90 protein-coding genes and 3 pseudogenes (1 of these 93 running past the window's edge) are annotated in these 115,343 nt (G+C 72.8%); 49 read left to right on the top strand and 44 right to left on the bottom strand.

All coding sequences use genetic code 11. From position 1 onward, the window contains the following. Both ABZ899_RS06915 and ABZ899_RS06910 read left to right on the top strand, forming a co-directional pair. On the top strand, positions 1 to 1,268 hold the 3' portion of the coding sequence (locus ABZ899_RS06915) for an Hsp70 family protein (protein WP_361341810.1). It extends 493 nt beyond the left edge of the window; 1,268 of the gene's 1,761 nt are visible here — the last part of the coding sequence; its start codon lies beyond the left edge, outside the window; the stop codon is at positions 1,266 to 1,268. 197 nt (positions 1,269 to 1,465) lie between these two features. Next, complete coding sequence (locus ABZ899_RS06910; RefSeq protein WP_361341807.1) at positions 1,466 to 4,192, top strand: SpoIIE family protein phosphatase; 2,727 nt, start codon at positions 1,466 to 1,468, stop codon at positions 4,190 to 4,192. Positions 4,193 to 4,218: 26 nt separating this feature from the next. On the opposite strand, the gene ABZ899_RS06905 is transcribed toward ABZ899_RS06910, so the two are convergent. Together ABZ899_RS06905 and ABZ899_RS06900 are read right to left on the bottom strand one after the other, a co-directional pair. Then, a complete protein-coding gene (locus ABZ899_RS06905; protein ID WP_361341804.1) occupies positions 4,219 to 5,097 on the bottom strand; it encodes an ABC transporter substrate-binding protein in 879 nt (292 codons plus the stop codon). 173 nt (positions 5,098 to 5,270) lie between these two features. Continuing rightward, complete coding sequence (locus ABZ899_RS06900; RefSeq protein WP_361341801.1) at positions 5,271 to 6,686, bottom strand: MFS transporter; 1,416 nt, start codon at positions 6,684 to 6,686, stop codon at positions 5,271 to 5,273. 514 nt (positions 6,687 to 7,200) lie between these two features. On the opposite strand from ABZ899_RS06900, the gene fusA reads away from it, so the two are divergent. Beyond that, positions 7,201 to 9,243 (top strand): elongation factor G, encoded by a 2,043-nt coding sequence (gene fusA, locus ABZ899_RS06895; RefSeq protein ID WP_361341798.1) that lies wholly within the window; start codon positions 7,201 to 7,203, stop codon positions 9,241 to 9,243. Positions 9,244 to 9,303: 60 nt separating this feature from the next. Here fusA and ABZ899_RS06890 read toward each other — a convergent pair whose 3' ends face one another. Next, on the bottom strand, positions 9,304 to 11,103 hold the full coding sequence (locus ABZ899_RS06890) for a coagulation factor 5/8 type domain-containing protein (RefSeq protein ID WP_361341795.1): 1,800 nt from the start codon (positions 11,101 to 11,103) through the stop codon (positions 9,304 to 9,306). Positions 11,104 to 11,309: 206 nt separating this feature from the next. On the opposite strand from ABZ899_RS06890, the gene ABZ899_RS06885 reads away from it, so the two are divergent. From ABZ899_RS06885 to ABZ899_RS06870, 4 genes are read left to right on the top strand one after another with little or no spacing between them, the layout of a single operon-like run. Further along, the gene (locus ABZ899_RS06885) at positions 11,310 to 12,629 is read left to right on the top strand and encodes a sugar ABC transporter substrate-binding protein (RefSeq protein ID WP_361341793.1); all 1,320 of its coding nucleotides are present in this window, start codon (positions 11,310 to 11,312) and stop codon (positions 12,627 to 12,629) included. 5 nt (positions 12,630 to 12,634) lie between these two features. Continuing rightward, positions 12,635 to 13,624, top strand: a complete 990-nt coding sequence (locus tag ABZ899_RS06880) for a sugar ABC transporter permease (protein WP_361341790.1) — start codon at positions 12,635 to 12,637, stop codon at positions 13,622 to 13,624. A 46-nt stretch (positions 13,625 to 13,670) separates the two neighbouring features. Then, entirely contained in the window at positions 13,671 to 14,510 is an 840-nt protein-coding gene (locus tag ABZ899_RS06875; RefSeq protein WP_361342500.1) for a carbohydrate ABC transporter permease, read from the top strand. 29 nt (positions 14,511 to 14,539) lie between these two features. Further along, positions 14,540 to 15,904, top strand: coding sequence for a GH1 family beta-glucosidase (locus ABZ899_RS06870; protein WP_361341787.1), 1,365 nt, complete (start codon positions 14,540 to 14,542; stop codon positions 15,902 to 15,904). 58 nt (positions 15,905 to 15,962) lie between these two features. Here the strand turns inward: ABZ899_RS06870 and ABZ899_RS06865 are convergent, their stop codons facing one another. Beyond that, positions 15,963 to 16,109: a hypothetical protein gene (locus ABZ899_RS06865; protein ID WP_361341784.1), complete on the bottom strand. Its 147-nt coding sequence runs from the start codon at positions 16,107 to 16,109 to the stop codon at positions 15,963 to 15,965. A gap of 463 nt (positions 16,110 to 16,572) precedes the next feature. Beyond that, complete coding sequence (locus tag ABZ899_RS06860; RefSeq protein WP_361342497.1) at positions 16,573 to 17,346, bottom strand: CDP-alcohol phosphatidyltransferase family protein; 774 nt, start codon at positions 17,344 to 17,346, stop codon at positions 16,573 to 16,575. 108 nt (positions 17,347 to 17,454) lie between these two features. On the opposite strand from ABZ899_RS06860, the gene ABZ899_RS06855 reads away from it, so the two are divergent. From ABZ899_RS06855 to ABZ899_RS06835, 5 genes and pseudogenes are all read left to right on the top strand, one after another. Continuing rightward, positions 17,455 to 18,435 (top strand): zinc-binding alcohol dehydrogenase, encoded by a 981-nt coding sequence (locus tag ABZ899_RS06855; RefSeq protein WP_361341782.1) that lies wholly within the window; start codon positions 17,455 to 17,457, stop codon positions 18,433 to 18,435. A gap of 151 nt (positions 18,436 to 18,586) precedes the next feature. Then, the gene (locus tag ABZ899_RS06850; RefSeq protein ID WP_055619267.1) at positions 18,587 to 18,985 is read left to right on the top strand and encodes a 6-carboxytetrahydropterin synthase; all 399 of its coding nucleotides are present in this window, start codon (positions 18,587 to 18,589) and stop codon (positions 18,983 to 18,985) included. Then, positions 18,982 to 20,181: a glycosyltransferase family 4 protein gene (locus tag ABZ899_RS06845; RefSeq protein WP_361341779.1), complete on the top strand. Its 1,200-nt coding sequence runs from the start codon at positions 18,982 to 18,984 to the stop codon at positions 20,179 to 20,181. Before ABZ899_RS06850 ends, ABZ899_RS06845 begins: the two co-directional genes overlap by 4 nt. Next, the gene (locus ABZ899_RS06840) at positions 20,178 to 21,254 is read left to right on the top strand and encodes a class I SAM-dependent methyltransferase (RefSeq protein WP_361341776.1); all 1,077 of its coding nucleotides are present in this window, start codon (positions 20,178 to 20,180) and stop codon (positions 21,252 to 21,254) included. Before ABZ899_RS06845 ends, ABZ899_RS06840 begins: the two co-directional genes overlap by 4 nt. Beyond that, positions 21,251 to 22,276, top strand: a pseudogene (locus ABZ899_RS06835) (lysylphosphatidylglycerol synthase transmembrane domain-containing protein); the annotation flags it as partial. The gene ABZ899_RS06840 and the pseudogene ABZ899_RS06835, both read left to right, overlap by 4 nt. A gap of 104 nt (positions 22,277 to 22,380) precedes the next feature. Here ABZ899_RS06835 and ABZ899_RS06830 read toward each other — a convergent pair. Further along, on the bottom strand, positions 22,381 to 23,163 hold the full coding sequence (locus tag ABZ899_RS06830) for a creatininase family protein (RefSeq protein WP_361341773.1): 783 nt from the start codon (positions 23,161 to 23,163) through the stop codon (positions 22,381 to 22,383). 41 nt (positions 23,164 to 23,204) lie between these two features. Between ABZ899_RS06830 and ribA the strand changes: the two genes are divergently transcribed. From ribA to ABZ899_RS06815, 3 genes are all read left to right on the top strand, one after another. After that, positions 23,205 to 23,873 carry a GTP cyclohydrolase II gene (ribA, locus tag ABZ899_RS06825; protein ID WP_361341771.1) on the top strand — a complete coding sequence of 223 codons (669 nt, stop codon included), beginning with the start codon at positions 23,205 to 23,207 and terminating at the stop codon, positions 23,871 to 23,873. Between the two features lie 180 nt (positions 23,874 to 24,053). Further along, entirely contained in the window at positions 24,054 to 25,112 is a 1,059-nt protein-coding gene (locus ABZ899_RS06820) for a saccharopine dehydrogenase (RefSeq protein ID WP_361341768.1), read from the top strand. Then, on the top strand, positions 25,109 to 26,272 hold the full coding sequence (locus tag ABZ899_RS06815) for a saccharopine dehydrogenase family protein (RefSeq protein WP_361341766.1): 1,164 nt from the start codon (positions 25,109 to 25,111) through the stop codon (positions 26,270 to 26,272). The genes ABZ899_RS06820 and ABZ899_RS06815 overlap by 4 nt, the downstream gene beginning before the upstream one ends. 7 nt (positions 26,273 to 26,279) lie before the next feature. Here the strand turns inward: ABZ899_RS06815 and ABZ899_RS06810 are convergent, their stop codons facing one another. After that, a complete protein-coding gene (locus ABZ899_RS06810; protein WP_361341763.1) occupies positions 26,280 to 27,512 on the bottom strand; it encodes a serine hydrolase domain-containing protein in 1,233 nt (410 codons plus the stop codon). A 541-nt stretch (positions 27,513 to 28,053) separates the two neighbouring features. On the opposite strand from ABZ899_RS06810, the pseudogene ABZ899_RS06805 reads away from it, so the two are divergent. Further along, positions 28,054 to 28,465, top strand: a pseudogene (locus tag ABZ899_RS06805) (VOC family protein). A gap of 4 nt (positions 28,466 to 28,469) precedes the next feature. Here the strand turns inward: ABZ899_RS06805 and ABZ899_RS06800 are convergent. From ABZ899_RS06800 to tkt, 7 genes are all read right to left on the bottom strand, one after another. Beyond that, positions 28,470 to 29,936, bottom strand: coding sequence for a membrane-associated oxidoreductase (locus ABZ899_RS06800; protein WP_361341760.1), 1,467 nt, complete (start codon positions 29,934 to 29,936; stop codon positions 28,470 to 28,472). A gap of 126 nt (positions 29,937 to 30,062) precedes the next feature. After that, positions 30,063 to 30,938: a phosphogluconate dehydrogenase (NAD(+)-dependent, decarboxylating) gene (gnd, locus tag ABZ899_RS06795; RefSeq protein ID WP_361341758.1), complete on the bottom strand. Its 876-nt coding sequence runs from the start codon at positions 30,936 to 30,938 to the stop codon at positions 30,063 to 30,065. Position 30,939: 1 nt separating this feature from the next. Beyond that, positions 30,940 to 32,658: a glucose-6-phosphate isomerase gene (gene pgi / locus ABZ899_RS06790; protein WP_361341756.1), complete on the bottom strand. Its 1,719-nt coding sequence runs from the start codon at positions 32,656 to 32,658 to the stop codon at positions 30,940 to 30,942. Then, complete coding sequence (gene opcA, locus ABZ899_RS06785) at positions 32,651 to 33,586, bottom strand: glucose-6-phosphate dehydrogenase assembly protein OpcA (RefSeq protein WP_361341754.1); 936 nt, start codon at positions 33,584 to 33,586, stop codon at positions 32,651 to 32,653. Before opcA ends, pgi begins: the two co-directional genes overlap by 8 nt. Next, complete coding sequence (gene zwf, locus ABZ899_RS06780; protein ID WP_361341752.1) at positions 33,583 to 35,112, bottom strand: glucose-6-phosphate dehydrogenase; 1,530 nt, start codon at positions 35,110 to 35,112, stop codon at positions 33,583 to 33,585. The genes opcA and zwf overlap by 4 nt, the downstream gene beginning before the upstream one ends. Further along, complete coding sequence (tal, locus tag ABZ899_RS06775) at positions 35,109 to 36,254, bottom strand: transaldolase (RefSeq protein ID WP_361341750.1); 1,146 nt, start codon at positions 36,252 to 36,254, stop codon at positions 35,109 to 35,111. Before tal ends, zwf begins: the two co-directional genes overlap by 4 nt. Positions 36,255 to 36,272: 18 nt before the next feature. Continuing rightward, complete coding sequence (gene tkt / locus ABZ899_RS06770; RefSeq protein WP_361341748.1) at positions 36,273 to 38,348, bottom strand: transketolase; 2,076 nt, start codon at positions 38,346 to 38,348, stop codon at positions 36,273 to 36,275. A gap of 177 nt (positions 38,349 to 38,525) precedes the next feature. On the opposite strand from tkt, the gene ABZ899_RS06765 reads away from it, so the two are divergent. Continuing rightward, on the top strand, positions 38,526 to 39,512 hold the full coding sequence (locus tag ABZ899_RS06765) for an AraC family transcriptional regulator (protein WP_361341746.1): 987 nt from the start codon (positions 38,526 to 38,528) through the stop codon (positions 39,510 to 39,512). Positions 39,513 to 39,543: 31 nt separating this feature from the next. Beyond that, complete coding sequence (locus ABZ899_RS06760; protein ID WP_361341744.1) at positions 39,544 to 39,954, top strand: spore germination protein GerW family protein; 411 nt, start codon at positions 39,544 to 39,546, stop codon at positions 39,952 to 39,954. A 58-nt stretch (positions 39,955 to 40,012) separates the two neighbouring features. Here the strand turns inward: ABZ899_RS06760 and ABZ899_RS06755 are convergent, their stop codons facing one another. Beyond that, on the bottom strand, positions 40,013 to 41,410 hold the full coding sequence (locus ABZ899_RS06755) for a glycoside hydrolase family 16 protein (RefSeq protein WP_361341741.1): 1,398 nt from the start codon (positions 41,408 to 41,410) through the stop codon (positions 40,013 to 40,015). A 216-nt stretch (positions 41,411 to 41,626) separates the two neighbouring features. Here ABZ899_RS06755 and ABZ899_RS06750 point away from each other — a divergent pair, with 216 nt between their 5' ends. Then, complete coding sequence (locus tag ABZ899_RS06750; protein ID WP_361341738.1) at positions 41,627 to 41,914, top strand: DUF1905 domain-containing protein; 288 nt, start codon at positions 41,627 to 41,629, stop codon at positions 41,912 to 41,914. A gap of 10 nt (positions 41,915 to 41,924) precedes the next feature. Here the strand turns inward: ABZ899_RS06750 and ABZ899_RS06745 are convergent, their stop codons facing one another. Continuing rightward, positions 41,925 to 42,710 carry an IclR family transcriptional regulator gene (locus ABZ899_RS06745; protein ID WP_361342494.1) on the bottom strand — a complete coding sequence of 262 codons (786 nt, stop codon included), beginning with the start codon at positions 42,708 to 42,710 and terminating at the stop codon, positions 41,925 to 41,927. 592 nt (positions 42,711 to 43,302) lie between these two features. On the opposite strand from ABZ899_RS06745, the gene ABZ899_RS06740 reads away from it, so the two are divergent. The 4 genes from ABZ899_RS06740 to fxsT are packed head-to-tail and all read left to right on the top strand — an operon-like array spanning position 43,303 to position 51,673. Beyond that, positions 43,303 to 45,438, top strand: coding sequence for an FxsB family cyclophane-forming radical SAM/SPASM peptide maturase (locus tag ABZ899_RS06740; protein WP_361341736.1), 2,136 nt, complete (start codon positions 43,303 to 43,305; stop codon positions 45,436 to 45,438). Then, positions 45,435 to 46,268 carry an AAC(3) family N-acetyltransferase gene (locus ABZ899_RS06735; protein ID WP_361341734.1) on the top strand — a complete coding sequence of 278 codons (834 nt, stop codon included), beginning with the start codon at positions 45,435 to 45,437 and terminating at the stop codon, positions 46,266 to 46,268. The genes ABZ899_RS06740 and ABZ899_RS06735 overlap by 4 nt, the downstream gene beginning before the upstream one ends. A 58-nt stretch (positions 46,269 to 46,326) precedes the next feature. Then, positions 46,327 to 47,619 carry a TIR-like protein FxsC gene (locus ABZ899_RS06730; protein ID WP_361341732.1) on the top strand — a complete coding sequence of 431 codons (1,293 nt, stop codon included), beginning with the start codon at positions 46,327 to 46,329 and terminating at the stop codon, positions 47,617 to 47,619. Continuing rightward, the gene (fxsT, locus tag ABZ899_RS06725) at positions 47,606 to 51,673 is read left to right on the top strand and encodes an FxSxx-COOH system tetratricopeptide repeat protein (protein ID WP_361341729.1); all 4,068 of its coding nucleotides are present in this window, start codon (positions 47,606 to 47,608) and stop codon (positions 51,671 to 51,673) included. Before ABZ899_RS06730 ends, fxsT begins: the two co-directional genes overlap by 14 nt. Before the next feature lie 17 nt (positions 51,674 to 51,690). Here fxsT and ABZ899_RS06720 read toward each other — a convergent pair whose 3' ends face one another. The 6 genes from ABZ899_RS06720 to ABZ899_RS06695 form a co-directional block, all read right to left on the bottom strand. Further along, on the bottom strand, positions 51,691 to 52,584 hold the full coding sequence (locus tag ABZ899_RS06720) for an alpha/beta hydrolase (RefSeq protein WP_361341727.1): 894 nt from the start codon (positions 52,582 to 52,584) through the stop codon (positions 51,691 to 51,693). 124 nt (positions 52,585 to 52,708) lie between these two features. Continuing rightward, the gene (locus tag ABZ899_RS06715; protein WP_361341725.1) at positions 52,709 to 55,645 is read right to left on the bottom strand and encodes a glycoside hydrolase family 2 TIM barrel-domain containing protein; all 2,937 of its coding nucleotides are present in this window, start codon (positions 55,643 to 55,645) and stop codon (positions 52,709 to 52,711) included. Beyond that, positions 55,642 to 56,481 (bottom strand): carbohydrate ABC transporter permease, encoded by an 840-nt coding sequence (locus ABZ899_RS06710; RefSeq protein WP_361341723.1) that lies wholly within the window; start codon positions 56,479 to 56,481, stop codon positions 55,642 to 55,644. The genes ABZ899_RS06715 and ABZ899_RS06710 overlap by 4 nt, the downstream gene beginning before the upstream one ends. Positions 56,482 to 56,493: 12 nt before the next feature. Then, complete coding sequence (locus ABZ899_RS06705; RefSeq protein ID WP_361341720.1) at positions 56,494 to 57,453, bottom strand: sugar ABC transporter permease; 960 nt, start codon at positions 57,451 to 57,453, stop codon at positions 56,494 to 56,496. After that, positions 57,453 to 58,739, bottom strand: a complete 1,287-nt coding sequence (locus ABZ899_RS06700; protein ID WP_361341718.1) for an extracellular solute-binding protein — start codon at positions 58,737 to 58,739, stop codon at positions 57,453 to 57,455. Before ABZ899_RS06700 ends, ABZ899_RS06705 begins: the two co-directional genes overlap by 1 nt. Positions 58,740 to 58,800: 61 nt before the next feature. After that, positions 58,801 to 59,820, bottom strand: coding sequence for a carbohydrate kinase family protein (locus ABZ899_RS06695; protein WP_361342492.1), 1,020 nt, complete (start codon positions 59,818 to 59,820; stop codon positions 58,801 to 58,803). A 150-nt stretch (positions 59,821 to 59,970) separates the two neighbouring features. On the opposite strand from ABZ899_RS06695, the gene ABZ899_RS06690 reads away from it, so the two are divergent. From ABZ899_RS06690 to ABZ899_RS06680, 3 genes are read left to right on the top strand one after another with little or no spacing between them, the layout of a single operon-like run. Further along, positions 59,971 to 60,735, top strand: a complete 765-nt coding sequence (locus ABZ899_RS06690; protein WP_361342489.1) for a DeoR/GlpR family DNA-binding transcription regulator — start codon at positions 59,971 to 59,973, stop codon at positions 60,733 to 60,735. After that, complete coding sequence (locus tag ABZ899_RS06685; protein ID WP_361341715.1) at positions 60,732 to 62,072, top strand: 6-phospho-beta-glucosidase; 1,341 nt, start codon at positions 60,732 to 60,734, stop codon at positions 62,070 to 62,072. The genes ABZ899_RS06690 and ABZ899_RS06685 overlap by 4 nt, the downstream gene beginning before the upstream one ends. Before the next feature lie 43 nt (positions 62,073 to 62,115). Then, positions 62,116 to 65,163: a glycoside hydrolase family 38 C-terminal domain-containing protein gene (locus ABZ899_RS06680; protein ID WP_361341712.1), complete on the top strand. Its 3,048-nt coding sequence runs from the start codon at positions 62,116 to 62,118 to the stop codon at positions 65,161 to 65,163. Positions 65,164 to 65,359: 196 nt separating this feature from the next. Here the strand turns inward: ABZ899_RS06680 and ABZ899_RS06675 are convergent, their stop codons facing one another. Together ABZ899_RS06675 and ABZ899_RS06670 are read right to left on the bottom strand one after the other, a co-directional pair. Next, positions 65,360 to 67,042 carry a carbohydrate binding domain-containing protein gene (locus ABZ899_RS06675; protein ID WP_361341709.1) on the bottom strand — a complete coding sequence of 561 codons (1,683 nt, stop codon included), beginning with the start codon at positions 67,040 to 67,042 and terminating at the stop codon, positions 65,360 to 65,362. Between the two features lie 130 nt (positions 67,043 to 67,172). After that, complete coding sequence (locus ABZ899_RS06670) at positions 67,173 to 68,300, bottom strand: ATP-grasp domain-containing protein (protein ID WP_361341707.1); 1,128 nt, start codon at positions 68,298 to 68,300, stop codon at positions 67,173 to 67,175. 269 nt (positions 68,301 to 68,569) lie between these two features. On the opposite strand from ABZ899_RS06670, the gene ABZ899_RS06665 reads away from it, so the two are divergent. Next, positions 68,570 to 69,439, top strand: a complete 870-nt coding sequence (locus ABZ899_RS06665) for a metallophosphoesterase (protein ID WP_361341704.1) — start codon at positions 68,570 to 68,572, stop codon at positions 69,437 to 69,439. After that, positions 69,436 to 70,110 carry a 4'-phosphopantetheinyl transferase superfamily protein gene (locus ABZ899_RS06660; protein WP_361341701.1) on the top strand — a complete coding sequence of 225 codons (675 nt, stop codon included), beginning with the start codon at positions 69,436 to 69,438 and terminating at the stop codon, positions 70,108 to 70,110. Before ABZ899_RS06665 ends, ABZ899_RS06660 begins: the two co-directional genes overlap by 4 nt. Positions 70,111 to 70,127: 17 nt before the next feature. Here ABZ899_RS06660 and ABZ899_RS06655 read toward each other — a convergent pair whose 3' ends face one another. The 3 genes from ABZ899_RS06655 to ABZ899_RS06645 all read right to left on the bottom strand — a co-directional run bounded on the left by ABZ899_RS06655 (position 70,128) and on the right by ABZ899_RS06645 (position 71,700). Further along, positions 70,128 to 70,358, bottom strand: a complete 231-nt coding sequence (locus ABZ899_RS06655) for a hypothetical protein (RefSeq protein ID WP_062665447.1) — start codon at positions 70,356 to 70,358, stop codon at positions 70,128 to 70,130. Between the two features lie 129 nt (positions 70,359 to 70,487). Beyond that, positions 70,488 to 71,012 (bottom strand): toxin-antitoxin system, toxin component, encoded by a 525-nt coding sequence (locus ABZ899_RS06650; RefSeq protein WP_361342486.1) that lies wholly within the window; start codon positions 71,010 to 71,012, stop codon positions 70,488 to 70,490. Positions 71,013 to 71,049: 37 nt separating this feature from the next. Continuing rightward, positions 71,050 to 71,700 carry a helix-turn-helix transcriptional regulator gene (locus tag ABZ899_RS06645; protein WP_361341698.1) on the bottom strand — a complete coding sequence of 217 codons (651 nt, stop codon included), beginning with the start codon at positions 71,698 to 71,700 and terminating at the stop codon, positions 71,050 to 71,052. 223 nt (positions 71,701 to 71,923) lie between these two features. Between ABZ899_RS06645 and ABZ899_RS06640 the strand changes: the two genes are divergently transcribed. The 13 genes and pseudogenes from ABZ899_RS06640 to ABZ899_RS06580 form a co-directional block, all read left to right on the top strand. After that, entirely contained in the window at positions 71,924 to 72,586 is a 663-nt protein-coding gene (locus ABZ899_RS06640; RefSeq protein WP_361341695.1) for a hypothetical protein, read from the top strand. A gap of 154 nt (positions 72,587 to 72,740) precedes the next feature. After that, entirely contained in the window at positions 72,741 to 73,892 is a 1,152-nt protein-coding gene (locus ABZ899_RS06635; protein WP_361341692.1) for an FAD-binding oxidoreductase, read from the top strand. After that, positions 73,889 to 74,191 carry a (2Fe-2S)-binding protein gene (locus ABZ899_RS06630; protein WP_361341690.1) on the top strand — a complete coding sequence of 101 codons (303 nt, stop codon included), beginning with the start codon at positions 73,889 to 73,891 and terminating at the stop codon, positions 74,189 to 74,191. Before ABZ899_RS06635 ends, ABZ899_RS06630 begins: the two co-directional genes overlap by 4 nt. After that, the gene (locus tag ABZ899_RS06625) at positions 74,184 to 75,632 is read left to right on the top strand and encodes an NAD(P)/FAD-dependent oxidoreductase (RefSeq protein ID WP_361341688.1); all 1,449 of its coding nucleotides are present in this window, start codon (positions 74,184 to 74,186) and stop codon (positions 75,630 to 75,632) included. The genes ABZ899_RS06630 and ABZ899_RS06625 overlap by 8 nt, the downstream gene beginning before the upstream one ends. Then, on the top strand, positions 75,629 to 76,525 hold the full coding sequence (locus ABZ899_RS06620; protein ID WP_361341685.1) for a dihydrodipicolinate synthase family protein: 897 nt from the start codon (positions 75,629 to 75,631) through the stop codon (positions 76,523 to 76,525). Before ABZ899_RS06625 ends, ABZ899_RS06620 begins: the two co-directional genes overlap by 4 nt. Positions 76,526 to 76,531: 6 nt before the next feature. Continuing rightward, positions 76,532 to 77,533, top strand: a complete 1,002-nt coding sequence (locus ABZ899_RS06615; protein WP_361341683.1) for a proline racemase family protein — start codon at positions 76,532 to 76,534, stop codon at positions 77,531 to 77,533. Between the two features lie 75 nt (positions 77,534 to 77,608). Next, complete coding sequence (locus ABZ899_RS06610) at positions 77,609 to 78,310, top strand: GntR family transcriptional regulator (protein ID WP_361341681.1); 702 nt, start codon at positions 77,609 to 77,611, stop codon at positions 78,308 to 78,310. Between the two features lie 44 nt (positions 78,311 to 78,354). Continuing rightward, on the top strand, positions 78,355 to 79,353 hold the full coding sequence (locus tag ABZ899_RS06605; protein ID WP_361341678.1) for a LacI family DNA-binding transcriptional regulator: 999 nt from the start codon (positions 78,355 to 78,357) through the stop codon (positions 79,351 to 79,353). A 142-nt stretch (positions 79,354 to 79,495) separates the two neighbouring features. Further along, entirely contained in the window at positions 79,496 to 80,845 is a 1,350-nt protein-coding gene (locus ABZ899_RS06600) for a sugar ABC transporter substrate-binding protein (protein ID WP_361341676.1), read from the top strand. Between the two features lie 6 nt (positions 80,846 to 80,851). Continuing rightward, positions 80,852 to 81,808: a sugar ABC transporter permease gene (locus ABZ899_RS06595; protein WP_361341673.1), complete on the top strand. Its 957-nt coding sequence runs from the start codon at positions 80,852 to 80,854 to the stop codon at positions 81,806 to 81,808. After that, positions 81,805 to 82,665: a carbohydrate ABC transporter permease gene (locus ABZ899_RS06590; RefSeq protein ID WP_361341670.1), complete on the top strand. Its 861-nt coding sequence runs from the start codon at positions 81,805 to 81,807 to the stop codon at positions 82,663 to 82,665. Before ABZ899_RS06595 ends, ABZ899_RS06590 begins: the two co-directional genes overlap by 4 nt. A gap of 50 nt (positions 82,666 to 82,715) precedes the next feature. Then, a complete protein-coding gene (locus tag ABZ899_RS06585) occupies positions 82,716 to 84,317 on the top strand; it encodes a glycoside hydrolase family 13 protein (protein ID WP_361341667.1) in 1,602 nt (533 codons plus the stop codon). Positions 84,318 to 84,361: 44 nt separating this feature from the next. Then, positions 84,362 to 85,132 (top strand): annotated as a pseudogene (locus ABZ899_RS06580) (glycosyl hydrolase family 28-related protein); the annotation flags it as partial. 421 nt (positions 85,133 to 85,553) lie between these two features. On the opposite strand, the gene ABZ899_RS06575 reads toward ABZ899_RS06580, so the two are convergent. Genes ABZ899_RS06575 through ABZ899_RS06565 form a run of 3 tightly spaced genes read right to left on the bottom strand, consistent with a single transcriptional unit; the run spans position 85,554 to position 87,726 of the window. Next, entirely contained in the window at positions 85,554 to 86,492 is a 939-nt protein-coding gene (locus tag ABZ899_RS06575; protein ID WP_361341665.1) for a PDR/VanB family oxidoreductase, read from the bottom strand. Continuing rightward, positions 86,489 to 86,659 carry a hypothetical protein gene (locus ABZ899_RS06570; protein ID WP_361341663.1) on the bottom strand — a complete coding sequence of 57 codons (171 nt, stop codon included), beginning with the start codon at positions 86,657 to 86,659 and terminating at the stop codon, positions 86,489 to 86,491. Before ABZ899_RS06570 ends, ABZ899_RS06575 begins: the two co-directional genes overlap by 4 nt. Further along, positions 86,656 to 87,726, bottom strand: coding sequence for an aromatic ring-hydroxylating dioxygenase subunit alpha (locus ABZ899_RS06565; protein WP_361341660.1), 1,071 nt, complete (start codon positions 87,724 to 87,726; stop codon positions 86,656 to 86,658). Before ABZ899_RS06565 ends, ABZ899_RS06570 begins: the two co-directional genes overlap by 4 nt. A gap of 241 nt (positions 87,727 to 87,967) precedes the next feature. Between ABZ899_RS06565 and ABZ899_RS06560 the strand changes: the two genes are divergently transcribed. Further along, positions 87,968 to 90,019: a phosphocholine-specific phospholipase C gene (locus ABZ899_RS06560; protein WP_361341657.1), complete on the top strand. Its 2,052-nt coding sequence runs from the start codon at positions 87,968 to 87,970 to the stop codon at positions 90,017 to 90,019. An 11-nt stretch (positions 90,020 to 90,030) separates the two neighbouring features. Here the strand turns inward: ABZ899_RS06560 and ABZ899_RS06555 are convergent, their stop codons facing one another. Then, positions 90,031 to 91,038, bottom strand: a complete 1,008-nt coding sequence (locus tag ABZ899_RS06555; RefSeq protein WP_361341654.1) for a hypothetical protein — start codon at positions 91,036 to 91,038, stop codon at positions 90,031 to 90,033. Further along, on the bottom strand, positions 91,035 to 91,853 hold the full coding sequence (locus ABZ899_RS06550) for a phosphatase PAP2 family protein (RefSeq protein WP_361341651.1): 819 nt from the start codon (positions 91,851 to 91,853) through the stop codon (positions 91,035 to 91,037). The genes ABZ899_RS06555 and ABZ899_RS06550 overlap by 4 nt, the downstream gene beginning before the upstream one ends. Before the next feature lie 233 nt (positions 91,854 to 92,086). On the opposite strand from ABZ899_RS06550, the gene ABZ899_RS06545 reads away from it, so the two are divergent. Further along, positions 92,087 to 92,701 (top strand): TetR/AcrR family transcriptional regulator C-terminal ligand-binding domain-containing protein, encoded by a 615-nt coding sequence (locus ABZ899_RS06545; RefSeq protein ID WP_361341648.1) that lies wholly within the window; start codon positions 92,087 to 92,089, stop codon positions 92,699 to 92,701. Between the two features lie 147 nt (positions 92,702 to 92,848). Here ABZ899_RS06545 and ABZ899_RS06540 read toward each other — a convergent pair whose 3' ends face one another. After that, positions 92,849 to 93,799, bottom strand: coding sequence for a DUF2510 domain-containing protein (locus tag ABZ899_RS06540; RefSeq protein WP_361341645.1), 951 nt, complete (start codon positions 93,797 to 93,799; stop codon positions 92,849 to 92,851). Between the two features lie 354 nt (positions 93,800 to 94,153). Between ABZ899_RS06540 and ABZ899_RS06535 the strand changes: the two genes are divergently transcribed. After that, positions 94,154 to 96,823 carry an AAA family ATPase gene (locus ABZ899_RS06535; protein WP_361341642.1) on the top strand — a complete coding sequence of 890 codons (2,670 nt, stop codon included), beginning with the start codon at positions 94,154 to 94,156 and terminating at the stop codon, positions 96,821 to 96,823. A 6-nt stretch (positions 96,824 to 96,829) separates the two neighbouring features. On the opposite strand, the gene ABZ899_RS06530 is transcribed toward ABZ899_RS06535, so the two are convergent. The 7 genes from ABZ899_RS06530 to ABZ899_RS06500 are packed head-to-tail and all read right to left on the bottom strand — an operon-like array spanning position 96,830 to position 102,912. After that, on the bottom strand, positions 96,830 to 97,621 hold the full coding sequence (locus tag ABZ899_RS06530) for an SDR family NAD(P)-dependent oxidoreductase (protein WP_361341640.1): 792 nt from the start codon (positions 97,619 to 97,621) through the stop codon (positions 96,830 to 96,832). Positions 97,622 to 97,666: 45 nt separating this feature from the next. Then, entirely contained in the window at positions 97,667 to 98,800 is a 1,134-nt protein-coding gene (pcaD, locus tag ABZ899_RS06525; RefSeq protein ID WP_361341637.1) for a 3-oxoadipate enol-lactonase, read from the bottom strand. Further along, positions 98,797 to 100,095: a 3-carboxy-cis,cis-muconate cycloisomerase gene (gene pcaB, locus ABZ899_RS06520; RefSeq protein WP_361341634.1), complete on the bottom strand. Its 1,299-nt coding sequence runs from the start codon at positions 100,093 to 100,095 to the stop codon at positions 98,797 to 98,799. The genes pcaD and pcaB overlap by 4 nt, the downstream gene beginning before the upstream one ends. Further along, positions 100,092 to 100,697, bottom strand: a complete 606-nt coding sequence (gene pcaG, locus ABZ899_RS06515) for a protocatechuate 3,4-dioxygenase subunit alpha (protein ID WP_361341631.1) — start codon at positions 100,695 to 100,697, stop codon at positions 100,092 to 100,094. Before pcaG ends, pcaB begins: the two co-directional genes overlap by 4 nt. Before the next feature lie 3 nt (positions 100,698 to 100,700). Continuing rightward, positions 100,701 to 101,474 (bottom strand): protocatechuate 3,4-dioxygenase subunit beta, encoded by a 774-nt coding sequence (pcaH, locus tag ABZ899_RS06510; protein WP_361341628.1) that lies wholly within the window; start codon positions 101,472 to 101,474, stop codon positions 100,701 to 100,703. Further along, the gene (locus tag ABZ899_RS06505) at positions 101,471 to 102,130 is read right to left on the bottom strand and encodes a CoA transferase subunit B (protein ID WP_361341625.1); all 660 of its coding nucleotides are present in this window, start codon (positions 102,128 to 102,130) and stop codon (positions 101,471 to 101,473) included. Before ABZ899_RS06505 ends, pcaH begins: the two co-directional genes overlap by 4 nt. Next, positions 102,130 to 102,912: a CoA transferase subunit A gene (locus ABZ899_RS06500; RefSeq protein ID WP_361341622.1), complete on the bottom strand. Its 783-nt coding sequence runs from the start codon at positions 102,910 to 102,912 to the stop codon at positions 102,130 to 102,132. Before ABZ899_RS06500 ends, ABZ899_RS06505 begins: the two co-directional genes overlap by 1 nt. A 214-nt stretch (positions 102,913 to 103,126) precedes the next feature. On the opposite strand from ABZ899_RS06500, the gene ABZ899_RS06495 reads away from it, so the two are divergent. Then, on the top strand, positions 103,127 to 103,591 hold the full coding sequence (locus ABZ899_RS06495; protein WP_361341619.1) for a MarR family transcriptional regulator: 465 nt from the start codon (positions 103,127 to 103,129) through the stop codon (positions 103,589 to 103,591). Between the two features lie 35 nt (positions 103,592 to 103,626). Here ABZ899_RS06495 and ABZ899_RS06490 read toward each other — a convergent pair whose 3' ends face one another. Next, positions 103,627 to 104,589 (bottom strand): DUF3048 domain-containing protein, encoded by a 963-nt coding sequence (locus ABZ899_RS06490; protein ID WP_361341616.1) that lies wholly within the window; start codon positions 104,587 to 104,589, stop codon positions 103,627 to 103,629. A gap of 241 nt (positions 104,590 to 104,830) precedes the next feature. Between ABZ899_RS06490 and ABZ899_RS06485 the strand changes: the two genes are divergently transcribed. Next, the gene (locus ABZ899_RS06485) at positions 104,831 to 106,021 is read left to right on the top strand and encodes a zinc-dependent alcohol dehydrogenase (RefSeq protein ID WP_361341613.1); all 1,191 of its coding nucleotides are present in this window, start codon (positions 104,831 to 104,833) and stop codon (positions 106,019 to 106,021) included. A gap of 32 nt (positions 106,022 to 106,053) precedes the next feature. On the opposite strand, the gene ABZ899_RS06480 is transcribed toward ABZ899_RS06485, so the two are convergent. Further along, complete coding sequence (locus ABZ899_RS06480; RefSeq protein WP_361341611.1) at positions 106,054 to 107,124, bottom strand: ATP-dependent DNA ligase; 1,071 nt, start codon at positions 107,122 to 107,124, stop codon at positions 106,054 to 106,056. A gap of 74 nt (positions 107,125 to 107,198) precedes the next feature. Here ABZ899_RS06480 and ligD point away from each other — a divergent pair, with 74 nt between their 5' ends. Continuing rightward, positions 107,199 to 108,248, top strand: a complete 1,050-nt coding sequence (gene ligD, locus ABZ899_RS06475) for a non-homologous end-joining DNA ligase (RefSeq protein WP_361341608.1) — start codon at positions 107,199 to 107,201, stop codon at positions 108,246 to 108,248. Here ligD and ABZ899_RS06470 read toward each other — a convergent pair. Together ABZ899_RS06470 and ABZ899_RS06465 are read right to left on the bottom strand one after the other, a co-directional pair. Beyond that, complete coding sequence (locus ABZ899_RS06470; RefSeq protein WP_361341605.1) at positions 108,235 to 110,436, bottom strand: family 16 glycoside hydrolase; 2,202 nt, start codon at positions 110,434 to 110,436, stop codon at positions 108,235 to 108,237. The two genes, ligD and ABZ899_RS06470, sit on opposite strands and share 14 nt — an antisense overlap. Next, positions 110,433 to 112,910, bottom strand: a complete 2,478-nt coding sequence (locus ABZ899_RS06465) for a ThuA domain-containing protein (protein WP_361341602.1) — start codon at positions 112,908 to 112,910, stop codon at positions 110,433 to 110,435. The genes ABZ899_RS06470 and ABZ899_RS06465 overlap by 4 nt, the downstream gene beginning before the upstream one ends. A gap of 179 nt (positions 112,911 to 113,089) precedes the next feature. On the opposite strand from ABZ899_RS06465, the gene ABZ899_RS06460 reads away from it, so the two are divergent. Together ABZ899_RS06460 and ABZ899_RS06455 are read left to right on the top strand one after the other, a co-directional pair. After that, positions 113,090 to 114,118: a multicopper oxidase domain-containing protein gene (locus ABZ899_RS06460; protein WP_361341599.1), complete on the top strand. Its 1,029-nt coding sequence runs from the start codon at positions 113,090 to 113,092 to the stop codon at positions 114,116 to 114,118. Between the two features lie 95 nt (positions 114,119 to 114,213). Continuing rightward, the gene (locus ABZ899_RS06455) at positions 114,214 to 115,251 is read left to right on the top strand and encodes a LacI family DNA-binding transcriptional regulator (protein ID WP_361341596.1); all 1,038 of its coding nucleotides are present in this window, start codon (positions 114,214 to 114,216) and stop codon (positions 115,249 to 115,251) included. The last annotated feature ends 92 nt before the right edge of the window (positions 115,252 to 115,343 follow it).

The raw sequence follows: 115,343 nt of genomic DNA, 5'->3' as shown, positions 1-115,343 counted from the left end.
AGGTCCGGGCACTGCTCAACGAACCCACCGCGGCGGCGATCTCGTACGCCCACGACGTGCCGGTCCCCGGCCGTTTCCTCGTCTTCGACTGGGGCGGCGGCACCATCGACGTCACCGTCCTCGAGTACGACGACGGCCTCTTCGAGGAGCAGACCTCCCGCGGCATCACCGCCCTCGGTGGTCTGGAGTTCGACAACGCGCTGGCTCGGCTGATCCAGCGGAAGATCGGTTTGAGCGCGGAGCACCTCACCAAGGCGGAACGGCGCCGGTGGCGCCGGTCGGTGGAGCTGACGAAGATCGCCCTCTCGTCCGTGCCGGAGGACGGTGCGATCTTCTTCGACCTCCCGGTCGGCCTCGCACCGGCGATCTCGAGGCGCGAGGTCAGAATCACCGCGGCCGACTACACGGAGGCGATCAGCCCGCTGATCACCCGCGCGCTGGAGCCGGTCCGCCAGGCGCTGGAGGACCTGGCCATCACTCCAGACGCCATCGACTCGGTTCTGATGATCGGTGGGACGTCGCAGATCCCCCAGGTGCGTCACGCTCTGGGTGAGCTGCTGGGCCACGACCGCATCGTCGACAGCGGCCTGTGCCGGCCCATGACAGCCGTGGCACGGGGCGCGGCCATATATGCGGCCTCCTTGGACGGGGAGCTCGGGGACGAGAGCGACTTCTCCCTGGTGACCAGTTACGACCTGGGTACCGCCGTGAGCGCCGGGGCACAGAGAGGCTTTCGCGCGATCATTCAGCGCAACGCCACGCTCCCAGCCGAGGGCTCGGCCACCTTCTATCCGGACACGCCGGGCGCTTCCTTCGTGCGGGTTCCGGTCATCGAGGGCGAGGTCGGCTACCCGGCCGACAGCGAGCGGTCTTTCCCGCTGGCCAACATCGAGGTCCCGCTTCCGAGCCGGGAGCAGGACCCCTCGAGAAACAAGATCGAGATCAGGTTCCGCTACAACGAGAGCGGCATCCTGCGTTTCACCGCCACCCACGCGGCCACGGGCAAGCTGCTCGCCGAGCGCGAGATCGACTCCTTCGGCCCTGACGGCACCCCGCTGCAGCACGGGCTCGAGGACGAACTGACCCGCCTGCTGGCCCACACCGTTCGCCCGTTCGCCGACGGTTCCTCCCACGTGCGGCACCTGTCGAATGCCGAAGCGGCGAACGCCCGCCCCGCGCCGATCGACCTCTCCGTGCGCGTGGTGGAGGCGGACCCCGCGGTGACGGTCAACGGGGAACCGCAGCAAGTGGTGACGGGAGGGCTCTGACCCACCCGGAAGGGAGCAGCCCTGCACGGCAGGGTACGAGGGCCCTGACGTCAGCGTCGGGGCCCTCATCCCGACTCTCTACCCCCCCCGGCCGATCGGCGGCCCCCTTCTGAGCCGCGCCGCTCTCCCCCGTCGCTGATACTGAGGAAATGGGCAAACTAGGGCGATACGCCCCAGCGAGCCGACAGGGTGACCGCGTGCCCCCGCGGGGCGGGGCGCCGGAAGCCGCCCCGAAGGCCCGGCACCCTTCGGCCGGCCGGCGCGTGCTGTCGTGGCGGAAGCCGCGCAGCGTCGCCGGTCAGGTCTTCCTGCTCCAGTTGGTCGTGGTCCTGCTGCTGATCGCCACGGCCGTGGCGGCTCTCGTGATCCAGGACCGCAACCGTGCGCTCCAGGAGGCCAAGGACCGGTCACTGGTGACGGCCGAGGCCTTCGCGAACGCCCGGGGCACCGCGGAGGCGATGGAGAGCGACGACCCGACGGCCGAGCTCCAGCCGCACGCCGAGGCGGTGCGCAAGAAGACCGGTGTCGACTACGTCGTGGCGCTGAGCCCGTACGGCTTCCGATGGACCCACCCGGACAAGGACCAGATCGGGAAACACGTCTCCACCTCCTACGGCAACGCCCTCGAAGGCAAGCCCCACCAGAACACCTTCGACAGCAGCCTGGGAAAGGCGGTCGACTCGACGGTGGCCGTCTTCAACGACAGGGGCACCGCCGTCGGCCTCGTCACCGTGGGGGTCACGGTCGACAAGGTGACCGGTGTGGTGCAGGAGCAGCTGCCGGTGATCTTCGCCGCCGGCGGTGTCGCACTGCTGCTGGCCGCCGGCGGATCGGCGCTGGTCAGCGGGCGTCTGCGGCGGCAGACCCGAGGGCTCGGGCCGATCGAGATGACCCGTATGTACGAGCACCACGACGCCGTGCTGCACGCGGTCCGCGAGGGCGTGCTCATCGTCGACGGCGACGGAAGGCTGCTGCTGGCCAACGACGAGGCGCGCCGGCTGCTGGCCCTGCCCCCGGACGCCGAGGGCAGGCCGGTCGCCGAACTCGGTCTGAGCCCGGCCCTGGTCGACCTGCTGGGATCGGGCCGGGCCGTCACCGACGAGGTGATCCTGGCCGGTGACACCCTGCTCGCGGTCAACGTGCGACCGGTGGGCCCGCGCGCGGGCTGCGTGGCCACCCTGCGGGACACCACCGAGCTCCGCGCGCTCGCCGGCCGCGCGGACGTGGCGGGCGGGCGCCTGCAACTGCTCTACGAGGCGGGCACCCGGATCGGCACCACCCTGGACATCGAGCGCACCGCCGAGGAGCTGACCGAGGTGACCGTGCCACGCTTCGCCGACTTCGCCACCGTCGAGCTGGTGAAGTCCGTACTGCACGGCGACGAACCCACGGGGGTGAGCACGGAGATGCGCCGCGTCGCGGTCGCCGGCATCCGGGACGACCCGCCCTTCCATCCTGTCGGGACGCTGATCCGCTACCGACCCGGCAACCCCGTCACCACCGGCGTCACCACCGGCCGGCCGGTCCTGGTGGCCGATCTCGCCACGGACGACGGATGGCGGGCCCAGGACCCCGAGCACGCGGAGCGCTTCATCGCCTACGGGATGCACTCCATGATCGCCGTGCCGCTCCGCGCCCGGGGACAGCTGCTGGGCGTCGTGCAGTTCTGGCGTTCGGAGCAGGACCCCTTCGAGGCCGACGACGTGTCCCCCGCGGAGGAGCTCGCCACCCGGGCCGCCGTGTGCATCGACAACGCGCGCCGCTACACCCGCGAGCACACCACCGCCGTCACCCTGCAGCGCAGCCTGCTGCCCGGCACGTTTCCCGAGCTGTCCGCCCTGGAGGTCGGGCACCGGTATCTGCCCGCGCAGGCCGGGGTGGGCGGCGACTGGTACGACGTCATCCCCCTGCCCGGGGCCCGGGTGGCCCTCGTGGTGGGCGACGTCGTCGGACACGGCCTCCACGCCGCCGCCACCATGGGCCGCCTGAGGACCGCCGTGCACAACTTCGCCGCGCTGGACCTGCCGCCGGACGAACTCCTCGCGCACCTGGACGACCTCATCACCCGGATCGACCATGACGCGGCGGCCGAGGGCGACACCGAGGCCGTCGCCGGGGCCACCTGCCTGTACGCGGTCTACGACCCGGTCCCCGGGCGGTGCGTCGTCGCCCGGGCCGGTCACCCCGGACCGGCGCTCGTCTCGCCCGACGGCTTCGTGACCTTCCCCGACATCCCCCCCGCCCCGCCGCTCGGCGTAGGGGCGGGGCTGCCCGTCGAGACCGTCGAGCTCCGGCTGGCCGCCGGGAGCCGGCTGGTCCTGTACACCGACGGCCTGGTCGAGGCCCGGGACCGTGACATCGACGTCGGGCTCGGCATGCTGCGGGAGGCGCTGGCCGCCACGCACGGCGCCAGTCTGGACGACACGTGCCAGGCGGTGCTCGACGCGATGCTGCGCACCAGGCCGAGCGACGACGTCGCCCTGCTCGTCGCGCGAACCCGGCTCCTCGCCCCCGACCAGGTCGCCGAGTGGGACGTGCCCGGCGACCCCGCCGCCGTCCCCCGGATCCGTGCGGAGGCCGGCCGCAGGCTGGAGTCCTGGGGGCTGGGCGAGGCGGCCTTCACCACCGAGCTGATCCTCAGCGAGCTCGTGACGAACGCCATCCGGTACGGCCGGAGCCCCATCGGTCTGCGGCTGCTGCGCGACCACGACGGCCTGATCTGCGAGGTCGCCGACGGCACCAGCACCTCCCCGCACCTGCGCCGGGCCACCTTCACCGACGAGGGGGGCCGCGGTCTGTTCCTCGTCGCGCAGATGTCCCGCCGCTGGGGGACCCGGTACACCGACCGGGGCAAGATCATCTGGGCGGAGCTGGCGCTCGACGGCGAGGCCGCCGGGGACCTGAGCGGGCTCCTCGACCTGTGACGCGGCAGGGGACCGCCCTGCCCCGGTCAGGTGCTCTCGTGGACCGTGAGGTACGGGATCTTGGCCGGGTCCCGGCCGAAGGCGGCCCCGAGATAGACGGCCGACAGTTTGGCGAGCGTCCCGTCGTCGATCAGCTGTCGGATGACCCGGTCCAGTTCGGCCCGGTTGGGCGAGCCCATCGGATACAGGGCGCCGTAGCCCTGGTCGGTGCGGTACTGGCCCACCAGGCTCACCCTGCTGCCCTCGTTCTGGGCGTACGGCAGCAGGATGGTCGTGTCGTGGACGACCGCGTCGATCCGCCCGTCCTCCAGTGCCCTGATCATCTCCGGGTCGTTGGCATACGCCTTGACGGGCTCGGCCGGCTTGATGCGGTCCTCCACGAACTGCTCGCCCGTGGTGCCCTCGGCCACCCCGATGCGCACGTCGCTGATGTTGTCCTCGTCGATCCGCTCGCCCTTCCTGATCAGCAGCCCGAGGGTGGAGGAGAGGTACGGCGGGGAGAACTTGGCGACCTTGCTGCGCTCCGGAGTGATCGTGATCTGCGCCAGGGCCAGGTCGAAGTCCTTGGTCCGGCCGGACACGACCTCCGGGAAGGGGGCGTTCTCGACCGCGACCCGGTCGAGTCCGGACCGGTAGGCGATGTTGGCGGCCATGCAGTACTCGTAGCCGCTCCTGACGGACTGCGGCGTGTCACCGTTCCACCAGCCCGGAGCGGGCAGGGTCGTCTTGACCGTGAGCGCACCGGCCGTCTCGGGGGTCAGGTGGAACTCCCCGCGCCGCCCCGAGACATCGCAGTCGCCGTAGCGGACCTTCGACAACCGCGATCCGTCCTGGTCGCATGCCGAGGTCACGGCGATGAGCGCCCCGCTGACAACCAGAGAGACGATCGCGACCGCGGCGCGCATCATTGCACCTCCGGTAGGGGCAAACTGCTGGATTCACCATAAATCACACGGGGCCGTACGGTGGCCGGAGCCACCGGAGCGCCGACGCCCGTGCGTGCCCCGAACAAGCCGAGGCCCCCCGCGTCCGGTGGCGGACGCGGGGGGCCGGGCCTCGATGGTGCTGGGAGGAGCGCTCAGGGGGTCACGGGGGCGGCGACCTCGTCGCGGGTGGGGGCCGGAGCCGCGGCGGACTCGTCCTCCTCCAGCCGTACGTCCTTCGTCTCCTTGCCCACCAGCAGGGCGATCAGCGTCAGCACCGCCATCGAGGAGAGGTAGACGCCGACGAGCCACGGGGAACCGTCGCCCGCCTCCCACAGGGCCACCGCAATGAACGGGGCCACCGCGGCGCCGAGGATCGAACTGACGTTGTACGAGATGCCGGACCCGGTGTAGCGCACGCTCGTCGGGAACAGCTCCGGCAGCAGCGCGCCCATCGGGCCGAACGTCATGCCCATCAGGGTGAAGCCCAGCACCAGCCACAGCACCACGCCGAGCGTGCCCAGGCCGATCAGCGGCACCCACACCAGCCCGAAGACGGCGATCGCCGCGGTGACCCAGGCCAGGGTGGTGCGGCGGCCGTAGCGGTCGGCGAGCGGGCCGGAGACCAGGGTGAACACCGCGAAGAACAGCACACCGAAGATCATCATCAGGACGAAGGTGGTGTAGCTGTAGCCCAGTCCGGGCACGGCGGCGTCCGTCGCGGTCCGGCCGTAGCTCAGCGAGAACGTGGTCATCAGGTAGAAGAGCACGTACGTCGCCAGCATGAAGAAGGTGCCGAGGATCAGCTGCTTCCCATGGGTGCGGACCACGGCCGCCAGCGGCAGCCTGCGCACCAGGCCGGCCTCCCGGGTCTTCGCGAACACCGGCGACTCGACCAGGCGCATCCGCACCCACAGGCCGATCGCGACCATCACGGCCGAGAAGAGGAACGGCACCCGCCATCCCCAGCTCAGGAAGGCGTCCGAGGGCTGGGACGGGTCGGCGCCCGCCGCGGACGGCATCAGCGCGCCGATGATCAGGAACAGGCCGTTGCCGATGATGAAGCCGAGCGGCGCGCCCAGCTGCGGGAACGTGCCGAACAGGGCCCGTTTCCCGCTCGGGGCGTTCTCGGTGGCGACCAGGGCCGCACCGCTCCACTCGCCGCCGAGCGCGAAGCCCTGCGCCAGCCGCATCAGCACCAGCAGGGCGGTGGCGACCCAGCCGGCCTGCGCGTAGGTGGGCAGCACGCCGATCAGGAAGGTGGCGATGCCCATGGTGAGCAGCGAGGTCACCAGCGTGCCCTTGCGGCCGAGGCGGTCACCGAGGTGCCCGAAGACGACGGCGCCGATCGGGCGCGCGACCATGGCGGCGCCGAACACCGCGAACGACGACAGCAGGGCCGTCGTCGGGTCGCTGCTGGGGAAGAAGAGCTTCGGGAACACCAGGACGGCCGCGGTCGCGTAGATGTAGAAGTCGTAGAACTCGATCGTCGTCCCGATGAGGCTGGCGACGAGGACGCGGGACCGCGAGTTGACGGGGGTCCCGGGGGGACTGCTGGTGGGTGCGGACATCTCTCGGTCTTTCCAGGGGGGAACGGTCGCGGCTGCGCGAGCCGACGGACCCGCACGGCGGCACCCGTCCCCCGTCACGGAGATGGGTGCACAGTGCAGGTAGATCGAACACTCTCAGACATCTCATGAGTCAGGAAGCTCATCTCGCCAGGTGAGACGGCGGTGAGGCTCCCGTGCCCGCGGGGACGGCCGGGTGCCTCCGCGAAAACACGTGGCAGGGCCCGGTCCGCCGTCCCTACACTCACCGCAGGACGCCGCCCGCGACGGGCGGCGCCGTCACGACCGACGACGAGGGGAGACAGGCCGTGGGTGCTCACGCCGCCACCGCTCGCCGTCCCCGGTCCCGCCGGACCGAGGTGATCCTGGTGTCCCCGGCCGCCCGGTGCCCGCTGCGCGCCCGGCACCGGACCCCGTGACGCACGTCTGAACCAGCGCCCGCCCGCCAGGGGCACGCGCTGCCGTGCGCCGGGACATCGCGCCGCCCTCTTCCGGACCATCCGAAAGGCCACCGGCCGTGCGCACGCACACCCACACCCTCGCCGCCGTCCGCAACCTCGGCATCCTCGCCCACGTCGACGCCGGCAAGACCACCGTCACCGAGCGGATCCTCTACGCCACCGGCACCACCCACAAGCGGGGCGAGGTCCACGACGGCACCACCGTCACCGACTTCGACCCGCAGGAGCGCGACCGGGGCATCACCATCTTCGCCGCGGCCGTGAGCTGCGACTGGGACGGGCACCGCGTCAACCTCATCGACACCCCCGGGCACGTCGACTTCGCCGACGAGGTCGAGCGGGCGCTGCGCGTGCTCGACGGCGCGGTCGCCGTGTTCGACGCCGTCGCGGGCGTCGAGCCGCAGAGCGAGTCGGTGTGGCGGCAGGCGGACCGGCACGGCGTGCCGAGGATCGCCTTCGTCAACAAGCTGGACCGCGCGGGCGCGGACCTCGACCGGGCGGTGGCGTCGATCCGGGAGCGGCTGCACCCGGTGCCGCTCGCCGTGCAGCTGCCGATCGGCACCGAGGACGGCTTCCGCGGGGTCGTCGACCTCGTACGGATGCGGGCGCTGGTCTGGGCCGACGACGGCACCCGTGCGGTCGGGGACGTACCGCGGGACCTGTGCGAGGAGGCGCTGCGGCGCCGGCGTCTGCTGGAGGAGGCCGTGGCCGAGCTGCACGCCGGGGCACTGGAGGAGTTCTGCGCCCGGGGAACCGTGGCGCCCGGGACGCTGACGGCCGCCCTGCGGGAGATCACCCGCACCGGGGAGGGTGTCGTCGTGCTCTGCGGCTCGGCGTACCGCAACCGCGGTGTGGAGCCGTTGCTCGACGCGGTGGTGGCGTATCTGCCGTCGCCGCTCGACGTACCGCCGGTCCACGACACGCAGGACACGGACGAGGAGCGGCCCGCCGACCCGGCGGCGCCCTTCGCCGGGCTGGCGTTCAAGGTGAGCGTCACGCCGACCGGCCGGCTGACCTACGTACGGGTGTATTCGGGAACGATCGGGAAGGGGGACACCGTGCTGGACACGAGTGCCGGGCGCACCGAGCGGATCGGGCGGATCCTGCGGGTGCAGGCCGACCGGCACGCCCAGGTCGACCAGGCGGTCGCCGGGGACATCGTCGCGGTCATCGGCCTGAAGTCGGCTCGCGCGGGCTCCACGCTGTGCGCGCCGCACGCGCCCCTCGTCCTGGAACCGCCGGGTGTGGCCGAACCGGTGGTGTCGGTCGCCGTGGAGGCACGCAGGTCCACCGACACGGACCGGCTGGCCGCCACGCTGGCCCGGCTGGCCGAGGAGGACCCGTCGCTGGTGGTACGCACCGACGCGGAGACCGGGCAGACACTGCTGTCCGGGATGGGCGAACTGCATCTGGAGGTCGCGGTGGAGAGGATCCGGCGCGAGAGCGGCCTGGACGTCGCCGTCGGGCGGCCGAGGGTGTCGTACCGCGAGACCGTCGGCAGCGGCGTGCGCGGCTTCGTCCACCGCCACGTCAAACAGGACGGCGGCGCGGGCCAGTTCGCGCACGTCGTGCTCGACGTCGAGCCGCTGGAGGCCGGGTCCGGCTTCGAGTTCCGCTCGGCCGTGGTCGGCGGCCGGGTGCCGCAGGAGTACGTCCGTGCCGTGGAGGCCGGCTGCCGGGACGGCCTCGGCGAGGGCCCACTCGGCGGGCACCGGGTGACCGGGGTGCGCGTCACCCTCACCGACGGGGCGACGCATGTGAAGGACTCGTCCGACACCGCGTTCCGCACCGCGGGCCGCCTCGGCCTGCGCGACGCCCTGCGCTCCTGCGCGATGGTGTTGCTGGAGCCGGTCGCCGAGGTGACGGTCACCGTGCCGGAGGACGCCGTCGGCACCGTGCTCGGCGACCTGGCGGCACGCCGCGGCCGCGTCTCGGGTTCGGTCACCCGGGCGGGCGCGGCGGTCGTCACGGCGACGGTGCCGCTCGCCGAACTGTTCGGCTACGCGACCCGGTTGCGCAGCCGCACCCAGGGCCGCGGCACCTTCACCACCCGCCCCACGGGCTACGCCCCGGCCCCGGCGACGACGGCCACCCGCTGACCGAAGGGGCGGCCCCACCCGGCGTACGGGTGGGGCCGCCCTGCCTGGAGCCGTCGTCGGTCAGGGATACGACACCACCGTCGACGGCACCGTCGACGTCCCCGACGTCGGGCTGCCCGTGTCGTTGATGACGCGTTCGTACTGGCCGTTGCCGCCCAGCGAGACGACGAGCAGGTTGTGGAAGCGGACGTTCGGGCGGGTCGGGGCGGCGAAGCCGTGGTGCTGGACGATCGTCGGGTCGACGTTGTAGTAGCAGTAACTGCCCAGGCCCCAGCCCTCGTGCGAGGTCACGGCGTCGCCGACGCGGTAGGCGGCGTAGCCCTTGATCGAGCCGTTCTGGATGGCGGCCTGGTTCGGGGCGTCGTACGCCTTCTCGTTCTGGAAGAAGATCGTGCGGCCCCGCTGGCCGAACCACTGCACGTCGTACTTGTTGAAGTGCTCGACGAACAGGCCGGTCGCCAGGACGTCGTCGCCGTTGACGACGACGCCGTAGTCGGCGCGGTTGGTCTCCCAGCCGACGCCCTCGCCGTGGTCGGCCCGCCACACCCAGGTGTGGTCGACGATGGTGTGCCGGTTGTTGATCACCATGCTGGTGGTGGCCTTGCCGGCGCCCGCGCCGCCGATGCGGATGAACACGTCCTGGACGGTGGTCGGATTCGCGGAGTGGTCGCGGGAGGCGCCGGACGGCCCGATCTCCAGCAGGGTGGGGGAGTTGACCGGCCCGGCGTCCACCAGGAAGCCGGCCAGCCGCACCCCGTCGACGTCGGCGACCTTCACCGCGGTGACGCCGCCGTCCGGGATGAGGGTCGCGTAACCGAGGCCGAGGACGACCGTGTTCGCCCGGTTGATCCGCAGGGGCTCGTCGAGGTGGTAGATGCCGGGCGTGAGCAGCAGGTGCAGCCCCTGTGTCAGCGCCTGGTTGAGAGTGGCGGCCGAGACGCCGGGGCGGGCGACGTAGAACTGCGTGAGCGGCAGGGAGGTGCCGCGCGGGGTGCCGTTGCCCCAGGTCACGCCGCGCGCGTCGGTCCGCTTCTCGGGCAGGAACACCCGGTACTCGCTGCCCTGGAGGTACAGGAACGGCTTCTCGCGGGAGACCGGCGTGGTGGTCAGGGTGGTGTACGGCGGATTGGGGAAGCTCTGCGCGGGGGCGCCCTCGACACCCGAGAACACCATGTTCCAGACGCCGTTGAGCCAGCTGCCGATCGCGCTGTCGCGGGTGTACCACTGCTGTTGCGAGTACGGTCCGACCTGCCCGTCGATGCGGCTGTCGGCGATGTAGCCGCCGCTGGCCCAGCCGTAGCCGGTGGGGGAGAGGTTCAGACCGCCGCGGACGTGCATCCGGCGGAACGGGGCCGCCTGCGCGACCGCCCAGCGGTTGGTGCCGTTGACCGGGACCAGGGCCAGGTTCTCCGCCGAACGCCAGAAGTTCTGCGTGGCGTTGCCGCCGAACCAGCCGGCGTCGACGGTGACGTCCCCGTTGATGGTGGTGTCGTCGGGGGACAGGCCGAGGCCCGCGATGGAGGTGTAGAAGCCGAGCTGGGCGTTGAGCCCCTGGTAGGTGCCCGGCTTGAACAGCAGCGCGTAGCGGCCGGTGCCGAACTGCGCGGACTCCTGCTGGCGGAACACCTCGTCGAGACGGGCCTGGATGCCGGGGGTCGACGGGTCGAAGACCAGGACGTTGGGGCCGAGGTCGCCACCGCCGGGCAGCGCGCGCGGCCTCTTGCGAGGGGCCGGGGCGGCGGAGGCGTGGGCCGAGGCACCCAGCACCACGGGGGCCGCGGCGGCCGCCGCGGCGGCGCCCAGCAGGGTGCGGCGGCCGACCGGGGACGGGCGCGACGAGGACGGGGAGGAATCAGGCATGGGGCGGCTCTCCTTGTTCAGGAAGTGAACGTGGTGGGGTCCGGGAGCGCTCTCTCGCCGCTGAATGGTTCAACTGCGAAACGAGAGAGTCAAGAGGTTCGACCAGACTCCGGCAACTGCGCCCAAAGCCTTGACGCCGCCCGGTCCAGAGGCTTAACTCACGCTCTAAATTAAGCAGCAGTACCCCCGGAAGGGACACCGGAGCCATGCGCACAACGCGAGCCGCGGCCGTAGCTGCCGTCACCATGTCTCTCGCCCTGGCCGCCACGGCCTGCGGAGGCGGTTCGTCGACGGACGGCGGGGGGTCGAACGACTCCCCGAAGACCCTCACCTACTGGGCCTCCAACCAGGGCGCCAGCATCGAGGTCGACAAGAAGGTCCTCCAGCCCGAACTCGACAAGTTCGAGAAGCAGACCGGCATCGAGGTGAAGCTGGAGGTCGTGCCCTGGTCCGACCTGCTCAACCGCATCCTCACCGCCACCACCTCCGGCCAGGGCCCGGATGTGCTGAACATCGGCAACACCTGGAGCGCCTCCCTCCAGGCGACGGGCGCCCTGCTGCCCTGGACCGCCGGGAACTTCGACAAGATCGGCGGTAAGGACCGCTTCGTCGACTCCGCGCTCGGCTCCACCGGCGCAGAGGGCAAGGACCCGGCCGCCGTCCCGCTGTACTCGATGGCGTACGCGCTCTACTACAACAAGAAGGCGTTCGCCGACGCCGGCATCTCCGAGCCGCCGGCCACCTGGGACGAACTCGTCGCGGACGGCAAGAAGCTCACCGGCGGCGGCAAGTGGGCGCTCGGCGTCGAGGGCTCCAACCCCTCCGAGAACATCCATCACGCCGTCGTCTTCGCCAAGCAGCACGGCGCCGACTTCTTCACCGCCGACGGCAAGGCCGACTTCACCTCCGACAAGGCCGTCGCCGGCGTCAAGCAGTTCGTCGACCTGATGGGCAAGGACAAGATCATCGCGCCCGGCAACGCCGAGTACGCGCAGAACCAGTCCGTCAGCGACTTCGCCAAGGGCAAGACGGCCATGCTGCTGTGGCAGTCCGCGTCCGCCAACCTCAAGTCCCAGGGCATGAGCGAGGACGCCTACGGCATCGCCCCGGTGCCCGTGCAGTCCGGCACTCCCGGCACCGGCACGGGCGTCAACTCGATGGTCATGGGCATCAACATGGCCGTCTTCAAGAACACCGACAACATCGACGGCGCCACCGAGTTCGTGAAGTTCATGACGAGCGACGCCGAGCAGAAGATCCTCAACCAGGCCTACAGCTCCATACCGCCGGTCAAGGGCGCCCAGGCCGACGCCGCCTTCAACACCCCGGCGAACGCGGTCCTCAAGGACACCCTCGCCAAGAGCGCCGTCGCCGCCCCGCAGGTCGCCGACGAGTCCCAGTTCGAGACCGCCGTCGGCACGGCCATCAAGGGGCTGTTCGCCGACGCCGCCGCCGGACGCAAGGTCACGGAGGACTCGGTCAAGGCCGCCCTCGAGAAGGCCCAGCAGCAGATGCCGGCGAAGTGAGCACGATGACGACCACGGTCCCCACCGAGGCCGCGGTGCGTCCGAGCTCCCCCGGGACGGCGAGCGGACCCCGCCGCCGTCCCGGGCGGATCCGCCGCATCGGCCTGCCCTACCTGCTCCTCCTGCCCGCCCTGCTCCTCGAACTCCTCGTCCATCTCGTGCCGATGGTCATCGGCATGGTGATGAGCTTCAAGGAACTCACCCAGTTCTACATCCGCGACTGGACCACCGCGCCCTGGAGCGGCCTCGACAACTACACGGTCTCCGTGGACTTCGACGCCCCCGTGGGCGAGGCGCTGCTCCACTCGTTCCTGGTCACCGTCGCCTTCACCCTGCTCTCCGTCGGCCTGTGCTGGTGCATCGGCACCGCCGCCGCCCTCTACATGCAGGACACCTTCCGCGGCCGGGGCCTGCTGCGCGCCCTGTTCCTGGTGCCGTACGCGCTGCCCGTCTACACCGCCGTCATCACCTGGGTCTTCATGTTCCAGCACGACAACGGCCTGGTGAACCACGTCCTGCACGACCAGCTCGGCATCACCGACAAGCCCACGTTCTGGCTCATCGGCGACAATAGCTTCTTCGCCCTGCTGACGGTGTCCGTGTGGAAGGGCTGGCCGTTCGCCTTCCTCATCGTCATGGCCGGCCTGCAGAACATCCCGAGGGAGCTCTACGAGGCCGCATCCCTCGACGGCGCCGGCATGTGGCAGCAGATCCGCCGGATCACCCTGCCGTCCCTGCGGCCCGTCAACCAGGTCCTCGTCCTCGTCCTGTTCCTGTGGACGTTCAACGACTTCAACACGCCCTACGTCCTGTTCGGCAAGACCGCGCCCGAGGCCGCCGACCTCATCTCCGTGCACATCTACCAGGCGTCCTTCGTCACCTGGAACTTCGGCACCGGTTCGGCGATGTCCGTGCTCCTGCTGCTGTTCCTGCTCGTGGTGACCGGCGTCTACCTCGTGATCACCTCGCGCGGACGGAGGACCGCCGATGTCTGAGTCCGCCCGGCCCCTCAAGTCCCCTTCCGTGGCCGCCCGTTCGCCGATGGCACCGCCCCGGTCCTTCCTGTGGTCCCGGCGGATCTTCCTCACCCTGCTCACCGGCTTCGTCCTGGTCCCCGTCTACGTCATGGTCTCCAGCTCGCTCAAGCCGCTGGCCGACGTGTCGGGCACGTTCCGCTGGCTGCCCAGCGGTCTGACGATCCGCCCCTACATCGACATCTGGTCGACGGTGCCCCTCGCGACGTACTTCGTGAACTCGCTCGTCGTGGCGGGCGCGGCCACGGTCTGCTCGGTGGTGATCGCGGTCTTCTCCGCGTACGCCGTCAGCCGCTACGACTTCCGCGGCAAGCGGGTCTTCACGGTCACCGTCCTGTCCACGCAGATGTTCCCGGGCATCCTCTTCCTGCTCCCGCTGTTCCTCATCTACGTCAACATCGGCAACGCCACCGGCATCGCCCTGTTCGGCAGCCGCGGCGGCCTGATCCTGACGTACCTCACCTTCTCCCTGCCGTTCTCCATCTGGATGCTCATCGGCTACTTCGACTCGGTGCCGCGCGACCTGGACGAGGCGGCGCTGGTCGACGGCTGCGGACCGCTCGGCGCACTGTTCCGGGTCGTCGTCCCGGCCGCCGTCCCCGGCATCGTCGCCGTCGCCGTCTACGCCTTCATGACCGCCTGGGGCGAGGTGCTGTTCGCGTCCGTCATGACCAACGACACCACCCGCACCCTCGCCGTCGGCCTCCAGGGCTACTCCACGCTCAACGACGTGTACTGGAACCAGATCATGGCCGCCTCGCTGGTCGTGAGCGTCCCCGTGGTCGCCGGCTTCCTCCTCCTCCAGCGCTACCTGGTCGCCGGACTGACCGCAGGCGCCGTCAAGTGACCGAGCACCCCCGCCCCGAAAGGAACTCCGTGCCCGACCGTATCGACCTCGCCGCACTCCCGAACGACTTCCTGTGGGGCACCGCCACAGCGGCGTACCAGATCGAGGGAGCCGTGGCGGAGGACGGCCGCTCCCCGTCGATCTGGGACACGTTCTCGCACACCCCCGGAAAGATCGACAACGGCGACACCGGCGACGTCGCCTGCGACCACTACCACCGCTGGCGCGAGGACATCGCCCTCATGCGCACGCTCGGCACCAACGCCTACCGCCTGTCCGTCGCCTGGCCGCGCGTCCTGCCGGGCGGCGACGGCCCCGTGAACCCCAAGGGCCTCGCCTTCTACGACGAGTTGGTCGACGCCCTGCTGGAGGCGGGCATCACGCCGTCCGTCACCCTCTACCACTGGGACCTTCCGCAGGCCCTCCAGGACCGGGGCGGCTGGCCCGAGCGGGAGACGGCCGAGCACTTCGCCGAGTACGCCTCGGTGGTCGCGACCCGGCTCGGCGACCGCGTCCGCCACTTCGCCACCCTCAACGAGCCGTCCTGCTCGGCCTGGATCGGGCACCTCGAAGGCACCATGGCCCCCGGCCTGACCGACCTCACGGCCGCCGTCCGCGCCTCCTACCACCTCCTCCTCGGCCACGGCCTCGCCACCCAGGCGATCCGCGCCGCCGCACCCGGCGCCGAGGTCGGCATCGTCAACAACCTCTCCACCGTGTACGCGGCCGGCGACCGCCCCGAGGACGAGGCCGCCGCCCGCCGCCAGGACGGCCACGTCAACCGCTGGTGGCTCGACCCGATCCACGGCCGGGGCTTCCCGGCCGACATGGTCGAGACGTACGGCGTCGAACTCCCCGAGCGGACCGGTGACCTGGAGACGATCGCGGCCCCGCTGGACTGGCTCGGCCTGAACTACTACTTCCCGGCCCACGTCGTCGACGACCCCGACGGCCCCGCCCCGTACGCCCGCGCGGTCCGCCGCCCCGGCGTGCCGCGCACCGGCATGGACTGGGAGATCGACGCGAGCGGCATCGAGACCCTGCTGCTGCGCCTCACCGAGGAGTACGGGGCGCGCAAGATCTACATCACCGAGAACGGCTCCGCCTTCCCGGACGTCGTCCGCCCCGACGGCACGGTCGACGACCCCGAACGGCAGGACTACCTGGTCCGGCATCTCGCGGCCTGCGCGTCGGCCGCCCGCAAGGGCGCCCCGCTCGCCGGGTACTTCGCGTGGTCGCTCCTCGACAACTTCGAGTGGGCGTACGGCTACGCGAAGCGGTTCGGCCTGGTCCACGTGGACTACGAGACACAGGTACGGACGATCAAGGGCACGGGGCATCTGTACGCGGACATCGTGCGGGCGCACGGGGGGAGGGCGCGGCGGGCGGCGTGAGTCCGGGCTGCCCGTGGCCGGAGCACGAGGCGGGTCGGCCTTCCGTGTCCGCGGCCGCTCACTTCCCCGCGGAGCGGAAACGGTGCACGTGCCGCAGGCCGAGGAGTTCTGCGACGGCGTCCAGCCGGCGGGCGGTCTCCTCGTCGCCGTCGATCCCGCCGGCGGTGGTGGCCGCCACCCCCGGCCAGGAGCGCACCACGGTCACCGCCTCATCGCCCGGTACGGGTTCGGGCAGCTCGGCTGCGTACCGGGCACCCCCGCTGCGGACGCCACAGCCCGCGGTCGCACGCCGAGCCGGTCCAGCAGGACGGCGGCGCCCACCGCGCCGTCGCCCAAGAGGGCGGCGCGGTGCGGTCCGGCGAGGGAGAGGCCGTGGCGCGGCACCGACGGGATGTCCTGCCGCGCCGGTTCGGTGAGACCGCGATGGACGTCCGGGGGCAGTGCTCTACAGCCCGCTCGAACACTTCCCCGGCTTCACGTTCGGCGCCGGACTCGCCACGGTCGTCGGCCTGATGCTGTACGTCGCCTCCGCCGACCCCGGCGCGCTGGTGATGGGCAGCCTCAGCACAAACCTGCCCACCCCGACGACACCCGCTCGAACCCGCCCGACCGCCGTCCGGACGCGCCGGGTGCGCACCCGTCGGCGGAGTGAGGGACCGGGCTGGACCTCAGCTCGTCACCAGTTCCGGCCGCGTCCTGCGCTCGGCCGCCGCCGGCGCCACCCGCGTCGCCCGGTGCGTGCGCCCCAGCCACAGCACGTCCCGGCCGAACGACCACAGCAGGGCGCCCAGCGCCGTGGCCGTGACCGCGAACGTGGCGGCGTGGGGGAACAGGCCGGACGCGGCCACCAGGAGGAAGACGCCCTGCACCGCGGCGACCGTCTTGCGGGCCGTGCTCGGCGGCAGGGGGGCGTTCAGCCAGGGCCAGACCCGGGCGGCGGCGACGAAGCCGTAGCGCATGGCGCCGATCAGCAGCACCCACGGACCCAGCGACATCGAGACGTACACGCTGAGCACCAGGATCAGGAACGCGTCCACCTCCATGTCGAAGCGGGCGCCCAGCGCCGTCGACGTGCCGGTGCGGCGGGCCACCTTGCCGTCCACGCCGTCGAGGATCAGGGCGACCGCGGTCAGGCCCACGAACAACGTGACCGGCGGCGAGTCCTGGAAGGAGTCCGCGACCAGTGCCGTCACCCCGCCGACCAGGGTGGCCCGGCCGAGCGTGACCCGGTTCGCCGGGCCGAACGAGCGGAGCCCGGACCGGTGCAGGGCCAGGGAGAGCAGCGCCCAGGAGGCGACGGCGAACGCGAGGCCGGTCAGCCAGCCCGCGGGCCCCATGCCGATCGCCGATCCCAGCAGGGCCAGCAACAGGATCTGAACGCCCGCTCCCACCGCGGTCTCCTGCTGGACCAGCCTTGCTTCGTACGTGTTGTTCAGGGCCACCGCACATTCCTCCGGCCAGATGACAGAGTCGATCAAGGCCGCGTACTGTGCGCGGCCTGTGCACACCTCGGTACGTGGACAGGTCGCCGATCGTTCAGGAGGTTCCCGATGAACCGCACCGCACGTGCGTTCTGGCTCAGCGCTCCGGGGAAGGGCGAGATCCGGGAGGTCGCCCTGCCCGAGCCCGGCGAGGGGGACGTGCTGGTGCGGTCGCTGTACTCGGGGGTCAGCCGGGGCACGGAGACCCTCGTGTTCCGCGGCGGCGTCCCGGAGAGCCAGCACGCGGCCATGCGGGCGCCGTTCCAGGAGGGGAACTTCCCCGCCCCGGTGAAGTACGGCTACCTTAGCGTCGGGGTGGTCGAACAGGGGCCGGACGCGCTGGCCGGCCGTACGGTCTTCTGCCTGTACCCGCATCAGACGCGCTACGTCGTCCCGGCGAGCGCGGTGACCGTCGTACCGGACACCGTGCCCGCCGCGCGGGCCGTCCTCGCCGGCACCGTCGAGACCGCCGTCAACGCCCTGTGGGACGCGGCGCCCCTGGTCGGGGACCGGATCGCCGTGGTCGGCGGCGGCATGGTGGGCTGCTCCGTGGCCGCGCTGCTGGCCCGCTTCCCCGGCGTGCGGCTCCAGTTGGTCGACGCCGACCCGTCCCGCGCCGAGGTGGCCGGGTCCCTCGGCGTCGCCTTCGCGTCCCCCGAGGACGCCCTCGGCGACTGCGACCTCGTGGTGCACGCCAGCGCCAGCGAACAGGGACTCGCCCGCTCCCTCGAACTGCTCCGCCCCGAGGGCACCGTCCTCGAACTCAGCTGGTACGGCGACCGGCAGGTGGCCGTCCCGCTCGGCGAGGCGTTCCACTCGCGGCGCCTCGTCATCCGCAGCAGCCAGGTCGGGACCGTCTCACCGGCCCGCGCCGGCCGCAGTTACGCCGACCGCCTCGCGCTCGCCCTCGACCTGCTCGCCGATCCCGCGCTGGACGCCCTCGTCACCGGGGAGAGCCCTTTCGAGGAGCTGCCCGAGGTGCTGCCGAAGCTGGCATCCGGGCGGATCCCGGCGCTCTGTCACCGCGTCAGATACCCGGACGCGCCCTGACGCGCGGATTCGCCCCGCGGGACGCAAGAGCGCCTGACCTGAGAAAAGAGTGAGGACGCGCTGAACACGGGGAAGCGAAGAGCCGTACTACACGGCATCCCCGGCGGCGATCGGCCGGGGACTAGGCGCACCGCACCTGGAGGGTCGTCCGTTGTTCAGCATCACCGTCCGCGATCACATCATGATCGCCCACAGCTTCCACGGCGAGGTCTTCGGGCCCGCGCAGCGTCTGCACGGGGCGACGTTCCTCGTGGACGCCACGTTCCGGCGTGAGCAGCTGGACGACGACAACATCGTCGTCGACATCGGACTGGCCACCCAGGAGCTCGGCGCCGTCGTCGCCGAGCTGAACTACCGCAACCTCGACAACGAACCCGACTTCGCCGGGATCAACACCTCCACCGAGTTCCTGGCCAAGGTCATCGCCGACCGGCTCGCCGAGCGCGTCGAGAAGGGCGCCTTGGGCGAGGGCGCGCGGGGACTCGCCGGGATCACCGTCACGCTGCACGAGTCGCACGTCGCGTGGGCGAGTTACGAGCGTGCCCTGTGACCGACGTGACCCTGGAGAAGCAGCCGCCGCCGGAGAAGGTCAAGCTCGCCTACGTGCCGGCGCAGCACTCCGTCCTGAAGAACGCGGAGATCATCCCGATGTCCCTGCGCTCCGTGCACTTCGTCATGCCGGGCGGCGTCGACGACCCGGCGGCCCCCAGCGGCGGCAACGCCTACGACCGGCGGGTCAGCCTGGACCTGCCCGGCTTCGGCTGGCAGGTCCACAAGCACGCGGTGGCCGGCGCGTGGCCCCGCCCCGACGTGGCGGCCCGCGCCGAACTCGCCCGCACCCTGAGTGAGTTCCCGGACGGGACGGTCGTCCTGCTGGACGGCCTGGTCGCCTGCGGGGTGCCCGAGATCGTCGTCCCGGAGGCCGAGCGGCTGCGGCTCGCCGTCCTCGTCCATCTGCCGCTCGGTGACGAGACCGGGCTGGAGCCGTCCGCCGCGGCCGACCTGGACGCCCGGGAGCGCACGGTGCTGCGCGCCGTCGACGCGGTCGTCGCCACCAGCGACTGGGCGGTCCGCCGCCTCGTCTCCCACCACGGCCTCGCCCCCGAACGCGTCCATGTCGCCGCCCCCGGCGCCGATATCGCCCCCCTCGCGTCCGGCACGGACGGCGTGTCCCGGCTGCTGTGCGTGGCCGCCGTGACCCCGCGCAAGGGCCAGCACCGGCTGATCGAGGCACTGGCGACGGTGACCGACCTGCCGTGGAGCTGTGTCTGCGTCGGCGGCCTGAACCACGACCCCGACTACGTCGCCGGACTGCGCTCCCTGATCACCCGGCACGGCCTCACCGACCGTCTGGTCCTGGCGGGCCCGCAGTCCGGCGCGGAACTCGACGCCAGCTACAACTCCGCCGACCTGATGGTCCTCACCTCCTACGCCGAGACGTACGGGATGGCCGTCACCGAGGCGCTCGCACGCGGCATCCCGGTGCTGGCCACCGACGTCGGCGGGGTGCCGGAGGCCGTCGGCCGCGCACCCGACGGCGGTGTCCCCGGCATCCTCGTGCCGCCGGAGAACCCCGCCGCGATCGCCGCCGAACTGCGCGGCTGGTTCGGCGAGGCGGACGTACGACGCCGGCTGAAGGCGGCGGCCCGGGGACGCCGGGCCGCTCTGAACGGCTGGGCCGGCACGGCCCGCAGCCTGGCCGCGGTACTGGGCCGACTGCCTGACGAACCGCGGAGGGCGGCATGAGCAAGGCGGCGACGACACAGGGCGGGAGCGCGATCCCGGCCCAGCCGGGACCCCGGGACGCGGCCGGCCCGGCACGCCGGCGACCGGACGGCGGACCCGGCCAGGCGGAGGGTGACATGAGCGACGCGTCCGTACCCGAGGCGCACGGCGCCGACTCCGACGTCGTGATCCTCGGCGCGGGCCCCACCGGCCGGCCCGGCGAACGGGCCACCGTACGGCTGCGGGAGGCCGCCCCGGACGACCCGCCCCGCTACGCCCCCGAGTGGCTGGAGCTGCGCGAGGGCGCGGACGCCGCCGCCCGGGCGCACGACCTGCTCGACCCGCTGCGGATCCGGCTCGCCAACCTGCCGGGCCGACCCGGCGGACTGGTCATCCACGACCTGGGCTGCGGCACCGGCTCCATGGGCCGCTGGCTCGCCCCCCACCTGGACGGCGCCCAGCACTGGGTCCTGCACGACCGCGACCCCTATCTACTGCACTTCGCAGCCGTCGCGTCCCCGCGCTCCTCCGCCGACGGCAGCCGCGTCACGGTCGAGACGCGCCGCGGCGACATCGGCCGGCTCACCCCCGACGCGCTGCGCGGCGCCTCCCTGGTGACGGCGTCCGCGCTGCTCGACGTCCTCACCCCCGACGAGATCAACACCCTGGCCGCCGCCTGCGCGGGTGCGGGCTGCCCGGCGCTGCTGACCCTGTCGGTCGCCGGCCGGGTCGAACTCACCCCGTCCGACCCGCTGGACGAGGAGATCACCGAGGCGTTCAACGCGCACCAGCGGCGCACCGGGCTGCTCGGCCCGGACGCCGCCACGGTGGCCGCCGAGATCTTCTCCGAGCACGGCGCGACCGTCCAGCTGCACCCGAGCCCCTGGCGGCTCGGACCAGACGAGGCCGCGCTGGCCGCACAGTGGCTGCGCGGCTGGGTCGGGGCGGCGGTCGAGCAGCGCCCCGACCTGCGCGGACGCGCCGACCGCTATCTGCGCGAACGCCTCGACGCCTGCGCGGCGGGCGAGCTGCGGGTCGTCGTCCACCACACCGACCTGCTGGCCCTGAGCCGGCCGACGGGCGGAGCGTCATGACCGTGGAGACGGTGGCGAGGACGCACACCGGGCGCGGGGGCCTCACCTCGCGCGCCCGGCGGGCGGACCGCACGGGGGAGACCGCGGACGCCCGGGCCGGGGCGGCCACCGCGGGCGCACCCGTCTCCCGCACCAAGGCCCTCCTGGGCGACCCGAAGGTCCGCACCCACCTGGGCACGGTCGCCGGAGTCGTCATCCTCGGCGCGCTGTTCTGGCGGCTCGGCACCGGCGTGTTCCTCGACGGGCTGCGGCGGATCGACGGCCCCGCGCTGCTCGCCGCGCTCGGCATCGGGTTCGTCACCACGGTGTTCAGCGCCTGGCGCTGGCAGTTGGTGGCCCGCGGCCTGCGCATCCGGCTGCCGATCGGAGCGGCCGTCGCCGACTACTACCGGGCGCTGTTCCTCAACGCGGCGCTCCCCGGCGGCGTCCTCGGCGACGTCCACCGGGCCGTACGGCACGGGCAGAGCGCCGGTGACCTCGGGCGCGGCGTCCGCGCGGTCGTGCTGGAGCGCACGGCCGGACAGGTCGCCCTGACCGCCGTCGGCGCGGCCGTCCTGCTGACGATGCCGTCACCGGTGCTCGACCAGGCCCGTGACCTCACCCCCCTCCTGCTGTTCGCCGCTGCCGGCACGTTCGCCGTCGTGGCCGCCGTCCGGATGAACCGGGCGCCCTCCCGCCGGGCCGGGGCGCGGCCCACGGCCCTGCGCACGGTTCTCGCGCAGGCCCGCGAGAGCCTGCTGTCGCGCCGCAACGGGCCCGGCGTCGCCGTCTCCTCGCTGGTCGTCCTCGCCGGTCACGTCGCGATGTTCGTGCTCGCCGCGGGGATCGCCGGCTCCACGGCCTCCGTCGCCGCCCTGCTGCCGCTCGCCGTCCTGGCGCTGCTCGCCATGGGACTGCCCCTGAACGTCGGCGGGTTCGGCCCCCGGGAGGGCGTCACCGCCTGGGCGTTCGCCGCCGCGGGGCTGGGCGCCGACACCGGGCTCGCCGTCGCCGTCGTGTACGGCGTCCTCAGCTTCGTAGCCGCCCTGCCGGGCGCCCTCGTCCTCGTCGCCCGCTGGTACACGGGTCTACGGGCCCGCACCGGATCCGCCGGCACCGTGGCGGATCCGGAGACCAGCGGCTATTTTCATCCGTCCGTCGTGTCCGCGACGGAGTCGCCCGCGGAGGTCAGCAGTGACATATACGCGCCGAAGGAATCCGCGAGGCTCTCCAGCAGCCGCTTCCCCTTTTCCGCGGAACCCAGCGACGGACGGCCGATGACCCCCGAATCGGTATAGGCGGACATTCCGAGGGTGAGCAGATGACGCCGGTCGTCCGCGACGAAATCGGAAGTCTCGTAACCGGGTCGGATCACTTCGGGATGAGCGTGCAGAAGGATGGAGGTCTCGATTTCCCCCGCGTGCATGTCGGTGAGCAGCGAGGTCTCCACCCCCGCCCGCTCCAACGCGGTCTCCCAGTCCTCCGGAGCCGGGAACAGTGCCATCCGCTCGCCGCGCGCGGAGGACTCCTGAACGACGTTGCCCAGTACGTAGTTGCCGCCGTGCCCGTTGACCAGCACCAGGGCGTCGACGCCCGAACGGCGGAGCGAATCCGCTATGTCCCGTATCACCGCATGAAGGGTCACCGAAGAGATGCTGACGGTCCCCGGCCAGGCCGCGTGCTCGTGCGAGCACGAGATCGTCACCGGCGGCAGCAGGTGTACGGGATGCACGGCGGCCACCTCGCGCGCGATCGCGCAGGCCACAAGGGTGTCGGTGGCCAGCGGCAGGAACGCGCCGTGCTGCTCGAAGCTCCCGACGGGAAGGACCGCGACCTGTCGTGAGACGTCCGCTCCCCGCGCCCGTACGTCCTCGGTGGTGTCCGCCGGCACCAGCGAGTGTGCCGCCGGCCGCGTCTGCGCACCACTCATCTTTTACCGGCCTTTCGTCTCTGCATAGGAACTGAAGAATCATGACAGACAAGATTGGCGTGCTCGGCAAGAAGTCCGGCCAGCGGACGCAGCGTTCCGGAGTCGAACGCGTGGTGAACGCCCCCCTGCCGACCGTGTACGGGCAATTCCGGGCGATCGGCTACATGGACCACGACCGCGGCGACGAACAGGTGGCCCTCGTCCACGGCGAACCGGGCACCGACGGCGTCCTGACCCGGCTGCACTCCGAGTGCCTGACCGGCGACGCGTTCGGCTCCCAGCACTGCGAGTGCGGCGACCAGCTGGCCTCCGCCCTGCGCGCCGTCGTCGCCGAGGGCAGCGGGATCGTCGTCTACCTGCGGGGCCACGAGGGCCGAGGCATCGGTCTGCTGGCCAAGCTGCGCGCCATGGCCCTGCAGGCGGAGGGCCTGGACACCGTCGAGGCCAACCTGGCGCTCGGGCTGCCCGTCGACGCCCGTGACTACGGTGCCGCCGCCGGCATCCTGCGCGACCTGAACGTCCGCAGCGTCCGGCTGATGTCGAACAACCCGCGCAAGCGCGAGGCGCTGGTGGAGCACGGCATCGAGGTGACCGAGCAGGTCCCGCTGCTGATCCAGCCCTGCGAGAGCAACATCACCTACCTGCGCACCAAGCGAGAGCGCATGGACCACCACCTGCCCCACCTGGACGCCGTCGGACAGCTGACCTGACCGCGGGGCCGGCCCGCCCGGACAGGAAGAGGGCACGCCCCGCGACCTCTTCCTGACGGGCCCGGCCGGCGGCCAGGTCACAGGTGCCCCGCGGCCCGTCCGCGTACCCTTCGGGGACGTCAGCCCGTCCAGCGCCGGCCGGTCGCCGGCCGGCGCCCCGCGACCGGAGGCCCATCGCCTATGACCGAGCTGCATCTGTGGTTGCGCCACGAGGTCCGCACCACCGAGCGACGCACCCCGATCGTGCCGTCCGACGCGCGGCGCCTCGTCGACAGCGGGGTGACGGTGACCGTGGAGGAGTCCCCGCAGCGGATCCACCCCCTCCAGGAGTACGAGGCGGCCGGCTGCCGGGTCGCGCCGGCGGGCTCCTGGGTGAGCGCGCCTCCGGCGGCCGTGGTGACCGGGCTGAAGGAACTGCCGGACGAGCCCGCGGAGCTGACACACCGGCACGTGTACTTCGGGCACGCCTACAAGGGACAGCCCGGCGCCGGGGACCTGCTGCGCCGTTTCGCGGCCGGCGGCGGCGCGCTGTTCGACCTGGAGTACCTGGTGGACGACTCCGGCCGGCGCCTGGCCGCGTTCGGGTTCTGGGCCGGCTACCTCGGGGCGGCCCTCGCCGTGCTCCAGCACCGGGGCCGGCTCGCCGCGCCCCTGACGCCGACGTCGAAGGACGAACTGGACGCCGGACTCCGACCCGTCGCCGGGGACGAGGAGTTCACCGCGCTCGTGATCGGTGCCCTCGGCCGCAGCGGACGCGGCGCGCGGCTCGCCTTCCTCAGCGCCGGTGTCGAGGCGACCCCGTGGGACCTCGCCGAGACCCGTGACCTGGACCGCCGGGCCCTGCTGGCGCACGACGTCCTGGTGAACGCGGTCCTCGCCACCACCCCCGTCCCGCCCTTTCTGCGGGAGCAGGACCTCGACGCCCCGGACCGGCGGCTGCGCACCGTCTGCGACGTCACCGTCGACGTGGGCTCACCGCTGAACGTGCTGCCGGTCTACGACCGCGTCACCGAATGGACCGACCCGGTGCGCCGGCTGCGTGCGCGGCCCCCGCTCGACCTCATCGCCATCGACAACCTCCCCTCCCTGCTGCCCCGCGAGTCCAGCGCCGACTTCTCCTCCGCCCTGACACCCCTGCTGCCGGCCTTCGGCACGGACGGGGCGTGGGGCCGCTGCCTCGACCGGTTCCACCGGGCCCAGCGTGAACTGGGCATCAAAAGCGGGGGAGTCGAAGGATGACTGACGGACCGGCACGGGTCCCCGCGAGCGGCACCGTCCACTGGGTGGGTGCCGGACTGTCCACCGGCAGCGGACCGGCCCGGCTGTGCGGCACCGCCTCCCGGGTACGGCTGTGGCACCGGACGGAGGAGCGCGCCGCCGACGCCCTGGACCGCCTCGGGCTCACCGGACGCGCCGCGCCCCGCGGGTACACCCCCGACGCCCTGGCCGCCGAGCTCGCGCCCGGCGACGTCGTCGTCTCGATGCTGCCCGCCGCGGAACACGCCGTGCTGCTGGCGGCCTGCGTCCGCGAGCGCGCCCACTTCGCCTGCTCCAGCTATGTGTCCGACGCCGTCCTGGAGCAGGTCCCCGCGGCCGCCCGGGCCGGGCTGACCGTCCTCACCGAGGCCGGGCTCGACCCCGGCGTCGACCACCTCTTCGCGCACAGCCTCGTCGGCCGGGCCCGGGCGGCCCTCGGGGACGACCTGGCCGCGTCGTACACCCTCACCTCGTACTGCGGAGGCGTCCCCGCCGTCCCGAACGACTTCCGGTACCGCTTCAGCTGGGCACCCGCCGGGGTGCTCAACGCCCTGCGTACGCCCGCCCGGTACGTCGAGGACGGTGCCGAACGGGTCGCCGAACGGCCCTGGGAGGCGACCCGCCGGCTGGAGGTCGGCGGGGAGACGTTCGAGGCGTATCCCAACCGCGACAGCGTGCCCTTCATCGAGCAGTACGGGCTGCCCCCGGCGTGGCGGCCGGCGGCCTTCGTGCGCGGCACCCTGCGTCTGGACGGCTGGCGGGACGCCTGGGCCGGCGTGTTCGAGGAGCTGACGACGGGGGACGACGCCCGGATCGCCGCCCTGGCGGGGGAGCTGGCACGGGCCCATCCGACCACCGACGCCGACCGGGACCGGGTCGTCCTCGCCGTCGACCTCGACGTTCGCGGCGAGGACGGCCGGTCCTGGACCGGGAGCTGTCTGCTGGATCTGGTCGGGGACGCGGAGGAGAGCGCGATGGCCCGCTGCGTCTCCCGTCCGCTCGCCCTGGGCGTGCGCCACATCCTGGACGGCTCCCTTCCGGCGGGCCTGCACCGGTCCGCGGGAACGGCGGCCCGCTCTGAGGAGTGGCTGCGTGAACTCGCCGCCGAGGGAGTGCCGTTCACGCGGTCCGCGGACGCCTGAGACCCCGTCAGTCCCCGGTGACGGCCTCGTGCACGAACCGCTTCAGGTCCTGGAACACCGTGTGCGACGTCCGGTGCCGCACCTGCGTCATGAACTGCACGGTGAGGTCGTTGCGCGGGTCCACCCAGAACGTGGTGGTGGCGACCCCGCTCCAGCCGAAGGCGCCCCGCACCGACGGGTCGCGCGTGCGGTCGGGGTCGATCACCACGGACACCCCGAGGCCGAAGCCGACGCCGTCGTTGCCGGGCTCGTCGTGTGCGGGCCGGCTGCCGAAGGAGCGCAGATCGGCGCCGCCGGGGAGGTGGTTGGACGTCATCAGGGCGATGGTCTCGGGCGTCAGCAGCCGGGTGCCGTCCAGCTCACCGCGGCGGCGCAGCAGTTCCATGAAGCGGTGCACGTCGTGCGCGGACGCCACCACACCACCGCTGCCGGACAGGAACCGGGGACGCCCGTGCAGCGGCAGACCGGCGATCGGCTCGATGCCGCCGGACTCGGTCTGGCCGTACAACTCGGCCAGCCGGCGCTCCTGTTCGCCGCTCACGCAGAACCCGGCGTCGGTCATGCCGAGCGGGCCGAAGACGCGCTCCGCGAGGAACGTGTCGAGCGGCTGCCCGGAGACCACCTCGATGATCCGGCCGAGGACGTTGGTGGCCACCGAGTAGTTCCACTGCGTGCCGGGCTCGAACTGGAGCGGCAGACTCGCGTACACGTCGACCGTGGTGGCCAGGTCCGAGCCCGGGAGCACCGCGGAGTGCAGGTCGGCGTCCCGGTAGAGGGCGTCGACGGGATGCTGGTGGTAGAAGGCGAAGGTGAGACCGGCGGTGTGGGTCATCAGATGCCGGATCGTCATCGGCCCGTCGGCGGGGCGGGTCACCGTGCCGGAGCCCGATCCACTGACGTACACGCGAGGTTCGGCGAACGCCGGGAGGTGGCGGCCGACCGGGTCGTCGAGGGAGAGCTTCCCCTCCTCCACGAGCATCAGGGCCGCGACCGAGGTCATCGGCTTCGTCATGGAGTAGACGCGCCACAGGGTGTCGGCCTCGACGGGCAGACCGGCGGCCACGTCCCGCATCCCGTGCGCGGTGAGGTGCGCGACGCGTCCGCCCCGGGCGACGGACACCAGGAAGCCGGGCAGCCGCCCCTCGTCGACCTGGTGGGCCAGGTGCTGGTCGAGGCGGTCCAGCGCCTTGACGTCCAGCCCGGCCTCGCCCGGGTCGATCTGTTGTGCCAGCAGTGCCATGCCGTTCCTCCACATCCGTACGACGAGGTGCGCTCCGGTGTCCTCACCGCGGCGGCCTCCGGTCTCATCGTCGCTCAGGAACCGGCGGCCGGTCCCCCGAACGGGGATGATCATTCCGTTTGCCGGCCCTGACCGGGGAGGGGAGGGGCACGCACCGGCCAGGACCAGGACGGCCGGCGCGGTCGTCGGCAGCCCGGACGGGTCACCGTCGCTCCCCCCGAGCGCGGTCGCGACCGCGACCCCCGGCACCGGGCCGACGTTCCCCGCGGACCGCTCACCGCGGCGACCCGCCGGCCGGGCGGGCGATCTCCCGGGCGCCCTCGCGGCCGCGAGGCCCCCACCGGCGCCGACCGGCCGCTCCCGCAGTCCCCTGTGCCGTCCACAGGCACTGTCCACCAGGCGTGCGTGGACAGTGTCCGCGTGTTCCGGCCGGCCGGGACCAGGACCTCGGTCCCAGGTCCGATGTCCGATGGTCCGTGCCGCACCCGCCGCCTAGGCTGCCGAGCGGTCCGAGAACGTTCACCCCACCCCCGGAGGCCCCGTGCCGGTCAGCGGCCGCAGTCACATCCGTATCGCCCGCCCCTCCCGTGATCTCGCGGCGGCCGAACGCTTCTGGGCCGACGGGCTCGGGCTGACGGTCGTGTGGCGGGCGGCCGGTGGGCCGGAACCCGGCGAACACGACCTGCTGATGCTCGGCCGGCCCGACGCCGACTGGCACCTCGAACTGGTCCACGAGCCCGCCCGCCCGGTCGAACCCCGGCCCACCGAGGAGGACCTCCTCGTCCTCTACGTCGACGGCCCCGTGCCGGACGACCTGCTCGCCCGGCTGGAGGAGTGCGGGGGGCAGGCGGGTCGTCTCCCCGAACCCGTACTGGAACGAGTGGGGCGTCACGGTCGAGGACCCCGACGGCTACCGGCTGGTGCTGTGCACGCGGGCCTGGTCCAACGCCTGACGGCCTACTGACGGGAGACGGTCCGCGTCACGCCCGCGATGACCGTCGTGGCCAGGATCCAGCCGGCCAGGACCAGGACGTAGGCCAGGGCCTGCTGCGGGCCCCGCGGCGCGAAGGCCGCCTCCTGGCCGAAGGAGATCACCGGCAGCAGCAGGTCCAGCGTGTAGAAGAACGCGTCGAACGGCGGCGCCTCGTCCGCCTTGAGCGGGGGCGGCGCGTCCAGCGCGAAGGCGACCGAGCCGACCGCGAGCAGGGACAGCAGCCAGCCCAGCGCCCGCATCGGCCGGAACCCGTAGCCGACGGTCACGTCCTGCACGCGGCCCCACAGCCGGCCGTACCAGGGCAGGGTCGTGCGGTGGTGGCGCTGCTTGGCGAGCTGGACGAGCCGGGCGGCGTGGTCGTCGCCGGTGCGGCGGTACGCGGCCGTCAACTGCTCGTAGCCGTGCGGGTCGAAGGTGTCCTCGTCCCGTTCCAGCATGGGCAGCCGCCGCTCCGGCGGCTCGTGCGGGGTCAGGGAGGTGTAGGTGAGGTCGAGGAGCCGGACCTGCTCGGGCAGCATCTCCGGCGTCAGGTTCAGATGGTCGATCTGGGAGCGGCGCAGATTCAGCCGGCCCCGTATCCGCTCGCCGTCGCGCAGCCACACCTCGCCGATGACACAGCTGCTCGCGCGCAGAGCGGTGCCCTCGGGGTGGGACAGACGGCTGTACAGCAGGTCGAGCCGGCCGGGTATGCGGGCGCCGCGCAGGTCGATACGGCCGTGCGCGCTCAGCCGTCTGCCGAGCACGTTGGCGCCCACCTCCAGCGCCTCGGCGCTGAGCACGAAGTCACCGGTGCAGCGCAGCCGGGCCTCCTCCAGCCGGAGCGAACCGCTGATCGTGGCCCCGTTGAGCCGGATCTCACCCCGGGTGCGCAGCCGGCTCGCGCACAGGTCCTCGCCGACGGTGACCTGGTGGAGCTGGAGGACCGGGTCCGGCCCGCCCCCGTCCGCCGTGATCTCGGCGTCCTCCAGATGGAGCGCGCCCGCGATCTGCGCCCCGCCGAGCCGTACGGGTCCGCGGAACCGGCAGCCCGTCAGCCGCAGCCCGCCGTCGACCCGGACGCGTGCGCCGGTCAGCCCGGGCAGGTGCGAGCCGGACAGGTTCAGGTACTTCAGCTGGGTGCCGGAGACGTCGAGGACCTCGTCGAAGGAGCAGTCGCTCAGCCGGATCACCCGGTCGACGGTGGCGTACCGCAGATCCGTCACGCCGGTGATCCGGGCGCCCGCCACCTTCAGGGCCGCCACCTCGCCGCGCTCCTCGGGCCCGTCGAGCAGCAGGGCCCTGAGCACCTCGGCGCGTACGGTCCGCTGCGGCCCCCAGCCGGCGCCGTCGGCCGCGCTCTCGTCCGGCGCCTGCCGGAAGTCCACCGACCGCCCCTTGGGGAAGGCCTCCCACACGGTGCGCTCGGCCGGTGTCAGCTCGTCGATCTCCATCAGCGGGGACTCTGACGCGGGCCGCCACCGCTGTCAACCCGCCGTCCCACCGGGGGCGTTCCGCGCACAAGGCGCAGGCCGGGACGGCTGGTGCGCCGTCCCGGCCCGTGGGGTTAGTGCCGGACGCTACTTCGACTCGACGGCGTGCCCGCCGAACTGGTTGCGCAGGGCGGCGATCATCTTCATCTGCGGGGAGTCGTCCTGCCGGGACGCGAACCGCGCGAACAGGGAGGAGGTGATCGCGGGCAGCGGCACGGCGTTCTCGATGGCCGCCTCCACGGTCCAGCGGCCCTCACCGGAGTCCTGCGCGAAGCCCTTCAGCTTCTCCAGGTGCTCGTCCTCGTCCAGCGCGGCCACCGCGAGTTCCAGCAGCCAGGAGCGGATGACGGTGCCGTCCTGCCAGGAGCGGTAGACGTCGCGGACGTTGTCCACCGAACTCACCTTCTCCAGCAGCTCCCAGCCCTCGGCGTACGCCTGCATCATGGCGTACTCGATGCCGTTGTGGACCATCTTCGAGAAGTGCCCGGCGCCCACCTTGCCCGCGTGGACGAAGCCGTACGGACCCTCCGGCTTGAGCGCCTCGAAGATCGGCCGGAGCCGGTCGACGTGCTCCTTCTCACCGCCCACCATCAGGGCGTAGCCGTTCTGCAGGCCCCACACGCCGCCGGACACACCGGCGTCGACGAACCCGATGCCGTGCGCACCGAGCTCCTTGGCGTGCTTCTCGTCGTCCGTCCACCGGGAGTTCCCGCCGTCGACGACGATGTCGTAGGGCTTCAGCAGGCCCCCCAGCTGGTCGATCACCGTCTGCGTCGCGTGCCCGGCCGGCACCATCACCCACACCGTGCGCGGCGCGTCCAGCCGGTCGACCAGGTCGGCCAGGCTGGGCACGTCGGACAGGTCGGGGTCGGTGTCGTAGCCGACGACGGTGTGGCCGGCGTTGCGCAGGCGCTCGCGCATGTTGCCGCCCATCTTGCCGAGACCAACAAGGCCGATCTGCATGTCAGTTCACTTCCTCCTGGACGCCCAGCGCGTCCGACGCGGTCTTGAGTGAGCGGTACGCGGCCACGAGGGCGGCGGTGGACGGGTCGAGGCCGGGGACCTCGGCACCCTCCGTGAGGGCGGGCTCGACCCGCTTGGCGAGGACCTTGCCGAGCTCCACGCCCCACTGGTCGAAGGAGTCGATGTTCCACACCGCGCCCTGCACGAACACCTTGTGCTCGTAGAGGGCGACGAGCTGACCGAGGACCGACGGGGTCAGCTCGGGGGCGAGGATCGTGGTGGTGGGGTGGTTGCCCTGGAAGGTGCGGTGCGGGACCTGCTCCTCGGGCACCCCCTCCGCGCGGACCTCGTCCGCGGTCTTGCCGAACGCGAGCGCCTGCCCCTGAGCGAACAGATTGGCCATCAGCAGGTCGTGCTGCGCCTTCAGTTCGTCGCTGAGCTCGGCGACCGGACGGGCGAAGCCGATCAGGTCGGCCGGGATCAGCCGGGTGCCCTGGTGGATCAGCTGGTAGTAGGCGTGCTGCCCGTTCGTGCCGGGCGTGCCCCACACCACCGGGCCGGTCTCCCAGCCCACGGCGTGCCCGTCCCGGTCGACGGACTTGCCGTTGGACTCCATGTCCAGCTGCTGCAGGTACGCCGTGAACTTCGACAGGTAGTGCGAGTACGGCAGCACCGCGTGGGACTCGGCGTGGAAGAAGTTGCCGTACCAGACGCCCAGCAGGCCCAGCGTGAGCGGCGCGTTGGACTCGGCGGGGGCGGTGCGGAAGTGCTCGTCGACGGTGTGGAAGCCGTCGAGCATCTCCCGGAAGCGCTCCGGGCCGATCGCGATCATCAGGGACAGCCCGATCGCGGAGTCGTACGAGTAGCGCCCGCCGACCCAGTCCCAGAACTCGAACATGTTGTCCGGGTCGATCCCGAAGCCGGTGACCTTCTCGGCGTTCGTCGACAGCGCCACGAAGTGCTTCGCGACGGCTTTCTCCCCTCCGCTCCCGGCTTCGCCCAAGGGGGAGATGTCCCCCTCCCCGAGCCCGGCGAGGAGCCAGGAGCGGGCCGAGGTGGCGTTGGTGATCGTCTCGATCGTGGTGAACGTCTTCGACGCGACGATGAACAGCGTCTCGGCGGGGTCCAGGTCCCGGACCGCCTCGTGCAGGTCGGAGCCGTCCACGTTGGACACGAACCGGAACGTCATGTCCCGGTCGGTGAACGGGCGCAGGGCCTCGTACGCCATGGCGGGCCCCAGGTCGGAGCCGCCGATGCCGATGTTGACGACGTTCCTGATCCGCCTGCCGGTGTGGCCGGTCCACTCGCCGGAGCGGACGCGGTCCGCGAACGCGGCCATCTTGTCGAGCACGGCGTGCACCTTCGGCACGACGTTCTCGCCGTCGACCTCGATCACCGCGTCCCGCGGCGCCCGCAGCGCGGTGTGCAGCACCGCCCGGTCCTCGGTGACGTTGATCCGCTCGCCGCGGAACATGGCGTCCCGCAGCCCGGCCACGTCGGTGGCGGCGGCCAGCTCGCGCAGCAGGGCGAGCGTCTCGTCGTTCACCAGCTGCTTGGAGTAGTCGATGCGCAGATCGCCCACGCGCAGCACGTACCGCTCGGCGCGCGCGGGGTCCGCGGCGAACAGCTCCCGCAGGCTCGGCTGCCGGAAGGCGTCCGCGCGGTGGTCCTCCAGGGCCACCCACTCGGGGCGCCGGGTGAGCCGGGGGGTCTCAGACATGGGAGGGGGTCTCCTTGCCGGCCTCGCCCCGCAGGGCGATGGCGTACATCTCGTCGGCGTCGAGGCGCCGCAGCTCCTCGGCGATGAGTTCGGAGGTGGTGCGGACCTTCAGCGCCAGGGTCCGCGACGGCTGGTCCGGCAGGTGCAGGGTGGCCAGCGGGCCCTCGGGGCGGTCGATGGCGATGTCGCCGTTCTCGGTGCCCAGGCGGACGCCCGTGACGACCGGCCCGGCGGTGACGACCCGCTCGGCGGTCACGTCCAGACGGGCCTCCAGCCAGCGGGCCAGCAGCTCCGCGGCCGGGTTGTCGGCCTCGGCCTCCACGACCGCGGACACGATCGGCATCCGCGCCTGGTCCAGGGCGGCCGCGAGCATGGAGCGCCACGGCGTGAGCCGGGTCCAGGCCAGGTCGGTATCACCGGGCGCGTAGGAGCGGGCGCGGGCCTGCAGGTCGGACAGCGGGCTCTCGGAGGTGTACAGGTCGGTGATGCGGCGCTGGGCCAGCGCGCCCAGCGGGTCCTTCGCCGGGTTCCCCGGCGCCTCCACCGGCCACCACACCACGACCGGGGCGTCCGGCAGCAGCAGCGGCAGCACCACCGAGTCGGCGTGCTCGGACACCTCGCCGTACAGGCGCAGGACGACGGTCTCGCCGGTGCCGGCGTCGGCGCCCACCCGGACCTCGGCGTCGAGGTGGGAGCGGGTGCGGTCGCGCGGGGTGCGGGCGTGCCGCTTGATGACGACCAGGGTGCGCGAGGGGTGCTCGTGCGAGGCCTCCTCGGCCGCCTTGATGGAGTCGTAGGCGTTCTCCTCGTCCGTGACGATGACCATCGTCAGGACCATGCCCACGGCCGGGGTGCCGATCGCCCGGCGGCCCTGGACCAGCGCCTTGTTGATCTTGCTTGACGTGGTGTCGGTCAGGTCGATCTTCATGGCCTGCGCCAGCTCCGTCCGTCTCGTGCGAGCATCTCGTCCGCCTCCTCGGGTCCCCAGCTCCCGGCCGCGTACCGCGCCGGCCTGCCGTGCGTCTCCCAGTGCTCCTCGATCGGATCGAGGATCTTCCAGGACTCTTCCACTTCCTGGTGACGGGGGAACAGGTTGGCGTCACCGAGGAGGACGTCCAGGATCAGCCGCTCGTACGCCTCGGGCGAGGACTCGGTGAAGGACTCGCCGTACGCGAAGTCCATCGTCACGTCCCGGATCTCCATCGACGTGCCCGGCACCTTGGAGCCGAAGCGGACCGTCATGCCCTCGTCCGGCTGGACGCGGATGACGATGGCGTTCTGGCCCAGTTCCTCGGTGGCCGTGGAGTCGAAGGGGGAGTGCGGCGCCCGCTGGAAGACGACGGCGATCTCCGTGACGCGCCGCGCCAGCCGCTTGCCGGTGCGCAGGTAGAACGGCACCCCCGCCCAGCGCCGGTTGTCGACGTTCAGCCGGATGGCCGCGTAGGTGTCGGTCTTGGAGGCCGGGTCGATGCCGTCCTCCTCGAGGTAGCCGCGCACCTTCACACCGCCCTGCCAGCCCGCCGCGTACTGGCCGCGCACGGTGTGCAGGCCCAGGTCCTCGGGCAGCTTGACCGCCTTGAGGATCTTCAGCTTCTCGGCGAGCAGCGACGGGGCGTCGAACGCGGCCGGCTCCTCCATCGCGGTGAGCGCCATCAGCTGCAGCAGGTGGTTCTGGATGACGTCCCGGGCCGACCCGATGCCGTCGTAGTAGCCCGCGCGGCCGCCGATGCCGATGTCCTCGGCCATGGTGATCTGCACGTGGTCGACGTACGAGCGGTTCCAGATCGGTTCGAACATCTGGTTGGCGAAGCGGAGCGCCAGGATGTTCTGGACGGTCTCCTTGCCCAGGTAGTGGTCGATCCGGAAGACCTGCTCCGGGTCGAACACGTCGTGCACGAGCGCGTTCAGCTCCCGGGCGCTCGCCAGGTCGCGTCCGAACGGCTTCTCGATCACCGCGCGCCGCCACGACCCCTCCGGGGCGTCCGCCAGGCCGTGCCGCTTGAGCTGCTGCACGACCTTCGGGAAGAACTTCGGCGGCACGGACAGGTAGAAGGCGTAGTTCCCGCTGGTCCCGCGCGACGCGTCCAGTTCGTGGACGGTGTCCCGCAGCTGTTTGAAGGCCCCGTCGTCGTCGAAGTCACCCGGGATGAACCGCATGCCCTCGGCGAGCTGCTGCCAGACCTCCTCGCGGAACTCGGTCCGGGCGTGCTCGCGCACCGAGTCGTGCACGACCTGCGCGAAGTCCTGGTCCTCCCAGTCCCGCCGGGCGAACCCGACCAGGGAGAAGCCCGGCGGCAGCAGGCCGCGGTTGGCGAGGTCGTACACGGCCGGCATCAGCTTCTTGCGGGACAGGTCGCCGGTGACCCCGAAGATGACGAGCCCGGACGGGCCCGCGATCCGGGGGAGGCGGCGGTCGCGGGGGTCGCGAAGCGGGTTGTCCCAGTCGGAGGTCATTCTGCGTCAGCTCCCTTGCTGCCGAGCGACTTGTTCACGGCGTCCAACAGGTCCTGCCACGCCGCCTCGAACTTGGCGACGCCCTCGTCCTCCAAGCGGGTGACGACGTCGTCGTAGGAGACCCCGAGGGCCTCCACCGCGGCCAGATCGGCGCGGGCCCGCTCATAGCCGCCGGTCACCGTGTCCCCGGTGATCTCCCCGTGGTCGGCGGTGGCGTCGAGCGTGGCCTCGGGCATCGTGTTCACGGTGCCCGGCGCGACCAGCTGGTCCACGTACAGAGTGTCCTTGTAGGAGGGATCCTTAACGCCCGTGGACGCCCACAGTGGGCGCTGCCGGTTCGCCCCGGCGGCGTCGAGGGCCGTCCAGCGCTCCGAGGCGAACACCTGCTCGTACGCCTCGTAGGCGAGCCGGGCGTTGGCGAGCGCCGCCCGCCCCTTCAGCGCGAGGGCCTCGTCCGTACCGATCTCCGTGAGCCGCCGGTCGATGTCGGCGTCGACGCGGGAGACGAAGAACGACGCCACCGAGTGGACGGCGGACAGGTCCAGGCCCTTCGCGGCCGCCTTCTCCAGCCCGGCCAGGTAGGCGTCCACGACCTCGCGGTAGCGGGCCAGCGAGAAGATCAGCGTGACGTTGACGCTGATGCCCGCCGCGACGACCTCGGTGATGGCGGGGAGCCCCGCCGTCGTCGCCGGAATCTTGATCATCACGTTGGGGCGGTCGACCAGCCAGGCCAGCTGCCGGGCCTCGGCGACGGTGGCCGCCGTGTCGTGCGCGAACCGCGGGTCGACCTCGATGGAGACCCGGCCGTCCCGGCCGCCGGTGGCGTCGTACACGGGCCGCAGCACGTCCGCGGCGGCGCGCACGTCGGCGGTGGTCATCATCCGTACCGCCTCGTCGACCGTGACGCCGCGCACCGCGAGGTCGGCCAGCTGCTCCTCGTAGCCCTCGCCGGAGCCGATCGCGGCCTGGAAGATCGACGGGTTGGTGGTGACACCCACGACGTTCTTCTCCGCGACGAGCGCGGCGAGGTTGCCGGACTCGATCCGGCGGCGCGACAGGTCGTCCAGCCAGATCGAGACGCCCTCGTCGGACAGGCGCGCGAGGCTGCCGGCGGCGGTTGCTTCGGTGGTCACTGCGATCATCTTCTTTCTGCGTGCGGATCAACCGCGGGCGGCGGCGAGGGATTCCCGGGCGGCGGCGGCCACGCGCTCGGGGGTGAAGCCGTACTCGGCGAACAGGGTCCCGGCGTCGGCGGAGGCGCCGAAGTGCTCCAGGGAGACGATGCGGCCGGCGTCCCCGACGAACCGGTACCAGGTCAGGCCGATCCCGGCCTCGACGGCGACCCGGGCCTTCACGGCCGGCGGCAGCACGCTGTCGCGGTACTCGCGCGGCTGCTGCTCGAACCACTCGACCGACGGCATCGACACCACACGGGTGGCGACCCCCTCCGCCTCCAGCAGGTCCCGAGCGGCGACGGCGAGCTGCACCTCGGAGCCGGTGGCGACCAGGACCACCTCGGGTGTCCCGGTGGAGGCGTCCCGCAGGACGTAACCGCCCTTGGCGGCGTCCGGGTTCGGGGCGTGGACCGGCACGCCCTGGCGGGTCAGCGCGAGGCCGTGCGGTGCCGGGTCGGTGGAGTGGCGCCGCAGGATCTCCGCCCACACGAGGGCGGTCTCGTTGGCGTCGGCGGGCCGGACCACGTTCAGGCCCGGGATGGCGCGCAGCGCGGCCAGGTGCTCGACGGGCTGGTGGGTCGGGCCGTCCTCGCCGAGGCCGATCGAGTCGTGCGTCCAGACGTACGTCACCGGCAGCTGCATCAGCGCGGACATCCGCACGGCGTTGCGCATGTAGTCGGAGAAGACCAGGAACGTGCCGCCGTAGACACGGGTGTTGCCGTGCAGGGCGATGCCGTTCATCTCCGCGGCCATCGAGAACTCGCGGATGCCGAAGTGGACGGTGCGGCCGTAGGGGTCGGCCTCCGGCAGCGGGTTGCCCGCCGGCAGGAACGAACTGGTCTTGTCGATGGTGGTGTTGTTGGAGCCGGCGAGGTCCGCCGAGCCGCCCCACAGCTCGGGCAGGACCGGGCCGAGCGCCTGCAGCACCTTGCCGGACGCGGCCCGCGTGGCGACCGCCTTGCCCTCCTCGAACACCGGGAGCGCGTCCTCCCAGCCCTCGGGCAGCCGGCCCGCGACGACCCGGTCGAACAGGCGGGCGCGCTCCGGCGACGCGGTGCGCCACGCGCCGATCCGCTTGTCCCAGGCGGCGTGCGCCTCGGCGCCCCGGTCCAGGGCCCGGCGGGTGTGCGCGAGGACGTCGTCGGCGACCTCGAAGGTCTGCTCCGGGTCGAAGCCGAGGACGCGCTTGGTGGCGGCGACCTCCTCGGCGCCGAGCGCGGAGCCGTGGGCGGCCTCGGTGTTCCGGGCGTTCGGGGCGGGCCAGGCGATGATCGTGCGCATCGCGATGATCGAGGGGCGGCTCGTCTCGGCCCGCGCCGACGTCAGGGCCGCGTACAGGGCGGCCACGTCGATGTCGCCATTCGCGGCCGGTTCGATGCGCTGCACGTGCCAGCCGTACGCCTCGTAGCGCTTGAGCACGTCCTCGGAGAAGGCGGTCGCGGTGTCGCCTTCGATGGAGATGTGGTTGTCGTCGTACAGGAAGACCAGGTTGCCGAGCCGCTGGTGCCCGGCGAGCGACGACGCCTCGGCGGACACGCCCTCCTGGAGGTCGCCGTCGGAGACGATCGCCCAGATGGTGTGGTCGAACGGGGACTCGCCCTCGGGCGCCTCCGGGTCGAACAGGCCGCGCTCGTAGCGGGCGGCCATGGCCATCCCGACGGCGTTGGCGGCCCCCTGGCCGAGCGGCCCGGTCGTCGTCTCCACGCCCGCCGTGTGCCCGTACTCGGAGTGACCCGGCGTCTTCGACCCGTGCGTACGGAACGACTTGAGGTCGTCGAGGTCCAGCTCGTACCCGGCGAGGAACAGCTGGGTGTAGAGCGTCAGCGAGGTGTGCCCGGGGGAGAGGACGAAGCGGTCCCGGCCCGTCCACTCCGGGTCGGCCGGGTCATGGCGCATCACCTTCTGAAAGAGCGTGTAGGCGGCCGGGGCCAGGCTCATCGCCGTGCCCGGGTGCCCGTTGCCGACCTTCTGCACGGCGTCCGCGGCCAGCAGACGCGCAGTGTCGACGGCACGCCGGTCGAGTTCGGTCCATTCGAAGCTGTCCGGTGTCTGCGTGCTCATCTTCAAGAAGTCCTCGATCGCGGTGGAGTAGCTGGTCCAACGCGTTCAAAACTAAAAGTCTGACTTTTCGCTGGGAAGGTCGCCGTGTGTCACGCTGTGGTGAAAATGGGACACCGCGCGGGGCGCGGCGCACGGCTGAGCGGCCGCCCCGCACGACTGAGACGGCATGAGACGGACATGGTGGACACAACAGCCGAAGGCGGAACAGGCCCCGGAGGGACGGCCCCGAGCGGCAACGGCGACGAGATCCGCACGTTCCCCTTCCCGGTGGATCTGAGCGTCCTCGGCGTCGGCATGCGGGTCGGCACCATGGGCCCCGGCCGCAGCCGGCCCTCCGAAGCGCCCCCGGGCCGGGTGCACCGCATCGACTTCCACGTCGTGATGCTCTTCGACGAGGGCCCCGTCCGGCACATGGTCGACTTCACCGAGTACGAGGCCCTCGCGGGCGACCTGCTGTGGATCCGCCCCGGCCAGGTCCACCGGTTCGCGGCGGGCGCCGACTACCGCGGCACCGTCCTGACGATGCAGCCCGGCTTCCTGCCCCGCGCCACCGTCGAGGCCACCGGCCTGTACCGCTACGACCTGCCGCCCCTGCTGCGCCCCGACGGCGCCCAGCTCGCCGCCCTGCGCGCGGCCCTCGCCCAGCTGCGGCGCGAGTACGAGGACTCCACGACCCTGCCGCTCAGCCTGCACACCGCCGTCCTGCGCCACTCGCTGACCGCGCTCCTGCTGCGCCTGGCCCACCTCGCCGTGAGCTCGGCGGCCACGCCCCGGCAGGGCGACACCACGTTCACGCTCTTCCGGGACGCCGTGGAGCGCGGCTTCGCCACCAACCACAGCGTCAGCGCCTATGCCGACCAGCTCGGTTACTCCCGCCGCACCCTCGTGCGCGCGGTCCGCGCCGCGACCGGCCAGACCCCGAAGGGCTTCATCGACCGGCGCGTGGTCCTCGAGGCGAAACGGCTCCTGGCCCACACCGACATGCCGATCGGCCGGATCGGCGCGGCCGTCGGCTTCGCGGACGCGGCCAACTTCTCCAAGTACTTCCAGCAGCACACCGACACGACACCGGCGGCGTTCCGCGCCGAACTCCGGTGGACCGGCGGCTCCGTGGACCACCCTTCCCAGGGTCGTCCCGCCGGTCCGATCGGCGGGCCGGGTTGACGGGGGCGCCCCACGCGCCTACGAGTCCTGCATGAGCGACCCTCACGGAACCACACCGGAACCGGCCCCCGACCCCGCCGCCCACGCCACCGCCAGCCTCCTGGAACGCCTCGCCGAGAAGCTGGGCGGCCGGGCGTCGGTCACCGCCGTCTACGGCGAGCCCGTCACCGCCGACGGCGTCACCGTCGTCCCCGTCGCCCGGGTCGCCTTCGGCCTCGGCGGCGGGACGGGACGCACGGTGGAGGGCGCCAGGACGAACGACGGCGGAGGCGGCGGGGGAGGGGTGGAGGCCCGCCCCCTCGGCTACATCGAGATCCGGGACGGCGTCACCGCCTACAGACCCATCCGCGACACGTGGGGAAAGGCGGCCCCCCTGGCCGGCCTGCTGCTCGGTGCCGCCCTCCCCGGGGCGATCAGGGCACTGCGGCGGCGACGGCACTGAACGCACCGCAGCCCCGCGAGGCCGGACGGGACCTCGCGGGGCGGCGGCAACCCCTGGATCAGTGGCCGAACGTGAACCAGTTCACGTTCACGAAGTCGGCGGGCTGGCCGCTGGTGAAGGTGAGATAGACGTCGTGGGTGCCGGTCACCGCGCCGATGTTCGCGGGGACCGTCCGCCACGACTGCCAGCCGCCGGTGCCGCCCACCGCGAAACTGCCGACCGGCGCGTTGCCGCGGCTGTCCAGCCGCACCTCCACCAGACCGCTGACCCCGCTCGCCGCGCCGCTCGCCACCCGCGTGACGAACTGGCGGGCCGCCGTGGACCCGAAGTCGACGCCCTTGTACAGCGCCCAGTCCCCGTTGGCGAGGGCGCCGATGTTCTGTCCGCCGCCCGTGTCCGACGTCGACTCGGTGAAGACACCGCTCTGGCCGTCGAACGACTCGGCCTGGACGGCGCTGTAGGCGTCCCGGTTGCCCGTCGGCGGCGGTGTGGTGCCGCCCCCGCCGGACGACAGCACCTGGACGTAGTCGACGACCATGGAGTGCCCCGGCTGCGTCCCGCCGTCCGGGCCACCGCCGAAGGCGTCCGGGAAGCCGCCGCCCATGGCCACGTTGAGGATGATGAAGTACCCGTGGTTGGTCGCGTTGGCCCAGGTCGCCGCGTCGACCTGGTGGGCGCGCACGGTGTGGAAGGTGACGCCGTCCAGGGAGAAGCGGATCTCCTCCACGCTCGTGGAGCGGTCCCACTCCAGCCGGTAGGTGTGGAAGCCCGCCTGGCAGGTCGTACCGGAACAGGCGGTGTTGGAGCCGATCCCGTTGTTCTCGTTGCACGGGCCGCCGGGCGCGGTGCCGCAGTGCATGGTGGCGAACACCGTGTTCATGCCCTGGGTGTTCTCCATGATGTCCAGCTCGCCGACGCCGGGCCAGTTCCAGTAGTTGCCCCGGTAGGGCGCGCCCAGCATCCAGAACGCCGGCCAGTACCCCTTGGCGGCGGCCCCGGTCACGTTCGGCACCTGGATGCGGGCCTCCACGCGGAGCTTGCCGCCCGCAGGGGGCTGGAAGTCGGTGCGGTTGGTCTCGATCCGGCCCGACGTCCAGTTGCCGGCCCCGTCGCGGCGGGGCGTGATGCGCAGATTGCCGCTGCCGTCGAGGGAGACGTTGTCGGTGCTGCTCGTCATCGTCTCGATCTCGCCGGTGCCCCAGTTGGCGGGGCCGCCGGGGTAGCCCTTGCCGGTGTCGTAGCGCCAGTTGGAGGTGTTCACACCGGTGCCCGCGGGGCCGGTGAAGTCGTCGAGGAACACCTGGGTCCAGCCCGGCGGGGGCGTGGGCGCCGAGGCGCCGGCGGACGGGACGGCGACGCCGGCGGCGGCCGCCGCCAGACCGAGGGTGCCGAGCACGGCGACGAACGCGCGCCGGACGGAGCGGCGTCTTGGGGGCATGCCGGAGAGTTCGCTCATGGGGGCTGCCTCTCGGGGTACGGAGGGGGGAGGTGGGGGGTTGCACAGCGGGGACTGAGAGCGCTCTCAAACCGAGGTCAATGTGCTCCCCGCCGTGCCGGCCGTCAAGAGGTGAAGCGCATGAATCCCGTGCGCCACAAGGAAGTTCACCGGGTGAAGCGCCCGCCCCGCCGATACGCTGGGCGTGGACGAACAGGGCCGACGCAGGGGACACGCATGGAACTCGCCTTCACGGGCCCGGTCGTCGAGTGGCGCGGGCCGGCGCCGTACTACTTCGTCCGGGTGCCGGAGGAGGAGTCGGCCGACATCCGGGACGTGGCCGCGACGGCCACGTACGGCTGGGGCGTGGTCCCGGTCGAGGCCCGCATCGGCGAGATCGCCTTCGAGACCTCCCTCTTCCCCCGTGACAGCGGCTATCTGCTCCCGCTCAAGAAGGCCGTCCGCGCCCCGCGTGGCCTCGAGCCGGACGACCAGGTGACCGTGGCGATGACGATCCGCCTCTGAGTGCCGCGCCCTACGGGTGCCGCTCGGGCCGCCACCCCAGCCCCCGCGATATCCCCCGCGCCGCGAGCCGTACGGCGGGGGCCAGTACCGGGACCTGCGCGTCGGCGTAGGGTACGACGACCGACACGGCGGCGACGACCGTGCCCGCCGGATCACGGACCGGGGCGGCCACGGACAGCGCGTCCTCGGTGACCTGGCGGCTGCTCACCGCCACTCCCGTGCGGCGCACCTCGGCCAGCATGCGGCGCAACCGGGCCGCCTCCGTCACCGTGTACGGGGTGAACGACGCGAGCGCCCCGGCGCAGTACTCCTCCTGCTCCGCCACCCCGCAGTGCGCGAGCAGCGCGAGCCCGACTCCGGTGGCGTGCAGCGGCCAGCGCGCACCGACCCGGATGTGCACCCCGACCGCCGAACGCCCCGACAGCCACTCGATGTAGACGACCTCGGACATGTCCCGCACCGCCAACTGCACGTTCTCGTGCGTCGCTTCGTACAGGTCCTCCAGATACGGCAGCGCGATCTGCCGCAGCGCGGGCCCGCGCGGGGCGAGCGCCGCGAGCTCCCACAGACGCAGCCCGACGTGATAGAGCCCGCGCTCGTCGCGCTCCAGCGCTCCCCACTGCCGGAGCGCGCCCACCAGACGGTGCGCGGTACTCAGACTCAGCCCGGCCCGCCGCCCGATGTCCGTGAGGCTCAGCGCGGGATGCTCCTGATCGAAGGCGCCGAGCACGGCCAGGAGACGGCCGGGGGCCGAGCGGACGGTGTCGGGGCGCGGGCCTGCGGTCGGGCTGACGATGACGGGCTCCCTCCCGGGCCGGCCACGAGACCGCACCGCGCGCGGGCCGTGGATCGACTGCCGCCGGAACGATGCCCGTCGACGGACTGCCCCGAAACCCGATCCACGGACCCGCCCCGCCGGTAAGCTGACAGCGGGTGAAGACGGTTCCGGGCGGAGCGGCGATCGACGGGAAGGCGCGATCGAGACCGCGGGGCCGAACGGGTGACGAGGGTGACGAGTCCGCCGCTTCAACAGCTGGGGCGGTTCGTTACCCCGAAGCGGTACCGATATCCCTCCAACGGAGGCATGATTTTCGCATCGGCGGGTACGCATGCGCCCGCCGCTGTACCGTGCTGGCAGAGTGCCCCGACACTCACTTCACCCCACCCTTCTGATCAGGGAATACCGTGACCGTTCGCACCAGAGCCACTGTCGGCAGCGAGCCGCGGCCATCGGCCGCCGACGCTCGGACCACCGCGCCGCGTCTCGACGCTCCGCACGACCCGAGGAGCGTCCGCGGCGTACGTCGAGCACGCGCGGCCACGCCGGTACGCAAGGGAGCGGGCGTCACCTTCCAGTCGTCCATCTGAGGACAACCGCCCACGTCGTCATGACCGGTCCGACCGTCCCGCTGGGGCAGCTCGTACTGAAAGTGCACAGCAGATGTGACCTCAGCTGCCGGCACTGCTACATCTACGAGCACGCCGACCAGAGCTGGAGTTCCCGGCCCAAGGTGATCTCACCGGAAACGATCTCCTGGACCGCCCTCCGGCTGGCCGAGCATGCCAGGAAGCACCGACTCGCCTCCGTCCAGGTCATCCTGCACGGAGGCGAGCCGCTGCTGGCGGGCCCCGCCCGCTTACGGGCCGTCTGCGAGGCGCTGACCACCGCCCTCCACGGGATCTGCGCCCTCGACCTGCGCATCCACACCAACGCCGTCCAGCTGAACCGGCGCCACCTCGACCTGTTCCTGGAGTACGGCGTCCGGGTCGGCGTCTCCCTCGACGGCGACCGCGCCGCCAACGACCGCCACCGGCTCTACGCCGACGGGCGCAGCAGCCACGACAAGGTCCTGCGGGCGATCGCCCTGCTCGACCAGGACCCGTACCGCCACCTCTACGCCGGCATCCTGTGCACCGTCGACGTCCGCAACGACCCCGGCGCCGTGTACGACGCCCTCGCCGCCCTGCGGCCCCCGCGCATCGACTTCCTCCTGCCGCACGCGACCTGGGACGAGCCACCCCTGCGGCCCGGCGGCGAGGGCACCACCCCGTACGCCGACTGGCTGCTCGCCGTGCACGAGCGGTGGAGCCGGGCCGGGAGGCCGATGCCGGTGCGGCTGTTCGACTCGGTGGTCAGCACCCTCGGCGGCGGGCCCGGCCTCACCGAGGCGATGGGGCTGGACGCCGCCGACGTCGTCGTGGTCGAGACCGACGGCACCTACGAGCAGGCCGACTCGCTGAAGACCGCCTATGACGGAGCACCGGCCACCGGCAAGGACGTCTTCCGGCACACCCTCGACGAGGTGGCCCGGCATCCGGGGATCAGCGCCCGGCAGCACGGCCTGGACGACCTGTGCGCACAGTGCAGGCAGTGCCCCGTGGTGCGCTCGTGCGGCGGCGGCCTGTTCGCCCACCGCTACCGGTCCGACGGCACCGGGTTCCAGAACCCGTCCGTCTTCTGCGCGGATCTCGAGCGGCTGATCCGGACGATCGACGCGCGCACCGGCGCCGGCGCCACCCGCCCGGTCGACGGCTTCGACGCCCTCGCCGACGGCAGCGACGACAGCGTCGGCGTACGGGAGTTGGCCCGGGTGCGACAGGACGTCACCCGAAGCCTCCTCGCCGCCGTGCACGAGGAGATCGGTGCCCAGGCCGGGCCCACATGGGCGGAGCCCTGGCGGCTCGCCGTCGACCTGGGGCGGAGAGACGGCGCCGTGACCGAGGCATTGCTGTCCCATCCGTACACCCGCAGCTGGGCCGTGCGCTGCCTCGCCGGCGCCGCCCCGCCCGCGCACCTGGCCTCCCTCGTCGCGGCCGCGAGCCTGACCGCCCGGCCCGCCGAGCCCGTCCCGGTGCCGGTGCGCGACGGCGTGGCGCGCCTGCCCGGGCTCGGCAGCCTCACCACCCGACCGGGGACGCACAGTGCGGAGGTGACGGGGGCGGATCTGGCCGGACCCGGATGGGAGCCGCTGCGGCGCATCCGTGCCGACGGCCTGGACGTCGCCCTGGACGACACCGACCCCCATCGCGACTGCTACGGCACACCCGTCGAAGGGCCGCTCACCGAGGCGCGGACCGAGCTGTGGCGCCATGTGCTGCCGCAGGCCTGGGCGTTGGTCCGCAAGGCCCTGCCGGCGGTGGCCCGCGGCATCGAGCAGAGCGTGCGCGTGATCACTCCACTCGCCGTCCCGCACGACCCGGAACGCTTCGCACCCGGCGGCGGGATCGGCGCCCTCGGCGTCCATCTGCACCCCGGCCCGGAGGCGGTCGCCGTCGAGATGGTGCGCGGCTTCCGGCTCGGCGTGCTGGACGCGCTCCTCGACGTGTGCGACCTCTACGACGAGGCGGACACCCGCACCGGCGACCTGCTCGGCGACACCTTCGCCCGGGTCGCCACCGACGTGCTGCGGGACGACCCGGAGGAGGCCCGCCGTACCCGGGCCCAGTGGCAGCGGCTGACCGAGGCGGCTTCGCTGACCGCGCTCGGCCGCCGGTTCGTCGACGGCGTCGGGCGAAGCCTGTGACCCCCTCCTCGCTCGCCAGGGACCTGGTGGACCTGGGCCTGCGGCCCGGCGCCACCGTCCTGGCCCACGCCTCCCTGCGCCGGGTGGGTGCGGCGGACGGTGACCTGCTGACCGCTCTGCTGGACGTCCTCGGCCCCGAAGGCACCCTCGTGGTACCGGCGTTCACCGCCGGCAACTCCGACTCCTCCCCGGCGTACCGGGAGCGCGTGCGCGGACTGACCACCGATCAGATCCGGTCGGTGCGGGACCGGATGCCCCCGTTCGACCCCGCGAGCACACCGTCCGAGGGCGTGGGACGGCTCGCCGAGGCCGTACGGCGGGCCGGCGGGGCGGTGCGCAGCACCCACCCGCAGACCTCGTTCGCCGCCCTGGGCGCGCGGGCCCGGGAACTGCTGGCCGGGCACGCGGAGGACTGCCACCTGGGCGAGCGCTCCCCGCTGCGCGGCCTGCACGAGGCGGGCGCCCACGTCCTGCTCCTCGGAGTCGGCTTCGAGGTGTGCAGCGCCTTCCACCTCGCCGAGTACCGCGTCCCCGACCCGCCCCGGCGGACGTACCGCTGTGTGGTCCTGCGCGACGGCGTGCGCCGCTGGATCGCCTACCGGGACGTCGCCCTCGACGACAGCGACTTCGGTGTGCTCGGCGCCGACTTCGAGAAGGACGACGCGGCCCGCCCCGCTCCGGTGGTGCGCGGCGGCCGCGTCGGCGACTCCCACGCCCGGCTGTTCCCGCTGGCATCGGCCGTCGACTTCGCGACCGCCTGGCTGGCCGGAAATAGATCCCGTCGCGTTCCCACGGACCCGTCACAAAACGGCGCGAGGTTCCTACACTGAGTGTCCACCCCCGCGGGGCCGGGGGAGGGGGACGGGATCGGGGGATCGCGTGGTGCCGATGGAACGACCGGGGGATGCCACCGCCCCCTATTTCTTCCTCAGTTACGCCCGTATGCCGCAGGACGGCTCCGGTTCGGCCAACCCCGATCTGTGGGTCCACCGTCTCTACGACGAACTCTGCGAGCACATCCAGAACATGACGGACCACCGGGGCGCCCCCGGATTCATGGACGGCACGATGCGGGTCGGCCAGATCTGGCCTCAGGAGCTCTGCGACTCGCTCGCCCGCTGCCGGGTGTTCGTACCGCTGTACTCGCCGCGGTACTTCATCAGCACCTGGTGCGGAAGGGAGTGGGCCGCGTTCGGCAGCCGCCCCGCCCGGCACCGCACGGCCGGACAGCCGGGCGTCCCCAGCGCCGTGGTGCCCGCCCTGTGGTCGCCGGTGCCCGACCACCGGCTGCCCGACGCCGTCAAGGACGTGCAGTACGTGCACCCCGAACTCGGGCAGCGCTACCGCACGTTCGGGCTGTACGGGCTGGCCAAGCTGAGAGCCTTCCGCAACGACTACGAGAAGGCCGTCCTGCATCTGGCCCGGCGCATCGTCGACATCGGCGAGAGCATCGTCGTGGACCACGCCGAGCGCATCGAACTCAGCGGAGGACCCGACGCCTTCGCGGCCACCCCCGCCACCACGTCGACCACCGGCCGCACCCTGCGCATCAGCGTGGCGGCCCCCACCCGCGACCGGCTGCCCGAAGGCCGCACCCCCGACTACTACGGTGACTCGGCCGTCGACTGGACGCCCTACCTCCCGGCGTCCGAGCAGCCCCTCGCGCAGGTCGCCGCCGGCATCGCGGAAGGACTCGCGTTCCGGCCCGACATCCGCGCGTTCGACCACACCGCGGGGCCGGCCGAGGGACCCGAGGTCGTGCTCCTCGACCGCTGGGTGCTGCGCGACCCCGAACGCCGCGCCGCCCTCGCCGCGTTCGACGCCTCCGACCTGCCGCCGACCGGCCTGGTCGTGCCGTGGAACGAGCACGACCCCGACAGCGACGACGCCGAGCACGAACTCGGCATGGAGGCCGAGGCCACCCTGCCGCGCCGCATCCGGCTGGGCCGGCAGGTGTGCCGGCCCGCCGTCCGGGGCGTGCCGGACCAGCGCACCTTCGCCGGGGTGCTGCCCGACGTCGTGCACTGGGCGGAGGGCGAGTACCGCAAGCGGGCCCAGGCCCGGCCCCCGGCCGGACAGGGCACCGAGCGATTCCGGCTGTGCGGGAAGGACCACGCGGACAGCCGACCCCAGGGACACCGCCGGAACGCCGAGGAGGAAGACCGCGATGAGCAGCCTTGACGAACAGGACGGCCGGTCCGGCCGCATCGTCACGTTCTACTCGTACAAGGGCGGCACCGGACGGACGATGGCCCTCGCCAACGTGGCGTGGATCCTGGCCGCCAACGGCAAACGCGTCCTCGCCGTGGACTGGGACCTGGAGGCACCGGGCCTGCACCGCTTCTTCCACCCGTTCCTCGACCCGGCCACCGTCGGCGCCACCACCGGCGTCATCGACATGCTCAAGGACTACGCCTGGGCCGCCACCGACGCCACCGACCCCGACGGCGCCGACAGCCGGCCGCCGGACTGGCACCTCGACTACGCCCGCATCCAGCGCCACGCCGTCTCCCTCGACTGGTCGTTCCCCGAGCCCGGCACCCTCGACCTGGTCTCGGCCGGACGCCAGGACCGCGACTACTCGGGGCTCGTCAGCACCTTCGACTGGGACCACTTCTACGACGAGCTCGGCGGCGGCCTCTTCTTCGACGCGCTGCGCGAGGACATGCGCCACAACTACGACTACGTCCTCGTCGACAGCCGCACCGGGCTGTCCGACATCGCCGACATCTGCACCGCCCACCTGCCCGACGTGCTCGTCGACTGCTTCACCCTCAGCGACCAGAGCATCGACGGCGCGGCCGCCGTCGCCCACGACATCCGCGACCGGTTCCGCAGCCGCCGTATCCGCATCCTGCCCGTCCCCATGCGCATCGACGAGGGCGAGAAGGAGAAGGCCGACGCGGGACGGGCCCTGGCCCGCGCCAAGTTCGACGGGTTCCCCTCGGGTCTGACCGAGGACGAACTCACCGACTACTGGGGCTCGGTGGAGGTGCCCTACCGGCCGTACTACGCCTATGAGGAGACACTGGCCACCTTCGGCGACGAGACCGGCAACGCCACGTCCCTGCTGTCCGCGTTCGAGCGGCTCACCGGCGTGATCAGCGGCCAGGCCGTGGTCGCCCTGCCGCGGATGCCGAAGGAACTGCGCGAGACCGTCACCGCCAAGTTCACCCGGCCCCGGCTCACCCTCCCCGTCGACCTGCACCTCAGCTATGTGTCCGAGGACCGGATGTGGGCCGACTGGATCACCTCCCAGCTGTCCCGCGCGGGGTTCAAGGTGTCCCGCCGGTACGTCGGCTGCGAGGGGGACGGCGCCGAGAAGCCCGCCGACCGGACCGTCTTCGTGCTCTCCCCGGCCTTCCAGCGCTCGGCACGGGCCCGCCAGGTGTGGGACGCCGCCACCGGCGGCGACCTCGCCGGCCGCCGCCAGGTGGTCGCCGTCCGCGTCGGCGACCTGCGGCCCGCGCCCACGTTCGGCGAGCGGCCCGCCATCGACCTGGTGCGCACCAGTGAGAAGGCCGCCGCGTCCGCGCTGCTGAGGGCGCTCGGCAAGCCGCCGCTGCCCGCCGAACTGACCGACGAGGTGGCGCTCCGGGACGCCCGTTTCCCGGACACCGTGCCCAAGTTCTGGAACGTCTCCCCGCGCAACGCGTCCTTCACCGGCCGCAGCGCGCTGCTGGAGAAGCTCCGCGACGGGCTCGGCAGCAGCTCCTCGGCGGGCTCTGCGGCGCCGTACGCCCTCTACGGGCTGGGCGGTGTCGGCAAGACGCAGATCGCGCTGGAGTACGTGCACCGCTTCGCCGCCGACTACGACCTGGTGTGGTGGATCCCCTCCGAGCAGAACGAACTGGTCGTGTCCTCCCTCACCGACCTCGCCCGCCGGCTGGGCCTGCGGGTCGGCGAGGACGCCGCCCAGGCCGCCCTGGAGGTCTGCGACCACCTGCGCCAGTCCTCGGGGCTGCGCTGGCTGCTGGTCTTCGACAACGCCGACGAACCGCAGGAGGTCAGCCGGCACTTCCCCGGCGGCACCGGCCACGTCCTGGTCACCTCCCGCAACCAGACGTGGCTGCACTTCGGCGAGGCCCTGGAGATCGACCCCTTCCTGCGCGAGGAGAGCGTGGAGCACCTGCTGCGCCGGGCCGCCGACCTCACCACCGAGGAGGCCGACCGGGTGGCCGCCGCCGTGGGCGACCTGCCGCTGGCCCTCGACCAGGCCGGCGCCTGGCTGGCCGAGACCGGCACCCCCGTCGACACCTACCTCGCCGAACTCGAGCACCAGGCGGCGCGGGTGCTGTCGCTCAGCCAGCCCGCGAACTACCCGGAGCCGGTCGGCGCCACCTGGAACGTCTCCATCGAGCGGCTCAAGGAGCGCTCCCCGGCGGCCGTACGCCTGCTCCAGCTGTGCGCCTTCTTCGCGGCCGAACCCATCTCCATGGAGCTGCTGTACGGCGACGAGATGACCAGCGTCCTGTCCGAGCTGGACCCCTCGCTCCAGGAGAAGATGGTGCTCGGCCGGGTGATCCGCGAGATCGGGCGGTTCGCCCTCGCCAAGGTGGACCGGGCGACCGAGTCGATCCAGGTGCACCGGCTGGTGCAGTCGGTGATCCGCTCCCAGCTCACCGCCCGGGAGCAGGAGGACGCCCAGCACGTCGTGCACCGCATCCTGGCCGGTGCCCGGCCGTCCGGCGAGGAACCCATCGACGACCCGAAGAACCAGCCCACCTTCGCCGCGATCTGGCCGCACCTGGAGGCGTCCGAGGCCAGCACCTGCGACGAGCCGAAGACCCGCCAGCTCCTCATCGACCGGGTGCGCTACCTGTGGAAGCGCGGCGACCTGAACGCCGCGCTGTCCTTCGCGGGCTCCCTGCGCAGCCTGTGGGAGCAGCAACTGGCCGACAGCCGGGCCCGGATCGCCGCCCTGGAGGCGGCGCCCGGCCCGGGGGAGCCCGCGTCCGGGCCGGGCCGTTCCGCCGACCCCCGTGCCCCGCGCGGCCTCGCCGAGGAACGCCGGTACGCGACGGAACTCCGCACCCAGCTGCTCCACCTGCGCTTCCACATCGCCAACGTGCTGCGTTCCCTGGGCAAGTACGTCGAGGCCGAGGAACTGGGCTCCGACACCCTGGCGCAGCAGCGCGCCCTGCTGCTGCCCGGCCACCCGCACATCCTGATGACGGCCAGCGGCCTCGCCACCGACCTCGGCAGCATCGGCCGGTTTGAGGACGCGCTGGAGCTGGCGACCGAGGCGTACGACGGCTTCAAGGAGAACTTCGGCGAGGACCACCCGCGCACCCTCAGCGCCAACAACAACCGCGCGGTGTGCTTACGGCTGCTCGGCCGCTACACCGAGGCCCGGGACGTCGACCAGGAGATCTACGACCTGCGGCGCAACGACCTCGGTGCCTCGCACCCCCACACCCTGATCAGCATCACCAACCTGGGGCGCGACCTGCGCGAGACCGGCCAGTACGAGCCGTCCATCTCCTTGCTGAGCAGCAGCTACGAGGCGTACAGGCGGCTGTTCGGCGACCTGCACCCGGAGACGCTGCGCAGCGCCAAGAGCCTCGCGGTGTCGCTGCGCAAGGCGGGGCGGGTGGACGAGGCACGGGCGCTCACCCAGCAGACACGGGAGCAGTACCGGCTGCGGGACACCCCCGCGACCACCCCCGACGTGCTGGACTGCACCCTGAACTACGCGACCGACCTGTACGCCACCGGGGCGCGCGAGGAGGCCCTGTCGCTGGCGCTCGACATCGTGCGGCAGTACCGCACGGCGCCCGGCGAGCGGCATCCGGCGACGCTCGCCGCCGTCAACAACCTCGGCATCTTCCTGCGGGGCTCCGGTGAGGTGAGCCGGGCGCGGGCACTGCTGGAGAAGAACCTCGCCATCCTCAAGGAGGTCCTCGGCGAGCGGCACCCCTACACACTGGCCTGCGCGGTGAACCTGGCCAACGTGCTGGCGGAGCTGAACGAGCTGCGCGCCGCGGAGGAACTGGAGCGGACGGCGGTGACGGGTTTCCAGCCGACACTGGGGGACCAGCACCCGGACACCATCGTCTCGCGCGCCAACCTGGGGGTGACGCTGCGCGCCCTGAACCGGGTCCCGGAGGCCGACCAGCTCCGCAAGAGCAGCCACGACGAGTTCGTCCGGCTGCTCGGCGAGAACCATCCGCACACGGTCAGCGCCCGCGAGGGCAAGCGCATCCACCGGGATCTGGAACCGCCGGCCGTGTGACCGGCGGCGGGCGGACGTCAGACGGGGTCGGCGGCCAGCCGGGAGCGTCCGCCGACCAGCCAGGTGAACACGTCCGGCAGCACCCGCAGGGACGCGAAGTGCGCCTCCTCCGGGTGCACGACGGCCCGCCCCCCGGGGATGCGCTCGGCCAGCCACCTGGTGTGGCTGGCCGGGGAGAACCCGTCCCGCTCGCCGTGCCAGAGCAGCACGGGCACCGAGATGTCCGCGGGGGAGAAACCCCAGGGCGCGCAGAAGGACAGGGCGTCGTCCACCCAGCCGTCCGCGGACACGCTGAGCGCTTCCCGGTAGTTGCGCAGCAGCATCGCGCGGATGCCCGCGTCGGAGATGACCCGCAGATCCGACTCGGTCAGCTCCCAGCGGAGCTGGGCCAGGAGCCTGCGCGGATCGGACCGGATGTCGACCGACCGTTTGCGCAGACTGTCCGCCAGCTCGTCGGGCCCGTCCTCGGCCTTGGTGTACTCGTTGACGTTGGAGGCGGTCATGCCCGCGAACCAGTCGAGGCCGTCCGCGTCCCGGGGGGCGAGGCTGACCAGGACGGCGGCGCGGGTCACCCGGTCCGGCAGCAGGGCCGCGCAGGCCAGGGCGTGCGGGCCGCCGCCGGAGCGGCCGACCACGGCGAAGCGCTCCACGCCCAGGGCGTCAGCGATGGCGGCGACGTCCTGCGAGACATGCGCGACCCGGCGGCCCGGCAGCCGGTCCGAGGGTCCGTAACCGGGGCGGTCGTAGGTGATGAGCCGGACCCGCTGGTGGTAGAGCAGCATCGGCCGGGGCGCCGGCCCGAGCCGGCTGCCGGGGGTGCCGTGCAGCAGGAACACGGGCGAGCCGCCGGGATCTCCACTGATCTCGACGGCTAATCGTCTCCCGTCCCCCGTGTGCACCTCTCTGAGCATGCGCGGCCCCCTCTCGAAGCCCCCCGCCCGCTGCGGCATGCCGTGTGGTCGTGCATCGGCCATTCCCCATCGTGCCCCAGATCATCCCGGTGTGCGGGCGTTTCCGGCCCGCTGTGAACGGCCCTCAGACCACCTCCAGCGTCCAGCTCCACCGATGCACCCCCGGTGCGACGAGGTAGCCGGGTGAGGTGTCCGGGCCGCAGGACGCCGTGCCCAGGCCGCGGTGGGCGGCGTCGATGTGGACGACGCAGCCGGGGCGGGGGACCAGTTCGGCGTGGTGGCGGGCGGCGGTGAGGTCCTCGGCCCGGAAGCGCGTCACCGACACCTGGCGCGGCTCGTCCAGCGTGACCCCCAGACCGCCCGTGTCCGCTCCCGACAGGGTGAACCGGCGTACCCCGTGCCGGCCGCCGCTCTCCTGCGGACGCAGGTACGGCGTGAACAACTCGTCCACCGGGCGGGTGTGATGGCCGACCGGGGCCCCGGCGGCGCGGTCGGGGTAGGACTCCCACGGCCCCTGCCCGAACCACTCCATACGGTCGAGACCGGCGACCGTCTCGAAGACCGTGCCGACCCTCGCCACGTCGTCGAACTCCTCCGGCAGCCCGGCCTCCTCCTCGATCCGCACACCGCCCTCGACCGGCGTCAGCACCTGCCGGTGCCGGACGACGGCGCTGCCTGCCGTGTACACGGCCTCCACCGTGATCCGCCCGGCCTCCTCGCGCACGGACACCACCTCGCGGACCAGCGTGTCGAGGCCCAGGTCGCGCCAGCGGCGGGCCATGCCGCCGATCTCGTCGTTGTCGGTGGGCGCCCGCCACAGGGTGAGCGTGGGCGCCGCCGTCAGCAGCGGGTGCAGCAGCAGGCCCTCACCGTCCACCCGCACCCCGCCGCTCACCGGTGGTACGGGCGCCGGAGCCGGGCCGCGCAGGCGTACCTGCGGCACACACAGCTCGGTGCCGCGCGGCGCCCACGGCTGGTCCTCGGCCACCGTCACCCGCAGCGTCAGCCAGGCCTCGCCGCCCTCGCGCGGCACCTCGAAGGGCAGCGGTACCGCGGCCGTCTGCCCGGGGCGCAGATCGGGCAGGCGGGCCGGGGCCCTCAGCGCCGTCCCGTCGGCCAGTTCGAGGCGCCATTCGCCGGCCAGCCAGTCCAGACCCCGGAAGTGCTGGTGGTTGCCGAGCACGACACCCTCGTGCTTCAGGCACTCGATCCGTACCGGCGCCGCGATCTCGCGGTGCTCGTACAGGGCCGGCTTGGGCGCGCGGTCGGGGAACACCACGCCGTCCGCGATGAACGCGCCGTCGTGGACGCGCTCGCCGAAGTCGCCGCCGTACGCCCAGCGGTGGCCGGGCGGGGCGACCCCGTCACCGCGGAGGGCGGGGCCCGTGCGTCCGGCCGGTCGTCCGTCGCTCACGCGCTGCAGGATGCCGTGGTCCCAGAACTCCCAGATGAACCCGCCCTGAAGGCCCGGCGTCCCCTCGACGGCCGCCCAGAAGTCGGCGAGCGTGCCGTTGCTGTTGCCCATCGCGTGCGAGTACTCGCACTGGACGAGCGGCCGGGTCTGCCGTCCCGACAGGGCGTGTGCCACGCACTCCTCGATCGGCGCGTACATCGGGCACGCGAGGTCGGAGGCGTCGTCCGTCGCCGCCCAGTCGAGCTTCGCGGCCCCCTCGTACTGGAGCGGGCGCGTCGGGTCGTGGTGGCGGGCCCAGCCCGCCGCCGCGTCGTGGTGCGCACCGTAGTCGGACTCGTTGCCCAGCGACCAGACGATCACCGACGGGTGGTTCTTGTCGCGCAGCACCATGCGCGCCACCCGGTCCACGTAGGCGTTGAGGTAGCGCGGGTCGCCGGCGAGCTCGTGGGCGTGGTCGTGCGCCTCGATGTCGGCCTCGTCGACGACGTAGAAGCCGAGTTCGTCGGCCAGGTCGTACAGCGCGGGGTCGTTCGGGTAGTGGGCGGTGCGGATCGCGTTGAAGCCGAACCGCTTGAGGAGGACCAGGTCGGCTCGCAGGTCGCCGGGGGAGACGGTGCGGCCGGTCAGAGGGTGGAAGTCGTGCCGGTTCACACCCCGGACGAAGACCCGCTCCCCGTTGACGAGCAGGTCCCGCCCCACGATCTCGACATCCCGGAACCCGACGCGGTGCCGGGAGGTGTCGGCGACCGTGCCGTCGGCGCGGTGCAGCCGGACGGTCAGGGCGTACAGCTCGGGCGTCTCCGCCGTCCAGGTCCGCACGTCCGGCACGGTGGCCGCGAGCCGGGCCTCGCCGAGGAAGCCGGAGACCCGCTCGTCCGCGGCGTTGGCCCGGTCGAACGCGGCGTCCTGGGCGAGCGGCACACCGTCCAGCTCTCCGGTCAGGTGCCAGCCCTCGGGCAGCGGGCCGCGCGCGTCGCGCACCTGGCAGTCGACCCGCAGGTCGCCGCCGCGCCGCGCGCGCACGGTCACGTCGGCCAGGTGCAGCGGGTCGGTGGCGTACAGCAGGACGGAGCGGGTGAGGCCGCCGTGCCACCACTGGTCCTGGTCCTCGATGTGGGAGGCGTCGGACCACTTGACGACGGTCAGCCGGACGGTGGCGCGGCCGCCGGGCCGGACCACCCGCGTCAGGTCGAACTCGGCGGCCAGATGGGAGTCCTTGGAGACGCCCACGGGCCGCCCGTCCACATGGACCAGCAGCACGCTCTCGGCCGCCCCCACCTGGAGCACGATCCGGTGTCCGGCCCACCCGGCGGGCACGTCCACCTCCCGTTCGTACACCCCGGTGGGGTTGGCGGCGGGGGAGTGCGGCGGGATGTCGGGGAACGGCATCGTGACGTTGGTGTACTGCGGCTGGTCGCCGCTGTCCTGGACGGTCCAGGCGCCGGGCACGTACGCCGTCGACCAGGCACCGCCGACCGGCGCGTCCGGAGCGGGCAGCAACTGGAAGCGCCAGTCGCCGTCCAAGGGGATGGCTCCGGAGCGCCGGTCGACGGCGTTCATGGGGAGGCGGTTCCAGGAGGTGAGCTCGGGCGCCTCCCAGGGGCGCAGCGCGATCAGGGGGTCGGGGGAGAAGGGGCGCTCGGTCATCCGCGGACGGCTCCCTTGGCGAGGTCGCCGATGATCTGCCGGGCGCCGATCGCGAAGACGATCAGCAGCGGCACCAGGGCGAGGACCGCGCCGGTCATCACCATGCCGTAGTCGGTGGTGCCGTGGGTTCCGTTGAGCTGGGACAGCGCGACCTGGAGGGTCACGTTGCCGGGGTCCGTCAGGGCGATCAGCGGCCAGGCGTAGTCGTTCCACTGGCTCATGAAGGTGAAGATGCCGAGGAAGGCGAGCCCGGGGCGGACGACCGGGAGCGCCACGTGCCAGTACTGGCGCAGGAAGTTCGCGCCGTCCAGCCGGGAGGCGTCGAGGAGTTCGTCGTGGATGGCGCTCCGCATGTACTGGCGCATCCAGAAGATGCCGAAGGCGTTGGCGGCGGCCGGCACGATCAGCGATGTCATCGAGCCGATCCAGCCGATCTTCGCCATGATCACGAACTGGGGGATCGCGGCCATCTGGGCCGGGACCATGAAGATCAGCATGAGCAGCGCGAACAGCGCGTTCCTGCCGGGGAAGGCGAACTTCGCGAACACGAAGGCGGCGAGCGAGTCCAGGAACAGCACCAGGAACGTCACCGCCGTCGCCACCAGCAGCGAGTTCGCCATCGACCCGAAGAAGTCGACCGTGTCGAACAGGTGGCGGACGTTCTCCGTGAAATGCGAGCCGGGCAGCAGCTTCGGCGGGTAGGAGAAGATCTCCGACGAGGTGTGCGTCGACATGATCACGGCCCAGTAGAACGGGAAGGCCGAGAGGAGCACACCGATGATCAGGGACGCGTGCAGCGCGATGCCCCGGCGTCCGGAGCCCTTGATGGATGCCATGTCGCGGCCTTCCTACTGGTCGCCCCGGCGCTGCACCAGGCGCCAGTTGACGAGGGAGAAGAGGACGACGACCAGGAAGATGCCCCACGCCACGGCGGCGCCGTACCCGAAGTCGTTGTTGTCGAAGGTCTGCTGGAAGAAGTAGAGGACCATCGTCCGGCCGGCGTGGTCGGGACCGCCCGAGAACGTGGACTCGTTGGCGGTGGTCTGGAGCAGGACCTGCGGTTCGGAGAAGCTCTGCAGTCCGGTGACCGTCGAGACGACGAGCACGAACAGCAGGGTCGGCCGCAGCAGCGGCAGTGTGATCCGGAAGAAGGTCTGCACGGGGCCGGCGCCGTCGATACGGGCCGCCTCGTACAGGTCGCCCGGGATGGTCTGGAGCCCGGCGAGGAAGATGATCGCGTTGTAGCCGGTCCACTGCCAGGTCATCAGCGTGGCGATGGCGACCTTGATGCCCCACGGGGTGTTCAGCCAGGCCACCTGGTCCACGCCGACCGCCTGCAGCAAGGCGTTCACCAGCCCGAAGTTGGTGGAGAAGACCGACCCGAAGACGATGGCGACGGCGACGACGGACGTGACGTTCGGCAGGAAGTACGCGAACCGGTAGGCGTTCTTGAAGCGGACCGCCGAGTTGAGCATCACGGCCGTCACCATCGCCAGGAAGACCATGGGGAAGGTGGCGAGCGCCCAGATGACCAGCGTGTTGCCGATCGACTGCCAGAAGTCGGCGTCCGTGAACAGGTACTGATACTGCGTCAGGCCGGCCCACTCCATCGAGCCGAGGCCGTCCCAGCGGTGCAGGGAGAGATAGAGCGAGAAGCCGACGGGGATCAGGCCGAAGGCGAGGAAGAGCAGGTAGAACGGGGAGATCGCGGCGTACAGGTGCCAGTGCCTGCGCCACCCCGTGCGCGGCGGGGCCGTGGCGGGCCGTATCCGGTCCACGGCGGGCGGGGTCTGTTCGGCGACGGCCATCAGAACGCCACCCCCAGGTGCTTGGCGATGCGCCGGCACTTGCCCATGGCGTCCTCCCAGGCCTTCGCGGGGTCCTTGCCGAGGACGCCGACGTTCTTGATCTCGTCGCGGACCGGCTGCCCGAGCGCGACGTCGTAGGGACTGTTGAAGGCGACCGGGATCTTCTCGGCGGCCGGCCCGAAGACGTCCATGGTGATCTGCCCGCCGAAGAACGGGTCCGGCTCACGCAGCTTCGGCATCGCGTACGACGCCGGGGTCGACGGGAACAGCCCGGCGTCGACGAAGCCCTGCGCCTGGTTGGGGGCGTCGAGCATCCAGCTGATGATCTCGAACGCCCGCTCGGGCTCCCGGCACGCCTTCGTGATCGCCAGGAAGGAGCCGCCGACGTTGGAGGGGCCGCCCGGGCAGTCGGCCACCCGCCAGCGGCCCTTCGTCTTCGGGTAGGCGAGCTTGAGGTCGCCCGCGGCCCAGGAGGCGTTGAGCTGGCTGGGCAGCTTGCCCTTCTCGGTGGCCGAGATGGAGTCGGGTGTGCCGGACACGATGTCCGACACGATGCCGCGCCGCTTGGCCTCGACCGCCCGCTCCCAGCAGGCGCGCACATGCGGGCCGTCCCCGATGAAGTGCCGGTCCTCGTCGACGAACCGGGTGGTGCCCTGCCCGATGGACATCTCGAAGACGCTGACGACGTCGGTGAGGATGGATGTGCCGGGCAGCCGCTTCTTCAGCCGCTCGCCGGCCGCGAAGAACTTCTCCCAGGTGTCCAGTTCCCGGGAGACGTCCGCGGGCTCGTGGGGCAGGCCGGCCTTCTCGTAGACGGCGGGCTGGTAGTAGTGCACGACCGGGCCGACGTCGATCGGCAGCCCGACGAGGCTGCCGTCCGGGGCGACGGCCTGCTGCCACTTCCAGTCCAGGTACCGGCCCTTGAGCCTCTCCGCGCCGAGCGTGCGCAGGTCCACGAACTGGTCGGCGTTCGGGAGGTAGGACGCCATGTCCTCGCCCCGGAGCCCGGCGATGTCCGGGATGTGGGCCCGGCCGGCCAGCGTGGTGATCAGCTTGGAGCGGTAGTAGCCGCCGATCTGGATGGCGTCGAGGTCGACGGAGCCGCCGTAGCGCGCCTTGGCGTTCTCGACGACCGTGTCGCTCAGTCCGCCGCTCCAGTACCACAGGACCATGTTGCGGCCGGTGGAGCCGGTCGGGATGGCACAGCCGGACGCCAGGCCGCCCAGCGCGGTGGCGGCCGTACCGGCCAGGCCCGCGCGCAGCAGGCCTCTTCGTGAGAGCCGCACAGCTCCCACCGCCTTTCGGATCTGTTCGGGACTTCGCATGGGAGGGGACGTGGGGGGAGGGTCAGCGCCGCGGTGCGGGCGGGGTGACGGGCGGGTACGCGACGGGCGGTCCCGGATCGGCCGGGAGCCGGTCCGCGAGGAAGCCGTACGCCCGCCGCAGGTCCGGGTCGGTCAGGGAGCGCCACCAGCGGTCGACGCCGTACCAGCCGGGAGCGGCGAGCGCTCCGCCGGGGTGGCCCACCGAGAGGCCGGCGGCGAGGACCGCGAAGCGCAGGCGTTCCTCCAGCGGCCAGCCGCCGAGGGAGGCCGCGACGAAGCTCGCCCCGAAGACGTCCCCGGCACCCGTCGGATCGAGGACATCGATGTCGAGGGCGGGCACGTCGGCGTACTCGCCGGTCGTCTGGTCCACGGCGAGCGCGCCCCGGCCGCCGCGGGTCACCACGGCCACCGGCACCAGATCGGCGAGTGCGCGCAGTGCCTCGGACGCGCCGGCGGTGCGGGTGTAGGCCATGGCCTCGGCCTCGTTGGGGAGGAAGGCGTGGCACAGGGACAGCTGGTCGAGCAGGTCCCGGGGCCACCGCCCGGTGGAGTCCCAGCCGACGTCGGCGTAGACGTGCGTGCCGTTCGCGGCGGCCTTGGCGAGCCAGGCGCGGCGTTCCGGCTCCAGGTGCACGAGGGCCGTGCGCGCCGGGGGCGGGTCGGCCATCAGCGTGTCCTGGCTGTACGGGGGCTCCTGGCCGTGGGTGACCAGGGCGCGGTCCCGGCCATAGGCCAGGGAGACGGTGACCGGGGTGGGCCAGGCGCTCGCCGTGCGGGACAGCGAGAGGTCGATGCCCTCCTGGCCGGCGAGGACGTCCCGGCAGTACGCGCCGTAGAGGTCGTCGCCGAGGACGGTGGCGAGCGAGGTGCGCAGGCCGAAGCGGGCGGCGGCGACGGCGAGGTTGGCGATGCCGCCCGGGCCGCAGCCCATGCCGTCGGTCCAGATCTCCTCGCCGGGGGTGGGCGGGCCGCCGAGTCCGGTGAGGACGAGGTCGTAGAAGAGCAGCCCGGTCAGCAGCACATCGGGCCGGTCGTCGTCCACGGGTGCGTCCTCTCGCTCGGGTCCCGCTGGGGAGATCATCAGAACTCTTCATTTCGGTGACCGGAATCGTGCGCCGCTTGACGGGATTGGTCAATACCCGAGCAGAAATGAGCATGGCGATGATTGAAGATGACGAGTACTGTGCACGTCGTGCTGGCAGAACGACGACACCAACTCATCCTGCGGGCCCTGCGCTCCGGCGGGCCCGCGGCCGTCACCGACCTCTCCGAGCAGCTGGGCGTCAGCCCCGCCACGATCCGGCGCGACCTGGTCAAGCTGGAGGAGGACGGACTTCTCACCCGGGTGCACGGCGGTGCCGTGGCGGACGAGGGCGACCAGCCCTTCGCCGAGGTCGCCGAGGTGCGGGTGGCCGAGAAGGACGCCATAGCGGCGCACGCCGCCGCGCTGGTCGAGGACGGTCAGTCGGTGCTGCTGGACATCGGCACCACGGCCTTCCGGCTGGCCCGGCAGCTGCACGGCCGCCGGCTCACCGTGATCACCAGCAATCTGGTGGTCTACGAGGAACTGGCCGACGACGAGGGCATCGAACTGGTGCTGCTCGGCGGCATGGTGCGCCGCGAGTACCGCTCCCTGGTCGGCTTCCTCACCGAGGACAACCTGCGCCAGCTGCACGCCGACTGGGTCTTCCTGGGCACCAGCGGAGTGCGGCCGGGCGGGCAGGTGATGGACACGACGGTCGTCGAGGTGCCGGTGAAACGGGCCATGATCAAGGCCGGCGCCCGGGTCGTCCTCCTCGCGGACGCGGCGAAGTTCCCCGGCCACGGCATGGCCAAGGTGTGCGGTCCGGAGGACCTGGACGTGGTGGTGACGAACGCGCCGGTCGACACGGCGACGCGGTCCTCCTTCGAGGAGGCCGGCGTCGAGGTCGTCGTGGCGGGAAAGGTGCAGACGTGAGGCTGACGATTCTGGGCGGCGGAGGATTCCGCGTCCCCCTCGTGTACGGCGCGCTCCTGGCGGACCACGCCGAGGGCCGGGTGACCCGGGTCGTGCTGCACGACCTGGACGCCGGCCGGCTCGACGCCGTGACACGGGTGCTCGCGGAGCAGGCCGCCGGGGTGCCCGACGCCCCCGAGGTCACCGCCACCACCGACCTCGACGAGGCCCTGCGCGGCGCCGAGTTCGTCTTCTCCGCGATCCGCGTCGGCGGCCTCCAGGGCCGGGCCGACGACGAACGGGTCGCGCTCGCCGAGGGCGTCCTCGGCCAGGAGACGGTCGGCGCGGGCGGCATCGCCTACGGCCTGCGCACGGTGCCCGTCGCCGTCGACATCGCCCGGCGGGTGGCCCGCCTCGCCCCCGACGCCTGGGTCATCAACTTCACCAACCCGGCCGGACTGGTCACCGAGGCCATGTCCCGCCACCTCGGCGACCGCGTCATCGGCATCTGCGACTCGCCCGTCGGCCTCGGCCGCCGTATCGCCCGCGTGCTCGGCGTGCGGAACCCCGCCGAGGCGTGGATCGACTACGTCGGCCTCAACCACCTCGGCTGGGTCCGCGGCCTGCGCGTCGCCGGCCGGGACGAACTCCCGCGGCTGCTCGCCGACCCCGGACTGCTCGGCTCCTTCGAGGAGGGCAAGCTGTTCGGCGCCGACTGGCTGCGCTCGCTCGGCGCGATCCCCAACGAGTACCTGCACTACTACTACTTCAACCGGGAGGCCGTGCGCGCCTACCAGGAGGCCGAGCGCACCCGCGGCGCCTTCCTGCGCGACCAGCAGGCCGGCTTCTACGACCGGATGCGCGACCCGGACGCCCCGGCCCTGGAGATCTGGGACCGCACCCGCGCCGAGCGCGAGGCCACCTACATGTCCGAGAACCGGGAGACGGCCGGCGCCGGCGAGCGCGACGCCGACGACCTGTCCGGCGGCTACGAGAAGGTGGCGCTGGCGCTGATGCGGGCCATCGCCCGCGACGAACGCACCACCCTGATCCTCAACGTCCGCAACCGGCACACCCTGTCGGTGCTCGACGCCGACGCCGTCATCGAGGTGCCCTGCCTGGTCGACGCCAACGGCGCCCACCCGGTCGCCGCCGCCCCGCTGCCGGACCACGCCACCGGGCTCGTCTGCTCGGTCAAGGCCGTCGAACGCGAGGTGCTGGCCGCCGCCGAGTCCGGCTCGCGCACCACCGCCGTCAAGGCGTTCGCGCTGCATCCGCTGGTCGACTCGGTCGGCGTGGCCCGCCGGCTGGTCGAGGGCTACACCTCCGTCCACCCCGGTCTGGCCTACCTCACCTAGGGCCTTTCCCCCGCCCCTGTTCTCTGCCTCCCTGGAGACCCCGATGCACGACGAACGCCGCCGGATCGAGGAGCGCGTCGAGCGCGTCCACACCCAGCGCATCAAGCCCGCGATCTACGCCGCCACCGTCCCGTTCGAGGTCGAGGCCTGGCAGGCCCCCGGCGAGCCGGTCCCCTTCGAGGAGGCGGCGGCCGCCCCCTACACGCCCTTCGCGACGGGCACCCCGTGGGGCCCGCCGTGGGGCACCACCTGGTTCCGGATGCGCGGCCGGGTGCCCGCCGAGTGGGCCGGGCGGCGCGTCGAGGCGGTCATCGACCTCGGCTTCGTCGGCGACTGGCCCGGCAACCAGGCCGAGGGCCTCGTGCACCTCGCCGACGGCCGCCCCGTGAAGGCCGTCAACCCGCTCAACCAGTACGTGCCCATCGGCAACCCGGTGGCGGGCGGCGAGGAGGTCCACTACCTGGTCGAGGCCGCCTCCAACCCGGACATCCTGGCCGACGGCTTCGCGCACCCCACCCCGCTCGGCGACGTCCTCACCGCCGGCGACCGGCCCCTGTACACCTTCCGTCGGGCCGACCTCGCCGTCCTCGACGAGGAGGTCTGGCACCTCGACCTCGACCTCGCGGTGCTGCGTGAACTCATGGTCCACCTCGGCGAGCACGAGCCGCGCCGGCACGAGATCCTGCACGCCCTCGACCGCGCCATGGACACCCTCGACCTGGACGACGTCCCCGGCAGCGCCCCCGCCGTCCGCGAGGTGCTCGCGCCGGTCCTCGCCAGGCCCGCGCACGCCAGCGCGCACACCATCTCCGGTGTCGGGCACGCCCACATCGACTCCGCCTGGCTGTGGCCCATCCGGGAGACCAAGCGCAAGACGTCCCGCACCTTCTCCAACGTCACGTCCCTGGCCGACGAGTACGAGGAGTTCGTCTTCGCCTGCTCGCAGGCCCAGCAGTACGAATGGGTGCGCGACAACTACCCGCAGGTGTGGGCCCGCATCCAGGAGTCGGTGAAGAAGGGCCAGTGGGCGCCGGTCGGCGGCATGTGGGTCGAGGCCGACGGCAACCTGCCCGGCGGCGAGGCCCTCGCCCGCCAGCTGATCCACGGCAAGCGGTTCTTCATCGAGCACTTCGGCGTCGAGACCAAGGGCGTGTGGCTGCCGGACTCCTTCGGCTACACCGCCGCCTACCCGCAGCTCGCCAAGCTCGCCGGCAACGAGTGGTTCCTGACCCAGAAGATCTCCTGGAACCAGACCAACAAGTTCCCCCACCACACCTTCTGGTGGGAGGGCATCGACGGCACCCGCATCTTCACGCACTTCCCGCCCGTCGACACCTACAACGCCTGCTTCAGCGGCGAGGAGATGGACCGCGCCGTCCGCAACTACCGGGAGAAGGGCGGCGGCACCCGCTCCCTCGCCCCCTTCGGATGGGGCGACGGCGGCGGCGGCCCCACCCGCGAGATCATGGAGCGGGCCCGCCGGCTCGCCGACCTGGAGGGCTCGCCGAAGGTCGTCGTGGAGCACCCGGACGCGTTCTTCGCCAAGGCCCGCGCCGAGTACGAGGACGCCCCCGTCTGGAACGGCGAGCTCTACCTGGAGCTGCACCGCGCCACCTACACCTCCCAGGCCCGCACCAAGCAGGGCAACCGGCGCAGCGAGCACCTGCTGCGCGAGACCGAGCTGTGGGCGACCACGGCCGCTCTGCACGCGCCGGGCTACGCCTACCCGTACGAGCGGCTGGACCGGCTCTGGAAGACGGTCCTGCTGCACCAGTTCCACGACATCCTGCCGGGCTCCTCGATCGCCTGGGTGCACCGCGAGGCGGAGGCCGAGTACGCCCGGGTCGCCCAGGAGCTGGAGGAGCTGACCGCCGAGGCGGTGGCCGCGCTCGGCGGGGGAGGGGCCCACGTCTTCAACACGAGCCCGTTCGACCGCGCAGAAGTGGTCCGCACCCCCGAGGGCGCGCCCGCCTACGTCACCGTCCCCGCGAACGGCAGCGCCCCCTTCGTGGCCACGGAGCCCGAGCGGCCGGTCACCGTCTCCGGACGCGTCCTCGACAACGGGCTGGTCCGCGTAGAGATCGCCGAGGACGGCACCCTGGCCTCGGTGTTCGACCTGCGGGCGAACCGCGAGGTGCTCGCCGGCGCCGGCAACCTGCTGCGCCTGCACACCGACCTGCCCAACTACTGGGACGCCTGGGACATCGACAAGCACTACCGCAACCGCTACCGCGAACTGCGCGCGACCGAGTCGGTCACCGTGGTCGAGGACGGCCCGCTGGTCGGCGCGGTCCGGGTCGCCCGCGCCTTCGGCCGGGGTTCCACGATCACCCAGACGATCACGCTGCGGGCCGGCAGCCCCCGGATCGACTTCGCCACCGAGATCGACTGGCACGAGGCCGAGAAGATCCTCAAGGCCGGTTTCCCGGTGGACGTCCGCGCCCCGCACTCCTCCGCCGAGATCCAGTTCGGGCACGTCCAGCGGCCCACCCACACCAACACCAGCTGGGAGGCGGCCCGTTTCGAGGTCTCCGGGCACCGCTGGGTGCACATCGCCGAGCCCGGCTACGGCGTCGCCGTCGTCAACGACTCCACGTACGGCCACGACGTGACCCGCACGGTCCGCGAGGACGGCGGCACGACGACCCGGGTCAGTCTCAGCCTGGTCCGCGCCCCGCGCATCCCCGACCCCGAGGCCGACCAGGGCCTCCACCGGCTCACCTACGCGCTGCTGCCCGGCGCGAGCATCGAGGACGCCGTCGCCGAGGGCTACGCCCTCAACCTGCCGCTGCGGGTGGCGGACGCCGCGGGCGCACCCGAGCCGGTGGTGTCCGTGGACGGCGACGGGGTGACGGTCGAGGCGGTCAAGCTGGCCGACGACCGCTCGGGCGATGTCGTCGTACGCCTCTACGAGTCCCGGGGCGGGCGGGCGCGGGCCGTGCTGCGCACCGGCTTCCCGCTGGCCGGTGCCCAGATCACCGACCTGCTGGAACGGCCGCTGGAACCGGTCGCCGCGGACGGCGGGGTGCCGGTCTCCCTGCGTCCCTTCCAGGTGCTGACCCTGCGTCTCCAGCGCGCCGAACGGCGCTGAGAACGCAACCTTCGGGCCGGCCGGCAGCCACCCCCGTGACAGCGCCGGCCGGCCCGAAGCCCCCGTGCTCCCCCCCGTATCCCCCGTGGTTCCCCCGTACGGACCCCCCGTCGGCCTTGCAGTGTCATGAGCGCGCGGGACGCCGTCTGATACACCCACGCCGGAAGATTCTTTCCCGGCGTGGGTGATCGGTGTCTCAGCCCGTGAAGCCGGCCGTGATGGACGTGAACTGCCAGGTGCTCTGGCTGATGCCGGAGCAGTTGCTCGTCACACCGCCGCCCGGGCAGGACCGGTCGCGGTTGACCGACCAGAAGGCGAGCCGCGCGATGTGCCGGGAGTTCGCCCAGTCCCGGATCTGCGTCCAGGTCGCGGGCGAGGTCAGCTCCTGCTGGTCGGAGAGCCCGTTCATGCCGGAGATGCCGAGGTGCGCGTAGGCGGTGGCGTCGTCCCAGCCGAACGTGGACTTCAGCTTGGTCTTCAGCCCCTCGGCCGCGTTCACGGTGCTGCCGTACATGTCGGCGCCGCCGCCGAAGTCGAACGGCATGATCGTGAAGACGTCGATGTCCGCGTTCAGCGCCTTGGCCTGCTCGATCAGCCGGTTGCCCCAGGAGGTGGGCCCGGTGGTGGAGGTGCCGAAGGTCAGGATCGTCCGCAGCCCCGGGTTGTTCGCCTTGACGATCTTCAGGGCGTTCAGGATCCGGTCCTGCACCGTCGCGTTCTCGAACTCGTCGGTGTTCTCGATGTCGACGTCGATCGCCTGCAGCCCGTAGGCGTCGACGACCTTCTGGTACGCACCCGCCAGCGCCTCGGCGGAGGAGCAGTTCGGCCCGAGCTTGTTGCCGCTCCAGCCGCCGATGGACGGGACGATGTCACCGCCGGCGGCCCGGATGGAGTTGATGACGCTCTGGTCGTTGCCGCCGGTCAACGCGCGCTGCCCGTCCCAGGCCGGGTTGCAGCCGCCCGAGGACAGGATGAACGCCATCGTGTACCACTTGATCCCGGTCGCGCTCATCACCGACGTCGCGCTCGGCGGATCGCCCCAGCCCAGGTACAGATAGGGCGCGGCCTGCTTGAAGCCGGTGCCGCCCCCGCCGCCCGCGTCGGTCGTGACGGAGACGGAGCCGGAGGCCGCGGAGACGTTCCCGGCCGCGTCCCGTGCCTTCACCGTGAACGTGTAGGCGGTGCTGGGCGACAGCCCGCCGACCGTCGCGCTCGTCCCGGAGACGCTGAGCACCTGTGTCGAACCGCGGAAGACGTCGTAGCCGGTCACGCCGACGTTGTCGGTCGAGGCGTTCCACGCCAGCGACACGCTCGTCGAGGTCTTGCCGGTGGAGCGCAGGTTGCCGGGGGCGCTCGGCGCCTGCCCGTCCGAGCCGCCGCCGGGCCCGTCGAGGCCGATGTCGTCGGCGTAGTAGGTGCCCTGCCCGTACCAGCCGTGCAGATACACCGTGGCGCTGGTCTGGGAGGCGCCGGTCGTGAAGGTGAGCGACAGCTTGGCGTACGCCGACGGCGACGACGTCCACGTGGAGGCGCCGCCGTCCACGCCGAGGTAGACGTAGGAGCCGCGCACCCAGCCGCTGAGGGAGTACGTCGTGTTCGGCTGGACGGCGACGCTCTGCGAGCACCGGGCGTTGTCGCTCGAACTCGCCGCCCCGGCCAGCGCCCCGGATCCGCCGTGCACGGGCGAGGCGACCACGGAGCCGAGGTTGCCGGTGCAGGACCACGGGGAGAGCCCGCCCGACTCGAAGCCGGGGTTGGACAGGACGTTGGCCGCGTGAGCGGTGCCGGGCAGGGCGACGGCCCCGGCGACCGCGAGAGCCGCCGTGCCGACGAGGGCGAGGACACGGCGTCTGAGCCGTGCGAGAGGTCGGTTGCGCACGTCATCTCCCTGGGAAAGGTGGGGTGTTCGGGAGTGCACAGGTGCTGAGAGGTGCGCTGACCAAGTTGGTATGGACCAATTCCCCTGTCAAGGACCGGCGCAGGGATCGGTCCATACCGCTGGTGTGTCTCTACAGGGGCAGGGCCGCCCCGGTCGCGACGGATCCGGGCTGTGCCGGTGCGGGCACCGCCGGCAGCAGGGGGGCCTCCGCCTCGGTGCGCTGCTGGGGGATCGACACCGGGCGCAGTGGTCGCGGACCCGCCACCACCGTGTAGTCCTGTCCCAGGAACGGCGGGGTCACGACGCCCGGGTCCTCGCCGAGCGCCAGTTGCACGGCGAGCCAGGGCACGTTCACCCCGCACAGCGACAGCTGGTGCAGGCCGCCCGCCGGGCGGGTGTTGACGTCCATCAGCACCGGGGTGTCGCCGAACATCCGGAACTGGATGTTGGACAGGTGGTGCAGCCCGAAGCCCTCCGCGACCAGCCGCGCCGGCTCCAGCCACTGCTCCTGGAGCGTGAAGCCGCGCCGGCGCCCGTTCTTGACCCGGCCGATCGCCAGCCGGACCCGGTTGTCCGGCCCGGTGAGGCAGTCCACCGACACCTCGGGCTGCTCCAGGCGCGGCATCACCAGCCAGTCCACCGGCTCCTCGGACCGCCGCAGCGCGTCCAGGACGAGATCGAGCTGGACGTACGGCGTCGGGAAGCCGCTGAGATGCGTCAGCGAGAAGGGGGAGCGGGTGATCATCCGGAAGCCGACCCCGCCCGCGCCGGAGGCCGGCTTGAAGCACGCCCGGTGCCCGCCGGCCTCCAACTCCTCAACAGCATCCAGGAGTTCGTCCGCGTCACGGACCCGGTGCCACGGCGGCACCGGCACGCCGACCGCCTGGACGGCCTCGTACGCGATCACCTTGTCCTGGAAGACGGCCACGGCCTCGGGCGGCGGCGCCAGCAGCGCCGTGCCGACCGCCTCGAACTCCGCGCGGTGCGCGACGATCGCCGCCTGGTGCAGCCGGGGCACGAAGACGTCGATTCCGCGGCGCCGGCACTGCGCGAGGGCGTACTCGACGTATCCGGCGGGGGACAGGCCCTCGGGCTCCAGCTCCGCGGTGTCGGCGGCGGCCAGCACGGGGGAGTCGGCGTCCCCGTGCGTCGCATGGATCTCCACCGCCCGGTCGCTGGGATTTCTGCGGAGCTGATCCATGAAGAACACGTTCTCCGCGTACGTGCGGTTGAGCCAGACGCGTACGCGAGAGACCATGCAGGGCCGTCCTTTCGGGGTGGCGGGCAGGGCGAAGCGGCCCGTGCCCGGGCAGGGAGGAGGGAGGTACACCGAACCGCCCCTGGCGAAGGGGTCGCGGCGGTGGTGTCGGGGCGATCATACGACTTTCAAAGGGTGTCGCGTGCAACGTACGTGTTACGGATTCCCCCACCGTCCACACGCGCGGGGGCGGTCCGGCCGGCCCGCCCTTGTCCCGGGGCACGCTCTGTGTTCTCGTGGTGTCCTTCGGGTGATCGGAAGGGGCGAGGGTGACGACGACGGCCGCGCGGACCGGGCGGTTGCTGGCCGTCAGCGACCTGCACATCGGGTACGACGAGAACCGCGCCCTGGTGGAGGGGATGCGCCCCGGTTCCGACGACGACTGGCTGCTCGTGGCCGGTGACGTGGCGGAGACCGTCGCCGACGTCACCTGGGCGCTCAAGACGCTCGCCGGCCGCTTCGCCAGAGTGGTCTGGGTCCCCGGCAACCACGAGCTGTGGACCCACCCCAGGGACTCCGTCACCCTGCGCGGCGCCGCCCGGTACGACCATCTGGTCGAGGTGTGCCGGGACCTCGGCGTGACCACCCCCGAGGACCCCTACCCCGTCTGGGACGGCCCCGGCGGCCCGGTCGCCGTCGCCCCGCTGTTCCTCCTGTACGACTACTCCTTCCTCCCCGAGGGATGCGCGACCAAGGCGGAGGGCCTCGCGTACGCGCACGGGACCGGCGTCGTCTGCAACGACGAGTACCTGCTGCACCCCGACCCCTACCCGACCCGCGACGCGTGGTGCGCGGCCCGGGTCGCCGCGACCGAACGCCGGCTCGCCGCCCTCCCCGAGGACCTGCCCACCGTCCTCGTCAACCACTACCCGCTGCACCGGCACCCGACGGACGTGCTGTGGTACCCCGAGTTCGCGATGTGGTGCGGCACCGCCCTGACCGCCGACTGGCACCGCCGCTTCCGCGTCGAGGCCATGGTGTACGGCCACCTCCACATCCCCCGGACCACCTGGCACGAGGGCGTCCGCTTCGAGGAGGTCTCGGTCGGCTACCCCCGCGAATGGCGCCGGCGCCCGGAACCCCCGGGCCGGCTGCGGCCCGTGCTGCCCCGCGAGGACGGGGAGGGCCCGGCCCGTTGATCGAGGACCTGCTGACCCCGGCCACCGTCGGCGTCGAGGCGTACGGTGACGAGGAGCACCCGCCGCTTTACCCCGAGGAGGAGGCGGTCGTGGCCCGGGCGGTGGCCAAGCGCCGCCGCGAGTTCGCCGCCGCGCGCTCCTGCGCGCGCCGCGCCATGGAGAAGCTCGGGGTGCCCCCGCGGGCCGTGCTGCCGGGTGAACGCGGCGCCCCCGGATGGCCGCCCGGCCTGGTCGGCAGCATGACCCACTGCGACGGGTACGCCGCCGCCGCGCTGGCCCGCGCCGGCGACCTGGCCTCGCTCGGCATCGACGCCGAGACCCACCAGCCGCTCCCGGACGGGGTGCTGGACGCCGTCGCGCTGCCCGGCGAGGCGGAGCGGCTGCGCCTGCTGGCCGCCGGGCACCCCTCGGTCCACTGGGACCGGCTCCTCTTCAGTGCCAAGGAGTCCGTCTACAAGGCGTGGTTCCCCCTCACCGGGAAGTGGCTGGACTTCTCCGAGGCCGACATCGACGTCCTCGCCGGCGACGGCGATCCGCGCGGCGGGCGGTTCAGCGCCCGGCTCCTCGTGCCCGGCCCGCTGGTCGGCGGGCGCCGGCTCGACCGGTTCGAGGGGCGCTGGACGCTCGGGCGGGGGCTGGTGGCGACAGCGGTGAGCGTGCCGCACACCTGACCCCCGCGCCGGCGGCGTCAGGGCTCGGCCGGGCACCAGGTGCGCAGCAGGTGGAAGAACTCCTCCTCGTGACCCGTCAGCCCCGCGTCGGCCAGCGCCTGTTCGGCCTCGGCGAGGACGGCGGGCGGCACGACGGGTGGTCGGCCCGGTCCGGAGGCACCGTCGAACGCGGCTCGCACGGTGTGCAGGAGCCGCAGGTAGGCCTGGACGGCGGTGCGCTCGCGGTCGGTCAGTACGGCGGTGGGCATCGGTCGGCTCTCCCCGGGTCGGTGTCGTCGCGCCCCGCACGGCGTGGCGCCACCCACCAGCTTGCCGTCCGCCACTGACAACGGCTCCGGCCCGGCCGTCCGTTCGGCCTCCCGGCGCGGGTCAGGGGGTCAGTTCTGCGGACCCAGGTAGCCGAGCGACGCCTCGATGCGGCCCGCCAGATGGTCCCGCTGCCCGCGCGCCGAGGAGACCGCCAGCCAGGTGCGGCACTTGCTGGCCAGCAGCAGGCCGAAGCTCTCGGCCTCCTTCTCCTCCGCCTGGTCGAAGTGGTTGCGGGCGGCGACCTTCAGGACCGCCGAGCGCAGATCCGCCTCGCTGCCGAGCAGCCGGGCCGCCACGGAGGCGCCCTCGACGCTGTGGCGGCAGTGGCCGGCCTTCATGTGCCACAGCTCGTGGCCGAGGATCACCAGCTGGTGGTCGGGCGCGGTGCGCTCCTCGATCACCACGAGGTCCTGGTCGGCCATGTCGAGCCACAGCCCGCTCGCGGTGCCCGGCGGGAAGGCGGCCGTACGGAAGTGGACGGGGCGGCCCCGGCGTCTGCCCATCGCGTCGCACAGCGCGCCGTACAGCGTCTCGGGCGCCGTGGGTGCGGGAAGCGACAGCTCCGCGACCAACTCGCCGCACAGGCGGCGCATTTCCCTACCGATGCCCAATGGTCTCCCGTTCCTCCGGTCACGACTCGGGCCGCTTGACGCTCTCCAGGAGCATGTCCAGCCACTCGGCGACCTTGTCGCGGTGCTGGTCGGTGGGGAGCTGGGCGGCCCGCCAGGCGATGCCGCGCACACCGTGGTCCTGCAGGAGCCGCTCCAGAGGGTCCTCGGCGGCCTGGGCCGCCTCGCGCTCCGCGAGTCTCTGCAGCAGGTCCTGCTCGGTGCGCTGGAGCGCGCCGGCCAGCGCCTCGGGGTCCTCGGCGGTCAGGAAGCCGGCGTGCACCCGGAAGAATCGCTGGATGGCGTCGCAGTGCTCCATGGTGGGCCGCCGGTCGCCGTTGATGAGCGCGCCCGCCTGCTGGCGGGACATGCCGGCGCCGTCGGCGATCTCCTGCTGGGTGTACCTGCGGCCGTTGGGCTTCAGGCGGGTGCGCCGCAGGAGGTCGAGCCGCTGGAGGAAACGGGCCTGCACATCGGGCTCGCCCGCGGGCCGGCCGCTCAGCAGGGCCTTGACCACGGGCTCCGGGACGCCGGAGGCGACGGACAGCCGGCCGGTGTCGAAGACCTCCGTGTGCGGCACGTCGAGCCGGTCGGCGAGCGCGGCGACGCGGGCGACGACGGCGGGCAGCGCGGCCGTCACCGTGGCGCCAGGGCCCTCGAAGCCATCCGTCACCGACAGATCTCCTACGTCTCTCACAGGCTTCTCACAACCTGTTGCCGTGAACTCGACGAAGATTACCGGGTGGTTCGAACGCGCATCCAGGTTCCGCCACAACTGTGGCCAATTTCAGCCGTCAACAGGCGGAGAATGCCACGATAGTTGACATGGCTCGGGCGCGGGCACCAGGATCGGGACGCCGCGTGAAGGCCGCATAGGCAAGAGGGGTGACCTCCCGATGGCATATCAGGCAGGTGGGCAGCGGTCCGTACCGCGGCCCGTCCCCGACCGGCCCGAGGCCCAGGCGTACCTCCGGGACTACGCCGTCCTCGTGGAGGCCGTGCCCTTCCCGTCCGTCGTCGTCGACCACCGCTGGGACGTCGTCCTGGCGAACAGCGCTTTCGCGTCACTTTTCGGCGCCGTGGGCCCGCACCCCGGCGCGATGCCGCACGAGAATTTCCTGCGGTTCGTCCTCTTCCACCCGGACGCCGCCGCCGTCCTCGGCGACCACGAGTCCAGCTGGTGCCTGCCGATGCTGGCCCACCTCGCCGACGCCCTGGAGCGGCACGGCCACGACCACGCGCTCCAGGCCGTCCGCCGCGACATCGCCCAGGACCCCCTCATGGAGGCCGCCTACCGGCAGGGCCTTCCGCACTGGATCCGCGCGGTGGGGGAGCGGGCCGTCGAGGAGGACGGCGCGGTGCGCCCGCTCCACCACCCCGACCCGCGCTGGGGCGCCACCGAGTGCCGGGTGGTCGACGAGACACCCGCGACCCTGCGGGAGCTGGGGTACACGCGGCTGACGCTGGTGCTGCGCGAGGCGCGCCGCGAGCGGGTCAGGGCGCGCGGGGCGCGCCGTGACGCCTCGTATCTCCGTGTGGTGCGCGCGCCCGAGGACTGAACGGGGCACCGTCGGCGTTCAGGTCGCCGACGGCGCCCCGTCAGCACACCCCGCCCCGGGGCGGCCGTTCCCGGGCTCCCGGCCCCCTCTTCCCCGCTGTTCCGCACTGTTCCGCACTGTTCCGTCGCACAGTGGTGTGTGACATAGTACTGGCGTGAGCCAGGGACCGACCTGCGACGTCGTGGTCGTGGGAGCCGGAATCACGGGCGCCGCCTGCGCCCTGTACGCCGCACGGGCCGGACTCGACGTGATCCTCGTCGACCGCGGTCCGGTCGCCGGCGGCACCACGGGCGCCGGCGAGGGCAACATCCTGGTCTCCGACAAGGAACCGGGCCCCGAGCTGGGTCTCGCGCTGCTCTCCGCGCGCCTGTGGCGGGCGCTCGCCGACGAGTTCGGGCGGTCCGTCGAGTACGAGGCGAAGGGCGGCCTCGTCGTGGCGTCCTCCCCGGACGGGCTCGCCGCCCTGGAGCGGTTCGCCGCGGCGCAGCGCGCCGCCGGGGTCACCGCCGAACCCGTCACCGGCACACGCCTGCACGACCTCGAACCCGACCTGGCCCCCGGCATCCCTGGCGGCGTCCACTACCCGCAGGACAGCCAGGTCATGCCCGCCCTCGCCGCCGCCACCCTGGCCCGCGCCGCCCAGGCCCGCCTGCTGACCGGCGTCGCCGTCACCGGCGTCCTGCTCACCCGCGCCGGTGCGGTCCGCGGCGTGCGCACCGACCGGGGCGACCTGCACGCCCCGGCCGTCGTCAACGCGGCCGGCCCCTGGGGCGGCGACCTCGCCGCGCGGGCCGGGGTGCACCTCCCCGTCCTGCCCCGGCGCGGCTTCGTCCTCGTCACCGAACCCCTGCCGCGCCGGATCCGGCACAAGGTGTACGCCGCCGACTATGTGGCCGACGTCGCCAGCGACTCGGCAGCGCTCCAGACCTCCCCGGTCGTCGAGGGCACGGCCGCGGGCCCCGTGCTGATCGGCGCGAGCCGCGAACGCGTCGGCTTCGACCGGACGTTCTCGCTGCCCGTCGTGCGAGCCCTGGCCGCCGGGGCCACCCGGCTCTTCCCGTTCCTCCGGGACGTCCACGCGATACGCGCCTACCTCGGCTTCCGTCCGTACACCCCCGACCACCTGCCCGCCGTCGGCCCCGACCCCCGCGTCCCCGGGCTGCTCCACGCCTGCGGCCACGAGGGCGCCGGCATCGGACTGGCCCCCGCCACCGGCCACCTCGTCGCCCAGGCCCTGACCGGGCGGACCCCCGATCTCGACCTGACGCCGTTCCGCCCCGACCGCTTCGCCGAGGAGGCCGTGTGAGAACCCCTCTGGACCTCGCCGACGCCCACCCGGGCCCCGCCTTCACGGTGACCCTCGACGGCCGGGAGATCCAGGCGCTGCCCGGCCACACCGTCGCCGCCGCCCTCTGGACGGCCGGCGTCACCTCCTGGCGCGGCACCCGCGCCGAGGGCCACCCGCGCGGGGTGTTTTGCGGCATCGGCGTCTGCTTCGACTGCCTGGTCACCGTCAACGACCGCCCCAACCAGCGGGCCTGCCTGCTGCCGCTGCGCCCCGGCGACGCGATCCGCACCCAGGACGGGACGGGCCACGATGCCTGACCGCGCCCCCGCATCCCCGGCCCCGCACCTCGCCGTCGTGGGCGCCGGACCCGCCGGGCTCGCCGCGGCCCTCGCCGCCGCCGCGCGAGGCGTACGGGTCACCCTCCTGGACGCGGCCCCGCAGACCGGCGGCCAGTTCCACCGGCGGCCCGCCGAAGCGCTCGGCGCCCGCAGACCCCAGGCGCTGCACCACCGGTGGCGCACGGCGGAGCGGCTCAGGGAGGGACTGGAGGCTCACGTCCGGGCCGGTACCGTACGGCATCTGGCGGATCATCATGTCTGGTGCGCCGAGCCGGGGCCCGGCACCGGATTCACCGTGCACGCGCTGCGCGGACCCGGACAGCGCGACCCCGCCGAGGTGTGCGCCGACGCCCTCGTCCTCGCCACCGGCGGCTACGAGAAGGTCCTGCCCTTCCCCGGCTGGACCCTCCCCGGGGTCGTCACCGCGGGCGGCGCCCAGGCCATGCTCAAGGGCGCCCTGGCCGTGTCCGGCCGCACCGCCGTCGTCGCCGGCACCGGCCCGCTGCTGCTCCCGGTCGCGGCCGGGCTCGCCGCGGCCGGCGTCACCGTGGCCGCGCTCGTGGAGTCCGCCGCCCCGAAGGCCCTCCTGCGGCGCGCGCCCGTATGGGCGGCCCACCCCGCCAAGCTCGCCGAAGGCGCCGGGTACGCGGCCGCGTTGCTGCGCCACCGCGTGCCGGTCCTCACCCGGCACACCGTCGCCGAGGCGCACGGCACCGACCGGCTGGAGGCCGTCACCGTCGCCGCCCTCGACGCCGACGGGCGCGTCCGGCCCGGCACCGCGCGGCGCATCCCCTGCGCGACCCTCGCCGCCGGTCACGGCATGCTGCCGCAGACCGACCTCGCCGGGACGCTCGGCTGCCGACTCGACGGCCTCGCCGTGCGCGTCGACGCCGAGCAGCGCACGGACGTGCCCGGTGTGTGGGCCGCGGGGGAGGCCACCGGCATCGGCGGCGCCGAACTCTCGCTCGCCGAGGGGCACATCGCGGGACGGTCCGCGGCGGCCCGCCTGCACGGCACACGGCCCGACCCCGCCGCCTGGGCGCGGGCCGCCCGCGCGCGGGACCGGCTGCGGGCCTTCGCCGCCGCGCTGGACGCCGTGTACGCGCCGCCGGCGCACTGGACCGAGCAGGTCACCGACGACACGACCGTCTGCCGCTGTGAGGAGGTCACGGCCGGCGCCGTCCGGGAGGCCGTGGCGGAGCTCGGCGCGGGCGACGTCCGCACGGTGAAGCTGCTGACCCGGGCCGGGATGGGCTGGTGCCAGGGCCGGATGTGCGCCCCGGCGGTCGCCGGGCTCACCGGCTGTGCCCTCACCCCGTCCCCCAGGCCGTTCGCCCGCCCCGTCCCCCTCGGGGTGCTCGCACGGCGGCCGGACCACCGCGACGACATGTCACACCCCACTGGGAGGGAATCCGGATGACCGCCACCGAGCACCGCCCCTGGCACGGCGTCCTCGTCGCCACCGCGCTGCCGCTCGACGACGGCCTGCGCGTCGACCACGGCCGCTACGCCGAGCACTGCGCCTGGCTCGTCGACAACGGCTGCGACGGCGTCGTCCCCAACGGCTCGCTGGGGGAGTACCAGGTGCTCACCCCCGAGGAACGCGCGAAGGTCGTCGAGACGGCGGTGTCGGCCGTCGGCGGCGCACGCGTGATGCCCGGCATCGCCGCGTACGGCTCGGCCGAGGCCCGGCGCTGGGCCGAGCAGGCGCGTGACGCGGGCTGCGCCTCCGTGATGCTGCTGCCGCCGAACGCGTACCGCGCCGACGAGCGTTCGGTGCTCGCGCACTACGCGGAGGTCGCGAAGGCGGGCGTGCCGATCGTGGCGTACAACAACCCCGTCGACACCAAGGTCGACCTGGTGCCCGAACTGCTCGCCAGGCTGCACGCCGAGGGGCACATCCACGCGGTGAAGGAGTTCTCCGGCGACGTCCGCCGTGCCTACCGCATCGCCGAACTCGCCCCCGAACTGGACCTGTTGATCGGCGCTGACGACGTCCTGCTGGAACTGGCCCTGGCCGGCGCCAAGGGCTGGGTCGCCGGGTACCCGAACGCGCTGCCCCGGGCGTCGGTGCGGCTGTACTGGGCCGCCGTCTCGGGTGATCTGGACACCGCCAAGGAGCTGTACGCGCAGTTGCATCCGCTGCTGCGCTGGGACTCCCGGGTGGAGTTCGTCCAGGCCATCAAGCTGTCCATGGACGTCGTGGGCCGCCACGGGGGGCCCGTACGCCCGCCGCGCGTCCCGCTGCTGCCCGAGCAGGAGGCCGCCGTGCGGGCGGCCACGGAGAAGGCCGTCGCGGCCGGATGGGCGTAGGGGACCATGCGCAGCAAGCTCGTCCTGCACGCCGTCGACTCGCACACCGAGGGTATGCCCACCCGGGTCGTCACAGGAGGCGTCGGCACCGTCCCCGGCGCGACGATGAACGAACGGCGCCTGTACTTCCGGCAGCACCGCGACCACATCAAGCGGCTGCTGATGAACGAGCCGCGCGGGCACGCCGCCATGAGCGGCGCGATCCTCCAGCCGCCCACCCGCCCCGACTGCGACTGGGGCGTGATCTACATCGAGGTGTCGGGCTATCTGCCGATGTGCGGGCACGGCACCATCGGCGTGGCGACCGTGCTGGTGGAGACCGGCATGGTCGAGGTGGTGGAGCCGGTCACCACGATCCGGCTGGACACCCCGGCCGGCGTCGTCGTCGCCGAGGTGGCCGTCGAGGACGGCGCCGCGAAGGAGGTCACCCTGCGGAACGTGCCGTCCTTCGCCGTCGCCCTCGACCGCCGCGCCACCCTCGCCGACGGCCGCACGGTGACCTACGACCTGGCGTACGGCGGCAACTTCTACGCGATCCTGCCGCTGGAGGAGTTCGGTCTGCCCTTCGACCGCTCCCGCAAGGACGACATCCTCGCCGCCGGGCTCGCGTTGATGGAGGCGGTCGACGCCGAGGACGGGCCCGTCCACCCGGAGGACCCGTCCATCCGCGGCCTGCACCACGTCCACTTGGTCGCCTCCGGCTCCACCGCCCGGCACTCCCGGCACGCCATGGCCATCCACCCGGGCTGGTTCGACCGCTCGCCGTGCGGGACGGGCACCAGCGCGCGCATGGCGCAGCTCCACGCGCGCGGTGAACTCCCGCTGCACACCGAGTTCGTGAACGAGTCGTTCATCGGCACCCGCTTCACCGGCCGTCTTCTCGGCACCACGCGGGTGGGCGATCATCCCGCCGTGCTGCCCAGCTTCACCGGCCGCGCCTGGATCACGGGCACCGCGCAGTACCTGCTCGATCCCACGGACCCGTTCCCGGAGGGGTTCGTGCTGTAGCGGCGGGGTGAAGTGGGGCCGCGAGGATAATGAGGCCGGTACCGCGTGACATTGCACAGCCCGAGGAGACATCGCATGGCCGCCCAGCGCACCGGCGCCCCGTCCACCGCCGCCCCGGCGCTGCCCTCCCTGGGCGGCCGCAGGAGCAGCTACCGGGAGCGGGTCGCCGACGCCCTGCGGGCCGCGCTGATCGCCGGGGAGCTGCGGCCCGGCGAGGTCTACTCGGCGCCCGGGCTCGCCGCCCGCTTCGGCGTCTCGGCGACCCCGGTGCGCGAAGCCATGCTCGACCTGGCCAAGGAGGGCCTGGTCGACACGGTGCCCAACAAGGGGTTCCGGGTCACCGCGGTGTCCGAGAGGCAGCTCGACGAGTACACGCACATCCGCGCGCTCATCGAGATCCCGACGGTCGTGGAACTGGCCGCCACCGCCGACGCGGTGTCCCTGGAGGCGCTGCGGCCCGCCGCCCGGGAGATCGTCCGGGCGGCGGGCGCCGGTGACCTCATCGCGTACGTGGAGGCCGACACGCGCTTCCACCTCGGTCTGCTCGCCCTCGCCGGGAACACCCACCTCGTCGAGGTCGTCCGGGACCTGCGCATGCGCTCCCGGCTCTACGGGCTGACGGCGCTGGTCGAGGCCGGCCGGCTGCCGGCGTCCGCCGAGGAGCACCTGGAACTCCTCGACGCGCTGCTCGCCCGGGACGAGCGGGCGGTGCGGGAGGTCATGACCCGGCACCTGGACCACGTCCGCGGCGTGTGGGCGGCGCGCGACGAGGACTGACCCGTACGCAAGCAGTTTGCAATTCTTGCGCTATTCTTGCGCGCATGACGCGACGACTTGCTGAAGTGGCGAAGAAGGTCGGGGTCAGCGAGGCCACGGTCAGCCGGGTGCTCAACGACAAGCCCGGTGTCTCCGAGGCCACCCGGCAGGCGGTGCTCTCCGCCCTGGACGTGCTCGGCTACGAGCGCCCCACCCAGCTGCGCGGGGAACGCGCGCGGCTGGTCGGCCTGGTGCTGCCCGAACTGCAGAACCCGATCTTCCCGGCGTTCGCCGAGGTGATCGGCGGGGCGCTGGCCCAGCTGGGACTCACCCCCGTGCTGTGCACGCAGACCAAGGGCGGTGTCTCCGAGGCCGACTACGTCACGCTGCTGCTGCAGCAGCAGGTCTCCGGGGTGGTCTTCGCCGGCGGCCTGTACGCGCAGGCGGACGCGCCGCACGACCACTACAAGGAACTCGCCGACCGCAACATCCCGGTGGTGCTGGTCAACGCGGCCATCGAGCACCTGGGCTTCCCGGCCGTCTCCTGCGACGACGCCGTCGCGGTGGAGCAGGCGTGGCGGCACCTGGCCTCGCTGGGCCACGAGCGCATCGGGCTGGTGCTGGGCCCGGGCGACCACGTGCCGTCGGCGCGCAAGCTGGCGGCCGCCCGGGGGATCGCCGCCGAGCTGCCCGAGGAGCGCGTGGCGCGGGCGATCTTCTCGATCGAGGGCGGGCACGCGGCCGCCTCCCGGCTGATCGACCGGGGCGTCACCGGCATCATCTGCGCGAGCGACCCGCTGGCCCTGGGTGCCGTACGGGCCGCGCGGCGCAAGGGACTCGACGTCCCGTCGGAGATCTCGGTCGTCGGCTACGACGACTCGGCGTTCATGAACTGCACCGAGCCCCCGCTCACCACCGTCCGGCAGCCGATCGAGGCCATGGGCCGGGCGGCCGTCGAGCTGCTGAACGCGCAGATCGCGGGCACTCCCGTCCCGGCGGAGGAGCTGCTCTTCGAGCCCGAGTTGGTGGTGCGCGGCTCCACGGCGCAAGCGCCCCGCCGCTGACCTGCGGCCTCGCGCGCAGGGCCGTCATCGGCAACCGACCCGCTGTCTAAAAATTGCAAATCTCGCGCGACATCTTGCGGTTGGATGTCGACGGTGCTTGAGTGTGCGGCGCCCACCGCTCCATGCCCAGAGGGGTCCACCGATGAGAAGCACCGGGTTCCGCCGTACCTTTGCCGCGCTGAGCGTCTGTTCGCTCGCCCTCGCCGCGTCCGCCTGCGGTTCGGGCGGCGACGACTCGGCGAGCGGCAAGACCCGCATCACGGTCAACTGCATGCCGCCCAAGAGCGCCGAGGTCGACCGCAAGTTCTTCGAGCAGGACGTCGCCGACTTCGAGCGGCAGAACCCGGACATCGACGTCGTGCCCCACGACGCGTTCCCCTGCCAGGACCCGAAGACGTTCGACGCCAAGCTCGCCGGCGGGCAGATGGAGGACGTCTTCTACACGTACTTCACCGACGCCCGCCACGTCGTCGACATCGACCAGGCGGCCGACCTCACGCCGTACGTCAAGGAACTGAAGAGCTACGACACCATCCAGCAGCAGCTGCGTGACATCTACACCGTCGACGGCAAGGTCTACGGCGTCCCGCGCACCGGCTACTCGATGGGCCTGATCTACAACAAGGCGCTCTTCGCGAAGGCGGGCCTCGACCCCGACAAGCCCCCGGCCACCTGGGACGAGGTCCGCACCGCGGCCAAGAGGATCGCCGGCCTCGGCGGCGGCACCGTCGGCTACGCCGACTACAGCGCCCAGAACCAGGGCGGCTGGCACTTCACCGCCGAGCTGTACTCCCAGGGTGGCGACGTCGTCAGCCCCGACGGCAAGAAGGCCACCGTCGACTCGCCCGAGGGCCGCGCCGTCCTGCAGGCCCTCCACGACATGCGGTGGAAGGACGAGTCGATGGGCAGCAAGCAGCTGCTCGTCATCAACGACGTCCAGCAGATGATGGGCTCCGGCAAGCTCGGCATGTACCTCGCCGCCCCCGACAACATCCCGATCCTCGTCAAGGAGAAGGGCGGGAACTACAAGGACCTGGCCCTCGCCCCCATGCCCGGCGGCAAGGGCACCCTCATCGGCGGCGACGGCTACATGTTCAGCAAGAAGGCCCGCCCCGAGCAGATCCGCGCCGGTCTGAAGTGGCTCGACCACATGTTCCTCACCCCCGGCGACGGCTTCCTCGGCGACTACGCCCGCGCCAAGAAGAACGACGCCCCCGTGGGCCTGCCCGAACCCCGCCTGTTCACCGGCGCCGCCGACGCCAAGGACCAGGAGGTCAAGAAGGCCAACGCCAACGTCCCGGTGGAGAACTACCAGGCGTTCCTCGACGGCAACCAGAACCTGGACATGAAGATCGAGCCGCCGAGCGCCCAGCAGATCTACTCGGTCCTCGACGGTGTCGTCTCCGCCGTCCTCACCAAGGAGGACGCCGACATCGACCAGCTCCTCGAGGACGCGTCCGGCAAGATCGACGGAATTCTGGACCGGGGCTGACGCACCATGACCGACACGGCTCAGCGACGGACCGTCGCGAAGGTCGCGGTACGCCCCGTGCAGGCGCCGCCCCCGGCAGGGGACCGGAGGCGGCGCCGCCTCGCCGACCAGGCCCGCGCCTACGGCTTCCTCGTCGGCGGCCTCGTCTGCTTCGCCCTGTTCTCCTGGTACCCGGCGATCCGCGCGGTCGTGATCGCCTTCCAGAAGTACACGCCCGGCGGTGAGCCCGAGTGGGTCGGCACCGCCAACTTCACCCGCGTCTTCGACGACCCGGAGTTCACGGCGGCCTGGCGCAACACGCTCACCTTCACCGTGCTCGCCCTGCTGATCGGCTTCGCGATCCCCTTCGTGCTCGCCCTGGTCCTCAACGAACTCCGGCACGCCAAGGCGTTCTTCCGGGTCGTGGTCTACCTGCCGGTGATGATTCCGCCGGTGGTCAGCGCCCTGCTGTGGAAGTGGTTCTACGACCCGGGCACCGGGCTCGCCAACGAGGCGCTGCGCTTTCTGCACCTGCCGACCTCGAACTGGTCCAACGGCGCCGACACCGCGCTGGTCTCCCTGGTCGTCGTCGCCACCTGGGCCAACCTGGGCGGCACCGTGCTCATCTACCTCGCGGCGCTCCAGTCCATCCCCGGGGAGCTGTACGAGGCCGCCGAGCTCGACGGCGCGAACCTGCTGCAACGCGTCCGGCACGTCACGATCCCGCAGACCCGGTTCGTGATCCTGATGCTGATGCTCCTTCAGATCATCGCCACCATGCAGGTGTTCACCGAACCCTTCGTGATCACCGGCGGCGGCCCGGAGAACGCCACGGTCACCGTCCTCTACCTGATCTACAAGTACGCCTTCCTCTACAACGACTTCGGCGGCGCCTGCGCCCTGAGCGTGATGCTCCTCGTGCTCCTCGGCGCCTTCTCCGCCGTGTACCTGCGACTGACCCGCACCGAAGGGGAGAGCGCATGAGCACCCGGACCCTCCTCTCGCCGGCCGCCCTGGCCCGGCCGCGCGGCAAGGCCGCCTACTGGACCGTGTTCACCGGCACCGTCCTGCTGTTCGTGATCGCGTTCCTGTTCCCCGTCTACTGGATGGTCACGGGTGCGGTGAAGTCGGCGGACGAGGTCGCCAGGACCCCGCCGACCCTGGTCCCGGAACGCTGGCACGTCAGCGGCTACACCGGCGCCTGGGACCTGATGCAGCTGCCCACCCACCTGTGGAACACCGTCGTCCAGGCCGCCGGCGCCTGGCTGTGCCAGCTGGTGTTCTGCACGGCCGCCGCCTACGCGCTGTCCAAGCTGCGGCCCGCCTTCGGCAAGGTGATCCTGGGCGGCATCCTCGCCACCCTCATGGTCCCCGCCCAGGCGCTCGTCGTGCCGAAGTACCTGACCGTGGCCGACCTCGGGCTGCTCAACGACCCCGTGGCGATCTGGCTGCCGGCCGTCGCCAACGCCTTCAACCTCTACCTGCTCAAGCGGTTCTTCGACCAGCTCCCGCGCGATGTGCTGGAGGCCGCCGAGATGGACGGCGCCGGCCGGCTGCGCACCCTGTGGTCGATCGTGCTGCCGATGTCCCGGCCGGTCCTCGGCGTGGTCTCGATCTTCGCCCTGGTCGCCGTCTGGCAGGACTTCCTCTGGCCGCTGATGGTGTTCTCCGACACCGGCAAGCAGCCCATCAGCGTCGCACTCGTCCAGCTCTCGCAGAACATCCCGCTGACCGTACTCATCGCCGCGATGGTCATCGCGAGCGTCCCCATGGTCGCGATGTTCCTCGCCTTCCAGCGGCACATCATCGCGGGGATCGGCGCGGGCAGCACCAAGGGCTGACGTCCCCACCCCCCGGACGCCCTCCCCCTCCCGACAGAAAGGGCCACACCGTGGCACAGTCCCGTCCTGCCGCCGCACCGTGGTGGCGCTCCGCCGTCATCTACCAGGTCTACGTCCGCAGCTTCGCGGACGGCGACGGCGACGGCACCGGCGACCTCGCGGGCGTCCGCGCCCGGCTGCCGTACCTCGCCGAACTCGGCGTGGACGCGCTGTGGTTCACGCCCTGGTACGTCTCCCCGCTGAAGGACGGCGGCTACGACGTCGCCGACTACCGGGCCATCGACCCGGCCTTCGGCACCCTCGCCGAGGCGGAGAAGCTCATCGCCGAGGCCGGTGAGCTCGGCATCCGCACGATCGTCGACATCGTGCCCAACCACGTCTCCGACCAGCACCCCTGGTTCCGTGCCGCGCGTGAGGCCGGACCCGGCAGCCCCGAGCGCGAGCTGTTCCACTTCCGGCCCGGACACGGCCCCGACGGCTCGCTCCCGCCCAACGACTGGCCGTCGGAGTTCGTCGGCTCGACCGACCCCGTCTGGACGAGGCTGCCCGACGGCGAGTGGTACCTGCACCTGTTCACCCCCGAACAGCCCGACCTCAACTGGGCCCACCCGGCGGTCCGGCAGGAACACGAGGACATCCTGCGGTTCTGGTTCGAGCGGGGGGTGGCCGGCGTCCGCATCGACTCCGCCGCACTGCTCGCCAAGGACCCGGAGCTGCCCGACCTCGCCTCCGCCCCCGACCCGCACCCCTACGTCGACCGCGACGACCTCCACGACATCTACCGCTCCTGGCGGGCCGTCGCCGACGAGTACGACGGCGTCTTCGTCGGCGAGGTCTGGCTGCCCGACCCCGAACGCTTCGCCCGCTATCTGCGCCCCGACGAACTGCACACCGCCTTCAACTTCTCCTTCCTGTCCTGCCCGTGGGACGCGGAGCGGCTGCGGACCTCGATCGACACCACCCTCGCCGAGCACGCCCCGGTGGGCGCCCCTGCCACCTGGGTGCTGTGCAACCACGACGTCACCCGCACGGTCACCCGGTACGGCCGCGCCGACACCGGCTTCGACTTCGCCACCAAGGAGTTCGGCACCCCCACCGACCTCGCCCTCGGCACCCGCCGCGCCCGCGCCGCCGCGCTGCTGTCCCTGGCCCTGCCCGGCTCCGTCTACCTCTACCAGGGCGAGGAACTGGGCCTGCCCGAGGCGGACATCCCGCTCGACCGGATCGAGGACCCGATGCACGCCCGCTCCGGCGGCACCGACCCGGGCCGGGACGGCTGCCGCGTGCCGCTGCCCTGGGCGGCCGGAGAGCCGTACGCGGGCTTCGGCGCCCAGGCGGAGCCGTGGCTGCCGCAGCCCGAGGGCTGGGCCGCGTACGCCGCCGACCGCCAGGCCGCCGACCCGGGCTCCATGCTCACCCTGTACCGCCGGGCCACCGCCCTGCGCCCGGAGTTCGGCGACGGACCGCTGACCTGGCTGCCGTCGCCCGACGGTGTGCTCGCCTTCACCCGGACCTCCGGCACCCTGTGCGTGGTCAACCTGTCGGACACCCCCGCCGACCTGCCCGCGCACCGCGAACTCCTGCTGAGCAGCGGCCCGCTGGACCCCGAAGGCCGGCTGCCCCAGGACACCGCGGTCTGGCTGCGCGCCTGAGACCGCGTCCCGCTGTCCCGCACCCCCCACGAAGGGATCGGCCCATGCACCTCACCCCCACGAGTGTCAGGCTCATGCCAGTTGCGGTGGCCGTCGCGCTCGCCGCCGGCCTGGTCACCGCCACCGCCCCCGCCGCCCACGCGGCGGCCGGCGCCGACCTCCCGTTCACCTCCGTGGAGGCCGAGTCCGCCACCACGACCGGCACCACGATCGGCCCGGACGTCACTCAGGGCACGCTCGCCTCCGAGGCGTCCGGACGCAGGGCCGTACGCCTCGGCGCCGGCCAGCGCGTCGAGTTCACCGTCCCGCGCGCGGCCAACGCCGTGAACGTCGCCTACAGCGTCCCCGACGGCCAGTCCGGCACGCTCGACGTCTACGTCAACGGCCAGAAGCTCTCCCGCACCCTCGCGGTCACGTCGAAGTACTCGTACGTCGACACCGGCTGGATCACCGGCTCGAAGACGCACCACTTCTACGACAACGCGCGGCTGCTGCTCGGCCGGGACGTGCGGGCCGGCGACAAGGTGGCCTTCCAGGCCACCGGCGTCCAGGTCACCGTCGACGTCGCCGACTTCGAGCAGGTCGCCGGCGCGGCGGGACAGCCCGCCGGATCGGTCTCCGTCGTCTCCAAGGGGGCCGACCCCAGCGGCCAGGGCGACTCCACCCGGGCCTTCCGGGACGCCATCGCCGCCGCCCAGGGCGGGGTGGTGTGGATCCCGCCGGGGGAGTACCGGCTGACGTCGTCGCTCAGCGGCGTGCAGAACGTGACCCTCCAGGGGGCCGGGCACTGGCACTCGATCGTGCGCTCGTCCCGGACGTCCCCGCCCTTCGCCGCCTGGATCTGCTCGTACACCCGGGTGCGCAGGCCGGCGAAGCGCGGATCCACGCGGGTGTGCAACTGGTCGCGCCCGGCGGGCAGATCGACCGTGAGCTGCTCACGGACGACGGTCGGGGACGCGGACAGCACGATCACCCGCTGACCCGCCGTCCCTCCAGAAGCACCTCGCCGCCGGTCGGCGTGAGCAGCCCGGCCACGCACTTCAGCGTAGTGCGCGACCTCACCCAGCGGGAAGGTGGAAGCTTCTACCAGTGCGGCCGGCTGGACAGGCAGGAGCAGCCGAGTTCCAGCACGCGCGGGGTGAGCCGGAAGCGCCTGCCGCCCCCGCTGGACGTGGCCCGGGGTCCGCGAGGGCGGCGGCGGCGGGCGGGCGCGGATGGGGCCGCGGGCCGGGGCGTTCACAGGTCGAGGAGCAGCCGCCGCCCCCGGCACCGCGACACACAGATCATCATCGTCTCGCCGCTCGCCTGCTCCTCGGCGGTCAGCACGGAGTCCCGGTGGTCGGGCGTGCCGTCGAGGACGTCGGTCTCGCAGGTGCCGCACGTGCCCTCGGTGCAGGAGTACAGCACCTCGACACCCGCGGCCCGCACCGCGTCCAGCACGGAGACGCCGGGCCCGACCGTGACCGTCAGGCCGCTGCGGGCCAGTTCCACCTCGAACTCCGCGTTCCTCGCCGGGGGTTGCTCCCGCGGCTGGAACCGCTCGACGCGCAGGGCGCTCGCCGGGCAGCGCTCCTCGACGGCGTCCAGCAGGGGACCGGGACCGCAGCAGTAGACGAGGGTGCCCTCGGTGAGGCTGGCCAGCACCGAGCCGAGGTCCAGCGGACCGCCCTCGTCCTGCGGCGCCAGGGTGACCCGCCCGCCGTACGGCGCCAGCTCCGCCGTGAACGCCATGGACCGGCGGGTGCGGCCGCCGTACAGCAGGCTCCAGTCGGCGCCCGCCGTCTCGGCCGCGGCCAGCATGGGCAGGATCGGGGTGATGCCGATACCGCCCGCGACGAACCGGTAGGCGCGCGCGGGTTCCAGCCGGAAGCGGTTGCGCGGACCGCGCACCCGCACCTTGTCGCCCGCCCTCAGCCGCTCGTGCACCTGGGCGGACCCGCCGCGCCCGCCGGGCTCGCGCAGGACCGCGATGCGCCACCGCGTCCGGTCCGCCGGGTCGCCGCACAGCGAGTACTGCCGCTCCAGTCCCGGCCCGAGCAGCAGGTCGATGTGGGCGCCGGGCTCCCAGGCGGGCAGCGGCCCGCCCGACGGGTCGCGCAGGAGGAGGGCGAGCACCCCGTCGGCCGCGGGCTCCGTCCGCTCGACGGCGAGTTCGGCCTCGTACGCCTCCGTCACGAGTCGTCCTCCGGCACCCGGTGCCCCCGCGGGTGGGCGAGCATCCACTCCCACATCCGCACCGGGTCCTCGGCGTGGTGCTCCCGGCCGCAGTGGCAGGTCCCGTGCAGCAGGTCGGTGCCCGGCACCCAGTCGACCCGGTACACCTCCCCGGTGCCGCCGCTCACCGCACCTTCTCCTCGGGCTTGGCGCCCTCCTCGACCAGCCGGGCGAGGATGCGGCGCGCGGCCAGCCCGCCGGTGTCGATGTTGATGCTGAGCTCCTGGTAGCCGTGCCGCTCGGTGCCGAGGGTGCGCTGGAGCAGGTCGAGGGCGTCCACGTCCTGCATCACCACGGTGTGGTTGCCGGCGCGTAGGAACTCGGTGACCTCGGCGTCCTCGGTCGCCCAGTCCCGGGACACCGCCCAGAAGTCGTACACCGTCCCGTCCCCGGAGGGCGTGATGGCGTAGGTGATCTCGGTGTGGAAGGCGTCCGGATCGCTGCCGTCCGGCCGGGGCAGCACGCCGACCGGCGCGACCCGGCTGTGCAGCAGGTAGAGGCAGGGGGCGTGGTACTCGATGTCCTGCCAGCGGGTGATGCGGCCCTCGATCCCGGTCGAACGGGCGTAGAACGGCGGGCACTCGGCGTCGTCCATGTGCCGGCTCACCCGCACGATGCCCGCCCCCTCGTCCACCTCGGTGGTGATCGGCGTCTCGGCGACCTCGGGGGTGCCGATGTGACCGCCGTGCAGATAGGTCTCGTGGGAGAGGTCGAGGAGGTTGTCGACCAGCAGGCCGTAGTCGCAGCCGATGGGCTCCATCCCGCGCACGGTGACCCAGCCCGGCGCGTCCAGGTGCCGGGCGCGCGGGATGCCGGCCGGGTCGGCCAGTTCCGGGTCGCCGATCCACACCCAGATCAGCGAGTCCTGCTCGACCACCGGGTACGAGGCCACACGGGCCGTGCGCGGCACGCGCTTCTGCCCGGGCACGTACACGCACGTCCCGGTCGTGTCGTACGTGAACCCGTGGTACCCGCACACGACGCGGTCCCCGTCGAGCCGCGTCGGCGCCTCGGACAGCGGATACCGGCGGTGCACACACCGGTCGTGCAGCACGACCGGCCTTCCCTCGTCCTCGGTGCGGTAGAGCACGAGCGTCTCCCCGCAGACGCTCCGCCCGAGCAACTCCCGCCCCACCTCGTGGCTGTAGGCGGCGACGTACCACTGGTTCCTGGCGAACGCGGTCATGTGCGGCATGGCAGCGGCTCCCGTCTAGGTGTCGTGGCGACATCGTCGGGAAGGGGCCCCGGCGGGGGCAACAGGGCTTCCGCCTCACGGAAGCGGACCGGGAGGAGCCGCCGCACCCCGCGTACCCCTGACCTTCACACGCGTGCCATCGCACCCTTCCCCGCCGTTCGGTGCCCCTGGAACACTCCTGTCGCGCGCGTTGTCACCGATCGGCCGGCTCACCCTCACGATGGGAAGAGGTCTTCCACCCATGCCCGAAGTCAACCGGCGCAGATTCCTCCAGATCGCGGGCGCCACCACGGCGTTCAGCGCTCTGTCGAGCAGCATCCAGCGGGCCGCCGCGCTCCCGGCGCACCATCGCACGGGCTCCCTGGAGGACGTCGAGCACATCGTCGTCCTGATGCAGGAGAACCGTTCCTTCGATCACTACTTCGGCACCCTGCGCGGTGTCCGCGGCTTCGGCGACCCCCGCCCGGTCCGGCGGGACGACGGCAAGACCGTCTGGCACCAGTCGGACGGCGTCAAGGACGTCCTGCCGTTCCACCCGGACGCCGACGACCTCGGCATGCGGTTCCTGGAGGGCCTGCCGCACGGCTGGTCCGACGGGCACCAGGCGTACAACGGCGGCAAGTACGACCGGTGGGTCCCCGCCAAGGGCACCACGACGATGGCCTACCTGACCCGCGAGGACATCCCCTTCCACTACGCCCTCGCCGACGCGTTCACCGTCTGCGACGCCTACCACTGCTCGTTCATCGGCTCGACCGACCCCAACCGCTACTACCTGTGGAGCGGCCACACGGGCAACGACGGCACCGGTGGCGGCCCGGTCCTCGGCAACGACGAACTCGGCTACGGCTGGACGACGTACCCCGAGCGGCTGGAGCGGGCCGGGGTGTCCTGGAAGATCTACCAGGACATCGGCGACGGCCTCGACGCGGCCGGCTCCTGGGGCTGGATCGACGACGCCTACCGCGGCAACTACGGCGACAACTCCCTGCTGTACTTCACCAAGTACCGTGAGGCCCGGCCCGGCGACCCCTGGTACGACAAGGCCCGCACGGGCACGGACGCCAAGGCCGGGGACGGCTACTTCGACCGGCTGCGCGCCGACGTCGAGGCCGGCACCCTGCCGCAGGTCTCCTGGATCGCCGCCCCGGAGGCGTTCTCCGAGCACTCCAACTGGCCCGCGAACTACGGCGCCTGGTACATCGCGCGAGTCCTCGACGCCCTCACCTCGAACCCGGAGGTCTGGTCGAAGACGGCGCTGTTCATCACCTACGACGAGAACGACGGCTTCTTCGACCACGTCGTGCCGCCGCTGCCCCCGAAGGACGCCTCCCGGGGCCGCTCGACGGCCGACGTCTCGCTGGACGTCTACGCCGGCGACGCTGGCCGGCCGGCCGGGCCCTACGGCCTCGGCCCGCGGGTGCCGATGCTGGTCGTCTCGCCGTGGAGCAAGGGCGGCTACGTCTGCTCCGAGACCTTCGACCACACCTCGATCCTGCGGTTCATGGAGCGCCGCTTCGGTGTCGGGGAGCCGCAGATCTCACCGTGGCGGCGGGCCGTCTGCGGCGATCTGACCTCGGCGTTCGACTTCTCGCGCAAGGACAGCCGCCCCGCCGGGCTGCCGGGGACGGACGCCTACGAGCCGCCGGACCGGCTGCGGCACCCCGACTACCGTCCGACGCCCCCCGCCGAGGCGGGCATGCCCCGGCAGGAGCGCGGGCTGCGGCCCACCCGGCCGCTGAAGTACGCCCCGCACGTGGACGGCCGCGTCGACGCGGCGGCCGGCACGTTCGGGCTGGCGTTCGCCTCCGGCGCCAGGGCGGGCGCCGCCTTCCACGTCACCTCGGGCAACCGCACCGACGGCCCGTGGACGTACACCACCGAGGCCGGCAAGAGCATCACGGGCACCTGGGACTCGGCGGCCTCGAACGGCTCGTACGACCTCACCGTGCACGGCCCGGCCGGGTTCTTCCGCGCCTTCCGGGGCGCGAACGCGGTGGCCGGTCCCGAGGTCACCGCCCGACACCACGGCGACGGCGTCGAGCTGACCTTCACCAACGCGGGCAGGTCCGGCGTCCGGCTGCGGATCGCCGACGGGTACGGCGGCCGCACCGTCACGGTGACCGTGCGGCCCGGCGCCACCGTGCGCCGCACGTTCGGTCTCGCGGCGAGCCGCCGCTGGTACGACCTGACCGTCACGGCCGAGGGCGATCGCGCCTTCCTGAGGCGCCTCGCCGGTCACGTCGAGAACGGGCGGCCGGGCGTGAGCGACCCGGCGACGCTCACCGCGTAGCCGGGTCCGGCTCACAAGGGGGTGAGGTGCCCCGGACCGGGCTGCCGGGGCACCACCACCCGCTCCGGGGCCGCCGACTCGGGCCCCAGGGCCAGGACGGCGGCCACGGGGTGCGCCTCGTCCGCGGACTCCGCCGCGGCCGGGACGGCCGCGGGGTGCGCGTTGTCGGCGGATTCCGCCGCGGTCGCGGGGCCGGCCGGTGCGGGCGCGGCGCGGGTGAGCAGCACCACACCCCAGGACGCCAGGCCCGCCCCGGCCAGCGCGGCCAGCACACCGGCCGGGCCGCCCCGCAGCCGTTCGCCGAGCAGGACGAGGCCGATCACGGCCGCCGCGAGCGGGTTGGCGAGGGTGACCACCGCGAGCGGGGCGCCGAGACCGCCCCGGTAGGCGGTCTGCGACAGCAGCAGTCCGCTCGCCGCGAGCGAGGCCACCAGCACGGCCACGCCCGTGACCTGGAGGCTGAGCAGCGGGGCGGAGTGGTCGGTGGCGGCCACCGTCACCGTCTGGGTGAGCGCCGAGGCGACCCCGGAGGCGAAGCCGGACGCGGTCGCGTGCCGCAGGCCCGGCCGGGCGCCCGGCCACGCCAGCAGACCGGTCAGGGCCACGGTGACCGCCGCGACCCCGATCGCCTCGGGAGTGCTCAGCACGTCGTCGGGCGCCGACCCGGACGCCGTCACGAGGATCGCGGCCAGACCGGTCAGCGTCAGAGCCGTGCCGCGCCACTCGACGGCGCCGACCCGGCGGCCCGCCAGGCGCGCGCCGAGCGGCACCGCGGCCACCAGCGTGAGCGCGCCGAGCGGCTGCACGACCGTCAGCGGGCCGTACTTGAGGGCTATGACGTGCAGGAGGGCACCGGTGGCGTTGAGCAGCACCGTCCCCCACCAGGCGCCCGAGCCCAGCAGCCGCACCAGGCCGGAGCCGGCGCTGCGGGAGGCCAGCCGCTCCTGGGCGACGGCGGCGGTGGCGTAGGCGACGGCGGAGACCAGGGACAGCGCGACGGCGAGCGCGGTGGCGGTCATCGTCCCGCTCCCACGAGGACGGCGTCCCGGCCGGCGGCCTCGCCCCTGCGGGGTGCCGGCAGGAGCCGTCCGGCGCCCCCGCCGGCCGTGGTGGCCGTGCGGCCGGGGCGGGGGAGCAGCGCGAACGCGAGGCCCAGCAGGACCGTCGCCGCGAGCGCGTCGAGCCAGTAGTGGTTGGCCGTGCCCACGATGACCAGCAGGGTCAGCGCGGGATGCAGCAGCCACAGCAGGCGCCAGCGCGACCGGGTGACCGCGATCAGGCCGAGCGCCACCATCAGGGCCCAGCCGAAGTGCAGCGACGGCATCGCCGCGAACTGGTTGGAGAGCCTGTCGCTCTGCGGCGGGCCGTACACGGAGGGGCCGTAGAGGCGGGCGGTGTCGAGCAGCCCGGTCGCGGCGAGCATGCGCGGCGGGGCGAGCGGGAACGCCAGGTGCAGCAGCAGGGCGGCGCCGGTGACGGCCGTCAGGACCCGGCGGGCCCAGACGTAGTGCGCGGGGCGCCGCAGGTACAGCCAGACCAGGAAGGCCAGGGTGGCCGGGAAGTGGACGGTCGCGTAGTAGGTGTTGGCCACCCGCACGAGGGTGTCGCCGTGCAGCAGGAGGTGCTGCACCGCGCCCTCGCCGGGCAGGTGGACGGCGCGTTCCATGTCCCACAGCCGGTCCGCGTTGCGGAAGGCCTCGACGGTGTGGCCGGTCGCCAGTCGGCGGCCGGCCTTGTAGGCGAGGAAGAACCCCGCCACGAGCAGGAGTTCGCGGACCAGCGGTGGCCGCGGTGGTGCGGCCTGCTCCTGGGAAGGCTCGGTGCGGGCATTCATCCCCCGGCCCCTTCGCTGACGTAGGTGGTGCTGGGCGAGCTTGTCGGGCTGGGGACTGCTCCGGCTCGGCACACTCATCGGTACGTGCCCGTTCCGAAACGGACCTGTACCGATACGCCACTGTACCGATACGCCGGCGTTCCGGTACAGTGGCGTATCGATAGATGTGCGACACACTGGAGGGCGGGCCCCTCCGACGGTGGGCGCCGCACCCGGAGCGAGGAGACGAGCAGATGACGTCGCAGGCCGCGGACGGACCGGACACGGTCGCCGCCTCGCGCCGCTCCAAGCTCACGCGGGAGCGTGAGCAGGAGTTCTTCGACGCCGTCCTCGACCAGATCCGCGCCTGCGGCTACGACTCCGTCACGATGGAGGGCGTCGCCGCCAGCACCCGGTGCAGCAAGGCCACGCTCTACCGGCAGTGGCGGACCAAGCCGCAGTTCGTCGCGGCCGCCCTGCGGGCCAGCCGGCAGACCCGCTTCGACGGGATCGACACCGGCACCCTCGCCGACGACCTGAGGGAGGCCGCCCGCGCGGCGGGCGCCTGGTCGGCCAAGGACACCCGGCTGCTGCAGGCCCTCGGCCACGCCGTCACCCAGGACCCGGAGCTCAGGACGGCGCTGCGCGAGGCGCTCATCGACCCCGAGATCGACGCGCTCAAGCAGATCCTGCTCCGCGGGGTCGAGCGGGGCGAGGTGCCCGCCGACCATCCGGCGCTCGACTACATCCCCGCCCAGATCTTCGGGGTGCTGCGGGCCCGTCCCGTCCTGGAGGGCAAGGACGCCGACCCCGAGTACATCGTCCGGTTCGTGGAGGCCGCGGTGCTGCCCACGCTCGGACTCACCTGAGACCCAGGCCGCCGTCCGCGGGATGACCGGACGGCGACCTGTGGCGCCGCACCGTGGGGACGGGGGCGGCGCGCACCACCCGGCCGGGTGGGGTGCCCCTTGAGCGGAGGGGCCGCCCCACCCGGCCGTGTCACGTCCGGGCCGCGCTCACACGTCCTGGCCGGGGCCGCCGCCCGAGGAGACCTCGATGCCCTCGGTGATCTCGTCGAGGACACCGAGGCCCTCGCCGACGTCGACACCGAGACGGACGACCGCGATCTCCTTGCCGTCGGAGGCCGGCGACGGGAAGGCGAGCGACTCGACGTAGCCGTCCGAGCCCTCACTGGTGACCGCCTGCCAGCGGACCAGGTAGCCCTTGCGCCCGGCCACGGTCACGGCCTCGGAGGCCAGCACCTTGTGCGAGGTGATCTTTCCGTAGCCCTTGCCGTAGGACTCCTCCGCGTTCGCCGCGATGTCCGCCTTGGCGACCTCCTCGGGGGTGTCGCCCGCGGTGCGGAGCACGAGCGCCGGGGCCGAGTAGGCGCCGCCCTTCATACAGGTCTCGGACTTCTGCGCGGGACACGGGTAGGTGTCCTTCGAGGCCACCTGCGCGCCGGCGCGGATCTGCTGCCCGTACCAGCCGTCCGGCACGGGAAGGCTGATCCCGTTCAGCGGGTCGGTGACCGAACCGCTCTCCACCTTCGGCGGCCCGGACTCCTGCGGGTCCCGCGACGGGCCGCCCGAGCCCCCGCCGGGACCGCCGGGCAGGTCCGGACGGTCCGGGGCCTGCCGGGAGCCCGCCGCCGTGCCGCCCGGGCCGTCCTCGGCCGTCAGCGCGTACACGCCGACGCCGATGCACGCGAGGACCACCGCCGCCACTCCGACGGCTATCCCGGTCCGCAGCCCGCGCCGGCCGCCGGGCTGCACCTGGCCGGGATAGCCGGGGTGCGCGGGGTAGGCCGGATACGCCCCGCCGGCCGGCGGGCCCGCCTGGGCGTCGGTCCCCGTGGGGCGGACCTGGTCCGTCCACGCGCTGCCGTCCCACCAGCGCTCGGTGGGCGGGCCGTCACTGTGCCGGCCTGGGTCGGGGTACCAGCCGGGAGGAGTCACCTGCGTCATACGCCCACCGTATGAGGTGCGGGTGAAAGCCGGATGAGAGGGCCGGTCCCGGGGGCGGCCCCCGGCCGGGGGACCGGTGCGCGAGGGGGCGCCCGCCCGGCCGGAAGGCGGACCGGGAAGCCATCGGGCGGCCCGGGCGCGCGATCCCCGGCGTAACCCCCGACTGCCCTTTTCTGGCCGGAATTTGACTGTCATTCAGTCGACAACGGCCATGTCGCGGCCCCTTCCCGTCGCCCGCCCGCACCAGCCGTCACCCGTCGCGGCAACAGGTGCCCCGACCGCTCTCCATTCGGTCCGCCGGAGGGCTACGCTCGGGGTCTGTACGTCGTCCGGGCGACTTGGGGAGGTAGCGGGATGACGGAGGTACGGCCCACGCGGGCCGCCTCGGCCTCCCTCTGGGAGCGCGACGAGGAAGTCGCCGCCATCGGGCGGGCCCTGGACCGGCTGTGCGCGGACGAGTCCTCCGCGGGCAGCCTGCTGGTGCTCCGGGCCGAGGCCGGACTGGGCAAGACCACCCTGCTGGCCGAAACACGCCGTATCGCGGAGGCCCGCGGCTGCACCGTCTGGTCCGCCCGCGGCGGCGAGACCCTCAGCTCCGTCCCGTTCAACGTCGTACGGCAGTTGCTCCAGCCGGCGCTGCTGTCGCTGATGCCGGAGGAGGCCCGCGAGTACCTCGGCGACTGGTACGACATCGCCGGCCCCGCCCTCGGCATAACGGACCCCGGTGAGCGGCAGGCCGACCCGCAGGGCGTCTGCGACGGACTGGTCGCCGCCGTCCGCCGGCTCGCCCGGCGCGAGTGGCCGCTGGTGCTGCTGATCGACGACGCCCACTGGGCCGACCAGGAGACCCTGCGCTGGCTCGCCGCCTTCAGCGAACGCCTCGACGAGCAGAACGTCCTGGTCGTCGTGGCCCGCCGCCCCGGCGAGGTCAGCGGCGACAGCGCCCGCCACCTCGACGCCATCGCCGCCGCCGGCACCTCCGTCGCCACCCTCAGCGCCCTCACCCCCGAGGCCACCGCCGGACTCACCCGCGCCACCCTCGGCACCCACGCCGACGCCGCGTTCTGCCGCGAGGTCTGGGCCGTCACCGGCGGCAACCCGTACGAGACCGTCGAACTCCTCGCCAAGGTCCAGGAGAACGAGTTCGAGCCGACCGAGGCGACGGCCGGCGAACTGCGCGCCCTGAACCGCGCCGCGCGCGGCGGCGGCCTCGTCGCCCGCCTGGAGACACTCGGCATCGAGGCCACCCGGTTCGCCTGGGCCGCCGCCATCCTCGGCACCGGCATCACCGTCGACCTGGTGGCCGAGCTGGCCACGATGAGCGTCGACGACGCCGTGCGCTGCGCCGAACTCCTGCGCAGCTCCCGCATCCTCACCGAACTCGACCCGGCCGGGGTGCAGCCCGACGAGGGCGAGTTCCAGTTCGTCCACCCGCTGATCGCCACCGCCGTCTACAACTCCATCCCGGACGCCCTGCGCACCGCCATGCACGGCATCGCCGCCCGCGTCGTCACCGACAACGGCCGGGGCGCCGCGGTCGCCGCCCGCCACCTCCTGGAGGTCCACCCCGACAGCGACGAGGAACTCGTCGAGCAACTGCGCGAAGCCGCCCGCGAGCACCTGGCCGTCGGCGCCCCCGACGCGGCCCGCCGCTGTCTGGAGCGCGCCCTGGTGGAGCCGCCCCGTCCCGAGATCCACGCCCATGTGCTGCACGAACTCGGTTGCGCGACCCTGCTGACCGCGCCCGCCGTCACCATCGACCACCTCCAGCGGGCCCTCGCCCTGCCCGGCCTGGACGGCGACGACCGCGTCGACGCCGTCTACCGCCTGTCCCAGGCCCTGCTCCACAACGACCAGCTGGAGGAGGCCGTCCGTACCGTCGAGGCGGAGGCCGCCCGGCAGAGCGGACCCACCCGGCTGCGGCTCCAGGCCGTGCAGTTCATGTGGGAGGGCATCCACGGCGAGGCCGCCTCACCCGGGCGCTCCGCGCGTCTCGCCGAGCTGGCCGCCACGTGCACCGGCCGGGACAACTCCGAGCGTGCCCTGTTCATCCTGCGGGGCTTCGACGCCATGGCCCGCGGCGAGAACGCCGAGGAGGTCGCCGAGGTGTGCGACCGCGCCCTCGTCAACGGCCGCCTCGCCCCCGGCCTCGGCTGGACCGACCCCGAGTGGGGCCTGGAGCTGCCGATGATGCTGGCCAGCGCCTACGCCTTCACGGACCGCCTCGACCGCGCCGAGACCCTGTACAACGAGGCACTGCGGGCCTACGAGTCGGTCGGCTGGAGCGGCGGCCATCTCGCCCTGGCCCATGCCTACGTGGGCCTCGGGCACCGCAGGCGCGGCCGGCTCCCGGAGGCCGAGGCGTCGCTGCGCCAGTCGCTGGCGCTCGCCGAGCGCGTCGGCCGGCGGCTGCCCCTGCACTGGTCCGCGACCTGCAACCTCGTCGACACGCTGCTCGCCCGCGGCCATGTCGAGGAGGCCTGGGACATCGCCGAGCGGTACGGCTTCGCCCCGCCCTATCCGTCCACCATCGTCCTGCCGGACCCGCGCGCGGTCCGCGGCCGGCTGCTGCTCGCCGTCGGCCGGACCAAGGAGGGCGTCAACGAACTGGAGGCCGCCGAGAAGGCGGCCGCCGTCCGCGGCCACCACAACCCCGTCCTCGTCCCCTGGGCCGTGGACCTCGCCCGCGCCCTCGCCAACGAGGACCCCGCGCGGGCCGCACGGCTGGCCGCCGAGGTCCGCCGGCGCGCCGAACGCCTGGGCACCGACACCGCGATCGGCGAGGCTCTGCGCTGCGCGGCCGCACTGGAGACCGGGCAGCGGGCGGTGCGCCTCGCCGAGCGGGCCGTCACCTATCTGGAGGCGTCGCCCTGCCAGTACGAGCACGCCGTCGCCCGCGTCGAGTACGGACTGGCCGCCCGCTCCGCCGTGGAGCTGCGGCGCGGACTGACGCTGGCCCGCTCGTGCGGCGCGGACGGTCTGGTGCGCCAGGCCGAGACGGCGCTGGCCACCGGCCTGGTCTGAGCCCGGTCACAGCCTCAGCAACTGCTCGGTGACGGCGGTCAGCCGCGCACGGGTGGCGGGATCGTAGGCGGCCGGGTGGGCCCGGGCGGGCGACGTGCCGTCGAAGTAGCCGCCCGAGCCCAGATCCCGGGTGGCGAGCGCCAGGACGCCGGGGGCGCCGTCGGCGACCGTGCGCCGGGGGGTGAGGCCGCTGTCGCGGACCATCGCCGTGTCCATGTGCGCCGCCGGGTGCACCACGTTCACCGAGACGCCCGTGCCGGCCAGCTCCCCGGCGAGGACGAACGTATGGACCGCCAGAGCGAACTTGCTGCGGCAGTACGCCGCCACGCCCTCGTAGCCGCGGGTCATCTCGGGGTCGCCCGGGTCCAGCGGCTCCTGGCCCGCGGAGCCGACGTTCACGATCCGGGCCGGCGCGTTCGCGCGCAGCACCGGCAGCAGCGCCCGGGTCAGCACCACCGGCGCCAGGTAGTTCACCGCGAGCCGCAGTTCGTGCCCGTCGGCGCTCAGCTCCCGGCGGGTGCGGTCCGGTCCGCCGCCGACCGCCGCGTTGTTGACCAGGACGTCCAGCTCGGGGTGGTCGCCCGCGACGTGCGCCGCCAGCTCCCGCACCTGGCCGAGCGACGCCAGGTCGGCCACGTATCCGTCGGCCTCCCCGACGGCCCGCAGCTCCTCGACGAGCCGTTCCGTGCGGCCGGCGTCCCGCCCGTGGGCGAGCACCCGGTGCCCGGCGCGGACCAGTTCGAAGGCGAGGTGACGGCCGAGCCCTGAGGTGGCGCCGGTGAGCAGCAGCGTGGACATGCCCTCACCGTAGGCACGCACGACGGCTCGTGCGCGCCGCCCGGGTCATCCGGCGGTGCCGGAGTCCGCGTCGGACTTCTCGGTGAGCACCCGCTGGGCGACGGCGAACGCGGCGTTCGCCGCCGGCACCCCGCAGTACACGGCCGTCTGGAGCAGGACGGCCCCGATCTCGTCCGGCGTCAGCCCGTTGCGCCGGGCCGCCCTGACGTGCATGGCCAGCTCGTCGTGATGCCCGTGCGCGACCAGCGCCGTCAGGGTGATCAGGCTGCGTTCGCGCCTGCTGAGCGTCGGGTCGGTCCAGACCTCCCCCCAGGCGTAGCGCGTGATGAAGTCCTGGAAGCGCGCGGTGAACGCGTTCTGGCGGGCCTGCGCCCGGTCCACGTGCGCGTCGCCCAGCACCTCGCGGCGCACCGCCATGCCCCGCGCGCCGTCGCCGCCCAGATGGGCGCGCAGCGCGGTGAGCACGGCCTCCGGGCGCTCCGCCGGGGCCAGGTGCGAGGCGCCCGGGATCTCGACGAGCGTGGCTCCCGGCACGGCGTCCGCGATCTCCCGCAGGTGGGCGGGCGGCGTCGCCGGGTCCTCCCGCCCCGCGACCAGCAGGACGGGCGCGGTGACGCGGTCCACCCGGTCCCGCAGGTCGAACGCGGCCAGGGCGTCGCAGCACGCGGCGTAGGCGCCGGGGTCCGCCTCGCGGTGGTCGCGGACCAGCCGCGGCACGGTGAAGCCGGGGGTGAACCAGCGGGTGTCCGCGCTGTCGGCGAGCCCGGCCAGCCCTTCCCGCCGTACCCGCGCGGCCCGCTCCTCCCACGGCGCGGCGCCGCCGAAGTGCGCCGACGAGCAGATCACGGCCAGCGACTCGACCCGCTGGGGGTGGTGGACCGCGAGGTGCAGCCCGACGGCACCGCCGAGCGAGACGCCCGCGTACGCGAACCGCTCGACGCCGAGGGAGTCGGCGAGGGCGAGCACCAGGCCCGCCAGGTCACCGACCGTCGCCCCGGCGCCGATCAGACCGGCCGGTGAGCGGCCGTGGCCGGGCAGGTCCCAGCGGATCACCCGGTGGGTGGCGGACAGCTCGGGCGCCACCGCGTCCCACAGCGCGTACGAGGTGCCGAGCGAGGGGCCGAGCAGCAGCGGGGGCGCGGAGGCGGGGCCTTCGATGCGATGGTGGAGAAGGGTCAACGTCGCTCCAGTGCACGGTCGGTGAGGGCTCCCGCGGAGCCGGTGTAGTGCGTCGGGTCGAGGTCGGCGCCGGCCAGCTCGGGGGCCTCGGCGAGCGGCCGTCCCTCGGCGGCCAGCCGGGTCAGCAGGTCCTTGGCGCGGGCGCGGCCCAGCTCCGCGGCGAGTTCGGCGGACAGCCGCTCCGAGACGACCGCCCCGCCGGTGAGGTCCAGATGCGCACGCATCACGTCCGGCCGCACCCGCAGCCCCTCCGCCAGCCCGGCGGCGTCGCGGGCCGCCCCGCCCACCAGGCGCAGCAGGTCCCGCAGCGGCTCCCACTCCGCGTGCCAGGCCCCGGCCGGCCGTTCGTCCTCGGCGACCAGGGAGCCGTAGAGAGTGGCCGCGAGCTGGGGGGCCCGCCGGGCGGCGGCGGCGATCAGGGTGGAGCGCACGGGGTTGGACTTGTGCGGCATGGCGGAGGACCCGCCGCCGCTGACCTCGGCGACCTCGGCGATCTCGGTGCGCGACAGGGTCAGCACGTCCACGGCGGCCTTTCCGAGCGCCCCCGCCGTGAACGCGAGGCACCCCGCGAGGTCGGCGACGGGTGTGCGCAGGGTGTGCCACGGCAACTCGGGTGCGCACAGACCGAGTTCCCGGGCATACGCCGCCGGGAGCGCGGTCGGGTCGCTCGCCCCGAACGCCCCGAACGCCGCCAGTGTCCCAGCGGCGCCGCCGAGTTGGGCGGGCAGCGCGTCCCGTACGGCCGTCGTCCGGTCCCGCGCGTCCAGGACCAGCGCCCGCCAGCCGGCCGCCTTCAGCCCGAACGTCGTCGGTACGGCGTGCTGGGTGAGGGTGCGCCCCGGCAGCGCGGTGTCGCGGTGCGCGGCGGCCAGCCGGGCGAACGCCCGCTCGGTCCGCTCCAGGTCGGCCAGGACCGGGCCGAGGGCGCGCACGGCCATGAGCATCGACGCGGTGTCCATGATGTCCTGGCTGGTGGCGCCCCGGTGCACGTAAGGGCCGTGCTCCGCGCCGACGGCCCGGGTCAGCGCGCCGACCAGGGGGATGACGGGGTTGCCGCCCGCGCGTGCCTGTTCGGCCAGCGCCCGCGCGTCGAAGCGGCGCGCGTCCGCCGCGCCGGTCACCGCGCGGGCCGCCTCCTCCGGGGCGAGACCCAGGGCCGCCTGGGCGCGGGTGAGGGCGGCCTCCGCGTCCAGCAGGGCCTGCAGGAACGCCACGTCGCCGGTCGCGCGGGCCGCGTCCGAGCCCGTCCAGCCGGGGGCGAGCAGTCCGCTGTCGCCGGATGCGGCAGAAGTCACTGGTACTCCAGGAAGACCGTCTCGCCTTCGCCCTGAAGGCGGATGTCGAAACGGTACGTGGCACGGCCCTCGTCGCGCGCGACCAGCGTGGCGCGTCGCTCCGCGTCCAGCCCCGCGAGCAGCGGGTCCGCGGCGTGCGCGGCCGTGTCCTCCGGCAGATAGATCCGGGTGAACAGGTGCACCAGCAGCCCGCGCGCGAACACGCACACGCTCAAATACGGAGCGCTCGGCCCGCGGGCGCCGGGACGCAGGGTGCGCGCGTACCAGTGCCCGTCCGTGTCGGTCTGCGCCCGGCCCCAGCCGGTGAACTCCACGCCGTTGCGGCCCAGATGCCCGCCGCTCGCCGGATCGCGCCGCATCGAGCCGTCGACGGCGGGGACGTTCCCGTCGGGGGCGGCGCCCCACACCTCGAGGAACGCGTCGGGCAGCGGAACGCCCGCGCCGTCCAGGACGTACCCGTGCACGGTGATCGTGTCCGGGTGCCCGAGCGGCGCGATCTCCTCGCCGCCGCGGAACGGCAGCGCGTAGCCGTAGAAGGGGCCCACCGTGTGGGAAGGGGTGGGCGGCACGCCGCCCGGTCCGTTCGTGTCGGTCGTCGTCACGGCTCAGCGCCCCTCTTCGAGCCGGGTGGCCTGCGGTCCGTCCAGCACGATGTCCCAGCGGTAGCCCATCGAGAACTCCGGCACGGACAGGTCGTGGTCGTACGTGGCGACGAGCCGCTGCCGGGCGGCGTCGTCGGTCACGGACTGGATGATCGGGTCGTAGGGGAACAGCGGATCGGCCGGGAAGTACATCTGGGTGACCAGACGCTGGGTGAAGGCCGTGCCGAACATCGAGAAGTGGATGTGGGCGGGCCGCCAGGCGTTGAGGTGGTTGCGCCACGGGTAGGGGCCCGGCTGGATCGTCGTGAAGTGGTACCGGCCGTCGGCGTCCGTGAGGGTGCGGCCCACACCGGTGAAGTTCGGGTCCAGCGGGGCGTCGTGCTGCTCGCGCTGATGGGCGTACCGGCCGGCCGCGTTGGCCTGCCAGATCTCGATGAGCTGGCCGCGCACCGGGCGCCCGTCGCGGTCCAGGAGCCGCCCGGAGACGGTGATCCGCTCGCCGAGGGGCTCACCGGTGTGCTGCCGGGTGAGGTCGTTGTCGATCCCGGTGACGTCCCGCTCGCCGAAGGCGGGGGAGTGCAGCTCGACCAGCTCCGGATCCCTGGTCACGTCGATGGCGACCGGCGGCTGCTTCGGATGGCGCAGGAGGGACGACCGGTACGGCGCGTAGTCCCGGCGCGGATGGTGCTCGACCGGCGCCCCGTCGGCGATCCGCTGCCGGTACGCGGCGCGCTCGGCGGCGATCTCCTGGTCGATGTCGTGCTGGGTGGGGGTCATGGGGTGGTTCCTCGGTGGTCGTGGGCGTCCGTGATCAGCCCGGCGCCGGTGCGGGCGGCGATCTCCCCGGCGTCGACGCCGGGCGCGGTCTCGACGAGCCGCAGCCCGTCCGGGGTGACGTCCAGGACGCCGAGGTCGGTGACGATCCGGTCCACGCACGCCGTGCCGGTGAGCGGCAGGGTGCACTCCCGCAGGATCTTCGGGAAGCCGTCCTTGGTGGTGTGGGTCATCACCACGATGACCGTGCGGGCCCCGTGCACCAGGTCCATGGCCCCGCCGATCCCGGTGATCATCGTGCCCGGGACGGCCCAGTTCGCCAGGTCGCCGCGCTCCGACACCTGCATGGCGCCGAGGACGGCCACGTCGATGTGCCCGCCCCGGATCATCGAGAACGACAGCGCCGAGTCGAAGAAGGAGGCGCCCGGCAGGACGGTCACGGTCTCCTTCCCGGCGTTGATCAGATCGGGGTCGACCTCGTCCTCCGCCGGGTAGGGGCCCGTGCCGAGGATGCCGTTCTCGGACTCCAGGACCACTTCGACGTCCGGCGGCAGATGGTTCGGGATCAGCGTCGGGAGCCCGATGCCGAGGTTGACGTACTGCCCGTCCCGCAGCTCGCGGGCGGCCCGCGCGGCCATCTCCTCCCGGGTCCACGCCATCAGCCGCTCACCGTCCCGTGCGCCGCGGGCGAGGAGACCGTGCGCCGCTCCACGCGCTTGTCCGCCGCCTGCTCCGGGGTGAGCGCCACGACCCGCTGCACGAAGATCCCCGGCAGATGCACCGCGTCCGGGTCGATGCCGCCGGGCTCGACGAGCTCCTCGACCTCGGCGATCGTGACCCGCCCGGCCATCGCGGCCAGCGGGTTGAAGTTCCGGGCGGACCTGGAGAACACCAGATTGCCGTGCCGGTCGCCGCGGGCGGCCCGCACCAGCGCGAAGTCGGTGCGGATGCCGCGCTCCAGCACGTACGCGGTTCCGTCGAACTCGCGCACCTCCTTCGGCGGCGAGGCGAGCGCGACCCCGCCGGAACCGTCGTAGCGCCAGGGCAGCCCGCCGTCGGCGACCTGGGTCCCGACGCCCGCCGGGGTGTAGAACGCGGGGATGCCGGCGCCCCCGGCACGCAGCCGCTCGGCCAGCGTGCCCTGCGGGATCATCTCCACCTCCAGCTCCCCGGACAGGTACTGCCGGGCGAACTCCTTGTTCGCGCCGATGTAGGAGCCGGTGACCCGGGCGATCCGCCCCGCCGACAGCAGGACGGCCAGCCCGGACTCCAGCGCCCCGCAGTTGTTGGAGACGACCGCGAGCCGGGACACCCCGCGCTCGTACACCGCCTGGATCAGCACGTTCGGCACACCGCTCAGGCCGAAGCCCCCCACGGCGAGCGACGCCCCGTCGCCGACGTCGGCCACCGCCTCCAGGGCCGTGGCGACCACCTTGTCCATCCGAGATGCCTCATCTCTTCCGAGCGCAGGACGCCGCGAAATGGTCAGCGCACTGAGCATCCGCGCGAGGTGCGTCTCACGCTGCCACCGGCTGCGAGAACAAGTCAATACCCCGTAACGGCACCGGTTTCCGAGCTGTTCGCGCCGGGGGCGGCTGTGCCGGAATCCGGTATCGTTCAGTGCACCGACGAAAAACGCCACACAGGGAGCGCGCATGGCCGCCGTGGACCTCGGCACCCACCCCGGGCATCTGGCCCGGCGGCTCCAGCAGGCGCACCACCTGCTGTGGAACACGATGGTCTCCGAGGAGATCACCTCGCCCCAGTTCGCCGTCCTCAACACCCTCGTCGCCGAGCCCGGCCTCGACCAGCGGACGGTGGGGGAGCGCGTCGGGCTCGACCGGTCCACCATCGCCGAGGTGATCACCCGGCTCGGGCGCCGCGGGCTGCTCGACAAGGTGCGCGACCCGCAGGACGGGCGCCGCTCCCTGCTGCGCCTCACCGACGACGGGCTGCGCACGCACAAGCGGCTGACCGTGCGCACCGCGCGGATGAACCAGGTCTTCCTCGCTCCGCTCTCCGGCGAGGAGCAGACGCTGTTCCTCGACCTCATCCGGCGGGTCGCGGACGCGGCGGAGGGGCTGCGCAACCCGGGGGAACCGCTCGCGCGGCAGCCCTAGGCGCCCGGAGACGCCGCTCGGGCGGCCGCGCGCCGTCAGGGCGCCTTCGTGAAGACGACCCAGACCTGGCCCCGCCGGAAGGGCATGGGCTTGCCGTCCTCCGTCGTGAACGTCGTGCCGTCCGTGGCCTTCGGGCGCTTCCACCGCACGTCGTAGGCGCGCCCGTCACGCAGCACCCGCGCCTTCCCCGAGCCCACCGTCTCGGTGAACGGCGTCTTGTTGCCGAGGAAGTCGTGATACACGGACTCGCGCACCTTCACCTCCTGCACGACGACCGTCGCCGCCGCCATCCGGCCCCCGTCCGTCGTCACGGCGGCCTTGCCGTCCATGGCGATCAGCCAGCGCTCCCGGCCCGGGGACCAGGTGAAGGTGTACCGGGCGGCGGGATACCGCACCGTCTGCGAGGCCGTCGCCCGGCCGCCCTCGGGAGCGGCACCGAAACGGAAACCGGTCGTCAGGGCGTCCGCGCCCGGCGTCGAGGACAGCAGCCGGTCGGGCCGCAGATACAGGTTGTGCGGGGCGGGCCGGTCCGTGTCGCGGACGTACGCGTCGGGCGCCGTGTCGGGAGGCCGCGCGCGCACCGCCGCCTTGTCGATCACCGGCAGGAGCTTGCTCTGCGCCCCGGAGAACGCGAACGTCGGCCGGTCGAACTGCGCCAGCAGCTCCAGATCGCTCTCGCGCGCGCTGCGCACCGGTCCGACGGTCTTCGGCAGCCGCGTCGCGTACACCGCCATCAGGCGGCTCAGGCCACCTTCCACCTGCTCGGCGTACACGACGTCCGCGGCGCTCAACCCGGTCTGGGGCCGGGCGGCACGGACGTTGTCGATCTTCACCGCGAGGACCGACGCCCGGGCGCTCCCGGCCGCTGACGCCGGACGGCCCCGGCCGTCGTCCTGCCCGGACGCGCAGCCCGCCGCGAGGGAGGCCGTCAGGGCGGCGGCCAGCAGCGCCGCCACGCTCGTGGCGCGCCTGCCGCGTGCCCCTTGCCGGCTGCCCACTGTCGTCACCCGTGCCCGCCCGCCCGGTCCATGCATCCATTTATACGCTTATCGGCTCACAGGGCCCATGTCGGATCGGGCCCCACCGCGTGCGTCCGTCCGTCGACCGGCCCGTCACCCGGCCGGACGCCCGCCCTCCCGTCCGGGTCCGGCCCGGGGCGCCACGCGGTTCGGCGGGGGAGCCACGGGTACCCGGGCGCCACGCACGAACGCGCACAGGCGACGGAGGGAGCACGGGGCGATGAGGGCAGTGACCTGGCAGGGCAAGCGGGACGTGCGCGTGGAGAACGTGCCCGATCCCAGGATCGAGGAACCCACCGACGCGATCATCCGCATCACCTCGTCCGGGCTGTGCGGCTCCGATCTGCACCTGTACGAGGTGCTGACGCCGTTCATGACCCCCGGCGACATCCTCGGTCACGAACCGATGGGCATCGTCGAGGAGGTCGGCGCCGGAGTGCCGGACCTCCAGGTGGGCGACCGGGTCGTGGTGCCGTTCCAGATCGCCTGCGGCGGCTGCTGGATGTGCCTGACCGGCCTTCCGACCCAGTGCGAGACCACCCAGGTCAGCAGTGAGGGCATGGGCGCGGCCCTGTTCGGCTACACCCGGCTGTACGGGGCGGTGCCGGGCGCCCAGGCCGAGTACCTGCGTGTCCCGCAGGCCCAGTTCGGCCCCATCAAGATCCCCGAGGGGCCCGCCGACGACCGGTTCGTCTACCTCTCCGACGTGCTGCCGACCGCCTGGCAGGCGGTCAAGTACGCGGGCGTGCCCCAGGGCGGCAGCGTCGCGGTGCTCGGCCTCGGCCCCATCGGCGACATGGCCTGCCGGGTCGCCCAGCTCCAGGGCGCCGGCCAGGTGTTCGGCGTCGACCTCGTGCCCGAGCGACTGAAGCGGGTCCGCGACCGGGGCGTCGAGACCTACGACCTGCGCAGCTTCGACAGCGAGAAGGAACTCGTCGCCGCCATCCGCGACGCCACCGACGGCCGTGGGCCGGACGCCGTGATCGACGCGGTCGGCACCGAGGCCCACGGCAGCGCCGTCGCCAAGCTCGCGCAGTCCGCCGCCGCGATCCTGCCCCGCAAGATCAGCGGCCCCTTCGCCGAGCGCTTCAGCGTCGACCGGCTGTCCGCCCTGTACACCGCGATCGACCTGGTCCGGCGCGGCGGCACGATCTCGCTGTCCGGCGTCTACGGCGGCATGGCCGACCCCATCCCGCTGCTCACCCTGTTCGACAAGCAGATCCAGGTGCGGATGGGCCAGGCCAACGTGCGCCGGTGGGCGGACGAGATCCTGCCGTACCTCACGGACGAGGACCCGCTCGGCGTCGACGACTTCGCCACCCACCGGGTGCCGCTGAGCGACGCCCCGCACGCCTACGAGATGTTCCAGCGCAAGCAGGAAGGCGCGGTCAAGGTGCTCATGAAGCCCTGACCGGCCCGCGCACGGGCCGAGCCGGTGCCCGGTCACGCCGGAGGTGCGAGGATCTCCGCGAGGTCGTAGCGCACCGGCTCCTCCAGTTGCTCGTACGTGCAGCTCTCGGGGGTGCGGTCCGGGCGCCAGCGGCGGAAGCGGGCCGTGTGCCGGAACCGGGCGCCGTTCTCCATGTGGTCGTACGCCACCTCGGCCACCCGCTCCGGCCGCAGCGGCACCCAGGACAGGTCCTTCTTGCCCGACCAGCGGCTCGGCGCCCCCGGCAGCCGGGCCGACTCGTGGGCCTCCTCCTCGGCCCAGGCGGCCCACGGGTGCCCGGAGACGTCGTCCATGCGCAGCGGCTCCAGCTCGTCGATCAGCTCGGCCCGCCGCTTCATCGAGAACGCCGCGGACACCCCCACGTGCTGGAGGGCGCCCCGGTCGTCGTACAGGCCGAGCAGGAGCGATCCGACGACCGGGCCGCTCTTGTGCAGCCGGTAGCCCGCGACGACGACGTCCGCCGTCCGCTCGTGCTTGATCTTGAACATCGCCCGTTCGTCCGGGAGGTAGCGCAGCGCGAGCGGCTTGGCGACCACACCGTCGAGACCGGCCCCCTCGTACTGCTCGAACCACCCCTGGGCCGTCTCGACGTCGGTCGTCGCCGGCGCCACGTGCACCGGTGCCGTCACCCCGGACAGCGCCGACGTCAGCAGCGCCCGGCGGTCCGTCAGCGGGGCCCGCATCAGGGACTCGTCCGCCAGCGCCAGCAGATCGAACGCCACGAACGACGCCGGGGTCCGCTCCGCCAGCGTGCGCACCCGCGAGTCCGCCGGGTGGATGCGCTCGGTGAGGGCGTCGAAGTCCAGCCGCCCCTCCCGGGCGATCACGATCTCCCCGTCCACCACGCACCGCTGCGGAAGGCGCTCCCTCAGCGCCGCCACCAGCTCGGGGAAGTACCTGGTCAGCGACTTGGTGGTCCGGCTGGCCAGCTCGACCTCGTCCCCGTCCCGGAACACGATCGCCCGGAAGCCGTCCCACTTCGCCTCGTACTGCATGCCCGGCGGGATCTTCGCCACCGACTTGGCGAGCATCGGCTTCACGGGCGGCATCACCGGCAGGTCCATGGTCCGATTCTGCTGGGCGCCGGCCGGACCCGCCCGATGTGCGAGGCGTCCGTGCGACGCCTACCGTGACGGCCATGGGCGACGCGGTGGAACTTCAGGCGGGCGGGCGGACCGTACGGCTGTCCAGCCCGGGCAAGGTCTTCTTCCCGGAGCGCGGCTTCACCAAGCTGGACCTCGCGCAGTACTACGCCGCCGTCGGCCCCGGCATCCTGCGCGCCCTGCGCGACCGGCCCACCACCCTGGAGCGCTACCCCGACGGGGTGACCGGCGAGTGGTTCTACCAGAAGCGGGCCCCCAAGAATATGCCCGACTGGATCCCGACCGCCCACATCACGTTCCCCAGCGGCCGCAGCGCCGATGAGATGTGCCCCACCGAGGAGGCGGCCGTCGTCTGGGCCGCCCAGTACGGCACGCTCACCTTCCACCCCTGGCCGGTCCGCCGCGACGACGTCGACCACCCCGACGAACTGCGCATCGACCTCGACCCGCAGCCCGGCACCGACTACGACGACGCGGTGCGCGCCGCCCACGAACTGAGGGCCGTGCTGGACGAGTTCGGGGGTCTGCGCGGCTGGCCCAAGACGTCCGGCGGGCGCGGGCTGCACGTCTTCGTGCCGATCGAGCCGCGCTGGACCTTCACCCAGGTCAGGCGGGCCGCCATCGCCATCGGACGGGAGATGGAGCGCCGGATGCCGGACCATGTCACGATCAAGTGGTGGAAGGAGGAGCGGGGCGAGCGCATCTTCATCGACTACAACCAGACCGCCCGGGACCGCACCATCGCCTCCGCCTACTCCGTGCGGGCCCGGCCGCACGCCCCCGTCTCCGCGCCGCTGCGCTGGGAGGAGGTGGGCACCGCCCACCCGCGGGACTTCGACATCGCCACCATGCCGGCCCGCTTCGCCGAACTCGGCGACGTGCACGCCGACATGGATAACCACCGCTATGCGCTGGACGCGCTGCTGGACCTCGCGAACAAGGACGAGCGCGACCACGGGCTCGGCGATCTGCCGTACCCGCCCGAGTATCCCAAGATGCCGGGCGAACCCAGGCGGGTACAGCCGAGCCGGGCCAGGAAGGCGGCGCCCCACGAGGAGACGCCGCCGGAGCCTACAGCTCCATGATCCGGACGTCCCGGTACGAGACCACGTCCGTCGTGCTGTGCGCCTGGAGCCCGATGTAGCCGGAGGCGAACCGCCGCCCGTCCGTGCCCGGATCGTCCGAGCGCGGCGGGGTGAAGTCCTGGCCTCCGATGTTGTCGAACTCGTTGATCAGCACGCCGTTGCGGTAGACCGAGTAGTGCTGGTCGACCACCCGGATCTCGTAGTCGTTCCACGTGCCCTTCTGGGTGACGCCCGCACCGGCGAGCCCCACCCGGTCGAAGCCGTAGACCGACCCGGTCTTGTACATGTCGCCGGTGGGCGAGTCGAACACCTGGACCTCGTGCCCGTACTTGATGGCGACCCACTCCGGGCGTGACTCCTCCGGGTGGTCGTGGACCCACGGGAAGCGCACGAGCACACCGGAGTTGGCGTTGCCCGTGCCCGGCGCGTCGTCACGCCACTGGAGCTTCAGCGAGAAGTCGCCGTACTTGCGCTCCGGGAACCACAGCATGCCCAGGCCGGACCGGCTGGTGCCGCTGGTGATCGACCCGTCGCCGTTCGGCGCGAACGAACCGCCGCCCACGTGCTGCCATTTCGCGAACGACTCCGGGCTGCCGTCGAGGATCGTGCGGTACCCCTCGGTCTGGCCCGGCTCGCCGATCCCGGACTGACGGGCCGCCTGGCGGATCGCCTTGTACTCGCGCTGGTCGACGACCCCTTCCTTCAGGAGCCGGTCCAGGACCGAGGTCACGTGCTTGACGAACAGCGCGTGCGACGTCCACTCCTTCTCGTCCTCGATCAGCTCGTTGATCCGGCACCGGCTGTTGGTGAGCCGGTTCGGGACGCCCGAGTCGACCGTGCCCACGATCACCGTCAGCCGCTCGTCGAACTCCGGGCAGTTGGGCGCGGGGACCTGGCCGGCGACCACCGTGAAGGTGACCGTGCGGGCGGCGGAGGTGTTGCCCGCCTTGTCCGTCGCCCGGTAGGCCAGCGTGTGGGTGCCCGCCCGGTCCACGACGACCGGCGCGGTGTAGGCCAGGTAGGGCCCGCCGTCGATGGAGTACTCGATTCGGTCGACGCCCGAGCCGTGGTGCTCGTCGGTCGCCGTGACCGTCACCTTGGCGGTGCCGACATACGCGCCGGACGAGTTCTTCGTGCCCTCGACCGTCACGCCCGTCACCGGTGCCGTCGTGTCGTCCTCGGGGGCCGGCACGACCGTGAAGCGCACGTCCTCGGCGGGCGCCACGTTGCCCGCCTTGTCGGTGGCCCGGTAGCGCACGGTGTGGCTGCCCGGCTCGTGGACCATCACCGGCGCGGTGTACGGCTGCCAGGCGCCGTCGCCGAGCGCGTACTCGACGCCGTTGACACCGGAACCGGTGTCGGACGCGGAGACCGTGACGGTCGCCATGCCGATGTACGCCCCGTCGGCGTCCTTCTCGCCGCTGACCGTCGCCGACGTCTCGGGCGGGGTCGTGTCGTCGGACTGCGGCGCCACCACGGTGAACGTGACGCTCTTCTCGGCCGAGACGTTGCCCGCCTTGTCGAGCGCCCGGTAGCGGACCGTGTGGTCGCCGACCTGGTCGACCACGACCGGCGCGGTGTACGGCTGCCAGGCGCCGTCGCCGAGCGCGTACTCGACGCGGTCCACTCCGGAGCCGCCCGCCTCGTCGGTGGCGTGGACCGCCACGCTCGCCGAACCGACGTACTGCCCCTGGGCGTTCTGTGTCCCGCTGACGTGGGCCGTCGCCTCCGGAGCCGTCGTGTCCTCGCCCGTGCCCTCGGTGACGATCAGGATGCCCTGCATCTGCCCGTGGCCGGGGATCGTGCAGTGGTAGCGGTAGCGGCCGGGGGTGAGCGTGACCTCCGCCGTGTGCCGGCCGCCCTGGTCGTCGTTCGGGTTCGCCAGGATGTTGAGCTGCACGTCGTCGTTGAACTCGACGTCCGAGGTGTCGAAGGTCAGCGTGTGCGGCATCCCGGTGGTGTTGCCGGTCGCCACGCTGTTCTCGAACACGATCGTCGCCGGGCCCGCCACGGCCGTCGTGGGCGCCGAGGCGTACTTCGTGATGTCGTCGCCCGCGGTCCAGGTGAGGACCTGGGCGGCGGCCGCCTCCGCTGCCGGCCGGGGCTGTCCCGTCGCGGGCAGGGCCTGGAGCCCGAGCACCACCAGCAGCGCGGCCAGCAGGGCCGCCCATGCTCTTCGTCGTGTCACTGCGTCCCCCTCGCCAGTCGGCCGGCGGCCGGGGTGGGCCCGCCGCCCGTGTAGGTGACCCGCCACAGAGCCGACTTGCCGTCCGAGGTGAAGAAGCCACGGCCGTAGTCGAGCACGTACAGCGCGCCGTCCGGACCGAACTTCCAGTCCATGAGGTTCTTGATGCCGTCGTTGCCGATCGGCACGATCTTCTTCAGCGACTCCGAGTGGACCGGCAGACCGCCGTCCCCGTGGGTCTTCGGGTCGGTGATCACCGCGTTGCGCGGCTGGTCGGCGTCGTAGAAGTCGCCGACGAACCACTTGCCGTCCCAGTACGCGGGCCACTTCGTCGCGCTCGTGCCCGCCGCGTCGTAGCGGTACACCGGCCCGTTCATCGCGGCCTGCCCGCCGCCCTTCAGCCACGGCAGCGCGTAGGTGCCCTCCTCCTGCTTGTACGACGGCACGCCGTTCGCGTCCCGGGGGAAGTCCGGGGCGCCGCCCTGCGGGGAGTACCAGATGTTGTTCCCGGTCACCGGCGGCAGGTTGACCAGGCCGTCGTTGTTCGGCGACTCGTTCTTCGGGTGGTCGCAGTCGTACCAGCCCAGCGGCTTGCTCGGGTCGGGCAGGTTGCGGTCCCGGTAGGGCTGCTTGTTGCCCATGCAGTACGGCCAGCCGCGGTTGCTCGCCTTGGTGATGACCGCGAAGGTGTCGTACTTGGCCGGACCCCAGGTCGTCGACGGGGCCCCGGCGTCCGGACCCACCCAGCCCGCGTACAGCACGTCGGTCTGCCGGTCGACGGAGATGCGCGCCGGGTTGCGGACGCCCATCACATAGATCTCGCCTCGGGTCTTGCCGCCGCCCTCGGCGGTCTCCTCGCCGGTGAAGAGGTTGCCCTCCGGCAGGGTGTAGGTGCCGTCCGGCTCCGGGTGGATGCGCAGGATCTTGCCGTTGAGGTTGTTGGTGTTGCCGGCGGTGCGGCGCGCGTCGGCGAAGGACACGCCCTTGTAGTTGGGCTCGGGGTTGTTGCCCGAGTAACCGCCGCTGAAGCCGCTGGAGTTGTTGTCGCCGGTCGCGATGTACAGGTTGCCCTTGGAGTCCCAGGCCATCCCGCCACCCGCGTGGCAGCAGCTGTGGATCTGCACGGGCCACTTCAGCAGCACCTTCTCGCTGCCCAGGTCCAGCTTGTTCGTCGCCAGGTCGAGCGTGAAGCGCGAGACCCGCCGCTCGGCCATCCGCTTGTCGCGGTCGATCCGGGCGTGCGGGGTGTAGTGCAGGTACACCCAGCCGTTGTCCTCGAAGCGCGGATCGAGCTCGATGCCGAGGAGCCCCTCCTCGACCTTGGTCAGCTCGTCCCCGCCGCCCTTGTTGCCGAAGACCGTGAGCGCCCCCGCGAGGGTGACCTGCTTCGTCTTCGGGTCGTAGACGTGGATCTCTCCCTTGCCCTTCCCGACGTCCGGGTTGCTCCAGTCCGTGATGACGGGCTGCGAGGAGTCCGCGCCGCCGCGGCCGATGTAGAGCACCCTGCCGTCGGGGGCCGTGACCAGGCCGTGCGGTTCGCCGATCTGGTCGTTCCGGCCCGGCTGGTTGGGCTGGGTCAGCCGCTCCGCCTTGTAGTTGCCGGTGATGGTGGCCTTGCAGTCGGCCTGCACGAGCCGCGTCGTCCACAGCAGGGCGCCGCGCAGATGGGAGCGGAAGTCCGTCTCGTCGTACGAGGAGACCGTGCCGCCCATCCCGGTGTAGAAGGAACGGCCGCCGTCGTAGTCACGGCACCAGCTCACCGGGTGGTCCCAGCCGTTGGCGCCCGCTCCGGGCTGGTACGACGACTCGCGCACCCGGGCGACCGTGTGCACCTCGCCGGACGGGTTCTTCACCCAGTTCAGCCACTTGTCCGGGCGCTTCCACTGCAGCGGCAGCTCCTTGGTGGCCGGGTGCCGCCGGTCGCCCACCTCGACGACCGCGCGCTGCGCGGTCGCCGGGCTCGCACTCGCGGGACGCGCCCCGATCAGGCCGGTGAACCAGTCCGAGTACGGCTCGGCGCGGGCCGCGTCATGGATGCCGACGAAACCGCCGCCCGCCTCCATGTACGCCTCCAGACCCGCCTCCTGCTCGGGGTCGAGGACGTCGCCGCCGCCGGTGAGGAAGACGATCGCGTTGAAGCGGCTCAGCCTGGTCTCGTCGGTGAAGACCGAGGCGTCCTTCGTGGCCGTGACCGCGAAACGCTGCTCCGCCGGTCCCGACAGGCCGATCTTCTCGACGGCCTCGATGCCGGCGTTCACCAGGGGCGACTCCTCGCCGGCCGCCGCGGACCCGTGGAAGATGAGCACCCGCACATTCGCGCCGCCGGGCGGCGACTTGATGGACATCGTTGTCAGGGGTGGATCCGGCGCCGGGCGCGCGGTCGCCGCCGGTGCGGACATCAGCCCGGCGGCGACCACCCCTGCGGCCACACCGGCCACCCAGGTACGTCTTCTCGTGCTCAACCCTCGTAAGTGCATGGGCACCTCCACGGTCACAGCGACAGCGACTAGGAAGGTAGACCCCTTTGAACCACTCGCCAATACCTATGACCGGACTCGGACGAACTTTGTCCTGAGTGTGGATAAACCTCGGGGCGGCCGGTACGGTCGCTGCGGTTCACCCCCGTAAATTTCCGTACCGCCGTGGGGAGTTCGGCATGGACAGACGCAGCTTCAACCGACGGGTACTGCTCGGCGGCGCGACCGTCGCGACATCGTTGTCCCTCGCGTCCGTACCCGAGGCGGCGGGCGCGGCCGCACCGGCGCGGACCGCTCGGGCCGGAGGCGAGGTCCGCCATCTCAAGCTCTACATCGAGAAACTGGCGGACGGACAGCTCGGCTACGGCTTCGAGAAGGGCAAGGCGACGGTCCCCGGCCCGCTGATCGAGCTCAACGAGGGCGACACCGCACACATCGAGGTCGAGAACACCCTGGACGTCCCGGCGAGTCTGCACGTCCACGGCCTCGACTACGAGATCACCAGCGACGGCACCAAGCTCAACAGGAGCGACGTCGAGCCCGGCGGCACCCGCACCTACACCTGGCGCACCCATGCCCCGGGCCGCCGCGCCGACGGCACCTGGCGGGCGGGCAGCGCGGGCTACTGGCACTACCACGACCACGTCGTCGGCACCGAACACGGCACGGGCGGCATCCGCAAGGGCCTCTACGGGCCGGTCGTCGTCCGGCGCAAGGGCGACGTCCTGCCGGACGCGACGCACACGATCGTCTTCAACGACATGCTCATCAACAACAAGCCGGCGCACAGCGGCCCGGACTTCGAGGCCACGGTGGGCGATCGCGTCGAGTTCGTGGTGATCACGCACGGCGAGTACTACCACACCTTCCATATGCACGGGCACCGCTGGGCCGACAACCGCACCGGCCTGCTGACCGGCCCCGACGACCCGAGCCAGGTGATCGACAACAAGATCGTCGGCCCGGCGGACTCGTTCGGCTTCCAGGTGATCGCGGGCGAGGGCGTCGGCGCGGGCGCCTGGATGTACCACTGCCATGTGCAGAGCCACTCCGACATGGGCATGGTCGGGCTGTTCCTGGTCAGGAAGAAGGACGGGACGATCCCCGGCTACGACCCGCACGACCACGGGCACGCCTCCTCGTCCACGGACTCGTCCGCCACGGACTCGCCGGCCAAGGGCACTTCGGGGGCGGCGCACGAGCACTGAGCCTGCCCGGCGGGGGAGGCGGCGGCGAGAGCGCTCTCACAAACGGCTCCGGCCATGGCTATCCTGATCGGCAACCGCCGACGAGGAGCCGTGAAGTGACCGAAACCGCCCCGCGCCCCACACTGGAGGCCGTGGCCGCCCGGGCCGGGGTCTCACGGGCCACCGTGTCCCGTGTGGTCAACGGCGGCGACGGCGTCCGTGAACGCCTCGTCGAACGGGTCCGCAAGGCGGTCGACGAACTCGGCTACGTCCCCAACCAGGCCGCGCGCAGCCTGGTGACCCGCCGGCACGACGCGGTCGCGGTCGTCGTCGCCGAACCGGAGTCCCGCGTCTTCGCCGACCCGTTCTTCGCGCTCCAGCTGCGCGGCATCAGCAAGGAGCTGACCGCCCACGACAACCAGCTCGTGCTGCTGCTCACCGAGGGGCGCGACGACCACGCCCGTGTCGCCCGCTACCTCGCCGGAGGGCATGTCGACGGGGCGCTCGTCTTCTCCCTGCACCTCGACGACCCGCTGCCCGGCCTGATCCAGCGCGCCGGGGTGCCGACCGTGTTCGGCGGCCGGCCCGGCTGGAGCGGCGAGACCCGCGGCGTCGTCTACGTCGACGTCGACAACCGGGGCGGCGCACGTGACGCCGTGCGCCATCTCGCCGGCCTCGGCCGCACCCGGATCGCGCACATCGCGGGTGCCCTCGACCAGACGTCGGCGGTCGACCGGCTGGACGGGTACCGGGACGTCATGGTCGACGCCGACCCGCGGCTCATCGCCGAGGGCGACTTCACCCCGGCCGGCGGTGAGCGCGCGATGCGGGAACTGCTGGAGCGCTGCCCCGACGTGGACGCCGTGTTCGCCGCCAACGACCTGACCGCGGCCGGCGCGCTGCGCGTACTGCGGGAGGCCGGGCGGCGGGTGCCGGACGACGTGGCCGTGATCGGCTTCGACGACATGCTGCCGGTGGCCGAACAGACCGATCCGGCCCTCACCACGGTCCGTCAGGACATAGAGGAGATGGGCCGGCTGATGGCCCGGCTGCTGCTGCGCGAACTCGACCGGCGCCCCGCCGACGAGCCCGTCGCCTCCGCCCCGTCCAGCGTGGTCCTGCCGACCACCCTGGTCCGGCGCGCGTCGGCCTAGGGCCTTTCGTTCGGATCAGCCCGGCTGTGGCCGACGGGACATGGTGACGTGCCCGAGCGGGGTCCGGTGCGTGCGGCTGCAAGGCGGAGGAG

Source organism: Streptomyces sp. NPDC046859 (genome assembly GCF_040645135.1).
Classification (GTDB): domain Bacteria; phylum Actinomycetota; class Actinomycetes; order Streptomycetales; family Streptomycetaceae; genus Streptomyces.
Note: the sequence above shows the minus strand (reverse complement) of the source record. Positions and strands in the feature narration are given on the sequence as shown.

What these genes read in the sequence shown, in the direction of transcription:
- ABZ899_RS06750 (WP_361341738.1), top strand. Translation starts at nt 41,627, where the DNA reads ATGGAACTCGCCTTCACGGGCCCGGTCGTCGAGTGGCGCGGGCCGGCG.
- ABZ899_RS06890 (WP_361341795.1), bottom strand. Translation starts at nt 11,103, where the DNA reads ATGCCTGATTCCTCCCCGTCCTCGTCGCGCCCGTCCCCGGTCGGCCGC.
- ABZ899_RS06625 (WP_361341688.1), top strand. Translation starts at nt 74,184, where the DNA reads ATGCCTGACCGCGCCCCCGCATCCCCGGCCCCGCACCTCGCCGTCGTG.
- ABZ899_RS06550 (WP_361341651.1), bottom strand. Translation starts at nt 91,853, where the DNA reads ATGAATGCCCGCACCGAGCCTTCCCAGGAGCAGGCCGCACCACCGCGG.
- ribA (WP_361341771.1), top strand. Translation starts at nt 23,205, where the DNA reads ATGACAGACAAGATTGGCGTGCTCGGCAAGAAGTCCGGCCAGCGGACG.
- ABZ899_RS06840 (WP_361341776.1), top strand. Translation starts at nt 20,178, where the DNA reads ATGAGCAAGGCGGCGACGACACAGGGCGGGAGCGCGATCCCGGCCCAG.
- ABZ899_RS06615 (WP_361341683.1), top strand. Translation starts at nt 76,532, where the DNA reads ATGCGCAGCAAGCTCGTCCTGCACGCCGTCGACTCGCACACCGAGGGT.
- ABZ899_RS06540 (WP_361341645.1), bottom strand. Translation starts at nt 93,799, where the DNA reads ATGACGCAGGTGACTCCTCCCGGCTGGTACCCCGACCCAGGCCGGCAC.
- ABZ899_RS06640 (WP_361341695.1), top strand. Translation starts at nt 71,924, where the DNA reads ATGGCATATCAGGCAGGTGGGCAGCGGTCCGTACCGCGGCCCGTCCCC.
- gnd (WP_361341758.1), bottom strand. Translation starts at nt 30,938, where the DNA reads ATGCAGATCGGCCTTGTTGGTCTCGGCAAGATGGGCGGCAACATGCGC.
- fxsT (WP_361341729.1), top strand. Translation starts at nt 47,606, where the DNA reads ATGAGCAGCCTTGACGAACAGGACGGCCGGTCCGGCCGCATCGTCACG.
- ABZ899_RS06590 (WP_361341670.1), top strand. Translation starts at nt 81,805, where the DNA reads ATGAGCACCCGGACCCTCCTCTCGCCGGCCGCCCTGGCCCGGCCGCGC.
- ABZ899_RS06855 (WP_361341782.1), top strand. Translation starts at nt 17,455, where the DNA reads ATGAACCGCACCGCACGTGCGTTCTGGCTCAGCGCTCCGGGGAAGGGC.
- ABZ899_RS06620 (WP_361341685.1), top strand. Translation starts at nt 75,629, where the DNA reads ATGACCGCCACCGAGCACCGCCCCTGGCACGGCGTCCTCGTCGCCACC.
- ABZ899_RS06880 (WP_361341790.1), top strand. Translation starts at nt 12,635, where the DNA reads ATGACGACCACGGTCCCCACCGAGGCCGCGGTGCGTCCGAGCTCCCCC.
- ABZ899_RS06760 (WP_361341744.1), top strand. Translation starts at nt 39,544, where the DNA reads ATGAGCGACCCTCACGGAACCACACCGGAACCGGCCCCCGACCCCGCC.
- ABZ899_RS06730 (WP_361341732.1), top strand. Translation starts at nt 46,327, where the DNA reads ATGGAACGACCGGGGGATGCCACCGCCCCCTATTTCTTCCTCAGTTAC.
- ABZ899_RS06905 (WP_361341804.1), bottom strand. Translation starts at nt 5,097, where the DNA reads ATGCGCGCCGCGGTCGCGATCGTCTCTCTGGTTGTCAGCGGGGCGCTC.
- ABZ899_RS06820 (WP_361341768.1), top strand. Translation starts at nt 24,054, where the DNA reads ATGACCGAGCTGCATCTGTGGTTGCGCCACGAGGTCCGCACCACCGAG.
- ABZ899_RS06605 (WP_361341678.1), top strand. Translation starts at nt 78,355, where the DNA reads ATGACGCGACGACTTGCTGAAGTGGCGAAGAAGGTCGGGGTCAGCGAG.
- pgi (WP_361341756.1), bottom strand. Translation starts at nt 32,658, where the DNA reads ATGTCTGAGACCCCCCGGCTCACCCGGCGCCCCGAGTGGGTGGCCCTG.
- zwf (WP_361341752.1), bottom strand. Translation starts at nt 35,112, where the DNA reads ATGACCTCCGACTGGGACAACCCGCTTCGCGACCCCCGCGACCGCCGC.
- ABZ899_RS06595 (WP_361341673.1), top strand. Translation starts at nt 80,852, where the DNA reads ATGACCGACACGGCTCAGCGACGGACCGTCGCGAAGGTCGCGGTACGC.
- ABZ899_RS06480 (WP_361341611.1), bottom strand. Translation starts at nt 107,124, where the DNA reads ATGGACCTGCCGGTGATGCCGCCCGTGAAGCCGATGCTCGCCAAGTCG.
- tal (WP_361341750.1), bottom strand. Translation starts at nt 36,254, where the DNA reads ATGATCGCAGTGACCACCGAAGCAACCGCCGCCGGCAGCCTCGCGCGC.
- ABZ899_RS06755 (WP_361341741.1), bottom strand. Translation starts at nt 41,410, where the DNA reads ATGAGCGAACTCTCCGGCATGCCCCCAAGACGCCGCTCCGTCCGGCGC.
- ABZ899_RS06875 (WP_361342500.1), top strand. Translation starts at nt 13,671, where the DNA reads ATGGCACCGCCCCGGTCCTTCCTGTGGTCCCGGCGGATCTTCCTCACC.
- ligD (WP_361341608.1), top strand. Translation starts at nt 107,199, where the DNA reads ATGGGCGACGCGGTGGAACTTCAGGCGGGCGGGCGGACCGTACGGCTG.
- ABZ899_RS06565 (WP_361341660.1), bottom strand. Translation starts at nt 87,726, where the DNA reads ATGCCGCACATGACCGCGTTCGCCAGGAACCAGTGGTACGTCGCCGCC.
- ABZ899_RS06600 (WP_361341676.1), top strand. Translation starts at nt 79,496, where the DNA reads ATGAGAAGCACCGGGTTCCGCCGTACCTTTGCCGCGCTGAGCGTCTGT.
- pcaH (WP_361341628.1), bottom strand. Translation starts at nt 101,474, where the DNA reads ATGACCCCCACCCAGCACGACATCGACCAGGAGATCGCCGCCGAGCGC.
- ABZ899_RS06800 (WP_361341760.1), bottom strand. Translation starts at nt 29,936, where the DNA reads ATGGAGATCGACGAGCTGACACCGGCCGAGCGCACCGTGTGGGAGGCC.
- ABZ899_RS06535 (WP_361341642.1), top strand. Translation starts at nt 94,154, where the DNA reads ATGACGGAGGTACGGCCCACGCGGGCCGCCTCGGCCTCCCTCTGGGAG.
- ABZ899_RS06555 (WP_361341654.1), bottom strand. Translation starts at nt 91,038, where the DNA reads ATGACCGCCACCGCGCTCGCCGTCGCGCTGTCCCTGGTCTCCGCCGTC.
- ABZ899_RS06460 (WP_361341599.1), top strand. Translation starts at nt 113,090, where the DNA reads ATGGACAGACGCAGCTTCAACCGACGGGTACTGCTCGGCGGCGCGACC.
- ABZ899_RS06810 (WP_361341763.1), bottom strand. Translation starts at nt 27,512, where the DNA reads ATGGCACTGCTGGCACAACAGATCGACCCGGGCGAGGCCGGGCTGGAC.
- tkt (WP_361341748.1), bottom strand. Translation starts at nt 38,348, where the DNA reads ATGAGCACGCAGACACCGGACAGCTTCGAATGGACCGAACTCGACCGG.
- ABZ899_RS06530 (WP_361341640.1), bottom strand. Translation starts at nt 97,621, where the DNA reads ATGTCCACGCTGCTGCTCACCGGCGCCACCTCAGGGCTCGGCCGTCAC.
- ABZ899_RS06885 (WP_361341793.1), top strand. Translation starts at nt 11,310, where the DNA reads ATGCGCACAACGCGAGCCGCGGCCGTAGCTGCCGTCACCATGTCTCTC.
- ABZ899_RS06680 (WP_361341712.1), top strand. Translation starts at nt 62,116, where the DNA reads ATGCACGACGAACGCCGCCGGATCGAGGAGCGCGTCGAGCGCGTCCAC.
- ABZ899_RS06710 (WP_361341723.1), bottom strand. Translation starts at nt 56,481, where the DNA reads ATGGCATCCATCAAGGGCTCCGGACGCCGGGGCATCGCGCTGCACGCG.
- ABZ899_RS06505 (WP_361341625.1), bottom strand. Translation starts at nt 102,130, where the DNA reads ATGGCGTGGACCCGGGAGGAGATGGCCGCGCGGGCCGCCCGCGAGCTG.
- ABZ899_RS06815 (WP_361341766.1), top strand. Translation starts at nt 25,109, where the DNA reads ATGACTGACGGACCGGCACGGGTCCCCGCGAGCGGCACCGTCCACTGG.
- ABZ899_RS06495 (WP_361341619.1), top strand. Translation starts at nt 103,127, where the DNA reads ATGGCCGCCGTGGACCTCGGCACCCACCCCGGGCATCTGGCCCGGCGG.
- ABZ899_RS06720 (WP_361341727.1), bottom strand. Translation starts at nt 52,584, where the DNA reads ATGCTCAGAGAGGTGCACACGGGGGACGGGAGACGATTAGCCGTCGAG.
- opcA (WP_361341754.1), bottom strand. Translation starts at nt 33,586, where the DNA reads ATGAAGATCGACCTGACCGACACCACGTCAAGCAAGATCAACAAGGCG.
- ABZ899_RS06900 (WP_361341801.1), bottom strand. Translation starts at nt 6,686, where the DNA reads ATGTCCGCACCCACCAGCAGTCCCCCCGGGACCCCCGTCAACTCGCGG.
- ABZ899_RS06500 (WP_361341622.1), bottom strand. Translation starts at nt 102,912, where the DNA reads ATGGACAAGGTGGTCGCCACGGCCCTGGAGGCGGTGGCCGACGTCGGC.
- ABZ899_RS06485 (WP_361341613.1), top strand. Translation starts at nt 104,831, where the DNA reads ATGAGGGCAGTGACCTGGCAGGGCAAGCGGGACGTGCGCGTGGAGAAC.
- ABZ899_RS06830 (WP_361341773.1), bottom strand. Translation starts at nt 23,163, where the DNA reads ATGAGTGGTGCGCAGACGCGGCCGGCGGCACACTCGCTGGTGCCGGCG.
- ABZ899_RS06560 (WP_361341657.1), top strand. Translation starts at nt 87,968, where the DNA reads ATGCCCGAAGTCAACCGGCGCAGATTCCTCCAGATCGCGGGCGCCACC.
- ABZ899_RS06545 (WP_361341648.1), top strand. Translation starts at nt 92,087, where the DNA reads ATGACGTCGCAGGCCGCGGACGGACCGGACACGGTCGCCGCCTCGCGC.
- ABZ899_RS06740 (WP_361341736.1), top strand. Translation starts at nt 43,303, where the DNA reads ATGACCGGTCCGACCGTCCCGCTGGGGCAGCTCGTACTGAAAGTGCAC.
- ABZ899_RS06655 (WP_062665447.1), bottom strand. Translation starts at nt 70,358, where the DNA reads ATGCCCACCGCCGTACTGACCGACCGCGAGCGCACCGCCGTCCAGGCC.
- ABZ899_RS06670 (WP_361341707.1), bottom strand. Translation starts at nt 68,300, where the DNA reads ATGGTCTCTCGCGTACGCGTCTGGCTCAACCGCACGTACGCGGAGAAC.
- ABZ899_RS06650 (WP_361342486.1), bottom strand. Translation starts at nt 71,012, where the DNA reads ATGCGCCGCCTGTGCGGCGAGTTGGTCGCGGAGCTGTCGCTTCCCGCA.
- ABZ899_RS06705 (WP_361341720.1), bottom strand. Translation starts at nt 57,453, where the DNA reads ATGGCCGTCGCCGAACAGACCCCGCCCGCCGTGGACCGGATACGGCCC.
- ABZ899_RS06465 (WP_361341602.1), bottom strand. Translation starts at nt 112,910, where the DNA reads ATGCACTTACGAGGGTTGAGCACGAGAAGACGTACCTGGGTGGCCGGT.
- ABZ899_RS06610 (WP_361341681.1), top strand. Translation starts at nt 77,609, where the DNA reads ATGGCCGCCCAGCGCACCGGCGCCCCGTCCACCGCCGCCCCGGCGCTG.
- ABZ899_RS06765 (WP_361341746.1), top strand. Translation starts at nt 38,526, where the DNA reads ATGGTGGACACAACAGCCGAAGGCGGAACAGGCCCCGGAGGGACGGCC.
- ABZ899_RS06715 (WP_361341725.1), bottom strand. Translation starts at nt 55,645, where the DNA reads ATGACCGAGCGCCCCTTCTCCCCCGACCCCCTGATCGCGCTGCGCCCC.